At 66.8% G+C, this 114,123-nt stretch carries 103 protein-coding genes and 1 pseudogene (1 of these 104 running past the window's edge); 62 read left to right on the top strand and 42 right to left on the bottom strand.

Annotated elements, in window-relative coordinates:
- The 26 genes and pseudogenes from tssA to ASC93_RS24305 all read left to right on the top strand — a co-directional run.
- Positions 1-520, top strand: partial view of a type VI secretion system protein TssA gene (tssA, locus tag ASC93_RS24420; protein ID WP_056448791.1) — the 3' portion only. It extends 545 nt beyond the left edge of the window; 520 of the gene's 1,065 nt are visible here — the last part of the coding sequence; the start codon falls outside the window, past its left edge; its stop codon occupies positions 518-520.
- Positions 521-559: 39 nt separating this feature from the next.
- Positions 560-1,060, top strand: coding sequence for a type VI secretion system contractile sheath small subunit (gene tssB / locus ASC93_RS24415; protein WP_056448788.1), 501 nt, complete (start codon positions 560-562; stop codon positions 1,058-1,060).
- Between the two features lie 24 nt (positions 1,061-1,084).
- A complete protein-coding gene (gene tssC / locus ASC93_RS24410) occupies positions 1,085-2,572 on the top strand; it encodes a type VI secretion system contractile sheath large subunit (RefSeq protein ID WP_056448785.1) in 1,488 nt (495 codons plus the stop codon).
- Between the two features lie 95 nt (positions 2,573-2,667).
- Positions 2,668-3,159, top strand: a complete 492-nt coding sequence (locus ASC93_RS24405; protein ID WP_056448782.1) for a type VI secretion system tube protein Hcp — start codon at positions 2,668-2,670, stop codon at positions 3,157-3,159.
- 126 nt (positions 3,160-3,285) lie between these two features.
- Positions 3,286-4,083, top strand: coding sequence for a type VI secretion system accessory protein TagJ (locus ASC93_RS24400; RefSeq protein WP_056448779.1), 798 nt, complete (start codon positions 3,286-3,288; stop codon positions 4,081-4,083).
- Complete coding sequence (gene tssE, locus ASC93_RS24395) at positions 4,076-4,582, top strand: type VI secretion system baseplate subunit TssE (protein ID WP_056448776.1); 507 nt, start codon at positions 4,076-4,078, stop codon at positions 4,580-4,582. The genes ASC93_RS24400 and tssE overlap by 8 nt, the downstream gene beginning before the upstream one ends.
- Positions 4,579-6,462, top strand: coding sequence for a type VI secretion system baseplate subunit TssF (tssF, locus tag ASC93_RS24390; RefSeq protein WP_056448773.1), 1,884 nt, complete (start codon positions 4,579-4,581; stop codon positions 6,460-6,462). Before tssE ends, tssF begins: the two co-directional genes overlap by 4 nt.
- Complete coding sequence (gene tssG, locus ASC93_RS24385; protein ID WP_056448770.1) at positions 6,447-7,454, top strand: type VI secretion system baseplate subunit TssG; 1,008 nt, start codon at positions 6,447-6,449, stop codon at positions 7,452-7,454. The genes tssF and tssG overlap by 16 nt, the downstream gene beginning before the upstream one ends.
- 22 nt (positions 7,455-7,476) lie before the next feature.
- Positions 7,477-10,179 (top strand): type VI secretion system ATPase TssH, encoded by a 2,703-nt coding sequence (gene tssH / locus ASC93_RS24380; protein ID WP_056448768.1) that lies wholly within the window; start codon positions 7,477-7,479, stop codon positions 10,177-10,179.
- Between the two features lie 90 nt (positions 10,180-10,269).
- A complete protein-coding gene (locus ASC93_RS24375) occupies positions 10,270-10,716 on the top strand; it encodes a hypothetical protein (RefSeq protein WP_056448766.1) in 447 nt (148 codons plus the stop codon).
- A 29-nt stretch (positions 10,717-10,745) separates the two neighbouring features.
- The gene (locus ASC93_RS24370; RefSeq protein ID WP_056448763.1) at positions 10,746-11,135 is read left to right on the top strand and encodes a DUF4280 domain-containing protein; all 390 of its coding nucleotides are present in this window, start codon (positions 10,746-10,748) and stop codon (positions 11,133-11,135) included.
- A gap of 16 nt (positions 11,136-11,151) precedes the next feature.
- On the top strand, positions 11,152-13,125 hold the full coding sequence (locus tag ASC93_RS24365; RefSeq protein WP_056448760.1) for a type VI secretion system Vgr family protein: 1,974 nt from the start codon (positions 11,152-11,154) through the stop codon (positions 13,123-13,125).
- A gap of 7 nt (positions 13,126-13,132) precedes the next feature.
- Positions 13,133-14,029 carry a hypothetical protein gene (locus ASC93_RS24360; RefSeq protein WP_157202108.1) on the top strand — a complete coding sequence of 299 codons (897 nt, stop codon included), beginning with the start codon at positions 13,133-13,135 and terminating at the stop codon, positions 14,027-14,029.
- Between the two features lie 37 nt (positions 14,030-14,066).
- Positions 14,067-14,945: a DUF3365 domain-containing protein gene (locus ASC93_RS24355; RefSeq protein ID WP_056448754.1), complete on the top strand. Its 879-nt coding sequence runs from the start codon at positions 14,067-14,069 to the stop codon at positions 14,943-14,945.
- Between the two features lie 13 nt (positions 14,946-14,958).
- On the top strand, positions 14,959-16,452 hold the full coding sequence (locus tag ASC93_RS24350; RefSeq protein WP_056448752.1) for a serine/threonine-protein kinase: 1,494 nt from the start codon (positions 14,959-14,961) through the stop codon (positions 16,450-16,452).
- Positions 16,453-16,509: 57 nt separating this feature from the next.
- Positions 16,510-18,147 carry a type VI secretion system-associated FHA domain protein TagH gene (gene tagH / locus ASC93_RS24345; protein ID WP_056448749.1) on the top strand — a complete coding sequence of 546 codons (1,638 nt, stop codon included), beginning with the start codon at positions 16,510-16,512 and terminating at the stop codon, positions 18,145-18,147.
- 35 nt (positions 18,148-18,182) lie between these two features.
- Positions 18,183-19,514 carry a type VI secretion system baseplate subunit TssK gene (tssK, locus tag ASC93_RS24340; protein ID WP_056448746.1) on the top strand — a complete coding sequence of 444 codons (1,332 nt, stop codon included), beginning with the start codon at positions 18,183-18,185 and terminating at the stop codon, positions 19,512-19,514.
- Positions 19,515-19,559: 45 nt separating this feature from the next.
- Positions 19,560-20,888 carry a DotU family type VI secretion system protein gene (locus ASC93_RS24335; protein WP_082548320.1) on the top strand — a complete coding sequence of 443 codons (1,329 nt, stop codon included), beginning with the start codon at positions 19,560-19,562 and terminating at the stop codon, positions 20,886-20,888.
- A 24-nt stretch (positions 20,889-20,912) separates the two neighbouring features.
- Positions 20,913-24,440: a type VI secretion system membrane subunit TssM gene (gene tssM / locus ASC93_RS24330; protein WP_056448740.1), complete on the top strand. Its 3,528-nt coding sequence runs from the start codon at positions 20,913-20,915 to the stop codon at positions 24,438-24,440.
- Positions 24,437-25,048 (top strand): type VI secretion system-associated protein TagF, encoded by a 612-nt coding sequence (tagF, locus tag ASC93_RS24325; protein ID WP_056448738.1) that lies wholly within the window; start codon positions 24,437-24,439, stop codon positions 25,046-25,048. Before tssM ends, tagF begins: the two co-directional genes overlap by 4 nt.
- Before the next feature lie 256 nt (positions 25,049-25,304).
- Positions 25,305-27,491, top strand: a complete 2,187-nt coding sequence (locus ASC93_RS24320; protein ID WP_082548318.1) for a P-loop NTPase fold protein — start codon at positions 25,305-25,307, stop codon at positions 27,489-27,491.
- 145 nt (positions 27,492-27,636) lie between these two features.
- Positions 27,637-27,738 (top strand): annotated as a pseudogene (locus ASC93_RS32390) (IS5/IS1182 family transposase); the annotation flags it as partial.
- 271 nt (positions 27,739-28,009) lie between these two features.
- The gene (locus ASC93_RS24315; RefSeq protein ID WP_056448732.1) at positions 28,010-28,501 is read left to right on the top strand and encodes a type VI secretion system tube protein Hcp; all 492 of its coding nucleotides are present in this window, start codon (positions 28,010-28,012) and stop codon (positions 28,499-28,501) included.
- A gap of 11 nt (positions 28,502-28,512) precedes the next feature.
- Entirely contained in the window at positions 28,513-29,010 is a 498-nt protein-coding gene (locus ASC93_RS24310; RefSeq protein ID WP_056448729.1) for a BPSL0067 family protein, read from the top strand.
- Entirely contained in the window at positions 29,007-29,453 is a 447-nt protein-coding gene (locus ASC93_RS31145) for an STY0301 family protein (protein WP_157202106.1), read from the top strand. Before ASC93_RS24310 ends, ASC93_RS31145 begins: the two co-directional genes overlap by 4 nt.
- Positions 29,454-29,608: 155 nt before the next feature.
- The gene (locus ASC93_RS24305; protein WP_082548317.1) at positions 29,609-31,072 is read left to right on the top strand and encodes an FAD-binding oxidoreductase; all 1,464 of its coding nucleotides are present in this window, start codon (positions 29,609-29,611) and stop codon (positions 31,070-31,072) included.
- A 41-nt stretch (positions 31,073-31,113) separates the two neighbouring features.
- Here ASC93_RS24305 and ASC93_RS24300 read toward each other — a convergent pair whose 3' ends face one another.
- From ASC93_RS24300 to ASC93_RS24285, 4 genes are all read right to left on the bottom strand, one after another.
- Positions 31,114-31,416, bottom strand: a complete 303-nt coding sequence (locus ASC93_RS24300; protein WP_056448725.1) for a hypothetical protein — start codon at positions 31,414-31,416, stop codon at positions 31,114-31,116.
- A 90-nt stretch (positions 31,417-31,506) separates the two neighbouring features.
- Positions 31,507-33,219: an ATP-binding protein gene (locus tag ASC93_RS24295; protein ID WP_056448722.1), complete on the bottom strand. Its 1,713-nt coding sequence runs from the start codon at positions 33,217-33,219 to the stop codon at positions 31,507-31,509.
- Positions 33,220-33,316: 97 nt separating this feature from the next.
- Positions 33,317-34,204, bottom strand: a complete 888-nt coding sequence (locus tag ASC93_RS24290; protein ID WP_056448720.1) for a hypothetical protein — start codon at positions 34,202-34,204, stop codon at positions 33,317-33,319.
- A 100-nt stretch (positions 34,205-34,304) separates the two neighbouring features.
- Positions 34,305-35,063, bottom strand: coding sequence for a hypothetical protein (locus ASC93_RS24285; RefSeq protein ID WP_056448717.1), 759 nt, complete (start codon positions 35,061-35,063; stop codon positions 34,305-34,307).
- A gap of 469 nt (positions 35,064-35,532) precedes the next feature.
- Here ASC93_RS24285 and ASC93_RS24280 point away from each other — a divergent pair, with 469 nt between their 5' ends.
- A complete protein-coding gene (locus ASC93_RS24280) occupies positions 35,533-37,446 on the top strand; it encodes a glycoside hydrolase family 2 protein (protein WP_082548316.1) in 1,914 nt (637 codons plus the stop codon).
- Positions 37,447-37,465: 19 nt separating this feature from the next.
- Here ASC93_RS24280 and ASC93_RS24275 read toward each other — a convergent pair whose 3' ends face one another.
- The gene (locus ASC93_RS24275) at positions 37,466-38,137 is read right to left on the bottom strand and encodes a glutathione S-transferase family protein (protein ID WP_056448714.1); all 672 of its coding nucleotides are present in this window, start codon (positions 38,135-38,137) and stop codon (positions 37,466-37,468) included.
- A 111-nt stretch (positions 38,138-38,248) separates the two neighbouring features.
- On the opposite strand from ASC93_RS24275, the gene ASC93_RS24270 reads away from it, so the two are divergent.
- Positions 38,249-38,743 carry a helix-turn-helix domain-containing protein gene (locus ASC93_RS24270; RefSeq protein WP_056448711.1) on the top strand — a complete coding sequence of 165 codons (495 nt, stop codon included), beginning with the start codon at positions 38,249-38,251 and terminating at the stop codon, positions 38,741-38,743.
- Between the two features lie 18 nt (positions 38,744-38,761).
- Here the strand turns inward: ASC93_RS24270 and ASC93_RS24265 are convergent, their stop codons facing one another.
- Positions 38,762-39,658: a DMT family transporter gene (locus ASC93_RS24265; RefSeq protein ID WP_056448709.1), complete on the bottom strand. Its 897-nt coding sequence runs from the start codon at positions 39,656-39,658 to the stop codon at positions 38,762-38,764.
- Positions 39,659-39,758: 100 nt separating this feature from the next.
- Here ASC93_RS24265 and ASC93_RS24260 point away from each other — a divergent pair, with 100 nt between their 5' ends.
- Positions 39,759-40,646, top strand: a complete 888-nt coding sequence (locus ASC93_RS24260; RefSeq protein WP_056448706.1) for a helix-turn-helix domain-containing protein — start codon at positions 39,759-39,761, stop codon at positions 40,644-40,646.
- Between the two features lies 1 nt (position 40,647).
- On the opposite strand, the gene ASC93_RS24255 is transcribed toward ASC93_RS24260, so the two are convergent.
- The 4 genes from ASC93_RS24255 to ASC93_RS24240 form a co-directional block, all read right to left on the bottom strand.
- Positions 40,648-41,844, bottom strand: coding sequence for a PEP-CTERM sorting domain-containing protein (locus ASC93_RS24255; protein ID WP_056448703.1), 1,197 nt, complete (start codon positions 41,842-41,844; stop codon positions 40,648-40,650).
- Positions 41,845-42,030: 186 nt separating this feature from the next.
- On the bottom strand, positions 42,031-42,855 hold the full coding sequence (locus tag ASC93_RS24250; RefSeq protein ID WP_157202105.1) for a PP2C family serine/threonine-protein phosphatase: 825 nt from the start codon (positions 42,853-42,855) through the stop codon (positions 42,031-42,033).
- 73 nt (positions 42,856-42,928) lie between these two features.
- Entirely contained in the window at positions 42,929-44,095 is a 1,167-nt protein-coding gene (locus tag ASC93_RS24245) for a GAF domain-containing protein (RefSeq protein ID WP_056448700.1), read from the bottom strand.
- Between the two features lie 7 nt (positions 44,096-44,102).
- A complete protein-coding gene (locus tag ASC93_RS24240) occupies positions 44,103-45,146 on the bottom strand; it encodes a serine/threonine-protein kinase (protein ID WP_056448697.1) in 1,044 nt (347 codons plus the stop codon).
- Positions 45,147-45,239: 93 nt separating this feature from the next.
- Here ASC93_RS24240 and ASC93_RS24235 point away from each other — a divergent pair, with 93 nt between their 5' ends.
- From ASC93_RS24235 to ASC93_RS24220, 4 genes are all read left to right on the top strand, one after another.
- The gene (locus tag ASC93_RS24235) at positions 45,240-45,803 is read left to right on the top strand and encodes a DNA-3-methyladenine glycosylase I (RefSeq protein WP_056448694.1); all 564 of its coding nucleotides are present in this window, start codon (positions 45,240-45,242) and stop codon (positions 45,801-45,803) included.
- 4 nt (positions 45,804-45,807) lie between these two features.
- Positions 45,808-47,466 carry an FAD-dependent 5-carboxymethylaminomethyl-2-thiouridine(34) oxidoreductase MnmC gene (gene mnmC, locus ASC93_RS24230; protein ID WP_056448692.1) on the top strand — a complete coding sequence of 553 codons (1,659 nt, stop codon included), beginning with the start codon at positions 45,808-45,810 and terminating at the stop codon, positions 47,464-47,466.
- Between the two features lie 70 nt (positions 47,467-47,536).
- Positions 47,537-48,259, top strand: coding sequence for a sensor histidine kinase KdpD (locus ASC93_RS24225; RefSeq protein WP_056448689.1), 723 nt, complete (start codon positions 47,537-47,539; stop codon positions 48,257-48,259).
- On the top strand, positions 48,256-49,959 hold the full coding sequence (locus tag ASC93_RS24220) for a tetratricopeptide repeat-containing response regulator (RefSeq protein WP_056448686.1): 1,704 nt from the start codon (positions 48,256-48,258) through the stop codon (positions 49,957-49,959). The genes ASC93_RS24225 and ASC93_RS24220 overlap by 4 nt, the downstream gene beginning before the upstream one ends.
- 9 nt (positions 49,960-49,968) lie before the next feature.
- Here ASC93_RS24220 and ASC93_RS24215 read toward each other — a convergent pair whose 3' ends face one another.
- A complete protein-coding gene (locus ASC93_RS24215) occupies positions 49,969-50,724 on the bottom strand; it encodes a LytTR family DNA-binding domain-containing protein (RefSeq protein ID WP_056448683.1) in 756 nt (251 codons plus the stop codon).
- Positions 50,705-51,784 carry a sensor histidine kinase gene (locus tag ASC93_RS24210; RefSeq protein ID WP_162251947.1) on the bottom strand — a complete coding sequence of 360 codons (1,080 nt, stop codon included), beginning with the start codon at positions 51,782-51,784 and terminating at the stop codon, positions 50,705-50,707. Before ASC93_RS24210 ends, ASC93_RS24215 begins: the two co-directional genes overlap by 20 nt.
- A 221-nt stretch (positions 51,785-52,005) precedes the next feature.
- On the opposite strand from ASC93_RS24210, the gene ASC93_RS24205 reads away from it, so the two are divergent.
- Together ASC93_RS24205 and ASC93_RS24200 are read left to right on the top strand one after the other, a co-directional pair.
- Positions 52,006-53,133, top strand: coding sequence for an acyltransferase (locus ASC93_RS24205; protein ID WP_162251946.1), 1,128 nt, complete (start codon positions 52,006-52,008; stop codon positions 53,131-53,133).
- 28 nt (positions 53,134-53,161) lie between these two features.
- The gene (locus tag ASC93_RS24200; protein ID WP_056448672.1) at positions 53,162-55,606 is read left to right on the top strand and encodes a glycoside hydrolase family 2 TIM barrel-domain containing protein; all 2,445 of its coding nucleotides are present in this window, start codon (positions 53,162-53,164) and stop codon (positions 55,604-55,606) included.
- Positions 55,607-55,701: 95 nt separating this feature from the next.
- On the opposite strand, the gene ASC93_RS24195 is transcribed toward ASC93_RS24200, so the two are convergent.
- Entirely contained in the window at positions 55,702-56,469 is a 768-nt protein-coding gene (locus ASC93_RS24195) for a PhaM family polyhydroxyalkanoate granule multifunctional regulatory protein (RefSeq protein ID WP_082548312.1), read from the bottom strand.
- 110 nt (positions 56,470-56,579) lie between these two features.
- Here ASC93_RS24195 and ASC93_RS24190 point away from each other — a divergent pair, with 110 nt between their 5' ends.
- The gene (locus ASC93_RS24190; RefSeq protein WP_056448666.1) at positions 56,580-57,782 is read left to right on the top strand and encodes a DUF3108 domain-containing protein; all 1,203 of its coding nucleotides are present in this window, start codon (positions 56,580-56,582) and stop codon (positions 57,780-57,782) included.
- 1 nt (position 57,783) lies between these two features.
- Complete coding sequence (locus ASC93_RS24185) at positions 57,784-58,554, top strand: DUF3108 domain-containing protein (protein WP_056448662.1); 771 nt, start codon at positions 57,784-57,786, stop codon at positions 58,552-58,554.
- Here ASC93_RS24185 and ASC93_RS24180 read toward each other — a convergent pair.
- Positions 58,544-59,182 carry a pyridoxamine 5'-phosphate oxidase family protein gene (locus ASC93_RS24180; RefSeq protein ID WP_056448659.1) on the bottom strand — a complete coding sequence of 213 codons (639 nt, stop codon included), beginning with the start codon at positions 59,180-59,182 and terminating at the stop codon, positions 58,544-58,546. The two genes, ASC93_RS24185 and ASC93_RS24180, sit on opposite strands and share 11 nt — an antisense overlap.
- Before the next feature lie 89 nt (positions 59,183-59,271).
- Between ASC93_RS24180 and ASC93_RS24175 the strand changes: the two genes are divergently transcribed.
- Positions 59,272-60,729, top strand: a complete 1,458-nt coding sequence (locus ASC93_RS24175) for a PLP-dependent aminotransferase family protein (RefSeq protein WP_056448657.1) — start codon at positions 59,272-59,274, stop codon at positions 60,727-60,729.
- A gap of 4 nt (positions 60,730-60,733) precedes the next feature.
- On the opposite strand, the gene ASC93_RS24170 is transcribed toward ASC93_RS24175, so the two are convergent.
- The 3 genes from ASC93_RS24170 to ASC93_RS24160 all read right to left on the bottom strand — a co-directional run bounded on the left by ASC93_RS24170 (position 60,734) and on the right by ASC93_RS24160 (position 62,781).
- A complete protein-coding gene (locus ASC93_RS24170) occupies positions 60,734-61,168 on the bottom strand; it encodes a carboxypeptidase regulatory-like domain-containing protein (RefSeq protein ID WP_157202104.1) in 435 nt (144 codons plus the stop codon).
- Between the two features lie 106 nt (positions 61,169-61,274).
- Complete coding sequence (locus ASC93_RS24165) at positions 61,275-61,778, bottom strand: RES family NAD+ phosphorylase (protein WP_056448651.1); 504 nt, start codon at positions 61,776-61,778, stop codon at positions 61,275-61,277.
- An 82-nt stretch (positions 61,779-61,860) separates the two neighbouring features.
- Positions 61,861-62,781, bottom strand: a complete 921-nt coding sequence (locus tag ASC93_RS24160) for a LysR family transcriptional regulator (protein WP_056448648.1) — start codon at positions 62,779-62,781, stop codon at positions 61,861-61,863.
- A gap of 202 nt (positions 62,782-62,983) precedes the next feature.
- Between ASC93_RS24160 and ASC93_RS24155 the strand changes: the two genes are divergently transcribed.
- On the top strand, positions 62,984-63,556 hold the full coding sequence (locus ASC93_RS24155) for an SRPBCC domain-containing protein (protein ID WP_229412863.1): 573 nt from the start codon (positions 62,984-62,986) through the stop codon (positions 63,554-63,556).
- The gene (locus tag ASC93_RS24150) at positions 63,546-64,340 is read left to right on the top strand and encodes an SDR family NAD(P)-dependent oxidoreductase (protein WP_056448645.1); all 795 of its coding nucleotides are present in this window, start codon (positions 63,546-63,548) and stop codon (positions 64,338-64,340) included. The genes ASC93_RS24155 and ASC93_RS24150 overlap by 11 nt, the downstream gene beginning before the upstream one ends.
- Positions 64,341-64,403: 63 nt before the next feature.
- Here the strand turns inward: ASC93_RS24150 and ASC93_RS24145 are convergent, their stop codons facing one another.
- On the bottom strand, positions 64,404-65,369 hold the full coding sequence (locus ASC93_RS24145; protein WP_056448642.1) for an alpha/beta hydrolase fold domain-containing protein: 966 nt from the start codon (positions 65,367-65,369) through the stop codon (positions 64,404-64,406).
- A 237-nt stretch (positions 65,370-65,606) separates the two neighbouring features.
- On the opposite strand from ASC93_RS24145, the gene ASC93_RS24140 reads away from it, so the two are divergent.
- Positions 65,607-66,269 (top strand): TetR/AcrR family transcriptional regulator, encoded by a 663-nt coding sequence (locus tag ASC93_RS24140; RefSeq protein WP_082548310.1) that lies wholly within the window; start codon positions 65,607-65,609, stop codon positions 66,267-66,269.
- A gap of 102 nt (positions 66,270-66,371) precedes the next feature.
- On the opposite strand, the gene ASC93_RS24135 is transcribed toward ASC93_RS24140, so the two are convergent.
- Positions 66,372-66,980: an FMN-dependent NADH-azoreductase gene (locus tag ASC93_RS24135; protein WP_056448639.1), complete on the bottom strand. Its 609-nt coding sequence runs from the start codon at positions 66,978-66,980 to the stop codon at positions 66,372-66,374.
- Between the two features lie 408 nt (positions 66,981-67,388).
- Here ASC93_RS24135 and ASC93_RS24130 point away from each other — a divergent pair, with 408 nt between their 5' ends.
- The 3 genes from ASC93_RS24130 to ASC93_RS24120 are packed head-to-tail and all read left to right on the top strand — an operon-like array spanning position 67,389 to position 72,330.
- On the top strand, positions 67,389-68,774 hold the full coding sequence (locus tag ASC93_RS24130; RefSeq protein ID WP_056448635.1) for a hypothetical protein: 1,386 nt from the start codon (positions 67,389-67,391) through the stop codon (positions 68,772-68,774).
- Positions 68,767-69,489, top strand: coding sequence for a hypothetical protein (locus tag ASC93_RS24125; protein ID WP_056448632.1), 723 nt, complete (start codon positions 68,767-68,769; stop codon positions 69,487-69,489). The genes ASC93_RS24130 and ASC93_RS24125 overlap by 8 nt, the downstream gene beginning before the upstream one ends.
- A 9-nt stretch (positions 69,490-69,498) precedes the next feature.
- On the top strand, positions 69,499-72,330 hold the full coding sequence (locus tag ASC93_RS24120) for an ATP-binding protein (RefSeq protein WP_056448630.1): 2,832 nt from the start codon (positions 69,499-69,501) through the stop codon (positions 72,328-72,330).
- Between the two features lie 90 nt (positions 72,331-72,420).
- On the opposite strand, the gene ASC93_RS24115 is transcribed toward ASC93_RS24120, so the two are convergent.
- The 4 genes from ASC93_RS24115 to ASC93_RS24100 all read right to left on the bottom strand — a co-directional run bounded on the left by ASC93_RS24115 (position 72,421) and on the right by ASC93_RS24100 (position 78,161).
- A complete protein-coding gene (locus tag ASC93_RS24115) occupies positions 72,421-75,789 on the bottom strand; it encodes an Ig-like domain-containing protein (RefSeq protein WP_056448627.1) in 3,369 nt (1,122 codons plus the stop codon).
- Positions 75,790-75,913: 124 nt separating this feature from the next.
- Positions 75,914-76,915: a DUF535 family protein gene (locus tag ASC93_RS24110; RefSeq protein ID WP_082548308.1), complete on the bottom strand. Its 1,002-nt coding sequence runs from the start codon at positions 76,913-76,915 to the stop codon at positions 75,914-75,916.
- Between the two features lie 213 nt (positions 76,916-77,128).
- On the bottom strand, positions 77,129-77,641 hold the full coding sequence (locus ASC93_RS24105) for a hypothetical protein (protein WP_056448624.1): 513 nt from the start codon (positions 77,639-77,641) through the stop codon (positions 77,129-77,131).
- Positions 77,642-77,651: 10 nt separating this feature from the next.
- Positions 77,652-78,161: a hypothetical protein gene (locus tag ASC93_RS24100; RefSeq protein ID WP_056448621.1), complete on the bottom strand. Its 510-nt coding sequence runs from the start codon at positions 78,159-78,161 to the stop codon at positions 77,652-77,654.
- Positions 78,162-78,267: 106 nt separating this feature from the next.
- Between ASC93_RS24100 and ASC93_RS24095 the strand changes: the two genes are divergently transcribed.
- Positions 78,268-78,453 carry a hypothetical protein gene (locus tag ASC93_RS24095; protein WP_056448618.1) on the top strand — a complete coding sequence of 62 codons (186 nt, stop codon included), beginning with the start codon at positions 78,268-78,270 and terminating at the stop codon, positions 78,451-78,453.
- Positions 78,454-78,455: 2 nt separating this feature from the next.
- On the opposite strand, the gene ASC93_RS24090 is transcribed toward ASC93_RS24095, so the two are convergent.
- Positions 78,456-79,364, bottom strand: a complete 909-nt coding sequence (locus ASC93_RS24090) for a LysR family transcriptional regulator (RefSeq protein ID WP_056448615.1) — start codon at positions 79,362-79,364, stop codon at positions 78,456-78,458.
- 70 nt (positions 79,365-79,434) lie between these two features.
- Here ASC93_RS24090 and ASC93_RS24085 point away from each other — a divergent pair, with 70 nt between their 5' ends.
- Genes ASC93_RS24085 through ASC93_RS24070 form a run of 4 tightly spaced genes read left to right on the top strand, consistent with a single transcriptional unit; the run spans position 79,435 to position 81,659 of the window.
- Entirely contained in the window at positions 79,435-80,433 is a 999-nt protein-coding gene (locus tag ASC93_RS24085) for a quinone oxidoreductase (RefSeq protein WP_056448612.1), read from the top strand.
- A 57-nt stretch (positions 80,434-80,490) separates the two neighbouring features.
- A complete protein-coding gene (locus tag ASC93_RS24080) occupies positions 80,491-80,814 on the top strand; it encodes a helix-turn-helix transcriptional regulator (protein ID WP_056448609.1) in 324 nt (107 codons plus the stop codon).
- Entirely contained in the window at positions 80,811-81,224 is a 414-nt protein-coding gene (locus ASC93_RS24075; RefSeq protein WP_056448606.1) for an SRPBCC domain-containing protein, read from the top strand. Before ASC93_RS24080 ends, ASC93_RS24075 begins: the two co-directional genes overlap by 4 nt.
- Before the next feature lie 15 nt (positions 81,225-81,239).
- Positions 81,240-81,659 (top strand): DUF1801 domain-containing protein, encoded by a 420-nt coding sequence (locus ASC93_RS24070; protein ID WP_056448603.1) that lies wholly within the window; start codon positions 81,240-81,242, stop codon positions 81,657-81,659.
- A 109-nt stretch (positions 81,660-81,768) separates the two neighbouring features.
- Here ASC93_RS24070 and ASC93_RS24065 read toward each other — a convergent pair whose 3' ends face one another.
- Both ASC93_RS24065 and ASC93_RS24060 read right to left on the bottom strand, forming a co-directional pair.
- Entirely contained in the window at positions 81,769-86,247 is a 4,479-nt protein-coding gene (locus tag ASC93_RS24065; RefSeq protein WP_056448599.1) for a translocation/assembly module TamB domain-containing protein, read from the bottom strand.
- Positions 86,247-88,067, bottom strand: a complete 1,821-nt coding sequence (locus tag ASC93_RS24060) for an autotransporter assembly complex family protein (protein WP_307189031.1) — start codon at positions 88,065-88,067, stop codon at positions 86,247-86,249. The genes ASC93_RS24065 and ASC93_RS24060 overlap by 1 nt, the downstream gene beginning before the upstream one ends.
- 163 nt (positions 88,068-88,230) lie before the next feature.
- Between ASC93_RS24060 and queC the strand changes: the two genes are divergently transcribed.
- Together queC and ASC93_RS24050 are read left to right on the top strand one after the other, a co-directional pair.
- Entirely contained in the window at positions 88,231-88,932 is a 702-nt protein-coding gene (gene queC, locus ASC93_RS24055) for a 7-cyano-7-deazaguanine synthase QueC (protein ID WP_056449212.1), read from the top strand.
- A 68-nt stretch (positions 88,933-89,000) separates the two neighbouring features.
- Positions 89,001-89,744 (top strand): metallophosphoesterase, encoded by a 744-nt coding sequence (locus ASC93_RS24050; RefSeq protein ID WP_056448593.1) that lies wholly within the window; start codon positions 89,001-89,003, stop codon positions 89,742-89,744.
- A gap of 193 nt (positions 89,745-89,937) precedes the next feature.
- On the opposite strand, the gene ASC93_RS24045 is transcribed toward ASC93_RS24050, so the two are convergent.
- Positions 89,938-90,309 (bottom strand): hypothetical protein, encoded by a 372-nt coding sequence (locus tag ASC93_RS24045; protein ID WP_056448590.1) that lies wholly within the window; start codon positions 90,307-90,309, stop codon positions 89,938-89,940.
- 191 nt (positions 90,310-90,500) lie between these two features.
- Entirely contained in the window at positions 90,501-91,217 is a 717-nt protein-coding gene (locus ASC93_RS24040) for a FadR/GntR family transcriptional regulator (RefSeq protein ID WP_056448588.1), read from the bottom strand.
- An 81-nt stretch (positions 91,218-91,298) separates the two neighbouring features.
- On the opposite strand from ASC93_RS24040, the gene ASC93_RS24035 reads away from it, so the two are divergent.
- The 6 genes from ASC93_RS24035 (at position 91,299) to ASC93_RS24010 (ending at position 97,250) form a co-directional block, all read left to right on the top strand.
- Positions 91,299-92,048, top strand: coding sequence for a (Fe-S)-binding protein (locus ASC93_RS24035; RefSeq protein WP_229412862.1), 750 nt, complete (start codon positions 91,299-91,301; stop codon positions 92,046-92,048).
- Positions 92,045-92,728, top strand: a complete 684-nt coding sequence (locus ASC93_RS24030; protein ID WP_056449209.1) for a lactate utilization protein — start codon at positions 92,045-92,047, stop codon at positions 92,726-92,728. Before ASC93_RS24035 ends, ASC93_RS24030 begins: the two co-directional genes overlap by 4 nt.
- Positions 92,725-94,167, top strand: coding sequence for a LutB/LldF family L-lactate oxidation iron-sulfur protein (locus ASC93_RS24025; protein WP_056448582.1), 1,443 nt, complete (start codon positions 92,725-92,727; stop codon positions 94,165-94,167). Before ASC93_RS24030 ends, ASC93_RS24025 begins: the two co-directional genes overlap by 4 nt.
- 94 nt (positions 94,168-94,261) lie before the next feature.
- A complete protein-coding gene (locus ASC93_RS24020; RefSeq protein WP_157202103.1) occupies positions 94,262-94,462 on the top strand; it encodes a hypothetical protein in 201 nt (66 codons plus the stop codon).
- A gap of 87 nt (positions 94,463-94,549) precedes the next feature.
- Positions 94,550-95,053, top strand: a complete 504-nt coding sequence (locus ASC93_RS24015; protein WP_056448577.1) for a hypothetical protein — start codon at positions 94,550-94,552, stop codon at positions 95,051-95,053.
- 241 nt (positions 95,054-95,294) lie between these two features.
- On the top strand, positions 95,295-97,250 hold the full coding sequence (locus ASC93_RS24010; RefSeq protein ID WP_056448574.1) for a GAF domain-containing sensor histidine kinase: 1,956 nt from the start codon (positions 95,295-95,297) through the stop codon (positions 97,248-97,250).
- Positions 97,251-97,293: 43 nt separating this feature from the next.
- Here ASC93_RS24010 and ASC93_RS24005 read toward each other — a convergent pair whose 3' ends face one another.
- The 3 genes from ASC93_RS24005 to ASC93_RS23995 form a co-directional block, all read right to left on the bottom strand.
- Entirely contained in the window at positions 97,294-99,123 is a 1,830-nt protein-coding gene (locus ASC93_RS24005; RefSeq protein ID WP_082548306.1) for an ABC transporter ATP-binding protein/permease, read from the bottom strand.
- A 115-nt stretch (positions 99,124-99,238) separates the two neighbouring features.
- Positions 99,239-99,880, bottom strand: a complete 642-nt coding sequence (locus tag ASC93_RS24000) for a hypothetical protein (RefSeq protein WP_056448571.1) — start codon at positions 99,878-99,880, stop codon at positions 99,239-99,241.
- A gap of 148 nt (positions 99,881-100,028) precedes the next feature.
- Entirely contained in the window at positions 100,029-100,421 is a 393-nt protein-coding gene (locus tag ASC93_RS23995; RefSeq protein ID WP_056449203.1) for a PPC domain-containing DNA-binding protein, read from the bottom strand.
- A 222-nt stretch (positions 100,422-100,643) separates the two neighbouring features.
- Here ASC93_RS23995 and ASC93_RS23990 point away from each other — a divergent pair, with 222 nt between their 5' ends.
- Entirely contained in the window at positions 100,644-100,976 is a 333-nt protein-coding gene (locus ASC93_RS23990; protein WP_056448568.1) for a hypothetical protein, read from the top strand.
- A 16-nt stretch (positions 100,977-100,992) separates the two neighbouring features.
- On the opposite strand, the gene ASC93_RS23985 is transcribed toward ASC93_RS23990, so the two are convergent.
- A complete protein-coding gene (locus tag ASC93_RS23985) occupies positions 100,993-103,197 on the bottom strand; it encodes an ATP-binding protein (protein WP_056448565.1) in 2,205 nt (734 codons plus the stop codon).
- A gap of 241 nt (positions 103,198-103,438) precedes the next feature.
- Between ASC93_RS23985 and ASC93_RS23980 the strand changes: the two genes are divergently transcribed.
- From ASC93_RS23980 to ASC93_RS31135, 3 genes are read left to right on the top strand one after another with little or no spacing between them, the layout of a single operon-like run.
- Entirely contained in the window at positions 103,439-103,930 is a 492-nt protein-coding gene (locus ASC93_RS23980) for a type VI secretion system tube protein Hcp (protein ID WP_056448562.1), read from the top strand.
- A gap of 11 nt (positions 103,931-103,941) precedes the next feature.
- Positions 103,942-104,409 carry a penicillin-insensitive murein endopeptidase gene (locus ASC93_RS31140; RefSeq protein WP_157202101.1) on the top strand — a complete coding sequence of 156 codons (468 nt, stop codon included), beginning with the start codon at positions 103,942-103,944 and terminating at the stop codon, positions 104,407-104,409.
- Positions 104,409-104,783: a hypothetical protein gene (locus ASC93_RS31135; RefSeq protein WP_157202100.1), complete on the top strand. Its 375-nt coding sequence runs from the start codon at positions 104,409-104,411 to the stop codon at positions 104,781-104,783. Before ASC93_RS31140 ends, ASC93_RS31135 begins: the two co-directional genes overlap by 1 nt.
- 33 nt (positions 104,784-104,816) lie before the next feature.
- Here the strand turns inward: ASC93_RS31135 and ASC93_RS23975 are convergent, their stop codons facing one another.
- Together ASC93_RS23975 and ASC93_RS23970 are read right to left on the bottom strand one after the other, a co-directional pair.
- Positions 104,817-106,322 carry an HD domain-containing phosphohydrolase gene (locus ASC93_RS23975; RefSeq protein ID WP_056448557.1) on the bottom strand — a complete coding sequence of 502 codons (1,506 nt, stop codon included), beginning with the start codon at positions 106,320-106,322 and terminating at the stop codon, positions 104,817-104,819.
- Positions 106,323-106,499: 177 nt separating this feature from the next.
- A complete protein-coding gene (locus tag ASC93_RS23970; protein WP_056448555.1) occupies positions 106,500-107,237 on the bottom strand; it encodes a DNA-formamidopyrimidine glycosylase family protein in 738 nt (245 codons plus the stop codon).
- Between the two features lie 190 nt (positions 107,238-107,427).
- Between ASC93_RS23970 and ASC93_RS23965 the strand changes: the two genes are divergently transcribed.
- A complete protein-coding gene (locus ASC93_RS23965; protein ID WP_056448552.1) occupies positions 107,428-107,919 on the top strand; it encodes a DUF3016 domain-containing protein in 492 nt (163 codons plus the stop codon).
- Between the two features lie 3 nt (positions 107,920-107,922).
- On the opposite strand, the gene ASC93_RS23960 is transcribed toward ASC93_RS23965, so the two are convergent.
- From ASC93_RS23960 to ASC93_RS23925, 8 genes are all read right to left on the bottom strand, one after another.
- Entirely contained in the window at positions 107,923-108,948 is a 1,026-nt protein-coding gene (locus ASC93_RS23960; RefSeq protein WP_056448546.1) for a hypothetical protein, read from the bottom strand.
- Positions 108,949-108,969: 21 nt separating this feature from the next.
- Positions 108,970-109,458, bottom strand: a complete 489-nt coding sequence (locus ASC93_RS23955; RefSeq protein WP_082548305.1) for a hypothetical protein — start codon at positions 109,456-109,458, stop codon at positions 108,970-108,972.
- Positions 109,459-109,472: 14 nt separating this feature from the next.
- Positions 109,473-110,069: an RNA polymerase sigma factor gene (locus ASC93_RS23950; protein ID WP_056448540.1), complete on the bottom strand. Its 597-nt coding sequence runs from the start codon at positions 110,067-110,069 to the stop codon at positions 109,473-109,475.
- Positions 110,070-110,154: 85 nt separating this feature from the next.
- Complete coding sequence (locus tag ASC93_RS23945) at positions 110,155-110,598, bottom strand: thioesterase family protein (RefSeq protein ID WP_056448537.1); 444 nt, start codon at positions 110,596-110,598, stop codon at positions 110,155-110,157.
- 84 nt (positions 110,599-110,682) lie between these two features.
- Entirely contained in the window at positions 110,683-112,008 is a 1,326-nt protein-coding gene (locus tag ASC93_RS23940) for a M20/M25/M40 family metallo-hydrolase (RefSeq protein ID WP_229412861.1), read from the bottom strand.
- Between the two features lie 12 nt (positions 112,009-112,020).
- The gene (locus ASC93_RS23935) at positions 112,021-112,398 is read right to left on the bottom strand and encodes a nuclear transport factor 2 family protein (protein WP_056448532.1); all 378 of its coding nucleotides are present in this window, start codon (positions 112,396-112,398) and stop codon (positions 112,021-112,023) included.
- Between the two features lie 74 nt (positions 112,399-112,472).
- Positions 112,473-113,216 (bottom strand): sulfite exporter TauE/SafE family protein, encoded by a 744-nt coding sequence (locus tag ASC93_RS23930; protein ID WP_056448529.1) that lies wholly within the window; start codon positions 113,214-113,216, stop codon positions 112,473-112,475.
- Positions 113,217-113,291: 75 nt separating this feature from the next.
- The coding region (locus tag ASC93_RS23925) for an electron transfer flavoprotein subunit alpha/FixB family protein (protein ID WP_229412860.1) at positions 113,292-114,123 on the bottom strand (832 nt) is incomplete at its 5' end.

The raw sequence follows: 114,123 nt of genomic DNA, 5'->3' as shown, positions 1-114,123 counted from the left end.
CGAAGCGGCGCTGGCCGACGTGTCCGAGGAAGCCATGCAGGCCGCCACCGCCGCCGTCAACGGGGCGCTGAACAGCGTGACCAACCTGGAGGCCGCCCTCGTGCGCCACGTGGGCAGCGCGCAGGCGCTGACCCTCGGCCCGCTGACGCGCCAGTTGCGGCGCATGGCCGACCTGCTGGCCAGCCGCGCCGGCGCCGCGCAGGACGTGCCGGCCGACGCATCGTCCGACGCCGACGGCGAGCAGCAGCAGGGCGGCGGCACGGCCGCGCCGCGTGCCGCGGCCATCACGGGCGACGTGGCCAGCCGCGCCGACGTGATCCGCATGATCGACAAGATTCTCGCCTACTACCAGCGCTACGAGCCGTCGAGCCCCGTGCCGATGCTGCTGGAGCGGGCCAAGCGCCTGGCGCCGATGAGCTTCATGGAAGTCATGGAGAACCTCGCGCCGGACAGCATGCAGCAGCTGAACGTGATCCGCGGACCGCAGCCGGGCGAGTCGAACGGATCGGACGATTATTGAATCCAGCAGGCCGGCAGTTCAATCAAGGAGGAGTAAACCGTGGGCAAAGAAAGTAGCCAGAAATTCATCGCACGCAATCGCGCGCCGCGCGTGCAGATCGAGTACGACGTCGAAGTGTACGGCGCCGAGAAGAAGGTGCAGCTGCCGTTCGTGATGGGCGTCCTGGCCGACCTGTCGGGCCAGAGCGCCGAGCCGCTGGCGCCGGTCGCGGAGCGCAAGTTCCTCGAGATCGACGTCGACAACTTCGACGAGCGCCTGAAAGCCATGAAGCCGCGCGTCGCCGTCCAGGTGCCGAACACGCTGACGGGCGAGGGCAACCTGGCCGTCGACATGACCTTCGAGAGCATGGACGACTTCACCCCGGCCGCGATCGCGCGCAAGGTGGATTCGCTGAACAAGCTGCTCGAGGCGCGCGGCCAGCTGGCCAACCTGATGACCTACATGGACGGCAAGACCGGCGCGGAAGAGCTGATTTCCAAGCTGCTGGCCGAACCGGCGCTGATGCAGGCGCTGACGTCCGCACCGAAGCCCACCGAATAACGAACGAGAGAACAGGAGAACGGCATGTCCGAATCCCTCGCACAAACCCAGCAGGAGTCCGGTACGCTCGAGATGAGCGACTTCAGCTCGCTGCTGCAGAAAGAATTCAAGCCGCAATCCGACAAGGCCAAGGAATCGGTCGAAGTCGCCGTGCGCACCCTGGCCGAGCAGGCGCTGGCCGGCACCAGCCTGATCTCCGGCGACGTGCTGGGCACGATCCAGAGCCTGATCGCCGCGCTCGACAAGAAGCTGACGGAGCAGATCAACCTGATCATGCACACCGAGGAGTTCCAGAAAGTCGAAAGCGCCTGGCGCGGCCTGCACTACCTGGTGAACAACACCGAAACCGACGAGATGCTCAAGATCCGCGTGATGAACATCTCGAAGAACGACCTGGCCAAGACCCTCAAGAAATTCAAGGGCACCGCCTGGGACCAGAGCCCGATCTTCAAGAAGATGTACGAGGAAGAATTCGGCCAGTTCGGCGGCGAGCCGTTCGGTTCCATCGTGGCCGACTACTACTTCGACAACAGCGCGCCTGACGTCGAGCTGCTGTCGTCGATGGCCAAGGTCGCCGCCGCCGCGCACGCGCCGTTCATCTCGGCCGCCGCGCCGTCCGTCATGCTGATGGAATCGTGGAACGAGCTGGCCAATCCGCGCGACCTGACGAAGATCTTCCAGACCCCGGAACACGCCGCATGGCGTTCGTTCCGCGAGTCCGAGGATTCGCGTTACGTCGGCCTGACCATGCCGCGCTTCCTGGCACGCCAGCCGTACGGCGCCAAGAGCAACCCGGTCGAGGAATTCGACTTCGAGGAAGACACCAGCGCGCCGAGCAGCAAGAACTACACGTGGGCCAACTCGTCCTACGCGATGGCCGTCAACATCAACCGCTCGTTCAAGGAATACGGGTGGTGCTCGCGCATCCGCGGCATCGAGTCCGGCGGCGCGGTCGAAGGCCTGCCGGTGCATGCCTTCCCGACCGACGACGGCGGCGTCGACATGCAGTGCCCGACCGAGATCGCGATCTCGGACCGCCGCGAGGCGGAGCTGGCCGCCAACGGCTTCATGCCGCTGGTGCACAAGAAGAACACGGACTTCGCCGCCTTCATCGGCGCGCAGTCGCTGCACAAGCCGGCCGAGTACGACGATCCGGACGCCAGCGCCAACGCCGCGCTGGCCGCGCGCCTGCCGTACCTGTTCGCGACCTGCCGCTTCGCCCACTACCTCAAGTGCATCGTGCGCGACAAGCTCGGCTCGTTCAAGGAACGCGACGAGATGGAACGCTGGCTGACCAAGTGGATCATGCAGTACGTGGACGGCGATCCGGGCAGCTCGAGCGAAACGACCAAGGCCCAGAAACCGCTGGCCGCGGCCGAAGTGGTGCTGGAAGAAGTCGAAGGCAATCCGGGCTACTACACGTCCAAGTTCTTCCTGCGTCCGCACTACCAGCTCGAAGGCCTGACCGTGTCGCTGCGCCTCGTGTCGAAGCTGCCGTCGGCAAAGGGCTGACCGTTTTTTGAAGTCCCGCGCGGACCCGGTCCGCGCGCATTCGGAAGTTCAACCACCGCCCGCGCGCACAGCAACGGCACACAAGGAGAAAAGACATGGCATTGGATATGTTCATCAACATGGGCGACAAGATCAAGGGCGAGTCGCGCGACAAGGTCCAGGGTCCGAAGGGCGACATCGACATCCTGGCCTGGAGCTGGGGCATGAGCCAGTCCGGCACGACCCACATGGGCGGTGGCGGCGGCGCCGGCAAGGCCAACTTCCAGGACATCTCGTTCACCAAGTACATCGACAGCTCGTCGAATGCGCTGATGACCGCCCTGGCCAAGGGCACGCACATCGAGAAGTGCGTGCTGATGGTGCGTAAAGCCGGCGAAGGCCAGCAGAAGTACCTCTTGATCACGATGGAAGAAGTGCTGGTGACCTCGCTCTCGACCGGCGGCAGCGGCGGCGAAGATCGCCTGACCGAAAACGTCACCCTGAACTTCGGCAAGGTGACCTTCGCCTACACGCCGCAGGACAGCAAGGGCACCGTGGCCGGCGACAAGACCTTCGCCTGGAACATCGCCGAAAACGCTGCTGTGTAAGGGGCGTCGCCAAACCTGCTGCGCGTTGCAGATTCAGCCTGCGCTTCCCGGCTGGATCTGCCGCGCGCTGCGGTTTGGCGAGCCACCGTAAGGCAGGTAAAAATTTTTTTGGATGGGAGCGTTCGAATGCTTGCGCAACAGCTGATTCGTGATGGAGACCTGGCCGGCGCGCTCGCCGCGTTGCAGGATGCGGTGCGCAAGAACAGCGCCGACCCCAAACAGCGCGTGTTCCTGTTCCAGCTCCTGTGCGTGCTGGGCCAGTGGAACCGCGCCCTGACGCAGCTGAACGTGGCGGGCGAACTGGATGCCGGCGCGCTGCCGATGGTGCAGACCTACCGCGAGGCGATCCAGTGCGAGGCCCTGCGCGCCGAGATCTTTGCCGGCCGCCGCAATCCCGTGATCTTCGGCGAGCCGCAGCCCTGGATGGCCCAGCTGGCCGAAGCGCTGAAGCTGGACGCCACCGACCCCGCCGCGGCCGGCAAGCTGCGCGCCGACGCGTTCGACGCCGCGCCCGCGTCGCCCGGCCGCATCGACGACCAGCCGTTCGACTGGCTGGCCGACGCCGACGGGCGCCTCGGCCCCGTGCTGGAAGCGATCGTCAACGGCCGCTACGTGTGGGTGCCGTTCATGCGCATCGCGCGCATCGAGATCGAGCCGCCGGCCGACCTGCGCGACGCCGTGTGGACGGCCGCGACGTTCACGTGGTCCAACGGCGCCCAGACCGTCGGCCTGATCCCGACCCGCTACCCGGGCAGCACCGACGCGGCCGACGCGCTCAAGCTGGCGCGCGCGACCGAGTGGACCGGCGAGCACCCGGTCGGCCAGCGCATGTTCACGAGCGGCGAGGCCGATTATCCGCTGATGGACGCGCGCCTGATCGAATTCGACCTGCACGACGACGACGCTGCCCTCGACCATGGCTGAACTGGCACCGCGCGAGCGCCTGCAACCTTCGCTGCTCGACCGCCTCACCGACGATGAACCCGACCAGGAGGTCGAGTCGCGCGAACGGCGCGTGCTGTCGGTGCGCGGCCTGCGCGAAGGCGTGCTGCGCGACCTCGCGTGGTTGCTGAACACGACCAACCTGCTGTCCGTCAGCGACGTGCCGCGCCTGCCGCACCTGGCGAACACCGTCCTGAATTACGGCATGCCCGACATGTCCGGTGCGTCGCTGGCGAACATGAACGCGGCCGACCTGGAACGCGCGATCCGCCAGGCCATCTGGGATTTCGAGCCGCGCCTGATCCGCTCGTCCGTGTCGGTGAAAGTCATGCCGCAGCAGGAGTCGATCAGCAAGATCATGTTCGAGATCCAGGCCGACATGTGGGCCCAGCCCTATCCCGAGCGCCTGTTCCTCAAGACCGAGCTGGATCTCGATCTGGCCCAGGTCAGCCTCACCGAATTTTCCGGCGCACGGTCATGACCAATCCACGCCTGCTTCGCTACTACAGCCAGGAGTTGCAGCACCTGCGCGAGATGGGCGGCGAATTCGCGGTCCAGTATCCCAAGATCGCCGGCCGCCTCGGGCTGGAAGGCTTCGAGTGCGCCGACCCGTACGTCGAGCGCCTGCTGGAGGGTTTCGCCTTCATGGCGGCGCGGGTGCAGATGAAGATCGACGCCGAGTTCCCGCGCTTCACCCAGCACCTGTCCGAGCTGGTCTACCCGCACTTCCTGGCGCCGACGCCGTCGATGGCGATCGTGCAGCTGCAGCCCGACCTCGGCAACCCGGCGCTGAACGTGGGCTATCGCATCGCGCGCGGCGCGGCCATGCGCAGTGTCCTCGGCAAGGACGACGCCACCGCCTGCGAATACCGCACGGCGCACGACCTGACCCTGTGGCCGGTCGAGCTGGTCGAAGCGAAGTTCTTCACGCATGGCGGCACCATCGCCGGCGTCGAGGCGAGATTGCCGGCGAACGTGAAGGCGGGCCTGCGCCTGCGCCTGCGCACGACCAACGGCGCGCCGTTTTCCAAGCTGGCGCTGGACCGCCTCACGCTGCACCTGCGCGGCAGCGACGAAATGCCCGGCCAGATCTACGAAAAGCTGCTGGGCGCCGCCCTCGGGGTGCTCGTGCTGCCGGGCAGCCGTCCGGCCGGCAAGCACACGCTGCTGCCCAAGGCGGCACTGCGTTCGCGCGGTTTCGCCGAGGACGACGCGCTGCTGCCCAGCGGCCAGCGCAGCTTCCAGGGCTACCGCCTGCTGCAGGAATACTTCGCGTTCGCGCAGCGCTTCCTGTTCGTCGAGCTGACCGGGCTGAAGGCCGCGGTGGCCGCCTGCGCGGAGCAGGAACTCGAGATCGTCGTGCTGCTGGCGCGCGGCGACGCACGCCTGGAACAGGCGCTCGACCACAGTAATTTCGCGCTGAACTGCACGCCCGTCGTGAACCTGTTCCAGCGCCGCGCCGACCGCATCAACCTGTCCGGCGACCAGTTCGAATACCACGTGCTGCCCGACCGCACCCGTCCCATGGACTTCGAGGTGCACCAGGTCGAAAGTGTGACGGGTTACGGCACCGGCACGGACGCCGAACAGGAATTCCATCCGCTGTACAGCGCGCGCGACCTGGGCGCGGCAAGCCTGTCGGGCCAGGCGTTCTACCAGATCCGGCGCGAGCCGCGCCTGCTGTCGCAGCGCCAGCGCCAGCGCGGACCGCGCTCCTCGTACATCGGCAGCGAAACCTTCATCACGCTGGTCGACGCGCAGGAGGCGCCGTACCGCCACAACCTGCGCCAGCTCGGCCTCGTCGTGTGGTGCACGAACCGCGACCTGCCGCTGTCGATGTCGCTCGGCGTCGGCAAGACGGATTTCATCCTCGAGCAGGGCGGGCCGGTGCAGTCGGTGCGCGTGCTGGGCGGACCGAGCCAGCCGTTCCCCTCGTTCGCCGAGGGCGGCGTGGCGTGGCGCCTCATCAACCAGTTGTCGCTGAACTATCTGTCGCTGGCGGACACCGACCCGGACCAGGGCGCGCGCGCGCTGCGCGAGCTGCTCGCGCTGTACTGCCATCCGCTCGACGCCACCAGCCAGCGCCAGGTCGAAGGCGTGCGCTCGGTCGCGGCGCAAGCGATCACGCGGCGCATGCCGGCGCCGGGGCCCATCACGTTCGGACGCGGCCTGGAGATCACGGTGACGATGGACGACGGTGCGTTCGAAGGCGCCGGCGCCTTCGTGCTGGGCGGTGTGCTGAGCCACTTCTTCGCGCAATACGTGTCGATCAATTCGTTCACCGAGACCGTCGTCCGTACCGTCGGCCGCGGCGAGATCATGCGCTGGACGGCAACGGAGGGCGCATGCGCAATCCTGTAGACGTCGAACGCCAGCTGGGCGAAGCCGGGGCGGCCATGGACTTCTTCCAGGCCCTGCGCCTGCTGGAGAACGCCCATCCGGACAAGCCGCGCATCGGCACGTCGCTGCGTCCGCGCGACGACGCCGTGCGCTTCGGCCGCGACCCGTCGCTGGGCTTCGAACCCGGCGCCGTGGCGGGATTCCAGCCGGCGACCGGCGACGCCAGGGCGCGCCTCGCCGTGAATTTCTTCGGCATGTTCGGCGCCAACGGCCCGCTGCCGCTGCACCTGACGGAATATGCGCGCGACCGTGCCCGCAACCACGGCGACCACACGATGGTCGCGTTCCTCGACATGTTCCACCACCGGATGGTGTCGCTGTTCTATCGCGCCCGCGCCGCGGCCGATCCGGCCGTCAGCCTGGACCGCCCGGACAGCGACCGCTTCGCCGACTACGTGGGCAGCCTGTTCGGCATCGGCACCCCGGGCCTGCGCGGGCGCGACGAGATCGGCGACTTCGCCAAGCTGCACTTCGCCGGCCTGATGGCGAACCAGCGCCGCCCGGCCGCCGGTCTCGTGACGATCCTGCGCGCGTACTTCAAGCTGCCCGTCGAGATCGAGCAGTTCGTCGGCCACTGGATGAAGATCCCGCTCGACGGCCAGACCCGCATCGGCATGGACGACCGCGGCAACCGGATCGGCACCTCGGCCGTGCTGGGCAAGAAGGTCTGGGATTGCCAGCACAAGTTCCGCCTCGTGATCGGCCCGGTCGACTACGACGATTACGAGCGCATGCTGCCCGGCGGCGCCAGCATGACGCGCCTCGTCGACTGGGTGAAGAGCTATGCCGGCACGGTGCTCGACTGGGACGTGCGCCTGGTGCTCAAGCGTCCCGAGGTTCCACCCCTGCAGCTGGGCGCGCGGCGCCTCGGCTGGACCACTTATCTCGCGAGCGGCCCGGCTGCGCGCGATGCCCGTCAACTCTTGATCAACCCGACAGCCCGCCCGGGCTGACCCCACGCGAAAGAACCGGATCATGGCCGAAATCAGTCGTGTCGCACTGTTTGGAAAACTCAACTCGCTGTGCTACCGCGCGATCGAAAGCAGCACGGTGTTCTGCAAGCTGCGCGGCAACCCGTACGTGGAGATGGTCCACTGGGTGCACCAGATCCTGCAGTTGCAGGACTCCGACCTGCACCGCATCATCCGCCACTACGAACTGGACGCCGCCGTGCTGGCGCGCGACGTCACGGCCGCGCTGGACCGCCTGCCGCGCGGCGCCACCTCGGTGACCGATTTGTCGTCGCAGCTGGAAGAGACGGTGGAACGCGCATGGGTGTTCGGCACGCTGATGTTCGGCGAGTCGTCCGTGCGCAGCGGCCACCTGTTGTTCGGCATGCTCAAGACCTCGAACCTGCGCAACGCGCTGTACGCGATCAGCCGCCAGTTCGAGCGCGTCAAGGCCGATGACCTGTCCGACCGCTTCGGTACGCTGCTGAAGGATTCGGTGGAAGCGAAGCTCGGGGCCAGCGACGGCTTCCAGGCCGCCGCGCCGGGCGAGGCGTCGGGCGCCCTGGCACCGGCCCAGATGGGCAAGCAGGAAGCGCTCAAGAAATTCACGGTCGACCTGACGGAACAGGCGCGAAGCGGCAAGATGGACCCGATCGTCGGCCGCGACGACGAGATCCGCCAGATGGTCGACATCCTCATGCGCCGCCGCCAGAACAACCCGATCATGATCGGCGAGGCGGGCGTCGGCAAGACGGCCGTCGTGGAAGGTTTTGCACAACGCATCGCGCGCGGCGACGTGCCCCCGAGCCTGAAGGAAGTGCAGCTGCTGGCGCTGGACGTCGGCCTGCTGCAGGCCGGCGCCAGCATGAAGGGCGAGTTCGAGCAGCGCCTGCGTTCCGTCATCGACGAAGTGCAGGCCAGCGAGAAGCCGATCATCCTGTTCATCGACGAGACCCACACGCTGGTCGGCGCCGGCGGCGCGGCCGGTACGGGCGACGCCGCCAACCTGCTGAAACCCGCGCTGGCACGCGGCACGCTGCGCACGATCGGCGCGACCACGTTCGCCGAGTACAAGAAGCACATCGAGAAGGACCCGGCGCTGACCCGCCGCTTCCAGAGCATCCAGGTCGACGAACCGAGCGAAGAGCGCGCGATCCGCATGATGCGCGGCGTGGCGTCGACGATGGAAAAACACCACAAGGTGCAGATCCTCGACGAGGCGCTGGAGGCGGCCGTGCGGCTGTCGCACCGCTACATCCCCGCGCGCCAGCTGCCCGACAAATCCGTGAGCCTGATCGACACCGCCTGCGCGCGCGTGGCCGTGAGCCTGCACGCGACGCCGGCCGAGGTGGACGACAGCCGCAAGCGCATCGACGCGCTGAACGTGGAGATGGAGATCATCCGCCGCGAAGGCGCGATCGGCATCGAGGTGGCGGGCCGCGCCCACGAGACCGAGGTTGCGCTGGCGGCCGAGAAGGAGCGCCTGGCGGGCCTGGAGCAGCGCTGGAACGAGGAACGCACGCTGGTCGACGAGCTGCTGGCCCTGCGCGCGCAGTTGCGCGACGGCGCACAGCCGGTCGAAGGCACCGGGTCGAAGCTCGAAACGGCAGCGGCGGAACCCGCGCAGAACGAGGCGGAACGCGCCGCGCTGAAGGAACAGCTGCAGGCCGTGCAGGCGACACTGAGCGCGCTGCAGGGCGAGAATCCGCTGATCCTGCCGACCGTCGACTACCAGGCCGTGGCGGCCGTCGTCGGCGACTGGACCGGCATTCCCGTCGGCCGCATGGCGAAGAACGAGATGGAGACGATCCTCAACATCGCCTCCACCCTGAGCCAGCGCGTGATCGGCCAGGACCACGCGATGGAAATGATCGCCAAGCGCGTCCAGACGTCGCGCGCGGGCCTGGACAATCCGAACAAGCCGATCGGCGTGTTCATGCTGGCCGGTACGTCCGGCGTCGGCAAGACGGAGACGGCGCTGGCGCTGGCCGAGGCACTGTACGGCGGCGAGCAGAACCTCATCACCATCAACATGAGCGAGTATCAGGAAGCGCACACGGTGTCGACCTTGAAGGGCGCGCCGCCGGGCTACGTCGGCTACGGCGAAGGCGGCGTGCTGACGGAGGCGGTGCGCCGCCGGCCGTACTCGGTGGTGCTGCTCGACGAAGTGGAAAAGGCGCACCCGGACGTGCACGAGATGTTCTTCCAGGTCTTCGACAAAGGCTTCATGGAAGACGGCGAGGGCCGCTTCATCGATTTCAAGAACACCCTGATCATCCTGACGACGAACGCGGGCACGGACCTGATCGCGGGCCTGTGCAAGGACCCGGACCTGATGCCGGACCCGGAAGGCATGGCGACCGCCCTGCGCGCGCCGCTGCTGAAGGTGTTCCCGCCGGCGCTGCTGGGCCGCCTCGTGACGATCCCGTACTATCCGCTGTCGGACGACATGCTGGGCAAGATCGTCAAGCTGCAGCTGGACCGCATCAAGAAGCGCGTGGAGGCGCGCTACAAGATTCCGTTCGAGTACGGCGAGGACGTGGTCAAGCTGGTGGTGTCGCGCTGCACCGAGAGCGAGTCGGGCGGCCGCATGATCGATGCGATCCTGACCAACACGATGCTGCCGGACGTGAGCCGCGCATTCCTCAACCGGATGATGGACGGCCAGCCTGTCGGCGGCGTAAAGGTCGGGGCGGAAGCCGGCAATTTCTCTTACCAGTTCCACTGACCGACGTCAGTGGACTACGTTCGCCGGGATCGCCCATGCCTTGCCGGCACTCTTTAAGTGAACCTTTGATTCAGCCAGGAGAACAACAATATGCTCAAATTTAACAACGACTGGGTATCGCTGCCGGTGATCACGAAGAATGGTCAGTTTCCCGACAGTGAGGTCCAGTACTATGCCACCAAGGCGGTTGCGACGACCATCATCACCTCGGCGGCAGCCCTGGTGCAAAGCAAATTTACGCAGTTGAAGGCCGCCATCGATTCCAAGACCGAGACGCTGACGGTCGAAATCGGGCTGCATCAGTCCGAAGGCGGCGTCTTCGATGTTCCCTACCATTTTACGGTGCGGTGCTCGAACGTGGTCGGCGCGTTCCACCTCTACGTCAGGCTGGTGGATCCGGCGCTGGGCAAGGACTGCTACGGGCTGCAGTTCACCAAGGCGACCCACTCGACGGGTGAGATGGCAGTCAACAATGCCCCCACGTTCGACGCCGCCACCAAGCACAAGAAAAGAGGCTGGAACATGTCGGTGTATTGAGCCGGCTGGTATCATCCGGGAACGAAACGATGCCTAACCAAGTTTCCATGGGCGCGATGATGACCTGCACGTTCGGTGCCGCACCGTCGTCGCTCGTCGTCCTGCCGAAGAACAAGGTGCTGGCCGAGGGGCCGCCCGCCGCCAACATCATGGACCACATCCCGCTCGTGAACATCATGCCGTTCGGGATGTGCCAGTCGCCGGCCAATCCGACGGTGGCCGCCGCCACGGCCGCGGCGCTGGGCGTGCTCACGCCCATGCCTTGCGTGCCGGCGACGTCCGCGCCATGGGTGCCCGGCGCGCCCACGGTCCTCATCGCCAACATGCCGGCGCTCGACAACGTCTCCAAGTGCATGTGCAACTGGGGTGGCGTGATCGGCTTCACGAACGCCGGCACCGTCAAGACCATGATTCCTTAACCTAGTCCGCCAGCGCATGCCCATCCTGCCTACCCAAGCCAACCGCGAAGTCGCCGTCAAGACCGTCTACGGTGACGACACGCTGCTGTTCAAACGCATGCAGTGCAGCGAGGCGCTGGGCCGTCTGTCGGAGTTCCGCATCGAGCTCGCGTCCGAGCTCGACGACATCAAGATCGCCAAGGTCCTCGGCACCGGCATGACCGTGAGCGTCGACCTGCCGCAAGGCGGGAAGCGTCATTTCCACGGCATCGTCACGCGCTTTTCCTACCAGGGCTGGCGCGACGGCAAACCGTCGTATCTCGCGACCGTGCATCCGAGCCTGTGGTTGCTGACGCGCGCCACCAACTGCCGCATCTTCCAGGAAAAGAGCGCGATCGACATCGTCAAGGCCGTCACCGGCGCGTACGGCGTGGCGATCGAGGTGGACGAATGCATGCTGGCGGCCACGCCGGCGGTGCGCGAGTACTGCGTCCAGTACCGCGAGAGCGACTTCAATTTCGTCTGCCGTTTGCTGGAAGAAGAGGGCATCTATTTCTACTTCAGGCACGAGGACGGCAAGCACACGATGGTGCTGGCCGATGGCTACGGCGCGCACGTCCCGGTGAGCGGCTACGACACCATCTCGTTCCGCGAAGAGGAAGCGGGGCGCGATCCGCTGCAGGAGGCGGTGACGCTCCTCAACCCGGGCGGCGAGATCCAGCCCAGCGTGATGGCGCTGAGCGACTTCGATTTCGAGAAGGCGTCGGCGAGCATCAACGGCGGCATGCTGGTCAAGTCGACGGTGCCCGCGCCCTTCGAGCAGGCGAGTTACGAACACTATGATTACCCCGGTCGTTACCAGGTGATGGACACCGGCAACGGCTTCGCGCGTGCGCGCATGGAGGCGCTGCACGGGCAGGGCGAGCGGATCGACGCGAGCGGCAATGCGCGCGGGCTGACGACGGGCGCGCTGTTCACCTTGGCCGAGCATCCGCGCGACGACCAGAACCGCGCCTTCCTGATCACGTCGGCCGAGACGGAAATCACGGGCATCGATTACCGCTCGGACGGCGCCGCCACCGGCCTCGATTTCCGCTGCAGCTTCCAGGCGATCGGCAAGGAGCACAGCTACCGTCCGCCGGCGACGGCGCGCAAGCCGTTCGTGCAGGGACCGCAGACGGCGATGGTGGTCGGCAAGGCGGGCGAGGAGATCTGGACCGACAAATACGGCCGCATCAAGGTGCAGTTCCACTGGGACCGTCTGGGCAAGGCGGACGAAGCCAGTTCGTGCTGGGTGCGCGTGCAGCAGGGCTGGGCCGGCAAGGGCTGGGGCATGATGTTCGTGCCGCGCATCGGCATGGAAGTCGTCGTCAGCTTCCTCGAGGGCGACCCGGACCGCCCGCTCGTGACGGGCTGCGTCTACAACAGCGACGCCTTGCCGCCGTACACGCTGCCGGACGACCAGACCAAGTCGACCATCAAGTCGAACACGTCGAAGGGTGGCAACGGCTTCAACGAGATCCGCTTCGAGGACAAGAAGGACAGCGAGGAAATCTTCGTCCAGGCGGAGAAGGATTTCAATCGCGTCGTGAAGAACAACGACACGCTGAAGGTCGGCTTCGAGAAGAAGGACAAGGGCGACCAGACCATCGCGATCGCCAACGACCAGAGCCTCGACGTCGGCAACGACCGCAAGGTGCACGTGAAGAACGACCAGACGGTCGCGATCGACAACAACCTGACGACGACCGTCAAGAACGACGAGACGCGCAAGGTGGACAACAACCAGAGCGTCAAGGTCGGCAACACGATCGTCGTCGAGGCGAATACCTCGATCGAGCTGAAGGTCGGGAGCAGCAGCATCAAGATCGAGCCGGCCAAGATCACCATCAAGTCCGTGGAAATCGCGGTGCAGTCCGACGCCAACATGGAGATCAAGGCGGGCGCGATGATGCAGGTGAAGTCCGGTGCGGTGATGACCATCGAAGGCGCGCTCGTGAAGATCAATTGAGAACGTCATGCGTAACCGTATTCTATTCGCCTGCCTGATGCTGGCGGCCGTCGTGGTCCGGGCCGGGGAGCCCGCGGGCGAAGGCGCGCCGGCAGGGCGGGTACGAGCCGCGCCGCAAACCGCGCCGCGCGCCGTGCTGACGCTGGCCGACCAGCCGCTGCGCCTGATCCGCGGCGCGACCGTGTACAAGGCCGGCAGCGGCGTCGCGGTGCAGAAGGACGACATCCTCGAAACCGGCGACGCCGGGGCACAGGTCGAAGCGGGCGCGGATGCCATCGTGGCGCTCGGCCCGCACAGCCGCGTGCTCGTGGCGGACCTCGCGCCCGCGGCCACGTCGGCCGTCGAGATGGAGCTGCTGCAGGGCTGGATCAAGGTGTACGCCAAGGGCCGCCGCGCGGTCGTCGTCACGCCCGCGCTGCAGGTGGCGCTCGCATCCGGTTCGACGATCGTGCACGCGGGCGGCGGCCAGGATGCCGTGTTCGCGGAAGAGGGCGAGCAGCAGGTCGCGCGCGTGGACGAAAAGGGCAAGGCGGGCGCCGCGCTCAAGCTGCCCGCCGAACAATACGCCGGCGTCGACGCCGGCAAGCCGCAACCGGTCGCGGGCCGCCCGCCGCGCGCCTTCGTGGGCGCGATGCCGGCGCCGTTCCGCGACCATCTGGCGCAGGTGCCGGCCGTGAAGAACGCCGGCAAGGTGCCGCCTTCGAAGGAGGGCGAGGCCGATTTCGCCGACGTCGACGACTGGCTGGCGTCGACGCTGCCGGCGCGCCGGCGCTTCGTGGCGCGCTTCAGGCCGCGCCTGTCCGACCCCGACTTCCGCAAGCAGCTCGACCGCGCGCTCGGCCAGAGCCCCGACTGGAAGCCGGTGCTGCACCCGGTCCGGCCGTCCAGCGGTTCGCTGTTCTGACGCCGGACCACACAGAATTCAATCAGGAGAACACATCATGAAACTTTCGATCGCCGCCAAATTCAACCTGGTGTTCGTGTCGATCTTTGCCGTCGGCTTCCTCGCCGCCGGCGTCGTCGCGGACCGTCTGCTCAAGCAGAGCGCGCGCGAGGAAACGCTGCAGAACGCACGCCTGCTGCTGGAAGCGGCCAAGAGCGTGCGCGGCTACACGGCCAGCCAGATCCAGCCGCTGCTGAAGAACCAGATGAAGTTCGAGTTCCACCCGCAGTCGGTGCCGTCGTATTCCGCCGTCGAAAACCTGAACGTGATCTTGAAGTCCTACCCCGACTTCGCGTACAAGGAAGCGACGCTGAACCCGACCAACCTGCGCGACAAGGCGTCGGACTGGGAGGTCGACGTCATACAGACGCTGCGCAACAAGCCGGACATGAAGGAATTCGTCGGCGAGCGCGACACCGCGACGGGCCACAGCCTGTACATCGCGCGTCCGCTGCAGATCAAGGACCCCGTGTGCCTGAGCTGCCACACGACGGCCGCCGACGCGCCGAAGACGATGGTCGACATCTATGGCCCGAACAACGGCTTCGGCTGGAAGCTGAACGAAGTGGTGGGCGCGCAGGTGATCTCGGTGCCGATGGCCGTGCCGCTCGCGCGCGCCAGTTCGATCTTCAAGACCTTCATGCTGTCGCTGTTCGGCGTGTTCGTCGCCGTCTTCATCGCGCTGAACGTGATGGTGCACCTGTTCGTCACGCGCCGCATCAAGCGCCTGGCCTTCGTCGCCGACGACGTCAGCATGGGCAAGTTCGAGGCCGACGAATTCGACGTCAAGGGCAACGACGAGATCAGCGGCCTGGGTCGCTCGTTCAACCGCATGCGCACCAGTCTCGCCAGCGCATTGAAGATGCTGGAAGAGTAACGCAGGACAGCAAATGGCAACAATCGACAAGATCGGCAAGTACCGCATCGACGGCGTGCTGGGCAGCGGCGCCATGGGTGTGGTGTACAAGGCGTTCGACGCCGACATCGCGCGCACGGTCGCGCTCAAGACGATCCGGCACGAGCTGCTGGACGGTTTGCAGGACGGGCTGCAGGACAGCGACATCGTCGCGCGCTTCCGCAACGAGGCGCAGGCCTCGGGGCGTCTCGTGCACCCGAACATCGTGGCGGTGTACGACTTCGGCGCCTACGGCGACACGACGTACATCGCGATGGAATACGTGGACGGCACGTCGCTGAACGCCTTCCTCGTCAAGGACGTGCCGATGGACCTCGCCGCCAGCATCACCTGCATCACGCAGCTGCTGCGCGCGCTCGACTACGCGCATGCGCGCGGCGTCGTCCACCGCGACATCAAGCCGGCCAACATCCTCATCACCGGCGACGCCCAGGTCAAGATCACCGACTTCGGCATCGCCAAGATCGAGTCCTCGACCTTGACGCAGGTGGGCGCCGTGATCGGCACGCCCAGCTACATGTCGCCCGAACAGTTCAAGGGCGAGACCGTTGACGGCCGCTCCGACCTGTTCGCCGTCGGCATCGTGCTGTACCAGATGCTGACGGGCGCGCGGCCGTTCAGCGGGCCGGCGTCGACCGTCATGCATCAGATCATCCACGAGATGCCGCCGCGGCCCAGCGAGCGCCAGCCGTCGCTGCATCCGGCCTTCGACACGGTGCTCGCCAAGGCCATGGCCAAGCGCACCGAAGACCGCTTCCCGAATGCGCTGGCCTTCCTGGACGCCTTGAGCGCCGCGTACATGCAGCAGACCGGCGGCGTGCCGCTCACCGACGAGGACAACGAACGCACGGTGCTCGCGTTCCAGCGGCCGGCCGTGCCCGAGCCGGCGCGGCCCGCGCATCCGGCCAGCGCGTCGCAGCACGGCAGCATGCCCGCGGCGACGGGCAGCGCGTCCGGCCTCACCGGCGCGGCGCCGCCATGGCTGCAGGGCCTCGCGCCCGAGTTGCAGACGGCGTTGTCGACGCAGATCGGCCCCGTGGCGAAACTGGTGCTCAAGAACGCCGCGCGCGACGCCGTCGACCTGGACGACCTGTGCAACAAGCTGCTGCCGCACATCGGCTCGGACGCTGGCCGCGCGCAGTTCCAGGACAGCATCCGCGAGATCAAGAAGAAGCACGGGCTCTCCACGCTGTCGACGATGAGCGGCCGCAGCCAGGCGGGCGCCGTCCGGACCGGCACCCAGCTGACGCAGATGACGGGGATGCCCACCTTGCTGCAACTGAGCCCCGAGCTGATGGACGCGGCGCAGATGAAGCTGGCCGTGTACGTGGGCCCGATCGCCAAGGTGCTGGCCAAGCGCGCGTCCAAGATGACGGGGAACGTCGACGAGTTCTATCGCCTGCTGGCCGAGAACCTGCCGGACCCGCAGGAACGGGCGCGCTTCCTCAAGGACGTGAGCAAGGGCTGAGTGCTTGGGTTTCAACAAAATGCAACTGTATAATCGTTCGATCATCCCAGGACTCCAATGCCCATCATTCTGAGCGTCTACACGTACCGCAACGCGGCGCCGGCACAGGCGCTGACGCGGCGCTTCGACCGCCTGGGCGGCGCCATCGGCCGCGCGCCCGGCAATGACCTCGTGCTCGACGATCCCGGCAAATACATCTCGCGCCTGCATGCGCGCGTCGAGTACCGCGACGATGCGTTCTGGCTCGTCGACGTCGGCAGCAACCCGAGCCTCGTGAACGACCGCCCGGTCGGCGCCGGCCGCCCGGTGCAACTGGAAGACGGCGACCGCGTCACCATCGGCGACTATCAACTGCTCGCGAGCGTGGAAAGCGAGGCGACGGCGTTCATGCCCGCCGCGCCGGCCGCGGTGGCGTCTCCCTTGCCGACGTCGCCGCTGCAGGTTGCGCCCGCGCCGGCCGCCGTCACGCCCGAGCTGCCCGTGAATCCGGACGATTCGCTGGCCAGCGCCGGCATCCTCGACGTGGGCGGCGATCCTTTGAGCCCCAGCTTCGATCCGCTCGGCCTGAACCTGTTCGGCAGTCCGGCGCCGGCCGCCGCGCCGAGCGTGCCGGCGTGGCGTGGCGCCGAGAGCGACCACGTGCCGCCGGAGCAGTTGCCGTTCGCGCCCCCGCCGCATATGCCGCAATCCGTTTCGCAGCCCGCGCCGGCATCGCATTTCGCGCCGCCGCCGGTCGTGGCGCAGCCGCAGCCGCAAGCGATACCGTCGATGGCGATCCCGGACGATTACGACCCGCTGGCCGACTTTTTGCCGCCGCGCGTGCAGGCGGTGCCGGCGCTGCCGCCCGCGCCGCCAGTCGCGCAGGTGCCGCCCGCCATGCCGGCCGACGAGGCCGAGGCGACGGCGTTCGCGCCCGCCGCGCCGGCCGTGATGCCCGTGCCGGCCGCGCCGCCGCCGCTTGCCGAACTTGCGCCCGAATCCGAACCCGAACCCGAACCTGCGCCGGCGTTCGCGCCGCCACCCGCCGCCGCCGTACCGCCGGCACCGGCACCGGCACCGGCAGCGGCGCCAGCACCGCGCGCGGCGGGCGGCAAGGCCGTGGACGATCCCGTGATCCAGGCCCTCATGCGCGGCCTGGGCCTGACGGAACTGAGCACGAAGCGCAGCGCCGAGGAGATCGCGGAAATGGCGGGCGCCATGCTGCGCGAAGCGACGTCCGGCACGATGGGCGTGCTGATGGGCCGCGCCATGACCAAGCGCGAAAGCCGCCTGGACATGACGATGATCGGCGCCGCCGCCAACAACCCGCTGAAATTCTTCCCCGACGCCGACAGCGCGCTGACCCAGATGATGGGCGGGACGATGCCCGGCTATATGGCGCCGCCGCGCGCGTTCGCCAACGCGTTCGACGACCTGAAGGCGCACGAGCTGGCGATCATGGCCGGCATGCGCGCCGCGCTGGCCGGTGTGCTCGAACGATTCGACCCGGCCGCCATCGAGGCGCGGCTGCAGGTGCCGACCGTGATGGACAAGATGCTCGCATCGAGCCGCAAGGCCAAGATGTGGGACCGGATGGTCGAGCTGTACACGCAGATGGCCAGTGAGGCGGACAGCGATTTCCACCGCCTGTTCGGCGAAGCCTTCGGCAAGGCCTACGAGGAACAGGTCGCGCTGCTGCGCCAGGCGCGCCGCTGAACTCCAATCAACCGATACTCAACCACTGCCTACGAATGTCCTGGAATAGTAAAGTCATCTGGTCGGAGGGCATGCTGCTGCAGCCCCAGCACCTGCAACAGCACGACCGCTACCTGCACAACGTGATCGAACAACGCGTCGCTGGCGTGCGCGCCTACGCGTGGGGCTTCACGAAGCTGGTCATCGACGAACAGCTGCTGGCCCAGGGCAAGCTCGCGCTGCTGGCGGCAAGCGCCGTGCTCCCGGACGGCACGACGCTGAACCTGCCGCAGGACGGCGCGCTGCCCGAGCCACTCGACGTCCCCGAGGATGCGCGCGACGCGCTGATCGTGCTGGCGCTGCCGCTGCGCCGCATGGGCATCGCGGAGACGAGCGATGGCACAGGTCTCGACGACTTCGCGCGCCACCGTCCCGTCGATTACGAGGCGATGGACAGCAATGGGCTCGACAACAGCGCGCTGATGCAGGTGGGCAGCCTGCGCCTGCGCGTCGCGCTCGAGAAGGACGTCGCCAACGCCTATACGACACTCGGCATCGCGCGCGTGATCGAGCGCCGGCCGGACAACCGCGTCGTGCTCGATCCGTCCTACTGCCCGCCGTGCCTGGACTTCCGCGTCGCGCCGCGCCTGTCGTCCTTCGCCGACGAATTGGTGGGCCTGTTGAACCAGCGCGCGCAGGCGCTGGCGGGGAGACTCAGCCAGCCCGGCGTCGCTGGCGCCGCCGAGATCGCGGACTTCCTGATGCTGCAACTCCTGAACCGCGGCCTGCCCCTGTTCGGCCACTTGGCCGGCATGACGGGCCTGCATCCGGAACGCCTGTATGCGGAACTGGCCCAGCTGGCGGGCGAACTGTCGACGTTCAGCCGCCCCGATAAACGCGCCGTGCCTTATCCCGTGTACCGCCACGACCGGTTGAGCGAGAGCTTCGCGCCGCTGATCGAGGACGTACGCGCGGCGCTGTCGCTCGTCGTCGATCCGCGCGCCGTCGCGCTCACGCTGGAAGAACGCCAGTTCGGCATCCGCGTCGCCGTCGTGCCGGACAAGGAGCTGCTGCGCGCCGCGACGTTCGTGCTCGCGGTGAACGCGCACATGCCGCCGGAAGCCGTGCGCAGCGGCTTCCCGGCCATGGTCAAGATCGGATCGATCGAAAAGATCCGCGACCTGGTCAACCTGCAGCTGCCCGGCATCGCCCTGCGCGCGCTGCCCGTGGCGCCGCGCCAGCTGCCGTTCCACGCCGGCTACACCTATTTTGAACTCGACAAGACCGGCGAGCACTGGGCCCAGCTGCAGAATTCCGTCGGTTTCGCGATGCACATCCCGAACGAGTACCCGGGGCTGCAAATGGAGTTCTGGGCAATCCGCAAGTAATCAGGAGGACCGCTCCAGCGGTCCCACGAACCAGGAGGACCGCACGTGAGCGATCCCACTAACCCGATGCAGGACCCCGACCGCACCGTGCTCGTGCCCGCACCCGGCGGGCGCCGCACGGCGCCGTCCCAGCCGCCGGCCACGCCGGCTGCGCCAGGTACTACACCGCCGCCGCGTCCCGCGCCAGGCGACGCGCCGGCCCAGCTGCACGGCGCGGGCCTGAACCCGCTCGTGCGCGCCGCGAATCCGCTGCTCGACCTCGTGCCGCCGCTGCGCCGCATGGCGTCGCATCCGGACGTCGAGGCGCTGCGCATGCAGCTCATCGGCGCGATCAAGACGTTCGAAGCGTCCGCGAAAGCCGCGCACGTGGAGCACGACCAGATCGCGGCCGCGCGCTACGCGCTGTGCACCCTGCTGGACGAGACCATCTCGTCGACGCCGTGGGGCGGCGGCGGCGTGTGGGCCAGCCGCAGCCTGCTCGTGGCCTTCCACAACGAAGCGTTCGGCGGCGAGAAATTCTTCCTGATCCTGCAAAAGCTGTCGCAGGCGCCCAAGGCCAACGTCCATGCGCTGGAGCTGATGTATCTGTGCCTCGCGCTCGGCCTGGAAGGGCGTTATCGCGTCATCGACAACGGCCGCAGCCAGCTGGACGCGCTGCGCGAACGCCTGCAGCAGCTGATCGCCCAGCAGAAGGCGCCCGTGGAAGCCGAGCTGTCGCCGCACTGGAAGGGCGCCACCGGCAAGGGCGAGCCCTTATGGCGCATGGTCCCCGTGTGGATCATGGCGGCCAGCGCCGCCGTCATCCTCATCCTGCTGCAGCTCTTCCTCGGCCACCGGCTGGGCAGCGCATCCGATCCGGTGTTCGCCAACCTGCTGTCGCTGAAGACGGCGCCGCCGCCCGTGGCCACGCCGCCCGCACCCGCGCCGACCGTACCGCGTCTCGCGGGCTTCCTCGCGCCCGAGATCGCACAAGGCCTCGTCACCGTCGTCGACAGCGCCGACCGTTCCGTCGTCACCCTGCGAGGCGACGGTGTGTTCGCGTCGGGCAGCGGCGACGTGTCCGGCGCCTATCTCGGCCTCCTAGGCCGCATCGGCGACGCACTGAAGACCGTGCCCGGCAAGGTGATCGTCGTCGGCCACACGGACAACACCAAGCCCGGCCTGTCGGCGCGCTTCCCGTCCAACTACGAACTCTCCAAGGCCCGCGCGACCGCCGTGCGCGACCTGCTGGCCGAACGCGCCGGGCCGGAATCCCGCTACAGCGTGGAAGGCCGCGGCGACTCGGAGCCGCTCGCGACCAACGACACGCCGGCCGGCCGCTCGCGCAACCGCCGCGTGGAGATCGTCCTGCTGACGCCCGCCGCGGCGAACTGAGACCAACACGAAAACTGACACGCAATGAAAAAGTTCTTCACCTGGCTGATCAAGCCCGCCGTGCTGGCCTTCCTGGGCGTGCTGCTGCTCGCGCTGGTCATCTGGTTCGAGGCGCCGCTGGTGTCCTACGACGGCCATTATCCGTTCGCATCGGAGACGGTACGCTGGACCTTCATCCTCATCTTCTTCGCCATCTGGGCCGGCTGGCTGGGCTGGCGCTGGTTCAAGGCCTGGCGCGCCAACCGCGCATTGATGAAGAGCGTGGCCGGCGCGGACGAGCAGCCCGCCGCCGCGCCGCCGCCGGAAGGCGCGGCCGAAGTGGCGCAACTGAACAAGCGCATGCAGGACGCCATCGCCATCCTGAAGAAAACCAAGACGGGCGGCAAGGGCGGCCTGTACCAGCTGCCGTGGTATATGTTCATCGGCGCACCGGGCAGCGGCAAGACGACGGCGCTGACGCAGTCCGGCCTGAAATTCCCGCTCGCCGACGCGCTGGGCAAAGGTGCGATTGGCGGCGTGGGCGGCACGCGCAACTGCGACTGGTGGTTTACCGACGACGCCGTGTTGCTCGATACGGCTGGCCGCTACACGACGCAGGACAGCAATGCCGGCGCCGACAAGGCCGCGTGGACGGGCTTCCTGCAACTGCTCAAGAAATACCGCCGCCGTCGACCGATCAACGGCGTCATCGTGACGGTGCCCCTGAGCGACCTGTTGCAGGACACCGACGCGGGCCGCCAGGCGCAGGCCCAGGCGCTGCGCGACCGCATCAAGGAACTGCACGACCAGCTGGGCGTGCGCTTCCCCGTGTACGTGCTCGTGACGAAGTGCGACCTGCTGGGCGGCTTCGTCGAATACTTCGAGGGCCTGGGGCGCGAGGAACGCGCGCAGGTCTGGGGCATGACCTTCCCGCTGCAGGACGGCGCCGACGGCGACGCCGCGCTGGCCGCGTTCCCCGCCGAATTCGAGCAGCTCGAACAGCGCTTGCAGGAACGCGTTCTGGCGCGCATGCAGCAGGAGCGCGACCCGCACAAGCGCGCGCTGATCTACAGCTTCCCGCAGCAGTTCGCCGGCATCCAGGACGTGTTGAAACGCTTCCTGGACGACGTGTTCGCGTCGAACCGCTACGAACGCGAGGCGCTGCTGCGCGGTGTCTACTTCAGCAGCGGCACGCAGGAGGGCAGCCCGCTCGACCGCGTGATGAGCGCGATGGCCGCCTCGTTCGGCCTGGAGCGCCAGGCGCTGGCGCCGAACGCCGCCAGCGGCCGCAGCTACTTCATCACGAACCTGCTGCAGCAGGTGATGTTCCCCGAGGCCGAACTGGCGGGCGTGAACCATGCGCTGGAAAAGCGCCGGCGCATGCTGCAATGGGGCTCGGTGGCCGCCATCGCCATCGTCTTCGTGCTGCTGGGCGCCGGCATGATCACGAGCTATGTGCGCAACCGGGCGTACGTCGCCGACATGGAAGCGAAATCGGCCGCCATCGCCAAGCAGGTGGCCGCCTTGCCCGCGCAGGGATCGACGGTGCAACTGCTGCCCGTGCTGGACGCGCTGCGCACGCTGCCGGGCGGCTACGACGATCGCGACAAGGGCGCGCCGTTGTCGATGCGTTTCGGCCTGTACCAGGGCGACAAACTGGGCGAGGCCGCGCGCATCGCCTACCGCAAGGTATTGCAGGACACGCTGCTGCCGCGCCTGCAGCAGCGCATGGAAGACCAGTTGCGCCGCAACGGCGCCAACAGCCCCGAGTACCTGTACGAAGTCCTGCGCGTCTATTTGATGCTGGGCGACGCGAGCCGCTTCGACGCGGAGTCCGTCGCGGCCTGGGCGGCGCTGGACGACGCGCGCAACCTGAAGGACGCGAGCGACGACCAGAAGCAATCCCTGGCCGCGCACGAGCTGGCGCTGATGGAAAACTTCCGCGACGGCCAGGCGATGCCGCGGCTCGATCCGCAGCTGATCAGCGATACGCGCCTGACCCTCGCGCGCATGCCGCTCGAACAGCGCGTCTACAACCGCCTGAAACGCCAGCTGATGCGCGAAAAGCTGCCCGAGTTCAGTCCCGCGAGCGCGGGCGGGCGCGAGGCCGCGAACGTCTTCGTGCGCAAGAGCGGAGAGCCCATCACGCGCGGCGTGAACGGCATGTTCTCGCCGGCCGGCTACGCCAAATTCCTCGCGATGAGCAACGAGGCCGTCGACGACGTCGAGAAAGAACGCTGGGTGCTGGCGCAGCAGGAGGCGACGCAGGCCGGCAACCGCGACCAGGTCGGCCAGGCCGTGCTGCGCCTGTATTACGACGACTACATCGCGCAATGGGACGCGCTGCTGGCCGACGTGAGCCTGCGTCCGTTCGGCACGCTGGAACAGGGCGCGCGCATCACCAATCTGCTGTCCGGCGCGGATTCGCCGATGCGCAAATTCCTCGTCGCGGCCAGCAAGGAAACGACGCTGGGCGGCACGAAGACGCCGCTGGCGGCGTCCGTGACGGCGGCCGTCAAGGGCAAGCTGGACGCGTACAAGAAGAAGCTGGAAAGCGCGATGGCGAGCAGCGACGACAGCGCGCCGGCGGCCCCCGCGAAGTCCGCGAACCCGGTCGACGCGCACTTCGACGACCTGCACAAGATGACGGCGGGTACCCCGTCGCCGCTGGACCAGACGCTGGGCATGCTGAAGGACGTCGCCGTCTACCTGGACAGCGCGGCCGCCGCCAAGCGCACGGGCGCCCCGCCGCCGCCGGGCGACGCGCTCGCCAAGGTGAAGCTGGAAGCGGACGGCAAACCGGCGCCGCTGGGCACGATGCTGAAGTCGATCGACAGCGGCGGCGCGGGCCTCGCGTCCGGCAGCGAACGCGAACGCCTGAACGCCTTGTGGACTGCGGGCCCCGCGCAGTTCTGCCGCCAGGCCGTCGCGGGCCGCTACCCGATCGTCAAGTCCGCCGCGCAGGACGTCACCGCCGACGACTTCGGCAAGCTGTTCGCGCCGGGCGGCCTGATCGACGACTTCTTCGCGAAGAACCTGGCCCAATACGTCGACATGGGCGGCGCCCAGTGGCGCTGGCGCGCGACCGCGAACGACGGCACGCTCGGCATCCCGCAAGCAACGCTCGACGCATTCCAGCGCGCCGCAAAAATCCGCGACGCGTTCTTCGCGAACGGCGGCCGCCAGGCGTCGATGCGCTTCGACCTGAAGCCGGTGGCGCTTGATCCTGCGATCACCAAGTTCGTGCTCGACATCGACGGCCAGGTCTTGAGCGCCACGCCGGGCGCGTTGACGCCCGCATCGTTCCAGCTGCCGAGCGGGAAGGGCGGCGGGCAGGTGCGTCTCGACGTCACGCCCGCGAGCGCGCACGGCACGCTGCACACGGAAGGGCCGTGGGCGTGGTTCCGCATGCTCGACAAGGCGACCGTGGTGCCCACGGCGCAGGGTGAACGCTACAACGTGACGTTCGACGCCGACGGTCGCAAGGCCGCGCTGGAACTGACCGCGAGCAGCGTCGTCAACCCGTTCCGCCGCGCCGTGCTGGAACAGTTCCGCTGCGTGGACAAGCTGTGACCGGGTACTTCGGCAAAGTCTCCACGCTCGGCGACTTCGTGTCGCGCGGGCTGCCCGACGGGCTGGTGGCGGCGTGGGATGGGTGGCTGCAGCAGTGCATTCACGCGAGCCAGCTGCAGCTTGGGGATCAGTGGCTCGATCACTATCTGACCAGTCCCGTATGGCGGTTTGCGATCTCGCCCGGCGTGCTCGGGCCGGAGGGACTCGGGGGCGTGATGATGCCCAGTGTGGATCGGGTCGGGCGTTATTTTCCGCTGATGATAGGCGCCGTCGGCGCGCCGCCATTGCTGGACTGGTTTCACAAGCACGGTGCGTGGTATGACGCGATCGAGGATCTGGCGCGGGCGTCGCTGGATGCGGGGTTCAGGCTGGCGCAGTTTGATGAGCTGCCGGAACCCGGCGTGGCGGTGGATGTTCGGGTGGTGCTGATAGACGGCATGTGGCGGTTTGCGCTCGACGAGGGTGTTGGCGAGCGGGTCGTTGCGGCTGCGTTGCAGGGGCACAGTTTGTGGTGGACTGAGGGTTCGCCAAGGGTTGGGCCGTCGATGCTCGTGTGTGCGGGATTGCCGAGGGGGCAGAGGTTTGCAGAGATGCTTAATGGGAGTTAGGAAAAATCACGTTGCGCTTGAAATCTTAAGGCGTGGCTTGGTTTAACAGTAACTGCGTACTCACGATCTCCGAAAAGTTTCCGTGAGCAACCGGATGCGGTCACTCGACCGCTAAAAAAGCGCTGGCGATATGGAGAACTAGGCCCAGTCGATTCTATTTGGGATTGCTCAGACACGACGCGCTGGCTAAGGTTTTCGTCGAGGCTGGCCAACAAGCAGCTAGAGGCCTGTCTTCATTTTAGTATTTGCAATTCGGATGAATATGATTGCTCCAGCATACATGTCGGATCGCCCGGCCGAATCTGACGCCCTTGGGCGCGATAAGTTCGCAAAATCGCTTGCGAAAGCACTTTTGTCCGTGAGCGCGGGTGACGGTATGGTTGTTGGTATCGAGGGAGGTTGGGGGAGCGGAAAGAGTACTGTGATCGGCTTCGTGAAAAAGGAGCTGCCGAACGTTGGTGACTACATTTCCAAACCCATCGTTGTAGACTTTAATCCTTGGATGGTGAGTAACACTGGAGCGCTAGTCGACATATTGGTAACGCAGATCGCTACAGCGATTAACTTCGATCCTCGGTCTTCCGAGAAGGCAATCAAAGCCGGAGAGAAGCTTTTTGGATATGTTGGACTTATTAAGCACCTTAAGCACCTTAAATACCTCAAGTATGTTCCGGGAGTTGCGTTCGCCGGTAACCTTGCAGAGGACGTGGCAGAGATCGCCAGCGACGCTGCCGGCGGCGCTAAGGACGCGCACGATGCACTCGAAGACCTTAGGAAACTACTCCCCACTATCGATCTTGCGAAGCGAAAGGCCGAGGTTGTCGAGGCCCTACGCGACCTTGACCGCCCCATTGTAGTGATTGTGGACGATGTAGACCGCTTACCTGCGGAAGAGATTCGCACGGTCGTCCAAGCGATTAAGGCAGTTGCTGACTTTCCTAGGACGACTTATTTGCTAGCATATGATCGAGATGTTGTCGCGACGGCGCTCGGAAACGGCAAGGCTGAGGCTGGGCTTTCGTACTTGGAAAAGATAGTCCAGGTAGCATATCCGATCCCTCCGCTGTTTGAATATCAGCTTAGAAATTTCGTTGATAGACAGCTCAAGGCTTTGTTCTCGTCAATCGCCGTGGAACTACGGGACTACGAGACTGCGGTCTATCAGAAGGCGATAAGACACCTCACTCGTTTGGCACGTCACCCGAGGGATGTTGTCCGTCTGATGAACAGGCTCATGTTGAGTCTTCCGGCAATTCAGAACGAGGTCAACATAACGGATGTTATCGTTTTTGAGGCCCTATCACAGCGTTTCCCAGATCTACGCGAGAGCGTACACCGCCATCCAGCTGACTTCACGGGGCAGGCGTTTCGTGGCGATTTCGGATTTGATGACGAGGATTTCGATTGGAAGGAATGGGCTTCGCAAGAGGTGGAGCGGAAGAGCGATCAACCGCTGTGGACAAAGCATCTGCCTCATTCGGAACCAGACAGAACTGCAGCGACGAAAGCGTGTATCTTTCTCTTTCCCGAGGGCTCGCGAAAGCACGGCCACGTGCCGGAAGATGAACTGCACCTTGTCGATCCGGATCGACTGGCGAGATACTTCCGCATGACCTCGCTAGAAAGTGTGCCAGAAGTCAATGATATCCACGAGAAGCTCGCAAATCCAGAAGCGCTCGCAGAAGCACTTGCAGACACTGAGGATGCTGAACTGGCTTTTCTCCTCGAATGGATTTATAACTATTTGCCATCTTGCCAGTTAGTCGACGCCAAGGGTTGCACTGCAACATTAATAGATTGCGCGCTCCGTTCGGAGTCTATCGCAGAGCTGACAGTCGAGTTGGCCGAACTGTTCGCAAAGGTGCAAGCGCGGCTAATTAGAAAAGCTTCCAGCGATATACGCGTATGGTGCTTTCAGCAGGCCATTTCACGAATGCCTTTATCTATTTCCGAGAAAGTTCTGCTTGAGGCGGCTGCGGAGCAAGGAAAATGGGCGGTTCGCCCCGAAATGATTAAGGTGCCTGAGGCCCAGTTGATACAACAGGGTGAGGCCGTTGATGCAGCGATTTCTACTTGGACAGAGAAAGTTCGGCATAACGTTGCCGAAGGTACGATGTTTAGAGAGTCAAGGATGAATTCAATTCTCTACCGATTTGCTCAACTAAACTTCGCGTACAGGGAAACCTATGAAGCGGTAGCTAAAATTTGCGCTACCGACGAGGGACTTCGCCAATTTCTTGCTCCACATGTGAAGGATAGTCCGTTTAACAAAGTCGATTCATTCACTTTGGTGGAGGACGTGACCTTACTTGTCGACCGTATTCGAGCGTCTACACTCATGGAAGAATATTCTTGGCTCATAAATCTGATTGCAACACCCGACTGGACGCGGGCCATTAAACAACAGTCGGAACAGCTCAAAGGGTTGACGCGCGGTGGTTGAATGAGGGTTCCAAGGCGTGCGCTTTGCCGCCCCGATCGTCGTTACGACATGTTTAAAGAAGTGCTGATTTAATCGTCGACTCGCCCGCCCCGCCCCGCCATGCCGAGCAGGCACAATAGCGGCTTCGATTTCTGCTGATGCCGCCATGAAGAAAACCACGTTTTCCGACGCCGAGTTCACGCACAAGAAAAAGCAGACGAGAGACGACCGGTTCCTGGCCGAGATTGAGGCCGTAACGCCCGAGGCCAGCCCTGGTTGCGGTGTTGCTGCCGTACTACCCCCCACGGACGAAGAACACTGTGCAGTTGCATACATTGTTCGCGTTCGCGAATCTGATGCTGGCCGGCCGAACTTTTGGAAGCGCCCGCGCCCGAACTCTGTCCTGAACCAGCGAATCTTAAAGTATTTTGTTCGGACTCAATTATTAGTTGTTTTTCCTTGGGCTGCTGACCGTTCCCAAATCTGCGCGCCAGTATTCGGGCAAAAATCATCTCTCAAATTTGATTGGGAGGATAAAAATGCTCGACGCTTACTTGCAGATTGGCGATATCAGAGGGGAGTCAACGGACGACAAGCACAAGGGCTGGATTGAAGTCCAGAACGTCGGCTGGGGCGTAACTCAACCGAGGGCCACAGCCGTGTCAACAGCCGGCGGCCACACCAGCGGCAAGGCCGACGTTCACGAGGTCAGCTTCGACAAGCTGGCCGATCTGGCCTCACCTCTTCTGTTCCAAACCTGTGCCGCAGGGAAGACGATCCCCAAGGCCAAGTTCGAGTTCTTCCGCGCTGATGGTGACGGCTCTCGCGTCAAATACTTTGAAATCGAGCTTGAAAACGTAATGATTTCAAATGTCGCGCCGACCAGTGGCAATGGCGGCATCATTACCGAGTCCGTACATCTGGCGTCCTCGAAATTCAAATGCTCGTACACTCAGCAGAAGATCGCGGGAGGCGCCGGCGGCAGCACCGCGGGCGGCTGGGACTCTGCTGCAAACAAGATCTGCGCCTGACGGAGGCCGCCATGCCGCATCCGGTTGTCTACCCCGGTGACTTCAAAGCCTTGCTGGATAAGTGGGCCAAGCAAAGGCTCGTAGACTGGAATGAAGATCACAACAAATTGACGTTCATCGCCGATGGGCAGTGCGCCAGACTTCCGCAAGAGCTGACGAACGTCGGTCATACGAGTCGATGGCAACCGGGCGAACGCGTCGTGGACGTTGCCAGGACATTGAAGCCGGGCACCGTGATAGCGAACTTTGTGCTCAAGGATGGGAAAATGGTTTATCCAAATTCGCATGGCCATCACGCGGCGTTATTCGTAAGGGGAGAAGGCTATAGCGTCGTGACAGGGAAACCCAGCCAGATCGTCATGTTTGACCAGTGGAAAAGCGCGACGGCTGATGGTTCGCACGCGCCCGGTACTCGGCCGGTTCGCGTCTACACTCCTGAGCAGGCAAGACAAAGCCGCAGATCGCCTTGCGATAACGCGAACGAATTTTACGTCGTGGTGGTTCCATGAGAACGCTCGTGTTCGTTGCCTTGGCAATGTCTTGCACAGCTGTCAGCGCACAGGTCTACAAATGTCCGCAGGGCTATCCCGGCAAGGACGCTCCCGCCGCTCCTTTGACGGGTGCTTCCATGATGTGGGGTGAACTCCACGGTGACGGTTATCTGCACGGCGATGACGAGGCCGTCGACGGCGGCCGCGACATACACTATGGCTTCGCCGACGATGAACAGGGATGGCTTGTCTGCGCATACGGCGCCAATAGACGAATCAAGGGTAGATTCGTTGGTACGCGTGAGTGGGGCCAAACCATGTCCTATGGCGGCGCCAAATGGTGGGTGAAACTGGCCCCCAAGGCCGGCAATTGTACGGTGCAGGTCAGGGAGATAAAAGCAAGCGGTCCGAACAAAAGCACATGGACCGCCAACGCTGTTTGTGAGCGTTCATCTCCCTGATTTCTGTCCGTGACGGAATACGTCACGCCTTCCTGCGGTCAGGTGATGTCGTCGAGGCGGAAGTTGCTTGTGCGGTACTGTGGCGGCGGCAGTGTCGCCCGTACACAGAATAAGAGACAATCTTCCGGCACGCACCAATTACAAGGAATTTTGGAATGAATGACCGCATGACCCCCGACCCGAACCAGGGCCTACCGGCCCCGTTGCTGGCCGACCTGCAAACCCGCTTCGGCCCCCGTTGCTCGACCGCCGCCGCGGTGCGCGAACAGCACGGGCGCGACGAATCGTCGTTCGTGGACGTGAATCCGCCGGACGCGGTGGTGTTCGCCGAGGATGTCGGCGATGTCCAGGCGCTGCTCGAACTGGCCGGCCGGTACGCGGTGCCGGTGATCCCGTTCGGCGCCGGGTCGTCGCTGGAAGGCCATCTGCTGGCCGTGCGGGGCGGCGTCAGCCTGGACGTGAGCCGCATGAACCGCGTGCTCGCCATCGATACCGCGGACATGACGGCGACGGTGCAACCGGGTGTGACGCGCATGCAACTGAACCAGGCGCTGAAGGGCACGGGGCTGTTCTTCCCCGTGGATCCGGGCGCGGATGCATCGATCGGCGGCATGTGCGCCACGCGCGCCAGCGGCACCAATGCCGTGCGCTACGGCACGATGCGCGAGAACGTGCTCGCCCTGCAGGTGGTCACGGCCGCCGGTGAGATCGTGCATACGGGGACGCGTGCGCGCAAGAGCAGCGCGGGCTACGACCTGACCCGGCTGATGGTGGGCAGCGAAGGCACGCTCGGCGTGTTCACCGAGATCGTGGTGCGCCTGCATCCGCTGCCGGAAGCGCAGTCGGCGGCCGTGTGTTCGTTTCCAGGCATCGTCGACGCCGTCGGCGCCGCGATCGACGTCGTGCAATCCGGTATCCCGATCGCGCGTATGGAGCTCCTCGACGTCAATGCGGTGCGGATGGTGAACCGGTACAGCAAGCTGGATCTGCGCGAAGAACCGATGCTCCTGATGGAATTCCACGGCACGCCGGCGTCCGTGCGCGAACAGGCGGAATCGGTCGAGGCCCTGACCGCGGAACACGGCGGCGCCGCCTTCGCCTGGGCGACCGACGCGGAGGCGCGCACGCGGCTCTGGACGGCGCGCCATCACGCGTATTTCGCGGCCATCGCCTCGATGCCTGGCTGCCGCGCGATCAGCACCGACGCCTGCGTGCCGATCAGCCGCCTCGCGGAATGCCTGCTCGAATCGGTGCGCGAAGCCGACGCGATGGGCATGCCGTACTTCCTGGTCGGGCATGTCGGCGACGGCAACTTCCATTTCGGCTACCTGATCGATCCGCACGAGCCGGCGCAGCGCGAACGCGCGGAGCTGCTCAACGCCCGGCTGGTGGAGCGCGCGATCCGCCTCGACGGCACGTGCTCGGGCGAGCACGGCATCGGCATGCACAAGATGGATTTCCTGGTCCAGGAAGCCGGGCTGCCCGCGGTCGAACTGATGCGCGCCATCAAGCGCGTGTTCGACCCGCAGAACATCCTCAACCCCGGCAAGGTGTTGTGGGGCGCGGCAGGGGAAGGTGCGCCGCGGCGCAGCTGGGCGCCCGCGGATTCGGGCGACTGAGACGCCGCACCGGCGCCGCGTGGCGGGACACGGCGGGCGCGTCAGGTACGCGGCAGTTCCCGGATCTCCACCGTGCCGCCCGCTTCGTAGTTCGGATTCCCGATCAGGAATCGCTGCGCCGCCTCCGCGTTCTCGGCGCGCACGCGGAGGTAGCCGGACACCCTCGTCGTTGCGGGCTTGGCGTCGTCGTCCTTCTTGAAAACCATCCCCTTGCCGATCGCGCTGCCGCCGTCGAACTGGCCGGACGCGCGCAGCCCCGACATGTATTGTCCCCACCGTTGTTCGTCGGTGGCGATGGCGGCATCGACGACGTCGTCGTGCATGAATAAGATGTAGTCGTTCATGGGGTTCCCGGGTTCTGGATTGGCCGCTTCCGGCAGGGGCGTCCACTCAAGTGTACCGCAGCGCCGGCCGGGGAATCGGGCCGCGACGCGCTACGTCGACCGCGGCAACGTCACCCTGAACATCGTCCCCTTGCCAACGGTGCTCTCCACGTCGATCGTGCCATGATGCCCTTGCACGATCCCGTACACGATCGACAGGCCCAACCCCGTCCCCTTGCCGACCGGCTTGGTGGTAAAGAACGGCTCGAAAATATGGTCGAGATGTTCGGGCGCGATGCCGCTGCCGTCGTCTTCGATCTCGACCCAGACGACGCTGGCGTCGTACCCGGTGCGCACGACGATCCTGCCCTTGCCTTCGATCGCGTGGGCTGCGTTGATGAGCAGGTTCAGGAAGACCTGATTGATCTGCGAAGGCAGGCAATACAATGCCGGGACGCCGCCGTATTCCTTGACGACCTCCGCCTTGTACTTGATTTCGTTCCAGGCGACGTTCAGGGTGCTGTTCAATCCCTGCTCGAGATCGGCCATTTCTTTCTTGATTTCGCCGGGGCGCGAAAAATCCTTCAGGTTCTGCACGATGTGTTTCACACGTTGCAGGCCTTCCCGCGATTCGAGGAACAGGGCGTCGAGGTCCTGGCGGATGTCGTCCAGGCCGATGTCCTGCTTCATGAAGGTGACCGGTGCGCGGGCTTCGCCCGGCAGCAGCGCCTCGACGCCTTCGAACGCGTTGATCAGACGCAGGATGTCCCTGGCGTCGCGTTCGAGCGCGCCGAAGTTCGAGCTGATGAACGCCAGCGGATTGTTGATCTCGTGGGCGACGCCCGCGGCCAGCAGGCCGATCGAGGCCATTTTCTCGGATTGCAGCAACTGGCCCTGCATGTCGCTCAATTTGCGGATCAGGATTTGCTGCTGTTCTTTTTCGGCTTCCAGCCTGGCATTGGCGACTTCCAGCGCCTGGGTGCGCTCCCGCAGGCGCGCCTCCATTTGCTTGCGCTGGGTAACGTCGTAACCGATGCCGACGATGCCGTTCACCGCGCCGTCTTCGTCGCGCAATAACACCTTGGTCGTCACGGTCCATCCCAGCTCGCCCGTGTCCTGGTCCTCCACCAGTTCCTCGTAATCGAACAGCGACTGGCCCGAGTCCATGACCTGCTTTTCGTCGGCAAAATATTTGGCCGCCAGCTCCGTCGGGAAAAAATCGTAGTCGGTCTTGCCGATCAGCTGCGGGGGCGTGTCGACGCCGGCCAGGCGGGCCATTCGATTATTGCCGAACAAGAATCTGCTGGCGCGGTCCTTGGCGTAGATGCGAAATGGAATATTGTCGACCAGGGTGCGCAGCAGGGTCTGTTCAAAGGCCAGCTCCGCGGCCGACTGCGCGCGCATCGCGCGGTCGTGTTCGACGTCGTCCCGCAGGGCTGCATTCACCAGCGCGGCCGCTGCCGACGTGGCGAGGATGCCGAGTAATGTGGTGCCGCACTCGGCCACCCGCGCATGCTCCAGGACGACCACGCCGAATACGCTGGCCGGGTCGCCGACGGCGAAGCAGGCCGTGCCGCACGTGCAGACGATCTCGCGCGTGCGCCGTGCATGCTCGACGACCTCCGCGACCGATGCATCGGCGCGATGGATGTCCCCGGCGGCGAGCCAATAGCCGCGTTCGGCACCGCACAGCGTCGCCGCAACGGCTACCGTTTCCTGCCGCACCGTCGCCGCGTCGGCGGTTGCGATACGACGCAATCCGTGTGCAAGCGTTTCGAGCGCCGGCTCTTTGGATTTGTCTTCCGGGAACTTTAATTTCGTCATGGTAATTAATTCTTGCAGCTTCTGGCGGCGTGAACAACTGAATTCGACGCCATGCACGAAATAGCCACACTGGCCCGCCAGGTTGGTTGTCGAGGCATCAATAGGGACCGATCATGCACGGGTTCACGCCATTCTTGTCGACATGGCATTCGACCGCGTATTTCGTCGCCAGCTTGTCTGCCTCCGCAGTCCTTGATGAAGTGCCTTTCAGGCGGTCGGCCAGTTGCTCGGCCATTTGCCTGATCCGGGCCGCTTCCTCCGGTGGATAGGTCGCATAGAGGTCATTGAATTCGGCCGGGTCGTGCCCCTTGCCGAGTGCGGCGGCGATGGTCAGGACGGCGGCTTCCCGGCCGGCGCCTTCCAGCACGCCGGCATTGCGCAGGTAGAGCGCTGAAAGCCGGGTCAATTGGAGCGGGTCTTTTGAGGCAAGCGCCATGTCGCGCAGTTCGGCCACGGATGCCTTCAATTGGGCCACGGATTCGGCACGTTGATTCTCGTCCAGCGGGGCGGTGCCCTCGAGGCGTGCGCTTGCCTCGTCTGCGTTGCGGCGCAGGAGATACGTCTTGGCGGCGACGTTGCCGCCTTTACTGGCCTGGCGCAGCATGCTCTCCAGTTCCCGGTCGCTTTTGGCCGCAACGCCGGCGCACGCCGCCTTTTCGTCCTGCGGAATCTCCGGGTTCTGGCACATCGCTGCCAGTGAAGCGTCCTCATACAGCCTGTCGGCCGTGTCCAGCCGGGCTGCCGGCGTGACTGCCGTCGACATCCCGAGCGTGACGCCACCGGCCACGGCGGCCGGCTTGGCGCCGGCGGTTTTGAACGGCGTGCGATTCGCCGGCTCTTCCGGTCCGTTGTCGTTCGACTGCGCCGGCGCGATCAGGACCAGCACGGCAGCGACGAGCAAGCCGGCACCGCCCAGCACGGCGGCGCGGCGCCTGTTCAGCGCCAGCCACCCTGGCGCAGTCGAAAATCGTTCCTGCTTCTTCATTCCATTCCTCACAAAGTGCTTCTCATCGATGGGCAGGCTTCGACCAGCGCGCCTGCCCATGCCCGTCGCGGCAACGGGACGAATCACGCGATCACGTCAATCAGGGAATCTGGACCGGACGGCCCGCCGTCGGACGAGGCAGCGGTTCGTTTTCCAGTTGGCTCATCTTGTACAGCGTCTGGCCGAGGTCCCAGGACATCTGTTGGGCGTAGATCTTCGAGTTGCGCGCGTCGCGTTGCGCGCGCGTCAGGTTCTGGCGGGCCGCGACGCAAGGCAGGCTGTTGACCTGATTGCAGTGGTTGTTGTCGTAGGTGCGCTGGGCCGACGTCAGGGCGCCGTTGGCATCTTCCGCGTCCTGGATCGCCTGGGTCAGCAGCCCTTTCTGGTTCTCGAACGTCCTGACCAGCTGGTTGAGCTGGTTCTTCCGGGTGTTGCTCAGGCCATTCGCGTGGGCGTCGGCATCGTTGTGCGCATTGACTGCGGCGAACGCGATGGCCGTGGTCGTCCAACGGCAGACGGACATGGTGCCGATGACGCTGCCGGCCTTGAGCGCTCCCAGCGCGACGTTGGCCTTGCTGATCGGGTCCGTCGCCGGGTTCCAGGCCTTGCCGAGACCGGCCGCGGTCGCGCCGCATACGACGCCCACGGCATTGCTCCAGTTTGCCGCGGCGGATGGGATCTTATGGCCGATAAAGTATTGCAGCAGTGCGTTGAACGTGCCGACCGAACCCCATGCCACGGCGGCGGCGCCGCCGTAGACCAGGTTCTGGTACTGCTGTTGCGTCAGCGCCGCCTGTGACGACAACGGCAGCAGCAAGCCCATCGCAGCGACGACGGACCATTTCTTTACAAATTTCATTGGAATTTCCTGTTTAGAATAATTAACACTAAGACAATCGCCAACATGCACAGGTCTGAAAATATTTAACAATTCAGACGCGGAGGGCGTCCATATGCATATTGACGTTTGCAAAGATAATAATTGTCCATGAACAACGCACCTGTGGAAAACACCGATGACAGGAAATCGGTTTCATGCCTGCTTCAAGGGCACGGACGCTACATGCCATAGGTAAAGCCTTGTGCATGTGCTAAGTCGACGATGCGTTTGAAGCCACAAAAAGAGAAGAAAAAATCGGATGTTGCGTTAACGTAACTGAGTTCGGATAACGACGTTCCTGTCTTAAAAATTTGCAATTATGATAATAATATGATAGCGCGTGCTCAACCCGGCGCTTCAATCGTAAATATTGCTCCTGCCAAGCGACAACGATAACATCCGTGCAATAACACCGGTAGCGCTAACTGCACCAATCACAGGAGACGCCATGACACACCCGTTTGCCCGGCTGACGGCCGTGCTGCATTTTTCCGCATTGACGTTGATGGCCTGTGCTGCCCATGCGGCCGACCCGGTCGACGTTCAGCTTGCCGGCCAGCCGGCCAGGGCCGCGCACGCCGGCAGCCTGATGGCGCCCGTGCAAAACATCTACGGCCGCAGCCACGTCAGCCTGGACGGGCGCTGGAGCTACATCATCGACCCGTACGAGAACGGTTATTACGACTACCGCCACATGCCGTTCGACCAGTCGGAAAGCGGCAAGGGCGGGTTTTATGACGACCGCAAGCCCAGGGACAAGACCGACTGGGTCGAATACGACTTCGACCGCGCGCCGACGATGGCGGTGCCGGGCGACTGGAACTCGCAGGCGGAGAAGTTGCAGCTGTATGAAGGCACCGTGTGGCTGCGCCAGGTGTTCCAGGCCGATCCCAAGCCGGGCAAGCACTATGCGCTGTACTTCGGCGCCGTCAACTACGAGGCGCACGTCTACCTGAACGGCAAAAAACTCGGCATGCACAAGGGTGGTTTCACGCCGTTCCAGTTCGACGTCACGGACAAACTGGCGAAGGGCCGCAACGTCGTCGTCGTCAAGGCGGACAACACGCGGCACCAGGACGATATCCCGACCGTGAACACGGACTGGTGGAACTACGGCGGCATCACGCGCGACGTCATGCTGGCCGAGCTGCCCGCCACGTACATCGCCGACTACAAGGTGCAGCTGGCGAAAGGCGACGCCCGCCGCATCGAAGGTTTTATCCAGATGGCGGGACAAGCGAAGTCGCAGCAGGTGACGGTGACGATTCCCGAAGCGGGCATCAAGGCCACCGTGCGCACGGACGCGAACGGGCGCGCCGCCTTGGATATCCCGGTGAACAACCTGACGTACTGGTCGCCGGAACGACCAAAACTGTACACGGTGGAGCTGGCCGGCGGCGGCGACGACGTGGTCGACCACATCGGCTTTCGCACCATCGAGACGCGCGGCCAGGACATCCTCCTGAACGGCAAGTCCGTGTTCCTGCGCGGGATCTCGCTGCACGACGAGAATCCGCTGATCCCTGGCCGCCTGCGCGGACAGGGCGACATGCGGATGCTGCTGCAATGGGCCAAGGAGATGAACTGCAATTACGTGCGGCTCGCGCACTACCCGCACAGCGAAGAGATGATCCGCCTGGCCGACGAGATGGGCTTGATGGTGTGGGCGGAAGTGCCCGTGTACTGGACGATCTCGTGGACCAATCCGGACACGTACGCCAACGCGAACGCCCAGCTGACGGACCTCGTCACGCGCGACAAGAACCGCGCGAGCGTGATCGTCTGGTCGGTGGGGAACGAGACGCCGGTCAGCGGCGCGCGCAATACGTTCATGGGCAACCTGGCGAAGACGGCGCGCGCGCTCGACGACACCCGTCTCGTGGCGGCCGCGCTGGAGATCCACCGCAAGGGCAGCGACATCACCGTGGAGGACCCGCTCGCCGATTCGCTGGACCTCGCGAGCTTCAACGAGTACGCGGGCTGGTACTGGGCCAGCAATGCGGAGATGCTGAATTACCGCTTCGACGTCCGCTACAACAAGCCGGTCGTGATCACGGAGTTCGGTGCGTCCGCGCTGGGCGGTTATCACGCCGACGCCGACACGCGCTGGAGCGAGGAATACCAGGACGCGCTGTACCGCAATCAATTCAAGATGCTGTCCGCGATCCCGGGCCTGCGCGGGATGACGCCGTGGGTGCTCGTCGACTTCCGTTCGCCGCGCCGCCAGCATCCGTATTTCCAGGACTTCTGGAACCGCAAGGGCCTGATCTCGGACAACGGCAAGAAGAAGCTCGCGTTCTGGACCCTGAAACGCTATTACGACGACGTGCAGCGCCGCTACGAAGCGCCGGCCGCACGCTGACGGGCTGCGTCGGTCGCGGTCAATCGCGGTCGGGCGCGCCCAGCGGGAACAGGGGCCGGTACGGCCGCGCCTCGTCCACCGCGCGCGCGAATGACGGCCGCGCCAGCAGGCGCGCGCGATAGGCGCGCAGCACGGGGTAGCGCGCCGCGATCGGATGCGTCCAGTCCGCGTAGAACAGCGCGGGCGCGGCGGCGCAGTCGGCCAGCGAGAAGTGCTCGCCGGCGGCCCCGCCGGCAGCCCAGGTGCGGCCGGCCAGGCGCTCCTCCAGCCAGGCGTAGGCGAGTTCCAGTTTTTCCGTCGCCACTGCCAGGGCGTCCGCGCGCTTGGCCGTGTCGCCCGTCAGCGCGCCGTTCACCGCGTGCTGCACCATGCTCATCACGTGCAGGTCGAAGAAGCGGTCCATGAACCTCACGTCCAGCGCATCCAGCGGGTCGTCCGGCAGCAGGCGCACGGGGCCGGGATGCGTCAGCTGCAGGTATTCGATGACGATGCTGGTCTCGACGACGTTGCGCGCGCCGTCGACGAGCAGCGGGAATTTGCGCAGCGGCCAGCGTTGCAGCCATTCCTGCGCGTGCTGCGGCGTGTCCGGCCCGAGGCAGCGGAACTCGAAAGGCGTGTCGTTCTCGTACAGCGCGACGAGCACTTTTTGCGTGTACGACGAAAAGGGATGACCGTAGAGCGCGAGGGACATGGCGGGATCGCTTTCGGATGGAGGTTGAAATAAACTGCTTGTAAAATGCAAGTGGTTTAAAGATATCGCTATACTAAGCAAAATGCAAGCACAACGACCAAGGATTACGTGATGTCACAGGCCGGACGCTCGGGCTGCCCGATCAACCTGACCCTCGAACAGCTCGGCGACCGCTGGAGCCTGATCGTCATCCGCGACGTCATGTTCGGCAACCGCCGCAGCTACGGCGACCTGCTGGCGCAGAGCGAAGAGGGCATTGCGTCGAACATCCTGGCGGACCGGCTGAAGCGCCTCACGGCGGCCGGCCTGCTGACGCGGCGCCCCGACCCGGCGCACAGGCAAAAGTGGATCTACAGCCTGACGGAAGCGTCCATCCAGCTCGTGCCCCTGCTCGCGCAAATGGGGGCGTGGGGGCGCAGGCATACGTCGCCGAGCCGGGAACTGTCGGTGCGGGCGGAATTGCTGGAGCAGGGCGGGCCGCCGCTGTGGGAGGCATTCATGGACGAGTTGCGGCACCTGCACCTGGGGGCGCCGGCGCCCGCGCGGTCGGTGTTCGGCGAGCTGCAGGCGGCGTACGAGGAGGCGATGCAGGCGGCGCGGGGGTGAGTGCGCAGGGTCCGGCCATCAACCGGCCGCCCGCGCCATGCCGATCGCGGCGGGCTTCATGAAAGCGAGCAGGTTGCCGCCGAGGACCAGCGCAACGCCGCCAACGGCCGGCAACGTCCAGTGGTAGCCTTCGAGCACGGTCGACACGCTCAACGCCACGACGGGAAACAGCACCGTCGAGTATGCCGCGCGGTCCGGTCCGATGCGCCCGACCAGCACCAGGTAAGCCGTGAACGCGATGACGGAACCGGGGACGGCAAGGTAGGCCAGCGCGCCCAGGTAGCGCGGGCTGGGGTCGATCGTGAACGGCATGCCCAGCAACAGGGCGCCGCCGCCGACGATGGTCGAGCCGATCAGCATGGCCCAGGTGTTGGTCAGCAGCGGATGCATGCCGAGCGCCTGCATCCGGCTCGACAGAAGATTCCCTGTAGAAAAGCACACGGTGCCCAGCAGGGACAGCGCCAGCCCCAGCAGCATGCCGTGGTCGCTCCAGTGGCCCTGCATCTGCGGCAGGAACAGCAGTGCGATGCCGGACAGGCCCAGCAGGGAGCCGACCAGCACCTGGCGCCGTATCGGCCGCTGCATGAACAGGCGCAGGCTGACCGCGTTCCAGATCGGCGCGGTCGAAAATACCACGGCCACCAGGCCGCTGGGGACCCACGCGCTGGCGTAATAGAAGCACAAGAAATTGCAGCAGAACAGGGCCACGCCCTGGGCCAGCAGATAGCGCCATGCCTGGCGCGGCGGCCACACCGGCCGGCGCGTGCCAAGCAGGAACAGCAGCAGCACGGCGGCGGCGATCCAGAAACGGTAGGCAATCGACACCGGGGCCGGCACGACGCCGAGCTGGAATTTGATCGCGATCCAGGTGGTGCCCCAGATGACGACGGTGAGCAGGTAGAGGAAGGTATTCATGCCGGCATGATCGGCGCGTCCGGCGGCGCCGACTTGTCTGGGCTTGCGCACTTTCGGCGCCCGGTCGGTACGGGCCGCGGACGCATGCTAGACTTTTCTCATGCACTCCCGTCCCGCTCCCATCTCGCACGCCGTGTTCGACACCATGTGCGGCACCGACGCCACGCTCGAACGCTTCGCCTGGCTGGGCGACGGCATTGCGGCCGCGATCTGGCAGCGCGATACCGACGAAGCGCTGACGGTGTATGCGCGGCCCGGCCACCATACCCTGTCCTGCTACCTGGACGGCGGCTACCGCACCGAACGCAGCGGCGCGCCCAGGCAGTACGGCGCGCCGCTGCGCCTGTGCACGCTGCCGGACGATCACGAATCGGAATGGGTGGTGCGCGACCATCTGCGCCTGCTGCACGTCTACTTCATGCCGGAGCATTTCACGCGCCGGGCGGTGCTGGAGCTCGACCGCGAACCGCGCGAGATCACCCTGGCCGACCGCACCTACTTCGAAAGCCCCGGCCTGCTGCGGCTGTGCCAGTCGCTGGTCGCCGCGCCGTGGGACGGCGCCGACGATCTGCTGCGCGCCAACGAGATCACCCACGACACACTGAGCGAACTGCTGCGCTCACAAGGCGTCGTGCGGCGCGCGCCGCGGCCCAAAGGCGGCCTCGCGCCGTCGGTCCGCCGCCGTCTGGCCGATTACATCGAAGCGAATCTGGCGCGGCCTGTCACGCTGGGCATGCTGGCGCAGCTGGCCTGCCTGTCGGAATTCCATCTGGCGCGCATGTTCCGGGTATCGTTCGGCATGCCGCCGTCGGCCTGGATCGCCCGGCGCCGCGTCGAGTCGGCCTGCACGCTGTTGAGGACCAGTACCCTGCCTTTGCAGCAGATTGCCGACCTGTGCGGCTATGCCGACCTGTCGCATCTGGGACATCGCTTCCGTGCCGCGATGGGCACCTCGCCGCGGCGCTATCGACAGGCCATGGCGCGCTGAATTACTTCCGCGCCCGTGTCCTTGCGCGCCGCGCGGCCAGCAGCGCGACGACGCCGGCGCCGCCCAGCCACAGCGTGCCCGGTTCCGGCACGTCGGCGTGCTTGACCGGGGTCTTGCCCGGATCGTTCGTCTGGCCGGGCAGGTCCGTCGTCGGCGGCAGCAGCGTGCCGGGGGGCGACGACGGGTTCGTGCCGGTATCGGTGGGCGTTTGCGTGCCGCCCGATGTCGTCCCGCCCGGCGTCGTGCCGGACGTGCCGCCGGTCGACGTGCCACCCGTGCCCGGGTCGCCGCTGCCGGTACCCGAACCGCCGGTGCCGGTGCCGCCGACGCCGCCGGTGCCCGACGTGCCGGTGCCCGAGCCGCCGGTGTCCGTGCCGGTCCCGGTCGTGTCGCTCGACGACTTGCTGTCCTGGGTCACCGGCAGGGTGCCGCCGTCCAGGATGGCGTCGCGGTTGATGCGGTAGCCCGGGACGGCGGTCTCGCTGCTCGTTGCGGACGTGCCGCCGGTCGACGCGGTGTCGCCCGTCGCAAACGTCTTGAGCTGGTAGCTGCCGCCCGCGGGATTGCCGTCCAGCGCGAATCCCACCTGTTCCACGTTGCCGCCTTCCTGGGCCTGCTCGACGGACGAATCGAGTTCTTCCTCGCTCGGGCCCTTCGCTTCGACGGGCAATTGCGGTACGTCGGAAATGCGGTTGCCGCAGCGCGTGCGGATTTCGTTCCGGCCGTCGGTCAGCAGGGTCTCGCCCTCGGCCAGCTGGAGTTTCTTCGATGTCCAGAACACCTTGTCGCCCTTGCGGTACGACACGTACACGGCGCGCGGCTTGCCGACCGTCTCGACGGTGGCCCTGGCCGTGTCAAAGGCGGCGTAGTGCGCCGCCACGACCTTGTCCGCGACGACGGCGTGCGCGAGCTCGCGGCGGTCGATCACGCCGCCGGGAACGATGGAATACGGGTAGACGCGGCGCGTCTTTTTCGTCTCTGCCTGTGCCGCGGTGCGCAGCACGACCGGGGCCGGCGTCGCGGCATCGGCCGGCGCCTGCGCCTGCACCGGCGCGGCCGGCGGCGCGGCGGTTTCCCGCATCTCCAGCGCGAACACGACGGCACACGCCGCCGCGCCGAGCAGGCCGATGGCCGCCACGCGTTTTTTCAGGCGCGAACCTTTTCTGCTCCGGCGGATGTAGGCGGTGCGGTAGTCCATGAGAGACCAAAAGGGAAAGTAGGAGATCTCCTACAGAGTATCATCTTTCCCAATGCCAAATCTACATTTTTCCACGAGAAATTCTATTTACATTGTGGAAATATAGACACGCTGCCCCCCGCGATGCGGCGGCAGAATCGGGTTCCCTGCGTGCCGGCCATGCGTCGCAAGGCCCGTGGGCCGGGATCAGCGCTCGACGAGCGCCAGCACCGCCGTGATGTTGTCGCGGCTGCCGTGCGTCTTGGCCAGGGCGATCAGATCGGCACAGCAGTCCTCCAGCGACTGCGCATGCGCGCCGGCCAGCACCTGTTCGATGGCCGCATGGGGCGTGTTGCCGTACAAGCCGTCGCTGCACAGCAGATACAGGTCGCCGGGACGCGGCGCGCAGGCCTTGACGTCGGGCGTGATCGCGGCCGTCGGGCCGATCGCCTGCAGCAGCAGGTTGCGCGGCGGGAAGTCGCCGGAGACGCCCGCTTCCAGCGCCTGCTGGTACATGGTCTGGTCGCGCGTGAGCACGGCGAGTTCGCCGTCGCGGTAGCGGTACAGCCGGCTGTCGCCGACGTGGAAGATGACCAGCGGGCCGTCCGGCAGGCTTTGCCAGAAGCCGGTCAGCGTCGTGCCCATGCCGCCGCCTTCGCCGAGGCCGTCCTGCACGTTGGCGCCGTACACGCGCGCGTTGGCGGCGTCGACGGCTTCGTGCATGGCCACGATGGCGGGCATGTGCTCGTCCTGCCAGGTCGCGTCCGGGTCGGCGGCGTCGCCGGGGCTGGATTTTTTCGGGTCGACGGCCGCCAGCGCGTCGCGCAGCGTCTCGAGGGCCATGACGGCCGCGATCTCGCCGCCGTCATGGCCGCCCATGCCGTCGGCCACGGCCACCAGGCGGAGCAGCGGATCGATGAGGAAGTTGTCTTCGTTCGACTGGCGCACGAGGCCGACGTCGGTCAGGCCGTATGCGCTGCCGAACGCGAGACGGTGATAGATGCTCGGGGTTAGCTGCTTCCAGGGGCTCATCGGCGGCGCGTACGGTTGTGAAATAAATACGAGGGCTGCATGCTAGCACGTGGGCAGAAGGCGTTGGCGATTTTCAGGGCAGCCGCAGGATGCCGCTGACGGTGAAGCGGATCTCGCCCGGCCGGTCGCCCGGCGCCGTCTCGATGCGCAGGTCCGACAGGCCCTCGCGGTGGCTGCCCGCCACCATTGCCGCCACGGTGTCGACCAGCTTGTCCGCGCGCGCGGGCGCGAGCGCGGCGGGCGTCGCGGCCGCGCCGAAGTACTGGTCGAGCATGGCCGCGAAATCGCGCCGCGTCGTCACGCAGAACACGGGGCGCGCCTGCGGGAACAGGGTCGTGACGGCGTCGTCCGCCTTGACCTTTTCCGGGTCGATGCAGACGACGTACAGCGCGTGCTCGTTGCGTTCCACCGGCAGCCACTGGCGCACTTCGGCGGCCGCGCGGTCCATGCCGGCGAGGAGCTCCGCCGGCACGCGCCGTCCGGGATGGAAGGCGAGGTAGGGGACGGCGAAATGGTCCGCCAGCGCGCGCCCGACGACGGGCAGTTTCAGCTTGAAGTCGTCGAGCAGCACGTCCTCGACGTCGCGGCCCTGTGCGCGCGCCTGTTCCACCGCCTGCTCGACCTGCTCGCGGGGCAGCAGCCGGGAACCCAGCGCGCCGACGAAGCCGGTGCGTTCGCGCCTTGCTTCCTGGCGGCGCTGGGCGAATGCGATGGCGAGCGTGTCGCACAGGTAGCGCGCGCCTTCGACCACGGTGCTGTCGAACGGGCCGCCGCGCAGGTTGTTGATGAGCTGGAAGACACCGATCACGTCGTCGTCGTGCATGATCGGGACGACCAGCATCTGCGTCGTGCGATAGCCCGTGCGCCGGTCCACGCCCTGCTGGAAGCGCAGGTCGGCCGCGTAGCGCTGCAGTTCGGCCGCATCGTAGACGTCGGTCAGGTTGAGCAGGCGGCGCGCCAGCGCGGCGTAGCCGGCGACGCTCTGCGCCGAGATCGGCAGGCGCAGCTGGCGGAACGACGTCATGCCCGTCTTGACCTTGGAGACGAGGCTGGCCTTGTCCTCGCCGACCGTGTAGATCGTCAGGCGGTCCGCCGCGAACAGGGCGCAGATGCCTTCGGACAGGTCGAGCATGATCTCGTCGACGTTGCGCGTGGCGTGGATGCGCGTCGTCAGCTGCTGCAGCTGGCGGAAGAAGTCGCCGCGCGCGTTCGGGCCGGCCATGACGGTCGCGTCGTTCATGGCCGTCTCATCGCCGTGTCGATGGGGCCAGGCGCGTGGCGTCGGCGTCGTCGTGCGCGGCGCGCTGCACGCGCGTCGCGTCCGCATCGTCCTGCGCGTGGCGGACGACGTCGCCGGGCGAGCGCGGCGTGACGGTGTCCAGCGGCCGCCATGGCGACGGCGGCGGCGGCGGGGACGTGGCGTCGGGCCGCGCGGCCGCGTCGCCGTCGAGGGCGCGCAGCAGGTCGTCGCGGAACGCATCGGCGCCGGGATAGCGCTGTTCCGGACGCTTGGCGAGCGCGCGCATGATGACGCGGTCGAAGGCCGGGCCGAGCAGGGGATTCAGCAGGGTCGGCGGCACGGGCTGCTCGTGCAGGATCTTCTGCTGCACGGCGAACATGCCGGCGCCGCGGAACGGCCGCTCGTTGGTGAGGAACTGGTACAGGATGATCCCGACGGCGAAGATGTCCGACTGCGGGCCGACGGTCTGGCCGGTGATCTGCTCGGGCGACATGAAGCTGGGCGTGCCGACCATCTCGGCGCCGTCCGCGTCCTGCACGGCGGCGTTCAAGGCGGCCATGTGGGCAACGCCGAAGTCGGTCAGTTTCACGCGCAGGTCGTGGCTCAGCATGACGTTGGCCGGCTTGATGTCGCGGTGGATCACCCCGTTGCGATGCGCGTAGCCGAGGGCGTCGAGCAGCTCGCACGTCATGCGCACGGCATCCTCGAGCGTGAACTCGAGGTGGAAGTCCTGGGTCATGTCGAAGTAGGCGGCCAGCTCCTCGCCGCGCACCAGTTCCATCACCATGTAGGCGGCGCCGTTTTCCTCGCCGAAGTCGTACAGGCCGACGATGTGCGGATGGTTCAGGCGGGCGACGGCCTGCGCCTCGCGGATGAAGCGGGCGGAATACGACGCGTGCAGCTCCGGATCGGCATCGCAGGCGGTGGAGATGACCTTGATCGCGACGCTGCGGTCCAGGCGCGGATCGAGGCCCTCGTAGACCTCGCCCATGGCGCCGCGTCCCAGCACCCGCACGATCTGGTATCTGCCTAACTGCGTCGGTTGGTTCATGGCCGCAAGTGTAAATCAAATTGGTTTGGCGACAATAAAAATCGGCCGCGGCGTGGACGTGGCGCGACGTCCCGACAGGTTTATACTTGATGTATGAACGACATCCGCTGCACCTGGGCCAACCCGGCCAATCCGCGCTACATCGCCTACCACGACCACGAGTGGGGCGTACCGTGCCACGACGAGACGACGCTGTTCGAGATGCTCAACCTCGAAGGCGCGCAGGCGGGACTGTCGTGGGAAACGATCCTGAACAAGCGCGACAACTACCGCATCGCCTTCGACGGCTGGGATGCGGAAAAAATCGCGCGCTACGACGACGCCAGGGTGGCCGACCTGTTGGCCGATCCGGGCATCGTGCGCAACCGCCTGAAGGTCGCGGCCGCCATCAACAACGCCAGGGCCTACCTGCGCCTGCGCGCGGACGGCCTCACGCTCGACGGCTACCTGTGGGCCTTCGTCGACGGCCGCCCCATCGTCAACGACTGGCCGCCGGGCAGCAGGCCGGCCCGCACCGACCTGTCCGACCGCATTTCGAAAGACCTGGCCAGGCGCGGCTTCAAGTTCGTCGGATCGACCATCGTGTATGCCTACATGCAGGGCATCGGCATGGTGGACGACCACGACCGCGCCTGCCTGTGCCGGCGCCGGAGGTGACGCCATGGACTATCGCGAAGGGTGGCACAACCGGGCCCGCTTCACCGTCTTCGATGCGCACTACGGCGACGGCGCCGCGATCCGCGTCCTGACCGACGTCTGGCGCACCGATCCGCAGCGCTCGCCCAACCTGCACGTGATCGCCCTGTGCGACCACCTGCTGCCGGGCTTCCACCGCATGCCGCAGGCCGAGCCGGGCGTGACGCTCGACCTGCTCAGCGCACCGCTCGAGGACGCGCTGGCCCAGCTGACGGCGCGCGTCGACCTGTTCCGCCTGCACGACATCGAACACGCCGGCACCGGATTCGCGCGCCACGTGGCGCGCGTGGCCGCGCAGAACGCCTGCCTGCTCGCGCAAGGCCTCACGCCGGACCAGGTCGCGGCGCTGACGGCGCAAGGCTTCGTGTTCGATGCCGATGGCCGCCGCGCGCGCTTCGCCAGCCGCAAGCCGCGGCCGCCGGCGCCGCCCGCGCCCGAGCGGCGCGTCATCGTGCTCGGCGCCGGCATCGCCGGTGCCGCCGCGGCCGAGCGCCTGTGCGCGCGCGGGTGGCAGGTCACGCTCGTCGACCGCCAGCCGCAGCCGGCGATGGAAGCGTCGGGCAACCTGGCCGGCATCTTCATGCCGCTGCTGTCGAAAGACGACAACGTGCCCACGCGCCTGACGCGCGCGGCCTATCTGTACGCGCTGCGCCACTGGGAACGCCTGGGCGGCATCGGCCGCGCCATCGAGGGCGACACCTGCGGCGTGCTGCAGCTGGCGCGTGACGCCGGCCATGCCGACGTGCAGCGCGCCATCGCGGCGGACACCTCCCTGCCGCCCGATTTCGCCCAGTGGCTGGAACGGCCCGAGGCGGAAGCGCTGCTCGGCCTGCCGGCGCCGGACGGCGGCTGGCTGTTCCGCGGCGCCGGCTGGGCGCGGCCCGGCAGCGTGTGCGAGGCGATGCTGGCCGCGTGCGGCGGCCGCCTGGAGCGCCGCTTCGGCGTGGGCGACGTGCGCATCGAACGCGACGGCGAGCGCTGGCGCCTGACGGACGCGCAGGGCGCCACCGTGGCCTGCGCGCCGAACCTGATCCTGGCCAACGGCGCCGGCGCCGCCGACGTGCCGCAGGCCGCGCCGCTGCCGCTGACGACGTTGCGCGGGCAGGTGTCGCACGTGCCGGCCGACATGGTGCCGAAGCTGCCGGTCGTGCTGTGCCGCGAAGCCTATCTGACGCCGGCGTCTGGCGGCGTGTGCAGCGCGGGCGCGACCTACGACGCCGACCCGAACCCGGACCTGTCGCCGCAAAGCCACGCGGAAAACCTGGAGCGCCTGCGCGGGCTGCTGTCCGATCCGGAGGCCGCCAGGGATGCGCCGCTGGAGGGGCGGGTCGGCTTTCGCAGCGTCGCGCCGGACCGCCTGCCGCTGGTGGGCCGCCTGCCCGACTTCGCCGCCGCCGGCACCACCGAACGCCTGCGCGACGTGCCGCGCCATCCGGGCCTGTACGGGCTGCTCGGCTATGCGTCGCGCGGCCTGATCTGGGCGGGCTTTGCCGCCGAACTGCTGGCAGCAGGGATCGAGGGCGAACCGCTGCCGCTCGAATCCAGCCTCGTCGATGCCCTCGACCCGGCCCGCTTCGTGTTGCGCGCACGCCGCGCGCCGCGGGGGCCGGACGCCGAAAATTGATTTCTTTCGGGAAACCGAAAGTTTCAAAGGTATAATGTGTGCAAAGCAACATTTTACACATGAACCGGACATGGACGACACACCCGACGCGCCCGAGCTGTCCCTGTTTCTCGCCTCGACCGCGCACGACATGAAGAATTCGATCAGCGTCCTGTCCGGGACGCTGGAGCGGCTGCTGGTCGCGCATTCTTCGCAGGCATCGGCGCAGACGGACCCCGAGTACACGCAGATGGCGCACATGCTGTACCAGACCAAGCGCCTGAACGACAACCTGATGCAGCTGCTCGCGCTGTACAAGCAGGTGGGCACGCCCGCGTATCCGTTCGACGTGCAGCCGCTCGAACTGGGCCAGCTGGTCGACCAGGTGGTGGCGCTGGAGCGCGTGCTGCTGACGTCGCGCGGCATCAAGCTGGAGCTGGACTACGATCCGGCACTCGTCTGGCATTTCGACGAAGACCTGATCGTGGGCGTGCTGTCGCATGCGATCAACAACGCCATCCACTACACGTGCGACACGGTGCGCCTGGTGATCCGCGCGACCGACGACGGCTGGCTCGAACTGCGCGTGGAGGACAACGGGCCCGGTTATCCGCCGGCGCTGCTGAAAGCCGGCGCGATCGCGACGCGCGACACGGCGGGCGGCATGAACTTCCTGACCAACAGCGCGGGACTGGGCCTGTATTTTTCGAGCGAGGTCGCGAAGATGCACCGCCACCGCGAGCGGCGCGGCCTGCTGCGCCTCGAGAACGGCGGCCGCTACGGCGGCGGCTGCTTCATCCTGAACCTGCCATGAACGCGCCTGCCAATGTGCCCGCGAACGCTCCGGCCAAGACCGTGGGCGAGATCGGCTGGGCCGACAAGAACTACCTGATCGTCGACGACTTCGTCGGCGTGCGCCAGCTGCTGCGCGAAAGCCTGCGCAGCCTGGGCGCGAAGAACATCGACCAGGCGTCGTCCGGCGGCGAGGCGATGGGCCTGCTGACGCGCATCCGCTACGACGTCGTCCTGTGCGACTACAACCTCGGCGACGGCAAGAACGGCCAGCAGGTGCTGGAGGAAGCGCGCGTGCGCAACCTCGTGAACCCGAGCACCGTGTGGCTGATGGTATCGGCCGAAAAGAGCGTGGAATCCGTGATGGGCGCGGCCGAGCACCAGCCGGACGCCTACCTGATCAAGCCGATCACGGAAGGCGTGCTGCTCACGCGCCTGAACCGCGTGTGGCACAAGAAGCAGATCTTCCGCCTCATCGACCAGGCCTATGCCGAGAAGGACTACCTGCGCGCGGCGCGCATGTGCGACGCGGCGATGGAGGCGCACAAGGCGCACGAACTCGACCTGCTGCGCATGAAGGCGAAGCTGATGGAAAAGAGCGGCGAGCCGGCCAAGGCGCGCGAGGTGTACGAGCGCGTGCTGGAGCAGCGCGAGTACCAGTGGGCGCGCGCCGGCATCGCCAAGATCCGCATGGCCAACGGCGAATTCGAACAGGCGCGCCAATCCTTCCAGAGCGTGATCGCCGAAAACCGCTACTACATCGACGCCTACGACCAGCTCGCGCTGGCCTACCAGAACCTCGGCAAGCTGGAGGAGTCCTGCGCGATCCTCGAACGGGCCGCCAGGCTGTCGCCGAACTCCGTGCCGCGCCAGCGCAACCTCGGCAACGTGGCGCTCAAGGTGGGCAATGTGCAGATGGCCGAAAAGGCCTTCCGCAAATGCATCGCGATCGGCGAGTATTCGATCCTCAAGACGCCCGACGCCTACCTCGGCCTGGCGCGCGTGTGCGGCCAGAAGAACGATGCGAAGGAAGCGCTGCAACTGCTGCTGCAGGTCCAGCGCGAATTCGCCGCCGACTATCCGGACATCGCCCTGCGTTCCAAGATCACCGAGGGCCTCGTCTATCACGAGAGCGGCGACTACCGGCGCGCGCGCAAGGCCGGCGACGAGCTGGAGGCCCTGCTGAACGCGACCGAGGACAGGCCCGACATCCCGACCTGCCTGGAACTGGCGACGCTGCTGTTCGCGGTGGGCGTGAAGGATGCGCCGGTCGAGCTGCTGTGCTACGTAATCCGCAACAACCACGACAACCCGCTGCTGCTCGACGAAGTGCAGCAAATCTTCGACAAGGCGCGCCTCGGCGACGAGGGCCAGGACCTCATTCGCGCCTCGAAGAAGGAAGCGACCGACCTGATGAACCAGGGCGTGCTGCTGTGGAAGACGGGCAAGCTCAAGGATGCGGTCGAGTGGATGCGGCAGGCGCGCAAGAAGGTGCCGAACAACCAGCGTATTTTGTTCAACGCGGCCCAGATCCTCGTCTCGTACCTGCAGCAGCACGGCTACGACGGCGCCATGTCGGCCGAGGCCTACGACGTGCTGCACCACGTCGACCGGCTGCTGCCGGGGCAGCAGCGCTTCGCCCAGTTGATCGAGCAGCTGGCGCAGTTGCAGCCGGCGGCCGAAGGCGGCGCGACGAGCGGGACGATCGCCGAGGTGGCGTAGGGAGCGTCCCTACAGCGCCTGGCCCAGCCGCTTTTCCAGCTGGCTGCGGAATGTCCGGCTGACCTTGGTGCGCCCGCCGTGCTTCAGCACCACGTCGAACTCGCCGTGCGAGATCGGTTCCAGGCGCAGGATGCTCTCGAGATTGACGATGGCCGAGCGGTGGATGCGGACGAAATGGGCCGGATCGAGCTTGTCGGCCAGCAGATGGATCGGTGCGCGGTACAGCATCGCCTTGCCGCCGATGTACAGGTTGACGTACACGCCGACGGCTTCGATCCAGTCGATGTCGGTGGTCTTCACGAAATGGGTGGCGCCCGCGCATTTCACCACCAGCCGGTCCCACCGTGCCGGCTCCTCGACGGGTGCGGGCGGCGGGCGGCGTTCTTCCAGCCGCCTGCGGACCCGCTGCATGGCGGCCTCGAAGCGCTCGTCGCTGAACGGCTTGAGCAGATAGTCGAGCGCATCGGCCTCGAAGGCACGGATCGCGTACTGGTCATGGGCGGTGACGAACACGGTGACGGGCATGCGCCCGGCGCCGACGGCAGCGACGACGTCCAGGCCGGACGGCCCGGGCATCTGCATGTCCAGGAAGACCAGGTCGGGATGCCGGCTGTCCAGCATGTGCACCGCGGCCTGACCATCGGCGGCTTCGAGCACCTCGGCGACGTCGGCCATCTTGCCCAGCAGGTCGACGAGGCGCCGCCGCGCCAGCGCCTCGTCGTCGACCACGAGTACCTTCAGCGGCTTAGCCAATGGGGCGTGCATGCATGTCCTCTCTCATCAGGGCCAGGGGCAGGACGATGTTCGCCTCGGTGCCGCCGTCCGCGTGCGGCATCACGTGGAACGTGCTGGCGCCGGACGGGTACATCGCCAGCAGGCGGTCGCGCGTCACGCTGATGCCCACGCCTTGCGCGCGCGCCATCGTCCAGCCGGGCGGCAGGCCGACGCCGTCGTCGATCACGCGGATCTCGACCCGGTCGTCGACGCGGCGCGCCGACACGGTGACGCGCCCGCCGGAAACGCGCTGCGCGATGCCGTGCTCGATCGCGTTTTCCACCAGGGGTTGCAGCAGCAGGGACGGGATGCGCGCGTGCTTCACCTCCGGCATGACGGACACCGCGATCGAGAGCCGTTCGCCGAATCGCACCCGGTGCAGCGCGAAGTAATGTTCCAGGAACGCAAGTTCGTCGGCCAGGGCCACTTCCTGCCGGTTCCTCGTATCCAGCGAAAAACGCAGCAGGTCGCCCAGGTGCTCGATCATCTTGCGTGCCAGCCTGGGCTCGTGCTCGACGCAGGCGGAAATGCCGTTCAGCGTGTTGAACAGGAAATGGGGATCGAGCTGGGTACGCAGCGCGTTCAGCTGGGCTTCGAGAAAGCCGCGCTTCAGGCGCTCGATCTGCAATTCGTCGACGAGTGCGCGCCGGTAGTAGCGCAAGCCGGTCAGCGCGCCCAGGATGATGCAGTACACCAGCAGCGCCCAATAGAGCCAGTCGAGCAGGCCAATCGGCTCGGTCCAGGGATTCCACGGGAGGAGGCCGAGGCAGTCTTCCAGCGCCGCGGCCGCCGCGACGTACAGCACCGTGACCGGCAGGCCGCATGCCGCGTGCGCCGCCAGCAGTTGCACGGGGCGCTTGAACGTCGCGGACAGGCGGTCGTCCAGGCTTTTGATCAGCGGTGTCAGCGCGCCCCATAACCACCAGTTGATGATGATGGAAAAGAGGGCGTTGTAGCCGCCGCCGCGCAAGATGTCCGGCAGTGCGAAAACGCCGCCGATGGCGGTCCACGCCATGGCGGCGGCGACGATGCGTGTGTGTCGAGGTTTCACTGGCCGATGATCCATTCTGGGGCGTGCATCGCGCTGGCGGCGGCTGCCCGGCTGACGGTGCCGGTCAACCGCCCTGCAACAGCATGATCCGGACTGTCACAAGGCCGTTGCAAGGCGCACTTGCAATTAGGCATTCTACCGCAGCCGTCCGATCGTCAATACTTCACCGCCGCCAGAGCGGACCGTCGGCCGTGCGATTTCAACTACGGAGACCCGATTCGATGCCCCCTTCCAAATCTCACTACGAGGTTCTCGACGGCCTGCGCGGTACCGCCGCGTTTTGCGTCCTGATGTTCCATTTCTGGGAAATGCTGGTGCCCGATGCGGCGCACAATCCCATGCGGCACACGTTCCTGGCGGTCGACTTCTTTTTCGCCCTGTCCGGATTCGTCCTCGGCCACGCCTATGACGCGCGGCTTGCGGCCGGCGCCCAGGATGCGCTCACCTTGCCGGGTTTCTTCCGGCGGCGCCTGATCCGCCTGCACCCGATGGCGCTGGCCGGACTGGCCATCGGCGTGACGGCCTACCTGCTCGATCCGTTCGTCGGCGACACCCAGCGCATCGGCGAAAAGATATCCCTCGCGACGCTGGCCGGGACGATCGCACTGAGCCTGTTCCTGCTGCCGACGCCGAACGTGCCGAACAGCTTCGGCGAGACGCATTCACTGAACGGTCCGTCCTGGACGCTGTTCCAGGAATACATCGCCAACGTGCTGTACGGCTTCTTCGGACACAAACTGACCCGCCGCCTGCACGTCGGGCTGTGCGTGGCGAGCGCCGCCGTCCTTGCCTGGACGGCCTGCCATTTCAACGATCTCGGCCATGGCTGGGGATGGGCCGACTTCTGGGTCGCCCCGGTGCGCCTCGCCTGTCCGTTCCTGACGGGGCTGCTCGTGTACCGCTTGCGGTTGCGCCTGTCGGTGCCGCAGCCGTTCGTGCTGCTGTCGCTGGTGCTGGTGGCGGTCTTCGTCGCGCCGCTCATGGGGCGCTACAACGGCTTGTTCGAAGCCGGCTGCGTCATCGTCGTGTTCCCGCTGGTGCTGGCCGCCGGCGCGGGTGTGACCAGGACGCAAGGTGCGACCGGCGCACTGTGCCGGTTCATGGGCGAGCTGTCCTATCCCGTCTACATCATCCACTACGGCTTCGTCTACGTGTTCGCGCACTGGAACTGGAGCACCCATCCCGCGCCCATGCGGCTCGGCCTCGTGGCGGCGGGCGTCCAGGTGGGCATCGTGATCCTGGCCTATGCCTTGCTGCGCTGGTTCGACAAGCCGGTGCGCGCCTGGCTGACCCGGAAATACGCCGATCCCGTCCGTGTTCCCGCCGGCGCGGCGCAAGCGAACGTGTGACGTCATTCATTTTAGGAGCAGGAACCGCATGTCGATACTGAAGAGAGCCGTCCGCCGCCTGCCCGTGGCGCTGATGCTGGCGCTGGCCGCGGCCGCGGGCGGGGCCGATGCAGCGGAGCGCAGCCTGACGCTGGACTGGCGTTTCATGGGCGGCGAGGTCCAGGGCGCCGAGCGCCCCGATTTCGACGATGGCGCATGGCGCAAGGTCGTGGTGCCGCACGACTGGTCCATCATGGACAAGGCCGACGGCACGCCGCCGTTCGACCGCGCCGCGACGGCGGGCCAGGATTCCGGCTACCTGGCCGGCGGCACCGGCTGGTATCGGCGCCACGTCGACCTGAGCGCGGCCGATGCCGCGCGCGTCGTGCTGCTCGACTTCGAGGCCGTGTACATGGACGCCGACATCTGGCTGAACGGCGCCCACGTCGGACAACATCGCTATGGCTACACGGCATTCAGCGTCGACCTGACGGGCAAGGTGCGGGCCGGCGACAACGTCATCGTGGTGCGGGCCCGCCACCCCGATCCTTCCTCGCGCTGGTATGCGGGTTCCGGCCTGATCCGTCCGGTGACGCTCGAGCTGCTCGATCCGGTGCATCTCGACCCCGGCGGGTCCGCGGTATCGACCCGGACCGCCAGCGCGCAGCGGGCGGAGCTCGATGTCCAGGCCACCGTCCGCAACGGCCGGGCCAGGCCGCAACGGGTGGAGCTGGTGACGGCGGTGACCAGCGTCGACGGCAGCACGGTCGTCGCCCAGGCCAGCCGGCGCTACCTGGTGCCGGCCCACGGCGAGGCGCACGCCCGGCAAGCCCTCGCGGTGGACCATCCCAGGCTGTGGGGGCCGTCCTCGCCGCAGCTCTACACGCTGCGCCAGGAGGTGCGGATCGACGGCGTCGTGACCGACGTACGGCGTACCCGCTTCGGCATCCGCACCATCACGGTGGACGCGGCGCACGGCCTGCGCATCAATGGCGAGAAGGTCGTGCTGCGCGGCGGGAATATCCATCACGACAATTACATGATCGGCGCCGCCGGATTTCCCGACGCGGACGCGCGCAAGGTCGCCTTGCTGAAGGCCGCGGGCTACAACGCCATCCGCAGCGCACACAATCCCGCCAGCCAGGCGACGCTGGATGCGGCCGATGAACTGGGCATGCTCGTGATCGACGAAGCGTTCGACATGTGGCGCAAGAGCAAGCGCGCCGCCGACTACGCGCGTTTCTTCGACAGCAATTGGCAGCAGGATGTGGACAGCATGGTGATCGGCGGCCGCAACCACCCCAGCGTGCTGTTCTGGAGCATCGGCAACGAGATCCCGGAGCAGGGCACGCCGGAGGGCGCGCAGATCGCGCGCCGGCTGGCCGAGCGGGTCCGCCGCCTCGATCCGACCCGGCCCGTGACGCAGGCCGTGAGCAGCGAGGCGCCCGGGATCGCCGGCCAGTACGCCGAGCTCGACGTGGGCGGCTACAACTACATGCCCCATTTGTTCGCGCACGACCACAAGCAGTTCCCGGCGCGCGTGATGTACACGTCCGAATCGCTGTCCAAGGACGCCTTTACCTACTGGCGTCCGGTTGAGACCATGCCGTGGGTGATCGGCGATTTCGTCTGGACCGCGTTCGATTACCTGGGCGAGTCCGGCATCGGCTGGATGGGCTATACGCAGGACTGGCAGACCCTGGGGCCGTATCCCTGGCACCTGGCCTATTGCGGGGAAATCGATGCGACCGGGCGCAAGCGGCCGGCGGCCTATTATCGCGAGGTGCTGTGGAAGACGGGCATCGATCCGATCTCGGCCTTCGTGGCGCAACCGGCGGGCACCGAGGACTTGCCGGACCGCCACCTGTACCCCATCGTACAGCCGCATAACGACTGGTCGCTGGACGATGTGCATCCCAGCTGGTCGTGGACGGGGCAGGAGGGCAAGCCGCTCCAGGTAGTCGTGTATTCGGAATTCCCCGACGTCGAGCTTTTCCTCAACGGCACAAGCCTGGGGCGCAAGCCGGTCGGTGTCGACAGCGAATACAAGGCCACGTTCACCGTGCCCTATGCGCCGGGCCGCCTGGTGGCCGTCGGCTACCAGGACGGCAAGGCCGCCGGCCGGTGGGAATTGCGCACGGCGGGCGAGCCGGCCATGGTCAAGGTCGCCGTCGACCGCACGCAGCTGACGGCCAATGGCGCGGACCTGGCCTATGTGACGGCGGAACTCGTCGACCGCGATGGCGTGCCCGTCTACGCACGGAACGGCGACCGCAAGGTGAAGGTCAGCGTGACCGGGGCCGGCGTGCTGGCCGGGCTCGGGAACGGCAATCCGATGGACGCATCGAGCCTGCAATCGGGAGAGCGTTCGACTTTCCACGGCAGGGCGGTGGCGGCGATCCGGGCCGGTGCCACGGCAGGTCCCGTGTTCGTGGACATCGCCGCCGAGGGCATGCCCGTCCAGCGGCTGCGGCTCGACGTGCTGGCGCGCTGACCGTATCGCGCCTGCCCGACGTGCCGCACGCGGCCGTGTTCAGCGTGCCGCCAGGCGACCCGCCGGGCGGCATGGGCGAACCGGGGTTGCCGGCGTCAGGTTTTGTCGGCCTTGGGACGGCTCGCGCGCGTCTTGCCGTTCGCGCCGTTGGCGCTGTTCGGTGCCGCCGGTCCCGCCTGCGGCACTTCCTTGGGCGCATCCGTTTTCGGTCTCTCGGCGGCGGGCGCGGCCGCCGAAGCCGCAGCCGGCGTCATCGCACTGGCGACCGCTTGCGTAAATTGCTCTTGCAGCATGTTCCACCAGGCGACGGCGGCAGGCATCGCCATCGCCGCCGGGTTGTTCTGCGCATCCGGCGCGGCGGCCCCTTGCGGTGCTGCCGTGCCCGGCTGTGCCGTGCCGCCGCCCGTGCCGCTCGCGTTGCCCGCGCCCGGCGCGGCCGGTGCCGGCGCAACCGGTTTCGCGGCGCCCGCGGCGGGTGCCGCCTTCGCGCCGCCACCGCCCTGGCCGGGGGCGCCGAAGAAGGACGCGAACGGTGTGGCCGCCATCTTGTCCGCGCTGACGCCGGACTGGCGCATCGCCTCGGCCATCGAGGCGCCCATCGACTTCAGGGTCGCCAGCGTGCCGCGCTGCACCTCCAGGGCCTGGATGGTCCCGCGCAGCATCGTGAGGTTCAGGTTCAGCCAGGACTCGACCGCCTTGAGGTCGGCGATGCGCTTGTCCAGGTCGTCGGTCGACATCGGGGGCGTGGCCATGCCCGGCATGCCGGGCAGGCCGGCGCCGGGGATATGCATCGATCCCCACAGGTTCTTGACGAAGTCCAGGGTGTCCGTCATGCCGGGCATGGGGGCGGAGGGTTTCAGCATGGTGGTCTCCTAATTGGTCGCCGCTAGCGTAACAGATAAATAAGAGCGGATATAGATGCGGATGCAGGGGCGGGCACGCGTGCGCCGGGCGGACCGGCTACACTACGCGGATGAGTACCGCATACGCCAAGAACCACGGCCGCCGCCGGCAACTGGCGTTGGGCGTGCTCACGATCCTGCTGCACGTGCTCGTATTCGTCTGGTTCGCCGGCCAGTTGGGCCGCGTGCCCGACCGTTCCGCGCGCATGGCGCGCGCGCCGCTGACGGCCGAGCTGGTCGAGGCGCCGCGGCCCCGTCCGCTGCCGCCCGTGCCGCCGCCGCAGCCCGCGCTCGATCCACCGCCCGTGCCCGAGGTGGTGCCGGAGCCCGTGATCCCCATGCCGCCGCCGCCCGGCCCGGAAGCCGCCGCGCCGGCGCAAGGGATACCCGACGGCACCGCGGCCAGCGCGCCGCCCGCATTGACGCCGCAACCCGACGGAATCGCGGCCACGGACGCCGCGGGACGGCAAACGGGCCAGGACGGCGCCGCCGCCGGTGCGGGCACCGTACAATCGCGGCAGGCGGCACCCCAGGGCACGGGGGCGCAGGCCCGGGCGGACGCGGTACCGAAGCCGCCGGCCGCGCCGGAAGCGCGCCGCTACAAGGTCGACATGCCGCCGTCGGCCGACATCACGCTCGACGTCGCGCGCACCGACGCGAACGGCACGAAGTGGAGCGGCGACGCATTGCTGTCGTGGCGGGTGACGTCGTCCGGTTATCGCGTCCAGGTCGAGGCGGGCATCCGCATCATGTTCGCGCACGTGAACCTGCTCACCCTCACCAGCGAGGGCACGGTGGGCGACGAAGGATTCGTCCCCACCCTGATGACGGAGAAGCGGCGCGGGCGCGCCATGACGGCGACGCATTTCAATCGCCCGGACGGCACGCTGACGTTTTCGGCATCGGCCGCGAAGTACCCGCTGGTGCCGGGCGCGCAAGACAAGGCCAGCGTGCCGCTGCAACTGGCGGCCATCGCGCGCGGCGATCCGAAACAATTGTCGGGAAATATCGACATCCTTGTCGGCGAAGACCGCGACGCCAGCGTTTTTACGTTTACGGTGGCCGGCCAGGAACAGATCGACACGCCGCTGGGCCGCATCGCCACGTGGCATCTCGTGCGGCCACCCAAGCCCGGCTCGTACAATTCGCGCCTGGAATTGTGGCTGGCGCCGGGCTATGGCTGGTATCCGGTACAGATCCGCAACACCGAGGCGAGCGGGGCTGTGACGACCCAGACCGTGCACAATATCGTGATCAAACAAGCAGGAAGCTGATATGAAGAATGTATTGAAACTGGCAGGCGCGGGCATCGTCGCGGTAACGGTCTCGCTGGCGACGGCGGGCGGCGTGGCCGGCGCGGCGGAGGAGCACCCGGCCGTCAAGCGCCCGTTCGACCTGCCCCCGTCGGCCGACCTGAGCTATTCCATCGGCGCGCGCCAGCGCGGCTTCAACCTGAACGGCGAGGCGACGCTCACCTGGCGCGCGAACGACGGCAAGTATTCGGTCAACGCCGAGTCGCGCGTGGCGCTGCTGGGCAAGCTGACGGAAAACCGCAGCACGGGCGTCGTCGACAACTGGGGCCTCGCGCCGACCGAGTACTACGACAAGCGCTTCCGCAAGGACCCGACGACGGCCACCTTCGACCGCGGCGACAAGACCATCACCTTCAGCGACGGCGACAAGACCTACCCGATCAAGGGCGGCGAGCAGGATCGCGTGTCGGTCTCGTGGCAACTGGTGGCGATCGCGCGCGCCGCGAAGGACAAGTTCAGGCCGGGTTCGGAATGGCAGTTCTTCGTCATCGGTCCGCACGACGCCGACCCGTGGACCTTCCGCGTCGTCGGCCGTGAAAAGGTCCAGGCCGGCGCGTCGCTCGGTGAAGTGGATGCCGTCCACGTGATGCGCGCGCCGCCGCCCGGCTCCAAGGACCAGACCCTCGACATCTGGCTGGCGCCGGGCCACGAGTGGTATCCCGTCAAGCTGCGCTTCACCGACAACGACCGCGATTACGTCGAGCAGACGCTGGAAAAGATCGTCAAGAAGTAACCCAGTCGCGCACGTGGTCCGGTGCCGGCAGCGCGCACTGCGGGTCCGGCACGGGCGTCCCGCGTACCTGCGCGAGAGGCAGCACGCCGGCCCAGGTGGCGATGCCCATGTCTTCCTCGTCGTCGGACGGCGGGCCGCTGCGGACCTTGCACACCGCCTCGGCGAGGGAAATGCGCAGCGCGGTCGTGGCGGCGTACTCCTTGTCGTTCCCGGAGCGCACCAGGGCCTGGCGGCCCGGCACCAGGTGCTCCATGAAATCTTCCAGTGCCTGCCGCTTGGCGGCCTCGCCGACGACCTCGAAGCGGCCATAGACCATCGCGCTGCGGTAGTTCATCGTGTGGCTGAAGGCGGAACGTGCCAGCACGAGGCCGTCCAGGTGCGTGATCGTCACGCAGCAATCCTGCTCCGTCAGGCGCTGCAGCATGCGGCTGCCGTTCGACCCGTGGATGTACAGATGGTCGCCGCTGCGCCAGCAGGCGGTGGGGATGCAGTGCACGCCGTGCGCGTCGGCGAAGGCGATCTGGCAGATGTAGGCGGCATCGACGATGGCGTGCAGCAGGGCGGGATCGTAGGACGCCTTGGGCGCGCCGCGCTTGACCTGGGTGCGGAGGGAAGGAGCAGTGTTCATGGCCTCGAAAGTAGGGGTGGAAGCCGCACTATAATGGCCGGGATGGCTCCAGGAACAGGTCCAGGGCCGCACGATTTCATGGAGCCACGATGGATTACGCGCTGCTGCTGGACGCCTTCGCCCGCGACCACGCCCGCCATGGCTTGCCTGGCCACCCCTGGCCGCGCCAGCGCCTGCTGCACGAATGCCTGCGCACGGCCATCCGCGACGGCACGCTGGCGGCCGGCACGCGCCTGCTGGCCACGCGCGCGCTGGCGCAGGAACTGGGCATCGCCCGCAACACGGTGCTGTATGCGTACGAGCAGCTGGCCTGCGAAGGGTTCGTGATCCCGGACCGGCGCGGGACGGTGGTCGCAGGCATCGCGCCCGCGCCGCGGCGCCGTGCCGCCGACGTGCCGCAGGCGGGCCTCGCGCGCCGTGCCCGGAACCTGCGGGCCGTGCACGGCAGTCCCGGCGACGGGCTGCCGTTCACGCCCGGCGTGCCGGACCTGCGCGCCTTTCCACTCGCGCAGTGGCGCCGCCTGCTGGACCGCGCCTGGCGCGGCCTGTCGGCGGCGCAGCTGAACTACGGCGACCCGGCCGGCGAGCCCGCGCTGCGCACCGCGATCGCGGACTACCTGCGCGCCTCGCGCGGCGTCGTGTGCGAGGCGGGCCAGGTGTTCATCACGGACGGCACGCAATCGAGCCTCGACCTGTGCGCGCACGCCTGCGCCGACGCGGGCGACACGGCCTGGATCGAGCACCCTGGCTACGGCGGCGCGCTGGCCGCGTTCCGCGGCGCGGGTCTCGTCGTCGAGGGCATCGCCGTCGACGCCGAAGGCATGGCGCCCACCGCGCCGGATTGGACCCGGCGCCGCCCCCGGCTGATCTACACGACGCCGTCGCACCAGTATCCGGCCGGCGTGGTGATGTCGCCGGCGCGGCGCATGGCCCTGATCGCCGGGGCGCGTGCCGCCGGCGCGCTGATCGTCGAGGACGACTACGACAGCGAATTCCGCCACGAGGGCCCGCCGCTGGCGGCCATGCAGGGCCTGGTGCCGGATGCGCCCGTGCTGTACTGCGGCACGTTCAGCAAGACGATGTTCCCGGCGCTGAGGATCGGTTTCCTCGTCGTGCCGGCCAGCCTGGCGTTGCCGCTGGCGGCCATGCGCGCGCAGTCGTCGGCCGCGGGGCGCACGGCGGAGCAGCTGGCGCTGGCCGGATTCCTGCGCAGCGGCGAGTTCGCGCTGCACCTGCGCCGCATGCGCCGCCTGTACCGCCAGCGGCGCGACGCGCTGGTCGAGGCGCTGGACCGGCACCTGGGCGATCGCGCCGTCGTGGAGGGCGCGTCGGCCGGCATGCACCTGGCCTTGCGCCTGCCCGCCGGGGGGCCGGCGGACGTGGAGATCGTGCGCCGCGCGCGGGAACAGGGCATCGTGGTGAATGCGTTGTCGACCCATGCGCTGCCGGGCGGGCCGCCGTGCAACGGGCTGCTGCTCGGCTATGCCCAGGTGCCGGCCGAGCGGATGGATGAACTCGTGCTGCGGCTGGCGGGCGCGATCCGGTAGGTTCTCAGTCCTGCGGTCCCGGATCGTCCGGATTGTCGTTCTCCCAGTGCAGGATCATTTCCCTGGGCGCGTTGCCGACCTTGACGGTGCGCTTGAACGTCTTGCCCTCGGCCGCCGCGCTGATGTGGTAGGTGCCCGGCGGGAGCTTGGCGAAGAACATCGGACCGGTACTCGCCACGCTCAGCAGGTTCGTGCCCTTGGTGTCCAGGATGTCGAGCTGGACGTCGGACCGGTAGGCGCCGCTCTGCTGCGTCGCGAAGGTCAGCAGCAGGTTGTAGTCGGCGCGCTGGGCTTTCATCGCGTCCTGTTCTTCCTCGCCGATGCCGCCGTTGATGTAGGTGATGCCGTTCTGCTGGTGCGGGGTGGGTGCCGCCAGGGCGGCGGTCGATGTCAACGCAACGGCCACGACCATGGCCGCGCTCATCAGTGCTCGTTGCATGGCTGTTCTCCTCGGTTGCCGGCCGGACCGGCTGCCCGGTCCGTCGATGAACTGGACCATAGCACAGGCCCGTCAATTTCTGCGCGACATACAAGGCGTGGCGACATCAGCCAATCACATGGACCGTGGGAGAGTCGTCCCGGTTCCAGGAAAACAGAACCAGGTGCCACAGGCCCGGTGCCTTTCTGGAGGGATCGACCAGCCCTTGTGCGCCAAGTGCCTCCAGACGGTCGCGCACCGACCATGACCTCGGGGTGCCCCCCGCCGCAACGACCTCTTGCCAGGGTGCGACGGCATCCTCGAGTCTGATTCCCATGGCCGCCAGCGCCGACGCATTGCGCAGATCGCAAATCCGGTCGGCCGCGACGTGCATGCTGACGATCTCCAGGTGGCCGCTACGGTTGTCCCTGTGCGCCTCCATTGCAGCCGCCACCCCGTCGCGCGATGCGCTCAGGTAGAGCGTGGGCTGCACCGCGCTGGAGTAGCGGCCGGGATACCTGGAACCGGACAGCGCGCCGTCCCGGTAGGCCGGATCGACGGCGCGATAAAAGACACCATCGATTTTCGTGAACGGCGCGTTGGCATCATTGCTGGCGCGGGGACTTGTCATCGGTTTCTCCTTCATCGCACGTGTTCATCGGCGTGTCGGCTACGCGCCCGATGCGGTCACCCAGCACGACGGGACTGCCCGCCTACGGCATCCGAACGACATCGTCCTGCTCCCACAAGGACTTCAGATGGTCGACGAACCATTTGCCTGCGGGCCCGGGCGGGTGCGAAGGCTGGTGAAATGCGGACATCGTCAGCATGAACCCTGTGCGCGGCATGTCATCCACATCCAGCACGACCAGCGTGCCTTCGGCGATGTCTTTCTCGACCATGTGCAAGGGCATGCCTCCCCAACCGACGCAGTCCTTGAGGAACGCATATTTGGTCGACAGGTCCGCCAGACGCCAGGTCGACGGCGACGCGACGCCGAAGTCCCTGCCGACAGTGAGAGGGGACCTGTCGGTGAGCACAAGTTGTACATGTTTCGCCAACTCGCGCCGCGGTATCCGCTGGCTGAAGCTCGCGAGCGGGTGGCATGCTGAAGCGACCGCAACCAACGGCACGTCGCCGAGTCGCTCGCTCACCAGTGAAGGAAACGTCTGGGGCAGCGGCGTCAGGATGCCCAGGCTGCACCGGCCGTCCAGGACGGGCAGATAGGCAGCGCCCAGGCCCTCCACGAAGAGGCGCAGCGGCGTCAATGGAAACTGGCGCGCGAACGCTTTCGCGACGGCGCTGACAATGGAGGTCGGAAAGAACACATCGACGACGACCGAGAGTTCAGCCTCGACGCCTGAATTCATGAGCTTGGCGCGGGCCTTCAGCGTGTCCACCCCTGCCACGATGTTGCGGGCGTCCGCGAGCAACAGCACACCCTCCGGCGTGAGCTTCGGGAACCGGCCCGAGCGGTCAAACAGCTTGACGCCGACCTGGTCTTCCAGTCCGCCGACCCAGCCGCTCACCGCCGATTGAACGCGGTTGAGCTTCCGGGCCGCGGCCGAGAAGCTGCCCTCATCCACGGCGGCGATGAAGGTCCTGAGCTGGTCCAGAGAGACGCCATCAAGCATTCACGTGTCCTTCCATCTCCAAAATAGATGGGTTGCATCTAAATATACTCTATTTTCAAAATACATATCGACCGCCATCATTCGCATGGCGGAGGCCCCGCAATTCATCAACGTCATTCAAGGAAGCATCATGACTTACTCCATCAGCGGCACCGGCAACGTCGGGATGTTTCAAGACCTGTTCAGGAAAGAGGCGTGAGCGATGTACGACCATGTCATCTGGCCCGAGCGTTTTGATCCGAAAACATCCGCCATCTACGCGCTCAACGACATCGACGTGAAAGCGCCGCCCGACGTCGTGTGGAAGCTGCTCGTCGACGCGGAGAATTGGTCGAGCTACTTTCCTGCCGAAGATCGGGGCAGGATCCTGACCGGTGAGAAGGAACTGGCGCTCGGCACAAAATACAGCCGCGTGACGGTCGGCTTTCCGATGAGCCTCGTCGTGACCGAGTACGTGCCCAACCACAGGCTCGCGTGGGCTACGACGGTCGACGGCGACGAGACCGGTTCCAGCGCCTACCACGGCTGGGTCATCACTTCTACGGACGAAGGGTGTCACGTGCTGACGGAGGAGACGCAACAAGGTCCCTGGTTCCTCGACCTGCTCGGACACCGGCATCCCGGCGGGCTGTACCGCTATCACCAGGACTGGGTCGAACGCCTTGCCCGCGCAGCGGAAGCGGCGGCAACGAAAGCCGGCTGGCGCATTCAGTCCGGATCGGCAGATGGCTCGCCTGACTCACACACTATTGGAGAAAAACAGCATGAAGATTGAACTTAACGGTCGCAAGGCCATCGTTACCGGATCGACGGCAGGCATCGGCCGCGCGATCGCCGAAGGGCTTGCGCGCGCAGGCGCAGCGGTCGTCATCAATGGACGCACGGAAGAGCGGGTCGCGGCAACGTTGCATGCGCTGCGTGCGGCGTTCCCCGGGGCGGACTTTACGGGCGTGGTCGCCGATCTCTCGACGGCGGAGGGATCCGCAGAACTCGTGGCTCGGGTGAAGGATGCCGACATTCTGGTCAACAACGTCGGCACGGCCCACCTCAATGGCTTCTTCGAACAGAAGGACAGCGAGTGGCTGGACCTGTTCCAGCTGAATGTCATGAGCGGCGTGCGCGCCGCACGGCACTATGTGCCCGGGATGGTCAAGCGCGGCTGGGGGCGGGTCGTCTTCATCAGCAGCGAGTCCGGGGTAGCGATTCCCAAGGAGATGATCGACTACGGCATGACGAAGACAGCACAGCTCGCCGTATCGAGGGGGCTGGCAGAGCTGGTCGGCGGGACGGGCGTCACCGTCAACGCGGTGTTGCCCGGACCGACCCGATCCGAGATCCTGGGTAACTGGATGAAGGCGACCGCCGGGGAGCAGGGCATCACCCAGGAGGAAGCGGAGCAGGACTTCCTGAAGACGATGCGCCCGACGACGCTGATCAACCGGTTCACGACGACCGAGGAAGTCGCGAACATGGTGATTTACGTCTGCTCGGAGCAGGCTGCCGGTACGAGCGGCGCCGCACTGCGCGTCGACGGCGGGGTCATTCGCTCGATCCCCTGAGCGTCGCGATCCGCGCACTCACGAAACTGCCAGCCGGCGAACGCCGGCGGGCGCACCGTCGAATTAACGACCGGGCTCGGCCGACAGGCGTAAGGCAAGGAAGTGACCGATTGCCTCGAGCGCGCTGGTCGCTGCGTCGGTTCGGCCGGCAGTGGACAGGAATCCGTGTGGCATGCCTTCCCACACATCCAGTTTTGCGTCGACACCAGCCGCAACGGCACGCGCAACGTAGCGACAAGCATCGTCCAACAGCACTTCGTCGTTGCCCACATGTACGCGAACCGGCGGCAAACCTTGCAGGTCTCCGTACAGCGGTGACGCGAGCGGATCGGTGCCGGCCTGCTCATTCAGGTATGACTCGACCAGGGCTTCGACCTGGGCACGGGCAAAGTAGGGGTCCGCATCCGCTCGTGAATTCCAGCTCTCGCCAGACAGGGCAAGGTCGGTCACCGGAGACAACACGACCGCGGCCACCGGAAGCGAACGACCCATGCGCGCGGTCGAACTTGCCCATGCCAGGAGACCGAGCGCCAGACCGCCGCCCGCTGAATCGCCGACGATCGCCACGCGACTTGCGCCACGCTGGAACAGCCCCTCGTAGCAGGCTTGCACGTCGTCGGCTGCCGCCGGAAACGGACTCTCCGGTGCCAGCCGGTAGTCGGGAATGAAGGCCGCGGCACCGGCACTCGCAGCGATGTGCGCGACCAGCCCGCGAAAGGCTTGCGCCGATCCCCAGTTGTACCAACCTCCGTGCAAATGAAGGATCACCTCATCGACGCGGGTATTCGCAGGACGGCACCACCAGCCAGCCACACCGCCGACGTCGTCGGCCTCGACCGTGACATCGGCCGGCGCCTGGACGCGGCTCATGATGGCATCGAAGGGAGCACGCGCGGCGACACCACGCATCTTGCCCTTCATTGGAAGAACCATCTCACGCAAGCCGGTCATGACGACGGCATCCGCCGATGTCAGGGGATGAATCGTTGCCCAAGAGGCAACAAGAGAAGAATTTTTGGAAAAGACCATGGCATATCTCCGAGAGTGTCGAGTTGGGAAGGCAAGAAATGGCGTCGTTAATTTATTTAACTGAACGTAATGTAATCATAAATGACGCGAGGGTCAACGCCTTGCTCGCCCACGACGGTCTGCCGGCTCTGCCCGGTGCTACGTTTTTCGAGCGGGTTCATGGACCGGACCGGGCGTCCTGTGGGCTGGTGCCACTAACTTCTTTGCGGATCGTTCTGACAAAACTAAAATGGGGGCATGTCTACCATTGAGCCCACCCGAGCGTTGCGAGGCCGTCCGCGCAGTGCCTCCGCGCACTCGCATGCTGTGATCCTGAATGCCGTCTTCGAACTGTTGCAGGAGACTTCGGTGCGCGACCTGACCATGGAAGCGATTGCCAAACGTGCCAAGGTCGGCAAGCCCACCCTCTATAAATGGTGGCCCTCCAAGGCCGCACTCGTGTTTGCCGTATTCCATGAGCGGGTCGCAGTGGTGACCGACATGCCGACGTCCACGACCGCCGAACAAGCCATCCGCACGAAAGTCCGTCGTCTCATCCATGAATTCAATGGCTTGTTCGGCAAGGTCATGGCAGATTTGATTGCCGAGGGTCAAAGCGAACCGGAAATCCTGGGCGAACTGGTGGACCAACACATCAATGCTCGCAGAACTGCGACGGCGGCGGATATCGAGGAGGGGAAGCGGAATGGAGAGTTCGACGCGTCGATCGATGCGCAGTTATTGATCGATGCGATCTTCGGCCCCCTGTATTTCAGACATTTACTGCGCCACGCGCCGCTGACGCAAGCCTACGGGGATGCACTCGTTACCCAGGTACTCGACGGTGCGCGCCCCGCAGGCAGTTCTTCGCGCGCGTCGGCGCGTACCAGGAAGGCCAACGACGTGTCCACGCAGGGCTAGCGCATTTCCGCATCGGCCTGGCGTTCTTCAAGCGTGGCGCGCCGGTGCCGACGTTGCCTGAGCCAATCGTGAGCAGGGTTGCGATGATCGGCTGCCGGTCCGTCAGGCCGCGATCGCCGCAATGCTTGCCAGCGCTTGCGTGACCGCCGCCGCCCTGGCTTCCGGACCGAAGGCGATCCCTTCGGCGCGCACGATCTCGATGTCTTCCATGCCGAGGAATCGCAGAAGCGCGGTGAGGTAGGATTCCTGGTGGTCGTTTGCGGCGAACATGCTGTCGGGCGGATATACACTGCCCCGCGCGGAAGCGATGAATGCGCGCTTGCCTTGCAGGAGTCCTTCCGGGCCGGCCTCGGTATAGCGGAACGTCTTGCCCGCCACCGCAACGCGGTCGATCCACGCCTTGAGCGAGGTCGGAATCGAAAAGTTATACATGGGCACACCCAGGACGAGGATGTCGCAGGCAAGCAGTTCTTCCAGATACGAGTCACCCTTGACCAGATCGGCATTCAAGGCGGGGTCCTCGCTCACTGCCCCGTAGCGTACGGCCATATGTGCACCGGACAGATGCGCTACGGGGTTGGCGGCAAGATCGTGAGACACCACGCGGATACCCGGATACAAGGTTCGAAGACGAGCGACGATTTCCGCCGACAGTTGACGGCTGACCGAGTCAGCGCCCAATACGCTGGAGTCGAGGTGAAGCAGTTGCATGGCATTTCCTTTTCAAACGTGGGACGGGGCAGCGAATGCGGATGCAGCGCATGGTGGATCATCCCGGCTTTTCTGAAAAGACGGCATATTGAGATGCCAAGTATCTGTTTTTGAGATGAGTGACGGCATGCTGGACGGCCGGATGGCCGGACGCACGGGGCCGGTCGATCCGGAACGGCGTGTCCGGCGACCTCCAGCGCGATCCGGCGGGTCAAGTTCGCGGCGCGGCGCCAGCTTCCTTGTTGCATTTATGGAACGAAATCCGATGCCATTTTGTTGTCGTTTTCATAAGTTGCGAAAACGTGACGGGCGTTTCCGTGTTAGTTGCCAAGCCTTAACTGTTATACTGACGCCCCCGCGCCCGTGGCCCAGAAGGCCGCGCGCGACAGCAGACTGGTAAGCCTTACGATGATCGACAACCTGGCCGCAACCGCCGCCGACTCACTATCCCCAGCGCAAGAAGAGCTCGACCCGCTGCAGACCCACTTTCAGGAGGGCGTGGCGCCGGACGAGATCGAGCAGGTGTACCACCTCAAGCGTGCACAGCCCATGCTGCAGGCGTTCACGGCGCTGTTCCACGGCTCGCAGGACGGCGTCATCGTGCGCCTGCTGGTGCTGCGCGAACTGGCGTCGGACACGATGGACTCGGCGTTTTCGCGCGCCGACATCAACACCAAGTTCGCCTACCTGATCCCGGAAAGCCTGGAAACGGTGCTGGGCCGCCTGCGCAGCCACGGCCTGCTCGCGTGGGACAATCCGGCCGCCGTCTACCGCATCACGCCGCTGGCGCGCAACGTGCTGGCCGCGCTCGACACCCTGCTGGCACTGGGCAAGCCGGAAGAGGACGAGGCCGAGATGGGCTTCCTGCTGTCTCAGGTGGCGGGCGCGCAGGCCGTGGGCGGCGTCACCGTCGACCAGCTGAAGCACCTGCTGGGCCGCCTCGTCGAGCTGCACGAGGAATTCCGCGACGCCATCGCGTCCGGTTCCGAATTCCGCCTGCGCGCGTCGCAGGCGAAGTGGCACATGGCGTGCGACTGGGTCGAGAAGGGCTCCGTGATCCTGCGCGCCATCACGTCCGACGAGCGCGCCGATTCGGCCACGCACCGCGCCGCGCAGGCGATCGGCCGCGCCCAGTCGCAGCTCCTGAACATGCAGGGGATGTTCTCGCGCGCGCTGAACCAGATCGAGCGCCAGCGCGTGCACCTCGGCCAGTCCGGCCTGTCGACGACGGACATCAAGCGCTGGCTGCTGGCGCACGACGACCTCGCGGGCCTGGCCGAGGATGCGATCGACCGTCCGGTGGTGCCGCTGTTCGCGACGCCGGCCGAGATGATCGACGTGGCCGAGACGGAACTGATGATGGAGCGCGTCGTGAACGTGGCACCGGGCGCGCTGCCGAACGGCGAGGACGCGGCGATGACCATCAACGACAACCCGGCGATGCAGGCGGAGCTGGACGACTGGATCCGCCGCCTCGCCGATTTCGCCAGCGTGGACAACTTCCCCATCATGGCCGAGGGCGCGCCGCGGAGCGTGCCGATCCAGGAATCGCTGCTGCCGGCCAGCTTTGCCGTGGCGTCGTACCGCGCCTCGCTGCTGCCGCTGCTGGGCGACCCGGCCGAAGCGAACCTGCAGGGCCCGACCGCCGAACTGGCGCGCCTGCCCGTGCGCTTCGACTCGGCCGACGAAATGGTGCCGCTGGACGACCCGCACATCGCGGCCATCTCGCGCGCGACCCTCTCACTGAACCTCGACCTACCGAGTACTCCGGAAAGCAAGACGCAAGATGAATGACGACGCCCAAATCCTGATCGCGCGACTGCTCACGCACCAGACCCTGCGCCGCGACGACAAGATGGTCAAGCGCGCGCTGTCCGACGACCAGTTCCGCGCCGAGATCGACAAGCGCCTGCTCGAATGCGGCCTGAAGCTGCTCGACAACGTCTACGCCGACCACGTCACGCTGGCCCTGCACCGCAACGTCGAACCGAAGATCTTCGGCGCCAAGGACATCTGGCAGAACAATAATTTCGGTCTCACGCGCGACGGCGTGGCGCTGCTCGTCGTGCTGTGGGCGCAGATCATCCTGCCCAAGCGCCAGCGCCAGGAGACGCACCAGTCCATCGACGTCGACCAGTCCGACATGTTCGACAAGGACAATCCGATCCCGCGCGCCGAGGACACGTCGATCGGCATCTCGTACACGACGCTGCTCGCCGACTTCGGCGACAAGCTGGGCAAGAAGACGCGCATGGACATGAACCTGGGCCTGCTGTCGAAGCTCGGTTTCATCGAGCGCCGCGGCGACGTGATCCTCGAAGGTCCGCTGCTGGACCTCCTGATGGACACCGACGTGCTCAAGGAACGCATCATCAACGGCGCGCTGGCCGACGTGTTCAAGCGCGCGCCGCTGGCCGCGGCACCGCGCCGCCACGTCAGCGAAGCCGCCAACGACGAGCCGCCGGCAGCGATCGACGCCGCCGCGGACACCGACACGCCCCAAGCTTAAGAGACCCGCATGTTCCACATCAAATCACTCGAGCTGGTCCACTGGGACTACTGGCAGCGCATCAAGAACATCCCGCTCGACGCCAAGATCATCACCATCGCCGGCCAGAACGGCTCCGGCAAGACGACCTTGCTCGACGCGCTGCGCACGCTGTTCGGCCTCGATTGCTCGATGGGCCGCACGTACAAGCACTACGCGCGCCACTCGGGCCAGCAGAGCGCCTGGCTGCGCGCCGTCGTCGACAACAAGCCGTCCGGCCGCCAGCTGTCGAACCGGCCGTTCCGCCACTCCGGCTTCTTCAGCGACGACGAGGTCACGCTGTTCTGCCAGGTGCAGAAGAACGGCGGCGACTGGAAGCGCCAGTACCTGATGCGACCGGGGAATATCCAGATCGAGGAAGTGACCGAAGCCACCGACTGGCTCGGCGTCGAGAACTACCGCAAGCGCCTCGCGTCGGCCGGCCTGTCGCCGGCGATGTCGAAGGTCCTCGCGCTGGAGCAGGGCGAGACCGATAAACTGTGCGAATACGCGCCGCGCCAGTTGCTGGACCTCGTGTTCCAGGTGTTCGGCGACAAGGAAGTGCTGGACGCGTACGACGAAGCGAAGCGCCACCAGCGCGACACCGAGTCGGAACTGAAGCGCTTCGAGGCCGAACTGGAAACCTCGCGCATCAACCTGGAAGGCCTGCGCCTGCGCGTGGCGAACTACCACCAGTGGGAAGACCTCAACAAGGAACGCCGCGCCCTCGTCGAGGAAGTGCTGCCGAGCCTCGAATACCACGAAGCGCGCGAAAAGGCCGCGAACGTCAGCCGCGCGCTGCGTGAGGCGAAGAAGCCGCTGATGCAGGCCGACGGCCTGCTCTCCGAAAAGCGCAACGCGCTGGCGGCGCAGCAGCGCGCGCTGACGGAAGCGCAGCAGCAGGAAGTGAAGCTCGAACAGGAAGCAAATGAGCTGGCGAGCCGCCTGACGCAGGTGAACGCCAAACTCAAGCCGCTGGAAAGCCTGCTCGAACAAAAGGAACGCCTGAACAAACTGGCGGCCGACGCCGGCGCGGATATCGCGGAAGTGGCCGCCCAGCTGGAGGCGAAAGAGGCGGAACTCGCGAAGAAGAAGGCCGAGCGCGAGGCGCTGGCCACGAGAATCGCGGGCGAGCTGGCGACGATCTCCGCGCTGCAGGGCAAGACCACGATGCCCGAGCCGGAAGCCCAGCGCCAGATGCGCCGCGCGCTGCGCGATGCCGGCATCCCGCATGCCATGCTGTCGGACATCGTCGAAGTGACGGACCCGAAGTGGCAGGGCGCCGTCGAGGGTGTGCTGGGCGGCTATGCGTCCGTCGTGCTGCTGGAACGCGCGAAGGATGCGGCGGCGGCCTACAAGCTGGCGGAGAAGGAGCGTTACCGCCACTTCATCGTGCCGGACTGCGTCGACGCGCCGGTGGTCAAGGACGACACGCTGCTGTCGGTCGTGCGCTTTTCCTCCAAGGCGCCGTCGTGGCTGATCGACCAGCTGGAACGCATCGAGCGCGTGAATTCCGTCGACGACGGTTTCAAGAGCGATGGCGACGAATGGATCACGCCGGACGCGTATCACCGCGAACGCCGCGGCGGCCGCTCGCTGTTCGTGGAGCCGTCGCGCTACCGCTTCGGCGCGGCCGGCAAGACGCAGCGCCTGGAAGCCATCCAGAAGGCGCTGCCGTCGCTGGAAGCGCAGGAAGACACGCTGACGCTCGCGATCAGCAAGCTGGCGGCGGAAGTGTCGGCGCTGCGCGTGCGCATCGCCGGCGTGGACGCGGCGAAGGAACTGTCCGCGCGCCAGGCCGAATTCGAGGAAGCCACGCGCGCGCTGGAGCCGCTCAAGGCCGAGCGCCTGCAGGTCGGCGCGCGCCTGGGCGAGCTGCAGGTCTTGATCAAGAATGCGACCGTCACGCGCACGCGTGCCGACACCGTCTGGCAGAACGCGCGCATGGCGCTGTCGGAAGCGGAAGCGGGCATGCGCCTGAACAACCGCCGCGTGATCGAGCAGCGCGGCGAACATGCGCGCGAACTCCTGAACCTGCGCCGCGGCTGGCGCCACGTGCCGCAGGCCTGGCGCAGCACGCAGCAGCGCGCGGCCCTCGTCGCGACGCACCAGAACGCGCACCAGGTCAAGCTGCGCATGAATTCCCTCGACGCGTCGCTGGCGCGTCCCGACTGGGAACAGGACCCGACCGTCATCGACCAGTACGGGCGCCTGAACGACCAGCTGTCCGGCCGCCAGGTCGAGACGGAAGAACGCCGCTACCAGAACAACCGCGCGATCGAGGCGACGGACAACGCGCGCGGCGCGTACATCGAGCGCCTGCGCTACACGATCAAGACCTATTCGAAGAACATCCGCGAACTGGGCGAGCTGGCGAACATCGACGTGTCGGTCGACCCGGTCCGGCTGGAGAACGACGACGTGCAGCTGGCCCAGGCCGGCCTGCACGTGCGTTTCAAGTTCGACGGCAAGGGCCAGATCGGCATGAACGACGGCGAGGCGTCGGGCGGCCAGCAGGTCATGAAATCGCTGGTGCTGCTCATCGGCCTGCTGAAGTCGGAAGAGGGGTCCGGCGGCTTCGTGTTCATCGACGAACCGTTCGCCCACCTGGACATCCGCAACATCCAGCTGGTCGGCGAATTCCTCAAGAACACCGATGCGCAATACCTCATGACGACGCCGCTGACGCACAACACGGACGTCTACGATCCGTCCGACCTCACGCTCATCACGAGCAAGAAGAAGAAGGACGTGCAGTGGGCCCAGCCGATCTTCGTGCTGCAGAGAAGGCAGCAGGGCGATCCGGAGGCGAAGGCGGCTTGACCGCCATGCCGCGGCAAACGAAACGGCCGGCGTCCGCGAGGGCGCCGGCCGTTTTCAATGGTGCGCCGGCGTGCGGGCCGGCGCGGGACGTCACGCCGTGGTGAGCAGCATGTGGCCCGTGTCGGCCGTGACGTAGGCGCGGGTCAGGTCGAGCGTGCCGACGATTTCGACGGCGTAGTCGGCGGCGCCGATCGTACCGTTGCCATCGACGTCGACGACCAGGAAGTGCACGCCCGGCGTACCGGCGGCGCCGCTGAAATCGACGTAGGCCGCTTCCGGCTTGCCGGCCGCCTGGAAGTGGACGGCCGCGTTGATCAGGCCAAGCAGCTCGGTTCCCGTTTCGGTGCCGGACAGGGTCTGGGCGGACTCCGTATAGAACCCGTCGATCTTGACGCCGAAGTCGAGCACCTGCATGTGCGTGGCCTGCGCCGCGCTGCCGGTGCCGACGTTGATGACGTCGAAGCCGTGCGCCGCCTGGCCATCCGCGACGATGGTCGATTCCTGCACGGCGCGGTACACGAAGGTGCTCGAGCCCGCGGTCGCGCTGATCGTATCGGCGCCGTTGCCGCCGTAGATGGCGCTGGTGACGTGATTGTCGCTGTTGTCCGCGGTGCCGAGGGCGGTGATGTGGTCGTCGCCGTCGTAGCCCCAGACATTCTGCCCACTGAGCGTGTCCGCGCCGGCCGTGCCAAGGGCGTACGTGATGCCGTTGTCGGTATGAACGGTCGCGCTCGGGCCGACGCCCAGGATGCCTTGCACGGCCGTCGTCTGCACGCCGAACGTGGTGGTCCCGGCGGCGGCCTCGCCGATCTGCACCGACGCGTTGCCGCCGTCGGTCAGATAGGCGTGGCCGGCCTGGGTGCTGGTCAGCGAGATGCCGGTGTCCAGCGCCTGCGCCGAGTAGCTGACGAACGGACCGTCGATCGTCACCGGCGTCGTGTAGGTGGACAGGCCGCCCAGCGACGTGACGCTCAGCGTGACCATCGGGTCGGACGCGCTCAGGTCGACATCGTGCAGCGTGACCGTCTTCGCGGTCGCGTCGATCGTGGCGCCCGTCGCCGTGACGAAGGAGCCGGCGCCGATCTGGACGTTGACGCTGGCGCCGGCGTCGATCGTGCCGGTGTAGGCGAACACCAGGTCGGCCTTGGTCAGCGCCGTCTGCGTGCCGCCCTGGGCGCCGCCGGCGATGTGGTCGAACGCGAGTCCCGCGGCGGGCGCCTCGCCTTCGAGCGTGTACGGCATCGACGTGGTCGTGGCGTTGCCGGCCGCGTCGACGACGCGCACCTGCAGCGTGTGCTGGCCATTGGTCAGCCACGCCGTCGCATGGCCATTGGTATCCGGCGCGGTGCCCGGAATCCAGTGGATGCCGTCATCCGTGTACTGCCAGGTCGCGCCGGCCTCGATGCCGTCGACCTGGATCTGGCCGGCGTACGTGACGTGGTCGGTGGCGCTCGCGCCGGTATCGTTCACGAACGAGACCGTGGGCGCGGCCGGCGCGGTCTTGTCCATGTCGACTTCGAGCGCGTTCGTCGTGCCCGTGTTGCCGGCGAGGTCGGTGACGACGTAGCGGATGAAGTGGGTGCCGTCGGCCAGCGGGTCGCTGTCCTTCGCGCCGACCCAGGTGCCGTCCGCGCCCGTATCCGACAGCTGGAATTCCACCGTGGCGGCATTTTTCGCGCCGTACAGGTTGACCCAGTAGTTGTCAGTGTTGGTCAGGAGGCTGGTCGCGGCGAGGTCCTTGCCGTCCGTGCCCTGGAACGCGAGCCGGGCGTTGACCGCGGCCTGGACCGTGTAGTCGAGCGAACCGAGGCCGAACGTCTCGGTGCCGTCGGCCTGGCCGAACTCGCGGACCAGCAGGCTGTGCGCGCCGGCGCCGAGGTCCAGCAGGGCCACGCCGCCGGTATCCGCGGCCGGGCCCGCGGTCCAGGTCGTGCCGGCGTCGGTGCTGTACGACCAGGCGGCCGCCGCATCGAGACCGCTGACCTTGACCTGGCCGTTGCTGGTGAAGTGGTCGGTCGCGCTCACGCCCGTGTCCTGGACGAGCTGCACGGCCGGCGCGCCGGGCAGCGCATGGTCCATGACGATCTTCAGCGCGTTCGACGGGGCCGTGTTGCCGGCCGCGTCGGTGACGACGTAGCGGATGAAATGGGTGCCGTCGGCCAGCGGATCGCTGTCCTTCGCGTCGGTCCAGGTGCCGTCCGCGCCCGTGGCCGACACCTGGAAGCCGACGGCCGCGGCGCCTTTTGCGCCGTGCAGGCTGACCCAGTAGTTGTCCGTGTTGGTGACGAGGCTGGTCACCGTCAGGTCGTTGCCGTCGGCGCCCTGGAGGGCGAGCGTCGGCACGAACGCCGTTTTCAGCGTGTACTGCAGCGTGGTGGTGGCGCTGACGTTGCCGGCCGCGTCGGTGCTGCGCACATGCAGGGTCTGGTCGCCGGTCGCGCTGGTGTCCAGCAGGGCGGTGCCGGTGTTGCCGGCGGCCGGTCCCGTGTGCCAGGTCTTGCCGTCGACGCTGTATTGCCAGGTCGCGCCGGCTTCCAGGCCGCTGATCTTGACCTGGCCGTCGTTGGTGAGGTGGTCGGTGGCGCTGCTGCCGGTATCCGCGACCAGCTCCACCTTCGGCGCCGCGGGCGGCGTGGTGTCCACAGGCGCGGGGGGCGTGACGATGTTGTCCACGGCGGTGAGGCCGCCCTGGTCCGCCGCCTGGGTCACGTCGTGGAGGCTCGTGCCGGCCGGGAGCGAATCGACGATGCCGGCCATGCCGCCGCCTTGTTTCAGCGTGGTGAGGGCCGTGGTATCCGTGGCGGCCGCCTTGCCGACGCTGGCCAGCGCCTCGACCATGGCGACCGGATCGGCCTTGCCGCTGGACGAGGCGAGCAGCGTCGTCAGGCTGCCGCTGCCGGCGAGGGCGGCGATGACTTCCGGATTGTCGTGCGCGGTCTGGACGAGCGATTTGGTGGCCGTGACCAGCGCCGTGATGTCGGCCGCGCTCGTCGTGGGCGTGACCGCGGCGATCAGCACGCGCGCCGCGTCGATCGCGGCGCTGCCGTCATAGGGCACGCCCGAGGCCGCGACTGCGGCGGTGAACTGGGCGGCGGCTTCCTGGCGCAGGGTCGACAGTTGCGCGTCGGTGTCCTGGGCGCCGTTCATGATCTGGATGGCGGCGTCGGCGATGCTGACGGTGCCCGAGTCGATGGCCTTCGTCCAGTAGTCGAGGCCGGCCTGGTCGGGCGCGCGGTTGAACAGTTGCTGGTAGACGTCGGCGATGCGGTCGGCCGGCGTGGCGCTGCCGAAGCGGTCCGTCGCTTCGGTCGACGTCGAGAACGCGTCGACGATGGCGCTGAAGTCGCCATTGTTTTGCGCAAGGGCTTGCGACCAGTAGGCCAGGCCCGCGGGATCGGCAGGACGGCCGTAATACGCGAGGTAGAAGGAATTGACGGCGGCGTCGTAGTTGGTTGCCATGTAGTTAATAGTCCTTGTTATGGGCGGCGGTACTGGTTTTTCATTTCCGCATAGAACTAAAACTATAGCATTGAAGAATTTGAAATTGACTAATGGCAATTGAATATTGATGAACTGTGGTTTTTCACACGCACGCGTCGCTGCCGGGCCGCGCCAGGACGGGAGACCGGTCCTGGTCCGCATGGGCGCGCGCGCCCGCGTGGACGAGGTGCGCGCGCAGCACTTGGCAGGCCGATTCCCCGATGACGCGCCAGTGCTCGCGCCGCAATGCCGCGCGCTTGCGGTGCTTGGACGCCATGTCGGCCAGCGGCCGGGCGTGGAACGGCAGGGCGATATGCCATGCGCGGCCCGGCATCTCGGTGCCGCCGAGGATGCGCCAGAATCCGTCGTAGGCGTTGGCGAAGTGTGTTGCGGCGCCGGGCGCGTAGGCGCAGTGCCAGGCCGACTTGACGGCCACCACCTGGTCCACGCCCAGCGCCTGTGCGATGCCCTGCAAGGCGGCGAAGCAGAAGAAGCCGGGCGTCGTGACCAGCGGCGAGTTGTGCGGGAAGGCGCGTCGGAAGGCGTCGACGGCGTCGACCGCACCGGTGCGCGGGCCCTGGTTGCGGGCGATGAAGGGCAGCATCCCGGGGCCGCCCAGCCCGGCGGTGCCGGCGAAGCGTTCGTCGACCCAGCTGAACGACAGCCGGTGCACGCACTTGCCGTCGGCCAGCAGGGAAAGCGTCAGGTCGCCTTCCGCGTTCAGGCGTTGCGCCATCCCGAGCCGGACCGCGACGTGGCCGCCGTCCGTGTCGTTCTGCCACAGCACGAGGCCGCCGTCGCGGTAGACCGCGTGTTTATAGGCGGCGTCGAAGGTGGCGTCCTCGAAGCGGTAATGGGTGAGGACGCAGCGCACGCGCTGGCGCAGCGACAGCCCCTTGGCAAGATAGTTGCGGTGGCTCAGGTGGTGAAACACGTCGTCGTGGACCTGGGTGACGTAGTTGCGGTAGATGTCCATCGTCAGCAATTCCAGGTGCGCGCGGCGGAACAGCAGGACGCGCAGGCTGCGGGCGATGCATGCGGCCCAGGAGGCGAAGGGGTAATGGCGCCGCGCCATCCAATGGCGGGTCAGGTGCGTGAAAACCATGTGTGCTCCAGATGGGTGACTGGAGCCATGGAATAAATGTCAATACGTTGCGTGGCCCCGGCGGCCATTCTCCGCAGCGTTATGCATCACGTATTGGAGTGCGACAAACGCCGGCGGCGCGACGCCCACCGGCGCGTGCCGGGTCCGGGCCGATCAGATGTGGATCAATATTTCCGGAGGCCGGCCGCACGCGGCGCGCATGCGGCGGTCGAACTACAGCTTGCCGATTTCCTTGCGCTTGCGCTGGCGCCAGCGCATCAGGCCGGCCGAGAAGGCGGCGAAATAGGCGGCCGTCACGCCCAGGCACAACATGGTGATGGGGCTGTCCGTGAAGCGTGGGTTGGGGTGGCTGCTGCCCTGGTTCATGTAGATCTCGATGCCGAGGTAGATCACGCGCGCCACCAGCAGCATGGCGACGAGGATGCCCATGCGCGACGGCGGCGTAAAGAAATAGCCTTCGGGCGTGTCTTCGAAGCGGGTGCGCGAGAGGCCGTAGGTGCCGAGGGCGATGCCGGCGATGGCGCCGGCGGCCAGTGCGGCCAGCTGGAACGGGCGGTCGCCGAGTTCCGTGCCGGGGACGAGGACCATCGCGGCGAACACGAACAGGCCCGTGTAGTGGCGCGACACGATCGAGCGCTGGCGCGTCATCTGGTTCTTGATGCGCGAATAGATGCGCCAGACGAGCAGGGGGACGAGGGCGATGAGGGCGAGGGTAGTAAGACTCATGCGATGCAGGTTACGGGTTCGTTACGGCCGGCGCGGTGCGCTTGCGCCAGGAGAGCAGGCCGAACGCATAGCTCGTGTAATAGCCGGCCAGCACGCCGAAGATCACGAGGGTCAGCGGGCTCGACACGAATTCATGGTGCGCGAACGAGCCCAGCATGTAGTACTCGTATGCGCGCCAGGCCATGCGGCCCATGAACAGCAGGGCCACCACGAGGCCGATCGGTGCGTTCGGGGTGAAGAAAAAGTCGGTGCCGACCTGCTCGAAGCGCGTCTTGCCGATCGCGATCCGGCCCAGCACGGCGCCGACCGGCAGCCCGGCCGCCAGGCCCGCGAGGGCGAACGGATTCGTCTTGATGCTGACGACGGCCAGGATCACGAGCAGCAGCGGGAAGAACACCAGGGTCGTGCGGTGACGCCACGTCTTCGAACGCTGGCGGGTCGTCAGGCGCCTGATGCGGCTGTACATCCGCCACAGCACGAGCGGCGCGAGGACGGCGGCAACGACGGGAGTCGGCAACATGAGGTTCCTTGGGTTACGTTTTGTCGAATCCGCCATTGTAATCCAGGCGCGCGTCGACAAACGGCTGCCCATGGTAATGTTTTGGCATCTTCAGCAGGAGCTTTCCATGATTCCAGACCCGATCGCGACGCGGCGGTCGATCCGGCACGAAGCCCATCGTGCTCCCGATCCCGCACCCATCGAAGAACCGCCGCCCGACCCGTTCGAGAATACCGATCCCCACCAGCCGCCGATCCGCACGCCGCAGAACGACGAGCCGCCGGTCAACCCGAATCCGAGCATCGTGCACTGACGCTAGGCCAGCAGGGCCGCGTGTTCCTGCAGCAGGGCGGCAAGCAGTTCCGCCATCAGCGTGACGCGCGGCGCGCGGCGCACGTCCGGGTGGACGGCCAGCCACAGCGGGCGGCTCAGCACCTGGCCATATTCCGGATGCAAGGCCAGCATCGGGTCGCCGCGGCCGAGGAAGTGCGGCAGCACGGCGACGCCGAGCCCGGCGCGGCACGCGGCCAGCATGGCGGCCGCGTCGTTGGTCCAGAACGCATACGGGCGTCCGGCCACGAATTTCGCCAGCCATTTCTGCTGCGGCGTCTCCTTCATCGCCTCGCCATGGCCGATGAATTCCCATTCCTCCGCGGGCCGCTCGAACCAGCCGGGCGCCGCATACAGTCCGTAGCCGGTCTGGGCCAGCGGCCGGGCCGCGAGGCCGTCCTGGCTGGGGCGCGCCATGCGCAGCGCCAGGTCGGCCTCGCGCCGGTACAGGTCGGCCTCGCGGACTTCCCCGATGATTTCCAGTGCGATCGCCGGCCAGCGCGCACGCAGCGCGCCCAGGCGCGGCACGAGGAATACGCTGGAAAACACTGGCGGTGCCGACAGCCGGACGACGCCCCGCAGCGTGGACGCGCCCGCGCCGGCGCGCGCAAAGGCCAGCGCCTCGTCTTCGACCCGGCGTGCCTGGGCCAGCAATTCCTCGCCTTCCGCGGTCAGCGCCCAGTGTTTCGGCAGGCGGTCGAACAGGCGCACGCCCAGGCGCGTCTCGAGCATGCCGATGCGGCGCGCGACGGTCGAGTGCTCGACCTGCAGCACGCGCGCCGTCGCGCTCAGCTTGCCCTGGCGCGCCAGTTCGACGAAATAACGGATGTCGTCCCAGTCGAGGGTGCCGCCCCCGGATGGCTCGGGTCGACCTATGGATTTTTGCACGGTCATTGACGATTTTTTGGGATTTCCGACGATTTTTAATCAATCTACCATGAAGCCTCACACATCAGGAGGTCATATGGATGAATTGATCGAACACGTGCGCATCCACCGCCAGGGCGGCGCGGAAGAACTGGAAGTCGAGCGGCTCGCGCTCGCGCCGCCGGCGGCGGGCGAGGTGCGCGTGCGCCAGGTGGCGGCCGGCGTGAATTTCCTCGACGTTTATTACCGCAACGGGCTGTATCCGCTCGCGCAATTGCCGGCCACACTCGGTGTGGAAGGGGCTGGCATCGTCGAGGCGCTCGGGCCCGGCGTCACCGGATTCGTGCCGGGCCAGCGCGTCGCGTACACGGGGCTGATGGGCGCCTACGCGGCGGCGCGCAACGTGCCGGCCGAGCGTCTCGTGGCCGTGCCGGACGACGTCGCGCTGGACGCCGTCGCCGGCGGCCTGCTGCGCGGCGTCACGGCGCATATGCTGTTCGCCCACGTGCGCCAGCTCCGCCCCGGCGACACGGTCCTCGTGCATGCGGCCGCCGGCGGCCTCGGGCTCGTGCTGACCCAGTGGGCGAGCGCGCTCGGCGCGCGCGTCATCGGCACCGTCGGCAGCCGCGACAAGGCGGCGCTCGCGCTGGCGCATGGCGCCGAACGCGTCGTGCTGTACCGCGAAGACGATTTCGTGGCGGCGGCGCGCGATTTCGGCGGCGGCCGCGGCGTCGATTACGCCATCGACGGCGTCGGCGGCACGAACCTGCTGCGCACCTTCGACGCGGTGCGCCCCTACGGCATGGCGGTCAACGTCGGCCAGGCCGGCGGCAAGGTCGAACCCGTCGATCTGATGCAGATCGCGGCCCCGCGCGCGCTCGCCTTCGCGCGCCCGAGCGTGATGCGTTTCATGACGGAACCCGCGCTGTACCGCGAGGGCGTGCAGGCCACGCTGGCGCGGCTCGCGGCGGGGCTGCGCGTGCCGGTCGGGCTCGACCTGCCGCTCGCACGCGCGGCCGAGGCCCATGCCGCACTGGAAGCGGGACGGACCAGCGGCGCCGTGCTGCTGCGCCCGGACCATCAAAAAAGCGCTTGACCAACCCATAACCGGATGGTTATGATTAAACCCATAGCCACTCGGTTATAAATAGCCATGACAGACGCTCACGATATTATTTTCCGGACACTCGGCGACCCGACGCGGCGCGCCCTTTTCGAATCGCTGTGCCGCGACGGCGAGCAGACGGTCGGGGCCCTCACGGCCCGGGCCGGCATCTCGCAGCCGGCCGTGTCCAAGCATCTGGGCTTGTTGAAGCTGGCCGGGCTCGTGCGCGACCGGCATGAAGGACGCCAGACGCATTACACCGCACAGCTCGGTGCGCTCGCACCGTTGACCGACTGGACGAACCAAATGGCCCGGTTCTGGGAGAGCCGGTTCGATGACCTGGAAGACCTGTTGAAAAGGATGGACCAATGAACGATACCTCGCTCCAAACGCGCACCGTCACCGTCGAACGTGAATTTGCTCACCCGCCGGAAAAGATCTGGCGCGCACTGACCCAGCCGCACCTCATCGAGGCCTGGCTGATGAAGAACGATTTCGTGCCCGCCCTGAACCACCGTTTCAGCCTGCGCGGCGACTGGGGTTCCGTCGATTGCCAGGTCCTGGAGATCGAGCCGAACCGTTCGCTGTCCTACACCTGGGCCGCGATGGGCCTCGACAGCGTCGTCACCTGGACCCTGACCCCGGCGGGCGCGGGCACGCACCTCAAGGTGGAGCAGACGGGCTTCCAGCCCGGCCAGGACGCGGCTTACAATGGTGCAAAATACGGCTGGAACAAATTCACCACCGCCCTCGACGAGGTTCTGGCGAAGCTCGGCGACTAGGCCAAAGGAGGAGACATGAAACAGGAGATTTCGTCCTCGGACGTGCCGGCGTCCGTGCGGATCGACCGCCGGATCGCCGACCTGGGCGACTGGCGCGGCGAGACGCTGGCCCGGGTACGCGCACTCATCAAGGAAGCGGTGCCGGGCGTCGAGGAAGAGTGGAAGTGGATGGGCACGCCTGTCTGGTCCAGCCAGGGCATCATCTGCACGGGCGAGTCGTACAAGGCGCACGTGAAGCTGACCTTCCTCAAGGGCGCGTCGCTGGACGATCCCTCCGGCCTGTTCAACTCCAGCCTGGACGGCAACGCGCGGCGCGCCATCGACATCCATGAAGGCGAGGAGCTCGATGCCGCCGCATTCCGGGCGCTCATCCGCGCCGCAGCGGCACTCAACGCGGCCGCCAAGGCGAAGCCGAAGCGCGCGAAAGCCGCTTAGTCGACAATTCGGGGTCGACAATTCGGGTCGACAATTCGGGGTCAGAGCCCGGTTTTAGGAAATGTCGTGTTAGACATTGCCAAGATTCGGGCTCTGACCCCGGTGTGGGTTAGTCGAACGACCACGAATACAGCACGTCCAGCGCCGTGTTCGTGCCCGTCTGCAGCTGCAGCGTGATGCGCGGGTTGATCTTGTAGCGCACGCGCACGACGCTCGACGCGGTGGCGGCGCCCTGTTCGAAGCTCAGGTACAGGCGCGACGAGATGCGCTTGCCCACCGTGACCACCGTGTTTTCCAGGCCCGACGCCTGGCCCGCGCCCTGGCGCACGCCCAGTTCGTCCACGCCGAGCGAATTCGCCAGCTTGCTCGTGATGCCGCCCGTGCCGCCTTTGCCGCCCAGCAGGGCGCCGGCGGCCGCGCTCAGCACGTCGGCCTCGCTGCCCGTCGTCGCTTCCATGCCGTGGCCCAGCACGAGCCAGGACAGCTTGTCGCTGTCGGACACGTTCGGCGTCGACACGAGCCGCGCCGACGGCGACAGCGCCGTGCCGCGCACCTGCACGCCCGCTTCGACGTTCGTCTCGCTCAGCTGCTCGCCGTCGGGCCGCTTGCGCACGGCGAGGATGTCCAGCGACGGGTTGTCGTACGGGCCGCTGAACGTGATCACGCCGCGCTCGATCGCCAGGTGCTGGCCGTACGCGGCATACGTGCCGCTGGCGGTGCTGACGGTGCCGTTGATGCGCGGCGGGCGGTCGCCCACCTTCTGCACGCGGACGCTGCCGGCGAGGTAGGCGTCCGCACCCATGCCGCGCAGGTGGAAGTCGTCGCCCAGGTCGGCCGTCAGGTCGATCGTCAGGGGGACGCTCGATGTCTTCTGCGCCGGTGCGGCGGCCGCGTTGCCGCGGCCCAGCACGATCACGTCGTCCGAGATCGTCGGCCGGTCCTGCGGCGCCAGTTCGACGAGCGCGCGGTCGGCCTTGAAGTTGCCTTCGACCCGGAACTGGTGCGCGTCGCGCACGACGGTGGCCTGGCCGCTCAGGACGACGGTGCGGTCGGGGCGCGACAGGGCTTCCAGCTTGTCCGCGACGAGTTTCAGGTTCATCGTCGCCTCGCCGCCGGCAAAGCGCACGACGCCGTCCGCGGTCGCGCGCCCGCTGTTGCCTTCCAGGGTCAGGCGCTGCAATTGCAGCTGGTCGCCGGCGAGCAGGGCGCGCAGCTGGCCGTTGCGCAGGCGGACGCCCTGGTCCGGCCAGCGCACGGCGAGGCCGTCGCCCTCGATGCTGCCGTTCAGGGTGGGCGCGCCGACGGTGCCCGTGCCGTTCACGGCCAGGCGCAGGGCGCCGTCCACTTCCAGGCCCGGCTGGCCGAGCAGCGGCGACACCCACGCGAGCGAACCGAGGTTCGCGCTGGCCGTCAGCTTGAGCGGACTGTCGTTGTCGACGCGGCCTTGCAGCAGTTGCGCGGTGGCGTCCACGCGGGCGTTGCCGATGCGCGCGCCGTCCAGCGCGAACTGCGTGCGCAGCGCGCCGCCGGCGACGTCGGCGCGCAGGTCGAGCTGGCGCAGGCCCAGCGCGATCGGCGAGACGTCGCCCGCGATCAGATCGCCCTTTTCGCGGAACACGTGCACGCTGCCGGCCAGCTGCGGCACGGCACCGGGCGCGGTGGGCGCGTGCAGGTCGATGGCCCATTGCGCGCCGAGCGTCAGGTCGCCGCGCACGTTCTGGCGCATGGCGTCCGAGGATTGCGCGAGATAGCTGACCGGCACGCCGCTGGCGCTGCCGCGCGTGTTCCAGCGCGGGCCGATCTTGGCCAGCGACTCCACCGTCACCGAGCCGGCCGGCAGCTTGATCGTCGCGCCGTTGAATGCAATCTGCTCCGGCTTGGCCAGGCCCGCGAGGCCGGTGCCGGGCGCGCCCGCGATGTGCAGCGGCGTCGGCGCGGCCAGGGTCATGGCGTAGCGGCCGCTGTTTTTCAGCGAATCGACCGTGCCGTTCCACGCATTGCCGGTGAGGCCGCCGTGCACGGCCAGCGCGGCGTCGAACGTGTCGCCGCGCGCGGCCGCCTGGATGGTGTGCGCGCCGCGCGTGCCCGTCGACGTCAGCCGCGCGGAGGCAATGCGCGTCTCGTTGACGTTGCCCTGTTTGTCGGTCGTCGTGCTCGCGTAGTCCGTGACGGCGACGTCGAGCGCAAGCGGATCGGCGCCGCCGCGGCCGGCGCCGAGATTCGCGGTGGCCTTCAGCGCGCGCACCGATTGCGTGCCCAGCGCGCGGATGTTCTGTCCCTCCAGCGCTGCCGTCAGCGACGGCGTGTCCATCGTGCCGGACACCGTCCCGGACCCGCGCAGCGCGCCGCCGAAGTCCGGGCCAAGCGCGGCCAGTTGCGGCGCGTCGATGCGCCAGTTCAGCGTGTCGCGCCCGCTGCCGAACGCGCCGCTGGCCGCGACGACGTTGCCGCCCAGGTGCAGGTCGACGTCGGCGTTCGACACATGGTGCTTGTCGGCGGCGAGTCTTGCGTGACCCCACAGCGGCGATTTCGACAGCGTGGAATCCTGCAGCGCCAGGTCGACGGCGCCGCCCATGTTCGCGCCCGTGCGGCCGCTGGCGGTAAAGCTGCCGTTGATGCTGCCGGCCAGCGGCGAGCCGAAGGCGGCCGGGTTCAGGCGCTGCATGTCGCCCTTGGCCGTGACGTCGACGATGCGCGCGCCGGCCGGTCCGGACAGCCACGCCTCGCCGCTCGCGTGCACGGAACCGCTGTCGTTCCTGCGTTCGCGCTGCACCCAGCCGAGGCCGCGCGCGTCGACGTCGAACGTGGTGCGCGGCGCCTGCATCGTGCCGGTGACGACGCCGCTCGCGAGCACGGCGCCATACAGGTCGCCGCGCAGGGCGGACAGCTGCCTGCCGTCGACCTTCCACGCGAGCCGCTCGCCCGGCTTGCCGAACGCGCCGTGCAGGTCGACCGTGTTCTGGCCCAGCGCCAGCGTGGCGTCGACGTCGTGCACGTGCGTCGCGTCCGCATCGAGCTTGCCGCGGCCGGACAGCGGCTGGTCGAACAGCCGGCTTGGACGCACCGCGAAGTCGGCGCCGACTTTCCACTGCGGAGAAAGCGCGCCGGCCGCGTTGATCTCGGCATTGATGTCGGCCTTCGGGAACGCGCCGAAATCGGCCGGGTTGAAGCGGCTGACGACGGCATTCGCCTTGAACGGCTTGCGGTCCTTGAGGTTCGCGCTGCCCGTCGCGCGCACGCTGCTCTTGCCCGCGGACAGGCGCGCGTCGCGCACCGTCAGCACGTCGTTCGCCAGCGCCGCCTGCGCGGCGAGGCGCATGCCGGCGTCCGCCAGGTTCACGTCCAGCGTCTGCGTGTCCTTCGTGTTCGCGACCTTGATGTCGCCCGCGATCTGCGTCGGCTTCATGCTGCCGTAGACCTGGTGCAGGTCGAAGCGGTCGGTGTGCAGCGCGAATTCGGCCGTGCCGAGTCCTTTTTCGTCGGGCCCGTGCTGCACGCTGCCGCTGCCCGTGAAGCGGCCGGCGGCGCCCACGTCGATCAGCACGTCGGTGATGCGCATGGCCGCCAGGCTCCCGCCCAGCCGGCCGCGCATCGCGCGCAGCGGCAGGCGTTGCTGGTCCAGCGTGCCGACGGCGCCGTCGTTCGTCAGGTCGACGGTGCCGGCGATGTTGCGGTTCGGGTCCAGGCGCACGGCCACGGCCAGGTTCAGGTCCGCACTCGGCAACGTCGGGCTGAAGAAGCCCGGGTCGATATCGTGCGCATCGAGCGTGAAGGCTTGCAGCGGGATGTCGGCGAACGGCGCCATCACGATCCGCGCCTTGCCGTTCGCGCGCGCGGCCTGGCCGGTGGCGTCGATGACGGTCTTTTGCAGGTCGCCGCCCGCGTGCAGTGTCAGGTGCGCGCCCAGGCTCGCCGGTGTGGCGGTCTGCGCCGGCGCGGCCGGCTGCGATTGCGTCAGGCTCGCATCGGCATCGAGCTTGTACGGCAGCGTGTTGGCGATGCTGCCCTTGGCCGCGACCTGGCCCCATGGCGTGTTCGCGGATGCATGGTCGACCTTCCACTGCACCTTGTCGCCGTGCAGGCGCGCGCGGATGTCGTCGATTTCCGTCGTCGCGCCCTTGTTCAAGAAGATGGCCTTCGCCAGGCGCGCGTCTTCCACCGCCACCTTGAACGGCGGCGCCAGCTTCGTGGGCATCGTCGCAGGTTCGGTCGACGGCTTCAGCGTCTCCACGCGCAGCACGCGGGCGTACAGCTTGTCGATCTCGACGCCGCGCGACAGGTATTGCCACGGCTTCCAGTCGATGTCGATGTCGTCGGCCGTCGTCACCGACGTCTCGGTGCGGAACACGACGTGGCCGATGTGCATGTGGCCGTACAGCGAGCCGGTGACGCCCGACAGCGTCAGCTTGCCGCCGCTCGCGCCGGCGACGCGCTGGGCGATCATCTGCAGCGTGGTCTCGCGGCCCAGGTACCAGATGGCGCCGCCCAGCACGACGCCGACGACGACCACGCCGATGCCGACGCGGCGCGGCCAGCGGCGCTGGCGCGCGGGATTGGATGTTTCCGGCGTTTGCTGATCGGCTTCCATCAGAACGTGAATCCCAGTGAGAAGTGCAGGCGGACTTTATGTACCGCCTTGCCGTAGGCGACGTCGACGTTGATCGGTCCGACGGGGCTGCGCCAGCGCGCGCCGACGCCGTAGCCGACCTTCGGTTTCAGGTCGTGGAAATTGTCGCCCGCGTTGCCGACGTCGTAGAACACGGCCGCGCCCCACGGCGGTTTGAACCAGTAATCGTATTCGGCGCTGCCGGTGAGCAGGTAGCGGCCGCCCGTGATGGCGGAACCGACCGGCACGCCCAGCTGCTGGTAGCCGTAGCCGCGCACCGACTGGTCGCCGCCGGCGCGGAACAGGAACGTCGACGGCACGCCGTTCTTGTCCTTCGACCCGACGGCGCCGAATTCGCCGCGCACGATCAGGGTGCCGGCGTCGCCGACCGGTTTGTAGCCGAGGGCGCGCGTGTACAGGCGCACGAATTTTTCGTCCGTCAGCACGGGCAGGAAGGCGCCGCCAATCTGCGCATTGACGATATAGCCGCGCGACGGCTGCACGAGGCTGTCCAGGTGGCGCTTCGTGATCGAGAACGTGAGCGGCACGCTTTTCACGCGCGTCGTCGGCAGGTCGTCGATGGTCACCTGTTCGGTCAGCGCTTCCAGCGTGAGCGTCTTTTCCAGCAGCGGCGAGCCCCATGCGCGCTTGGCGTGGACGCTCGTCGTGCGCGTGATCTGGCCGTTGGCGTCGAGGCGGTCGTAGCCGGTGCCGAAGCTGTTGTTGTAGCCGCCCGTCGTCGTCGGCAGGTAGAACTCGGCCTTCGCCGCCTGGTGCTTCTGTTCGTACAGCACGTTGCTCTTCATGCGCTTGCCGAACACGTTCAGGTCGTCGTACTCGGCCTGTGTGCGCGCGCCCGTGTTGGTCGAGAAACCGACACCGAGGGCCACGTTCTTGCGCTTGTTCTCCGTGACGCGCACAAGGATGGGCAGCACGGCCGGACCGCTCGGCGGTTGCTGCGTCGCGCCCTCGTTTTCCTTGAGGTCCCGGACCTGCGACGCGATCACCGACGACATGTCGGCGCTCACCTCCACGCCGCTGAAATAACCCGTGTCCTGCAGGCGGCCCTGCAGCGCCTGCATCGCGGCCTCGTTGTATTCGTCGCCGGGGCGGATCGTGTTCAGGTTCGTGATCACGCTGGCCGGATAGCGTTTCAGGCCCTCGATCTCGAGGCCGCCGAAGTGCGCGTCCGGGCCGCTGTCGATGACGACCTTGAGCAGGGCGCGGTGCGTGTCCGGGTCGACGGTGGCGGAAGAGTCGAGCAGTTGCGCGCGCGGGAAGCGCGTTTGCGCGACCTGGCGCACGAGGCCGCGCTTGGCCGCTTCCCAGTCGGCCGTGCGGAAGCGCGCGCCGACGGGCAGGGTCCAGCGGTTGCGCAGCGCGGCCGCGTCGATGGGGGCGCTGCCCTTGTCGAACGGGACGAAGCCGCGCAGCTCGATGTCGACGTCGCCCACGACGACCGGATCGCCCGGCGCGACGTCGATGAGCACGACAGGCTTGCTGCCCGACGTGTCGAGGTCGGCCGATACCTTCGGGCTGTAATAGCCCTCGGTGGCGATCAGGGTCTTGATCTGCTCGGGCGCCGCGCGCACGAGGCGCAGCAGCTGTTCGCGGTCGAGGCGCGGATTGCCGCGCCAGCGCATCAGGTCGAGGTTCTTCTCCAGCAGCTCGCGCAACTGGCGCGGCGCATCGATGCGCACGTCGTAGTCGATGGCCCGGGAGGGCGCTTCCGGCGCCGGTGGCACCGGCTGATCCTGCGCGGCCGCGACCGGAGCGAGGCATAGCGCGTTCACGGCCAGCACGATTTGTGCCAAAATTCGTGATCGCGCCGGCGCCATCGCCGTGCATGGGTCGGGTCGTGCGGAAATCATGTCGCTCCATTCGTCAATATGCCGGCCACATCTTAACTGATTGTCAAATGTGATGGCGGACGCCTCGCTCGACAATTACTTCAGGAAATTCACTATGCACCAACCCGATACCGCGCTCGTCCTGTTCAGCGGCGGACAAGATTCCACCACCTGCCTGGCCTGGGCGCTGCAACGCTACGAGCGGGTCGAGACCATCGGCTTCGACTACGGCCAGCGCCACGCGATCGAACTGGACGTGCGCGCGCCCGTGCTGGCGAAGATGCGCGCGCTGTCGGCCACGTGGGACCAGCGCCTCGGCGAAGACCACCTGGTCGACCTGTCGCTGATTTCTCGCATCTCCGACACGGCGCTGACGAGCAACGTCGAGATCGCGATGCAGGCCAACGGCTTGCCGAACACCTTCGTCCCGGGACGCAACCTGCTGTTCATGACGGTGGCGGCCACGGTCGCGTATCGCCGCGGCCTGACCGTGCTCGTGGGCGGCATGTGCGAGACGGATTTCTCCGGCTATCCGGACTGCCGCGACGACACGATGAAGGCGCTGCAGGTCGCGCTCAACCTGGGCATGGCCACGCGCCTGAAGGTCGAGACGCCGCTGATGTGGATCGACAAGCGGCAGACCTGGCAACTGGCGGAACAGTGCGGCGGCGCGGCGCTGGTCGACCTGATCCGCTTCGAGACCCACACCTGCTACCTGGGCGAACGGGGCGCGCCGCACGCCTGGGGCCACGGCTGCGGCAAGTGCCCCGCGTGCGAGCTGCGCGCCCGCGGCTACGAGCAGTACGCCGGGTCGTAGGATGGACGGCTGCACACGCTGCCGATGACTAACCGCGCCGCGTGCGCCGTCGAAAGCTTGAGCCCATCATGCGCCTCGCCCTGCTGACCGACCTGCACGCGAATCGCGAAGCCGTCGAGGCCTGCCTCGCGCATGCGGAGGCCCAGCACGTCGACCAGTACGCGTTCACGGGCGATTTCGTCGGCTACGGCGCCGATCCGGCCTGGGTCGTGCGCACGGTGATGGCGTACGTGGAACGCGGCGCCGTGGCGGTGCAGGGCAATCATGACTATGCCGTCACGCGGCCGGTACGTTCGCAGATGCATGCGGAGGCGCGCGAAGTCATCGCCTGGACCGGCGGCCAGCTGGACCACGAACAGCTGGCCTTCCTGGGCGCGCTGCCGCTGACGCACAAGCACGGCAACGCGTTCTTCGTGCACGCCAGCGCGCATGCGCCGCAGCAGTGGGAATACGTGACCGGCGTCGACGAGGCCGAGCGCAGCATCCGCGCCAGCGGCAGCCGCATCATCTTCTCCGGCCACGTGCACGCGCCGGCGCTGTATCGCCGCGCGGACGACGGCCGCATGGGGCGCCACGTGCCGGCGGCGGGAGAATCCATCGCGCTGCAGCCGCAGCACCAGTACCTCGTATTGCCCGGCGCCGTGGGCCAGCCGCGCGACCAGAACAATGCTGCGTGCTATGCGATCTTCGACGACGCGGCCCGCGAGATCCGCTATTTCCGGGTGCCGTACGATCACGGCGCGGCCGCGCGCAAGATCATCGCGGCCGGGTTGCCGATCGTGTTCGCGATGCGGCTGGTGGAGGGGATTTGATGCGGTGGGATGGTGGGCGGAGGCCGCCCGCCTACGGCTGCGGCGCGATAACGCCGGCACGTCGCGAACGTCACGCGTGGGCACGGGGTGCCCACCCTACGGCAGATCGGCGATCGTAGGGTGGGCACCCTGTGCCCGCCATGCACGAATCGCACAGATATCAGGGCGGGTACCGGTGCCCGCCATGCATGATTCAGACGGGCTGCTGCATGATGCGATGCTTGCGCGACCGGCCCACCAGAAACCACACGATCGCGACGGGCACCAGCAGCGGCAGCAGCAGCGGCGAGACCATCAGGGCCAGCACGCAGGCGCCGATGGCCAGGCCGCCGATGCACAGGATGCCCACGCCGGCGAACACCACCGCGAGCACGGCGCCCACGACCAGCAGGATCAGGCCGGCCAGCAGGATGCCGCCGCCCGCGAAGACCGTCGCCAGCACGGCGCCCAGCGGTCCGCCAATCTCGTCGCCGTCGAAGCTGACGACGCTGTCGCCGAACGTGTAGACGTTCCAGGCGAGCAGGGCGAACAGGAACAGGATGATGATGGCGGCGGTCTTTTTCATGATGGGTCCTCTTGGGGTCTCGTTGATTGGGTTCGCGTTGAGCGGGTCATGTCGTTGTCGGCATGGTCGTACTGTATCCATACGTCCCGTGCGGCTCCAGCGGACTGCGACAGGCTGCGATTTTCGAGGGCCGGAGGGTGGCTTGCGGCGACGAACGGCGCCGACCCGGGCGCTGGTCCAACCAGGAACGGCTAGTCGTCGTCGGCGTCGAACCGGCTGCGCACGTAGTCGATGTGCGTCTGCATCGCCGTGCGCGCTTCTTCCGGGCGCCGGGCGCAGATCGCGTCGCAGATCGTGCGGTGTTGCAGCGCCAGGTTTTCCGATACCGACTGATTCAGCTCGCGCAAGCCGTCGACGTTGCGGATGATGTGCTCGCGCATCATCTTCGTGATGCTGCTGTGCAGGTGCAGGAACATGCTGTTGCGCGAAGCCCGGGCGATCGCCTCGTGCAGTTCGACGTCGACGCGCGATTCGCCGGCGTGATTGCCTTCCTGGCGCGCCCGCTCCAGTCGCGCCGTCGCGCCGCGGATGCGTTCCAGGTCCTCGTCGGTGCCGCGCAGCGCGGCGAAATAGGCGGTGGCGCCTTCGAGCACCCGCCGGAATTCCAGGATGTCGTCGCGCCGCGCGGGACTGTCGGCGATGAGCTGGCCCCACGGCGACGGCGCTCCCGTGCGCAACTGGTCGGACACGAACACCCCGCTGCGCGGCCGGATGTGCACGAGGCCGCGCGCGCCCAACTGCTGGATCGCTTCGCGCACGGTGTTGCGCGACACCCCATAACGTTCCGCCAGCGCGCGCTCCGACGGCAGTTTCGCATTGGCCGGAAAACTTCCGTCGAGTAATGCGTCTTCCAGCTTGCGGGTGATGGCGTTGACCCGTCCGCCGGTCGGCCGGTTTCCTGTGACCACGCGTCCTCCTTCTCTGGCCCAACCAGTTTGTGATGCGTAAAGAATACTGGAAATATGTGCCGATCAAAAGAGGAGCACTGCATGACTCGCAACGTGTATCTGTTCGGCACCTGTGTGATCGACCTGTTCATGCCGCAGGCGGGGCTCGACGCCGTGCGCGTGCTGGAAGCGGCCGGCATCACGGTCCACTATCCGCACGGCCAGAGCTGCTGCGGCCAGCCCGCCTGGAGCAGCGGTAATCCGGACGAGGCGCGGGCCGTCGCGCGCGCCCAGCTGGACCTGTTTCCCGAGCTCTGGCCCGTGATCGTGCCTTCGGGGTCGTGCGCCGGGATGATGCGCAAGCATTGGCCGGCGCTGTTCCGCAACGATGCCGTCCTTGGCCCGCAGGCACAGGCACTGGCCGAACGCGTGTACGAATTCGCCGAATACCTGACGTGCGTGCCGGGGTGGCAGATGCCGGCCGGGGCGCCTGTCGCTGGCACCGAGGAGGTCGTGCTGCACACCTCCTGCTCCGCACGGCGCGAGATGGGCACGCGCACGCACGGCGTGGCCCTGCTCGACGCGCTGCCCGGCGTGACGCGCGTGGAACACGAGCGCGAATCCGAATGCTGCGGCTTCGGCGGCTCGTTCTCGATCAAGCATGCGGACATTTCCGGCGCCATGGTCAAGGACAAGATCGCGTCCGTGCGCGCGACGGGGTGCCGCCGCGTGGTGTCGGCCGATTGCGCCTGCCTGCTCAACATCGGCCACGCCGCGCAACACCAGGGCGCGCCGCTCGATGTCGAACATCTCGCCAGCTTCCTGTGGCGCCGGATGGGGGCGCCGTCATGAGCGCGCGCGACCGCATCCTGGGCCGCCTGCGCGGCGCCGCCGCGCGCGATGCCGGCATCACTGATCTCGAACGCCGCATCGATGATCACTTCGCCGCGCGCCGCGAGGACCCGCCGCCCGCGCCGGCCGTGCTGGCGCAACGCATGCAGGCCGCGCTGCAGGCCGTGCGCGCGCAGGCCTGGTGCGCGCGTGCCGGCGAATGGCCCGCGCAGCTGGCGGAGCGCATCGCCGCGGCGGGCGTCTCGCGCATCGTCGTCGACACCGCGAGCCCGGAAGGCCGGGCCTTGCGCGCCGCGCTGCCGGCCGGCGTCGAGGCGCTCGCGTTCGAGCGCCCGCTGGAAGACTGGAAAGCAGAGTTGTTCGGCACCGTCGATGCCGGCTTCACCGTCGCGCGCTCGGGCATCGCGGCCACCGGCACGCTGGTGCTCGCGCCGGATGCGGCGGCGCCGCGCACCGTGTCGCTCGTGCCGCCGCTGCACATCGCGCTCGTCCATGCGCACACGCTGCACGCCGACCTGCACCAGGCCTTGCACGCGGAGCGCTGGCAGGACGGCATGCCGGCCAATCTCGTGCTGGCGACCGGGCCGTCGAAGACATCCGACATCCAGCAGACCCTGGCCTTCGGCGCGCACGGTCCGCGCTGGACGTGGGTCGTGATCGTCACCGAGGAGTCGACATGACCACGTCCCCCTTGCAGTTCGTGCCGCCGCACGATTTCCACGCGCGCAGCCGCGCGGCGCTGGACGACCCGCAGCTGCGCCAGAGTTTTCGCGGCGCGATGACCTTCCTGCAGGACAAGCGCCGCAGCCAGTTCGGCGACGAGGACGAGCTCCAGCGCCTGCGCGACCTCGGCGAAGCGGTGCGCAGGAACGCGCTGGCGAAACTGCCCGCGCTGCTCGAACGGCTGGAAGCGACGCTGACGGCGGCAGGTGCCAACGTCCACTGGGCCGATACGCCGGACGAAGCCAATGCGATCATCCACGGCATCGCGACCGGCCATGGCGCCCGCCGCATCGTCAAGGGCAAGTCGATGGCGAGCGAGGAAATCGAGCTCAATCACTACCTCGAGCAGCGCGGCATCGCATGCCTGGAATCGGACATGGGGGAATACATCGTCCAGCTGGCGGGCGAAAAGCCGTCCCACATCGTGATGCCGGCGATTCACAAGACGCGCGCCGACATTGGTTCGCTGTTCGCCGAGCACATTCCGGGAACGGCGTACACGGAAGACGTCGACCAGCTCATCCAGACCGGACGCCACGCCCTGCGCAATGCGTTCGTCGACGCCGACATCGGCCTGTCGGGCGTGAACTTCGCCGCCGCCGACACGGGCACCCTGTGGCTCGTCGAGAACGAGGGCAACGGCCGCCTGGCGACCACCGTGCCGGACGTGCACATCGCCATCATGGGCATCGAAAAAGTCGTGGAAAAGCTGGAACACATCGTGCCGCTCGCGAGCCTGCTGACGCGGTCCGCCACGGGCCAGGCCATCACGACCTACTTCAACCTGATCTCGGGCCCGCGCCGCTCTGGAGAACTGGACGGGCCGCGCGAGCTGCACCTCGTCCTGCTCGACAACGGCCGCACGCAGGCGTATGCGGACGAAGAGTTGCGCACCACGCTGCAATGCATCCGCTGCGGCGCCTGCATGAACCATTGCCCCGTCTACGGACGCATCGGCGGCCATGCGTACGGCACGACGTACCCCGGGCCGATCGGCGCGATCCTGTCGCCGCATTTGCTGGGCCTCGAGTCGACGGCGGATCTCGCCACCGCATCGAGCCTGTGCGGCGCGTGCGGCGACGTCTGCCCCGTGCGCATCCCGATTCCGCAACTGCTGGTGCGCCTGCGCACCGAGGCCAACCGCGCTCCCGACGCCGCGGTCGAACACCCGCTGCGCGGGCAGGGCGCCAGGTACAGCCGCGGCGAGCGCCTCGTCTGGCGCTTCTGGCGCGGCGCGTTCGCCCGGCCCGCCGTCTACCGGATGTTCCGCTGGGCGGCCACGCGGCTGCGCGCCCTGGCACCGAGGGACCAGCTGGGCTGGACGAAGTACCGCACGCCGCTCATTCCGGCCCCGCGCAGCCTGGCGGACCTGCTGCGCGAGCGGCGGCAGCCATGACCGCATGAAGTGGGAAAAGTGGCCGGAAATCAAGCCTTGCAATGCCGGACTCGAAGTCTATACTGACAGCCTGCTCTGTTGCAGGAGGCATTCTATGCAATGTGTTTTGAACCACCGCAATCTGGACGCGGCCGGCTACAAGAATCCGCCCTCGGCACCGCCGGCGATTCCACCCATCATCATCAATCCGTTCAATCGCCATATCCCGTCGCCGTCGCCGGCCATCGACCCGCGCAACACGCCGCCCGGCCCGCCCATCGTGCCGCCGCGCGGCCCGGACCTGCGCATCATCTAGCAGTACGGAATCGGCGCTTGTCCAGTGCGCCGCGAAGGCCTATGATCTCGCTTCTGGGCGTATGCCCGCACGACCGAGACCGCAAGAATGAACGACCAAACCCCCGACCACGCTCCGGAGCAGGACAGCGACGCCCCCGTGCAGGAGCCCCGCCTGTGGCAGGGCAACGGCTGGACCGCGCGCGTCATCAAGAACGAGGACGATGACGGCTGGGCCGTGGCCATGTACAAGGATGGCGAATCCGAGCCGGCCCTCGTCGGCCCCTGGACCATGGGCCGCGACAAGAAGAATCCGAAGCCGCTCGATACCCCCGCCTTCCACACGCTCGTCAAGACGGCGTCGGAGGTGATCCGCCGCCACGAGCAGCAGCTGCACGCGCGGCTGCACAAGAGCACCGTCGTGTCGACCGCCGAGGGAGAACTGAAGGTGACGCTGGACATCGTCCCGGACGAGGACAATCCGTATGCGCTGCTGAGCGCCTTCGACGAGATGGGCGAGCGCGTGGCGCAGGTGCGGGTCGCCCCCGATTTCAAGCTGTCCCCCGGGTCGGCCACGACCTGGATCGAAAACGATTTCCGCGCGCCCCGGTAGGGTGGGCGGCCTCCGCCCACGCGTATGTGCGCGATGTGGTGACGTCACGCGTGGGCACGGGGTGCCCACCCTACGGCTAGCAAGAACACGGCCTCCGCCCACGCGTAAGGCACGCGATGCGGCGGCGTAACCAGGCGGCCGGACGTCGGGTGTGTGGTTTTTGGCGGCACAACCCCCGCAGTCACGCCCCAAGCTGATAATATTTCCCGAACGCATCTTTATGGTCCGATAAGGGGAATCGATGGAAGACCGTCTCGCCCGCCTGGAAGCGGTCCAGGCCATGTTGCTCGACATCGGGCACCTGTCCGCCAGCTGCACCGACGTCACCGAGTTCATCGGCGCGGTGCATCGCGCGCTGGGCCGCATCATGTATGCGGAGAACTTCTACGTCACGCTGGCCGAACGCGAAGACAACACGGTCCGCTTCGTCTACTTCGTCGATTCGATCGACCAGGGGCCGAGTCCCGACGAGCGCGTGACGCTCGCGTCGCCCGACCAGTCGCCGACGGCCTGGATCATGCTCAACAAACAACCGCTCGCGATGACGGCCGACGAGATGCGCCAGCGCGAGACGGGGATGGCGTGGGGCACGGGCAGCATCGCCGAGCACTGGATGGGGTGCCCGCTGCTGGACCAGCAGCACGAGGTCCTGGGCGCCGTCGTCATCCAGAGCTATGTCCCGGAACACACGTACAACGAGGAAGACCAGGCGCTGTTCGAGCTGATCGCCAGCCACGTGTCGAACGCGCTGCAGGGCCTGCAGAGCATGGACCGCCTCGAGCGCGCCGTGCAGGAGCGCACCCGCGCGCTGGCGCGCGAGGTCGCGGAGCGCCGCCGCGCCGAGCAGGTGCAGCATGCGCTGTACCAGATCGCGGACCTGTCCGCGACCGCGCTCGAGACCGACGTGCTGGCCGCGAGCCTGCACACCATCATCGGCGAGCTGATGATGGCGAAGAACTTCCTCATCGCGCTCACGCACCCGGACACGGGCGAAATCAGCATCCCATACTTCGCCGACGAAAAGGACAGCGAGGCGCCCCATCAACGCTTCCCGTTCGGGATGGGCATGGTGTCGTACGTGCTGCAGACCAAGCAGGCGCAGCTCCACGACGCCGGCAGCTTCGCGCGCCTGCACGCGGCCGGCAAGGTGAAGCACCCGCTGGGGAACACGGACATCGCCAGCTGGATCGGCGCGCCGATGCTCGTGCACGACAAGGCGTACGGCGTGCTGGTCGTGCAGAGCTACGACCCGACCATCGTCTACACCAAGGCCGACCTCGACCTGCTGGCCTTCATTTCCAGCCACGTCGCGGTGGCCATCGCGCGCATGCAGGCCGACCGCGCCATCCGCAAGGCCAAGGAGCGCCTGGAACAACAGAACGCCGCCCTCGAACAGGCGCTGCACCAGTTGCAGGAAGCGCAGTCGGAACTCGTCCGCAAGGAAAAGCTCGCGTCGCTGGGCCAGATGGTCGCCGGCGTCGCCCACGAGATCAACACGCCGCTGGGCATCTGCGTGACGGCCACCAGCCACCTCGTGCAGGAACTCAAGCTGACGCGCGAGGAACTGGCCGCGGGCGAGATGACGGAAGACAGCCTGGGCGCGTTCTTCGACGTCGTCGACCAGTCGCTGCGCATCATGACGACGAACACGCAGCGTGCCGCGGCCCTCGTGCGCAGTTTTAAACAGGTGGCGGTGGACCAGTCGTCGGACGACATCCGCAGCTTCAATCTCGGCACGTACCTGAACGAGGTGCTGCTGTCGCTGCAGCCGAAACTGAAGGGCCGGCCGCTCGAAGTCGCGATCGACTGCCCGAAAGACCTGCTGCTGGAGAGCTTTCCCGGCGCCGTGTCGCAGATCGTCACGAACATGGTCGTCAATTCGCTGATGCACGGTTTCGAGCGCGACCAGCGCGGCCACATCACGATCCAGGCGGCGCTCGACGGCGACGACGTCGTCTTCGATTATGGCGACGACGGCGCGGGCATGGATGCGGAGACGCTGGCCAAGCTGTTCGACCCGTTCTTCACGACGAAGCGGGGCAGCGGCGGCAGCGGCCTCGGTGGGCACATCCTGTACAACCTCGCGACCGGCGTATTGGGTGGCACGCTGCGTGTGGAGAGCAGTCCGGGACAAGGCCTGCGCTACCACCTGCGCTTCCCGCGCAAGTCCGTCCGGCCCGCGCTGAAGGCCGCCTGAGTCTCAGCGGCACGCGCCGGCGCCGGCCGCGCACATTGTCGTCCTACCCGACGAACGACGCGGCAACCGGCTGCCGCGCCGGCGCCGGGGTCGCCGGCTTGTCGAACTCGTAGCCGCTGGCTTCGATCACTTCCCAGCCGCCGTCGCCGTGCAGATGCAGCACATGCGTGTGGTGGCGCAGCACGCCGGCGCGGTGGGCGATGCTGACGAGGGTGGCGCCGCTGTCGCGCAGGCGCGCATACAGGGACGCTTCGTTGCCGCTGTCGAGGGCGCTCGTCGCCTCGTCCAGGATGACGATATCCGGCTTGTGCACGAGCACGCGGCCGAACGCCAGGCGCTGTTGTTCGCCGACCGACAACAGCTTTTCCCAGTCCTGCACGGCGTCCAGGCCGCCCACGCGTTCGGCCAGGCGCGGCAGGTGAACCTGCTCCAGGATCTCCAGCAACTGCCCGTCGTTCAGGTCGCACCGCACGCTGGGGTAGATGAGCTGGCTGCGCAGGGTGCTCGCCTGCAGGTAGGGCTGCTGGGGCAGGAAGAACACGTCTTCGATGGGTGGATGATGGATCACGCCGCTGCCTTCGTGCCACAGGCCCGCGATCGCGCGCAGCAGCGAGCTCTTGCCGCAGCCGCTGTCGCCGGTGATGAGCAGGGCATCGCCCGGCTTCAACACCAGGCTCAGCTCCTTGATCAACACCCGGTCGGATTGCGGCGGGCACAGCGTCAAGGATTCCAGCGCCAGGTGCGTGCACGGCGTCATCCGGATGCACGGGCGCTCGGCGCCGGCCGCGGTCGCGGGCGCGGGTGCCACACCGGGCAGGACGAGGTTCGATAACGCCTGCAGGCGGCCGATGCCCGCCACGAAGCGGCTGAGGCTCTCGAAGTTGTCGACGATGACGCCCACGGCGCCGAGCACGGCGCTGAACGCGCCGGCGGCCTGCGTCGCGCGGCCCACCTCCAGCTCGCCCGACAGGACGCCGCCGGCCAGGATCACATAGGGCAGCACCACGGTGAGCTGACTGAACGTGCGCTGGAAAAAGTTCAGCGCACGCTGTTTCTTGATCAGCGTGGCAAAGTTGCGGATGACCTTGTCGAACGTGCGGTCGATGTGCGTCCGTTCCTGCGCCTCGCCCCGGTAGAACGCGATCGATTCGGCATTTTCGCGCAGGCGCATCAGGCTGAAACGGAAATCCGCCTCGCGCCGCAACTGCCAGAAATTCAGCTGGATCAGCGGGCTGCCGAAGAAGTAGAGGGCGACCACGTTGCCCATCACGGCATACGCCACCAGCACGCCGACCAGCACGTGCGAGATCGACCACAGCACGGTGCTGAACGCGACCAGTTGCATGATCGACCCCAGGAAGATCAGCAGGAAGTTGATGGACCGTCCCGTGAACGTGTTGATGTCTTCGCTGATGCGCTGGTCCGGATTGTCGATCTCGCTGCCGGACCCCAGCTCGTAGTATTTGCGGCCTTTCAGGTAGCCATCGAGGAAGCGGCCGGTGAGCCAGCGCCGCCACTGGTTCGCGAAGACGTCGCGCATGTAGTAATAAAAGGCGTACGTCGGCACCGCGAGCGCGAGGATCGACAGGCAGGCCCGCACCGGCGTCCAGAAGCGGCCGCTGTTCCGCGCGGCCAGCGCCGAGGTCAGCTCGCCGGTCTGGTTGTTCAGCATGACGGCCAGCTTGGTGTCGACCAGCATCAGGACGATCAGCAGCATCAGCAGCGTCCACGCCCTTTTCTTTTGATCGCCCAGCCAGTAAGGCCGGGCCACGTTGAGGAACTGCTTCCACGCGGCCAACGACAGGGGCGCGGGCCTGGGTAACGGAGCGTCATCCGTTGCGGCGCCGGTGGGTGCGGAAGTGGGCGTGGTCATGGTCGGTCTCTGCGGTCGGCGGCGGGGTAGTGTCTTTACCCTGAAGCCTACGGCCGGCGAGGAGACCGTTCAGTGCGGAAACGGACATAGCGTCGCACCCTGGGGCGACAGCGGATCAGAGTTGCAAATCGGCGGGGCTTGCGATGGACAGGAATCCATCCGCTTCACGTACGCTGTTCGTGGCGAACTGTGTGTTGTAGCGGACGTCGTATTCCTCGGCGTAGCGATAGATGTCGTTCGTATCCAGGCCGAGCGCAGCGCCCAGGACGAGCGCATTGCGCATCGCCACGGGCAATTGGACCGACATCCGCATAGCCCAGACGTCCCCGCGCATGGCGTCGAGCATCAGGTCGTAGAGGGCGCGGGCGGTCGTCACTTGCTCGAACAGTTTGCGGGCGTGTCGTTCGTGAATGTCGAGCAGGCAGGCGCGGGCTTCGTCGATCCGCTCCTGAGGATGGACCAGGTCGGGATCGATTGCCGCCTTTTGTTTCGGCGTCAGCTCCGCATACTTCATCACAAAGAGGTCGTATTGATGGGGCTTGGCGCCTGCATTCAGGAACGATGCCCCTGCCGACCATGAATACCTCGGCTTAAACGCCCGGGAGAGCAGCGTTTCCACTTTCGGAAGCAGGACGCTGAACCCTCCATTTACCGACACCAGTCCGCCGCGGCCGTCAAAGGAGACGCTGAACCGGTCGACGGCCTCGCCGTTCGTTTTCGAAAAAATATTGTCGGTCTTACGGTAGCGGTAGCCCATTGCCTCCATGTCTGGCACCAGGAGATTCAGCAGGCGTTGGGATGGGGATGTCGTGGATTTCAAGAGCTTCTTTCAGGTCATTGGCCGCAATCCTGATCGCAGTCTACGACGCAAGTTGCAATACGGCAAGCAAGCCCTGGCTGGCGCCCTAGGCCTTCACGAACAACTCGTCGAACCCCGTCGCCGGATCGAACTCGCGCCGGAACCGGTGGCGCGGCAGCAGCGCCACCAGCACTTCGGCCGTCGTGCGCACGATGCAGCCCGGGCCCAGATGGCCGCCGAGGACGCGGCCGCCGTCGTCCGCCACGGACACGTGCAGGTGCGGGCCGTCCGGCGACAGCGAGCCGCCCAGCGTGAGGATTTCCAGGTCGCCGCGCAGTTCCGTGAATTCCGGCCGGCCGGCGAAGCGCAGCCGGGCGACGGACAGGCTGCCGACGCCTTGCAGGACGAAAGCGGCTTCCACGTGGTGCTGCGCGACGAGGGCGTCGAGCACGGCGCGCAGGTCTTGGCCGGCGCCGATTCGCAGGGGCAGGGTCTGCATGTTGATGTCCTCCATGATCCCCTTCATTCTACGCCTGACCGCCCATGAGGAATGCAACCGATAGTTTCCATATGGGAATTGTAAATATCGAGATTTGACAGGAATTTACATTGCAAAAAATAAACATAAATTGTATTTTTTGAATATTGATTTTCAGAAAAATATCAGTATGATGGCGGGTTCCCGAAGAGAAGCGCGAAGATAAGCGAAGATTACACAAAGATGTCAACCAAATTCACGATCGCGGCCGTTCTGGCCGTCACAATGTCCGGCTGCGCCGCGTTCGCGCCGGTAACCGACAGTCATTACACGAGCCGCGACGGGAAGCTGGACATCCATGGCGAACTGATCGACAGCTCGGACGTCCGCATCTTCGTCAACGGCGCCAAGGTCATCGACGACCAGATCTCGCTGCTGCACGGCGACGGCAAGTTCGACGGCAGCTACCAGGGCAAGCCGGTCCGCGCCGACTGCGCCACGTCGGCGGGGCGCCAGGCCAACGCCACCCTGTGCACGGTCGCAGTCGACGGCGAGCGGGTCACGCTGCGGCTTTAATGGTTGAAACGGCGGTTCAGCGCGGGGTGGACAGGTTGGACAGCAGTTCGACCAGCTGGTCGATCTCGTAGGGCTTGGCCAGCACCTGCACGCCCGGGATGACGGCGCGCTGGTCGGTGTAGCCGGTGGCGAGCACGACCGGCAAGCCGGGGCGGCGTTCGCGCAGCAGGCCCGCGAGGTCGATGCCGCTCACCTTGCCGGGCATGACGATGTCGGAGAACACGACGTCGGCATCGAGGCCGGCGTCGAGCATGGCGAGCGCCTTGTCGCCGTCCGCGGCCACCATCACGTCGAAACCGCAATCCTCGAGGCCCCGCACGACCGCTTCGCGCACGAGCGGATCGTCCTCGACGAACAGGACGCGCCCGCTGCCGCGGCCCGGCGCCTGGGCGTCGGCGCGCGCCGCCACGGCCGACAGCGGCTGGTGCGAGCGCGGCAGGTAGATATCGATGGTGGTGCCGGCGCCGACGGTGCTCGACAAGGTCAGCCAGCCGCGCGACTGGGTGGCGAAGGCGTACGCCTGGGGCAGTCCGAGGCCGGAGCCCTGGCCCGGCGGTTTCGTCGTGAAGAACGGGTCGAGCGCGCGCGCCTGCACCTCGGGCGGCATGCCCGTGCCGGTGTCGGTCACGCTCACGCGCACATAGTCGCCGCCGGTGCGCTCCACCGTCGGCTCGAGGGTGCAGTTGCGCACCTCGATGGCGAGGCGGCCGCCGTCCGGCATCGCGTCGCGCGCATTGATCGCCAGGTTCAGCAGCGCCAGGTCGAACTGCACGGGGTCGACGGTCACGGGCCACGGGTCGTTCGCGCACTGCACCTCCATGCGCGTGCCCTGGCGCAGCACGCCGCGCAGCAGTTGCACGGAGCCTCGCACGAGTTCGCCCGGGTCGACCGTCAGCAGGCGCGCGTCCTGCACGCGGCCGAACGACCCCAGGCGCGTCGTGAGCGCGGTGGCGCGGCTGACCGTGCGCTTGCACGTGTCGACCAGGCTCAGCACCTTGGGCTGGTTCGCGGTCAGGGAGGCCAGTTGCAGGGCCGTCGTCAGCGTCTGCAGCAGGTTGTTGAATTCGTGCGCGATGCCGCCCGTGAGGCGGCCGAGGGCTTCCAGCTTCTGGCCGCGCACGAGGGCGCTCTGGGCGCGCTCGCTGGCGGCCACGGCTTCGGCTACGCGCCGTTCCAGCTCGGCCTGGGCCGTGAGGATCTGGCGGCTGGCTTCGGCCATGCGCTGCGCCACCGCGTCGATCTCGATGATGCCCTGGGGCTGGTAGTGCACTTCGCGGCCGGCACCGAGGTCTTCGGCGCTGCGGCCGAGGTATTCGATCGGGATGGCGGCCCGGCGTGCGAACCAGCGCGCGGCCACCGACGACAGCACGAGCAGCACGGCCATGATCGTGGCCAGGAACGTCGCCGCATGCAGCGGCACGCGGCGCAGGTCGGCCGTGGGAATGCTGACCAGGACTTTCCATTCCGATGAGGGCACGGTGCTGTAGAACGCCTGCACGGGAATGCCGGCCAGGTTCTTGTTGGAGAACACGCCTTCGCGGTGGGCGGCGAACAGGGACATGGCCATGTTGCTGACGCTGCGTCCGCGGTACTGCTCGACGTCGAGCGAGCGCGCGACGACCTTGCCGTTGCGGTCGAGGATGGTGGCCTGCCACTCGGCGGGGAAGCGCTGTTCGCGCAGCACGTTCTGGAGGATGGCGGCGTTCACGCCCATCGACAGGTAATAGCGGATGGCGCCGTCCACCCGCACCGGCACCTGGATGGCGAAGTCGTGGCGGTGCAGGATGGCCGACACGAACAGGTCGGACACGATCGTGCGGTCGGCGCCGTCGCGTTTCATGAGGCCGTCGATGTTGGACGCGCGCCGGAACGGCAGCGGCGCGCCCAGCGGGGCCCGCGTGTTGATCAGCTGGCGCCCGTCCAGGTCGATCAGGATGATCGCGGTCTCGTCGGTCGGCGCCAGCGACCTGACATGGCGATAAAAGGTGTCGAAGTCGCCCCGGGCCAGCGCGGGCGAATTCGCCAGCGCGTGCAGGATGCCTTCCTTCGTTTCGAGTTCGTTGTCGACCACGAGGGCGAAGGCGCGCACGGCTTCCCTGACGCTCGTTTCCTGGGCGAGCCGCTCTTCCTGATAGACATACCACACGGCCAGCACCGCCGCGACGAAGGCGGGGACCAGGATCACGAGGATCAGGATCAGCAGTCGGGTTCGGATACGCATGGGCCGGAATGGCAGTCGTGACAACGTTGCCTCGAAGCTCAGCATACTACCCGACAATGCCCGGCTTGTCCCGGCCTGCGGATTTAGCGTATGCCCAGGCTGCGCGATGGCTAACTGTGACATGCTGTCGATTCGGATGATACCGCCTTGATTTGCTTCGCATGAATTCCTGACACCCGTTAATGTTGCCCCGATCCTTTGGGCAAGAATAATGTCCTGCTCAACTTGTACGGAGAACGACATGGCTGTAGACGCGTACTTGCTCATTGATGGCATAAAAGGGGAATCGGCTGACTCCAATCATGGCGGCTGGATCGAAATCACCAGCGCATCATTGGGCGTCAAGCAGCCGAGAAGCGCCACGGCATCCACCGCTGGCGGGCATACTGCTGAGAGATGCGAGCACAAGAGCATTGCGCTCGGCAAGCTCGCTGATCTCTCGTCCCCGATCCTGATGCAGACTTGTTCGATGGGCAAGACGATTCCTAAAGTGAAGCTTGAGTTCATGCGTGCGGACAGCGACGGCAAGCCCATCAAGTATTACGAGGTTGAGCTCGACAATGTCATTATCGCAAGCATGGACCAGGTAATGCACGGCGGGACCGGGTTGCTCGATAATTTCACTCTCAAATTCAGTAAGGTTAAATGGAAATACACACAACAGAAGATCAGCGGAGGTGCAGGCGGTAACACGGCTGGCGGCTGGGACTTGAGCACTAACCGAATCGCCTAGCGGAGCCGGGCATGGCGCACCTATCTGAACTTCAACCGCAGGATTCCCGCCACTATTTCATGCTTCCGCAAGCGCCCGAAGACGCGGGCTATTACGTGTATGGGACGCCGGCTGGCGGACAGTTTCAATATGCCCATCCGTCGATGATGACAGTGCTTCTTTGGGTGGAGCGGGAATGGGCGGCTATCGACAGCCGCAAGTTTGGCATTGGTAACATAAGCAAGGCTGGCGGGATCAAAAACGAACATGCTTCACACATGAACGGCCTTCAGGTCGATGTGCGTGCGATTCGAAAAGATGGCCTGCAACTGCCCGTCACTTGGCATGATCACGAATACGACGAAAAAGCGACTGGACGACTTATCGGCGTTTTCTTCTCGCATCCCCTGGTGAAAAAAGTTTTATTCAATGACATCAGGGCAGACCCACGAGTGCATCCGTGGCCCCACCATGACAACCACTTTCATGTGGAGCTTTGATGAAGGAATTGCTACTTCTCGCCTGCGTCTGTGTTCTGTCTGCCGCCTACGCAAGCGACGATGCCACAGGGTGGCATGAGAAATACAAACCTTTGAAGGCCACCTATCTGATCTACTCAGGCGAACCGGATGAGCGATCGGCACCTACCGGGACCGACCGCAAGATTGCAATCATCGTTGAGGGCGATCCCGCAAAAGAGATATTCGATTCGCTCTATCCCGATGCCAAGGGCGTGACCTGTACAACCGAACGGGGAGAACGACTGCGCCGTAAGGGCGATGTATGGTGCTCGTATCGTCCAAGCGACGGCTACAGGTGCTTCATGGGCTTCGATCTTCGAAACGGTCGACCAAATTCCGGCGCAAGCTGTTGACCGCTCGACTTCAATTAACCACGACCGGGGAGCTCAGTCCGGCCAGCGTTCGTTGATCTCGGCAGCCTTGTCGAGGTTGCGGATAAGGATGTCGACATAATACGGATCGAGGTGCTGGCCCGCCACTTCGTGCAGGTAGTCGCGTACCTGGTCGATGGGCCACGCTTTCTTGTACACGCGCTCGTGGGTGAGGGCGTCGAACACGTCGGCCACGGCCACGATGCGGGCGTACGGGTGGATGTCGGCGCCCTTGAGCCCCTGCGGATAGCCGCTGCCGTCCCATTTTTCGTGGTGCTGGTGGGCGATCACGGCGGCCGCCTTCAGGATCGGACGCTGCGAGCCGTCCAGGATCTGCAGGCCGATGGTCGGGTGCTGCTTCATGATGTCCCATTCCTCGGGCGTGAGGCGGCCCGGCTTCAGCAGCACGGCGTCCGGCGTGGCGATCTTGCCCACGTCGTGCATCGGCGCCGCATGCATCAGCACGGCCGTCTCGTCGTCCGGCATGCCGGATTCCAGCGCCAGCAGGTGGCACACCTGGGCCATGCGGCGCACGTGGTTGCCGGCCTCGTTCGAGCGCGATTCGACGACGTCGCCCAGCCGCAGGATCAGTTCGGCCTGGGTGTCGGTGATTTCCTGGTTCAGCAGGATGTTGTCGAAGGCGATGGCGACGCCCGAGCAGAAGACGTCGAGCAATTGCACGTCGATTTCGTCGATCTCTTCCACGCCCTTGAGCACGAGCAGCGACGCCTTGCCGCTGTTGTTCGGGAAATAGCCGACATAGGTATCGCCGTGCAGTTTCGAGATGCGGTTGTGGCGCGCCTCGTCCAGCTGGGCGATCAGTTCCGGGCCGATGTCCTGTTCGCCGACGTCGCCGATGCGCGCCAGCACCTCGTACTGGCTTTCGCCCGCGATGACGCTGGCGCCGGCCACGCGCAGCAGCATGCTCTGCTCCAGGCGCAGCAGGGCGACGACCTGCTGCAGCAGGCCGCTGGCGAAATCCTTCAGGTTGCGCTGCTTGAACAGGTGCGACGACGCCGAAATCACGCGCTCCAGGCCCTCGCGGTAATTCTGCTGGACGCGGCGGGCGTCCTCGACCTTCATGATGTCGCGGTAGGCGCGCAGCGCGGCGAACGTCGTCGTGAACAGCTTGGTGCGGTCGAGCTCGGTCTTTTCCTTGTAGTCGTTGATGTCGTAGTCGACGATCACGCGTTCCTCGGGCGCCTGGCCGGGCTGGCCCGTGCGCAGCACGATGCGGGTGAACTGGTTGTCCAGCTCCTGGCGCATCCAGCGCGCCACTTCCAGGCCGCTGTCCTCGCGCTCCATGACCACGTCGAGGAACACCAGGGCGATATCCTTCTCGCGCGCCAGGATGGCTTTCGCCTCGGCGCCGCTGTACGCGTGCAGGAAGGACAGGCTGCGGCCGTCGAGGCGGAAACGGGACAGCGTGAGCTTGGTGATGTCATGGATGTCCGGTTCGTCGTCGACGAGCAGTACTTTCCAAGGGGCAAGCTTCGGCGCGGCTGAGGACAGGAAGGACATAAGACGATCCAATTTCGTGAACGTGTCAGGTCAAAAGAGCGACGGTATTGCGTTACGGCAGCACCGATCTGAAATGATTGTAGTATGAGCAGTGACCATTAACAACAAGAAATATTAATGACGCGGTGCAATAAGTCACAATGTCGCAACGTGTTGCTTCCCTATCATTTACGCCGCTCATGTGTACAGCTTCTGGCAGCGCTCGCACCAGAAGCTGCGCCGGTTCGTCCGTCCCAGGTGGGCTTTATGAAATGGAATATGGCAGCGGGGGCACATCTTCTTGTTATGCGCCAGCCAATGTTGTTTAAGGGTGAACGCCTTCTTCCATTCGAGGAAGTCGAAGCTGTACTGGCGCGCCTCCTGCACGAGCGCGCGCAGCTTGGCCGGCGGCAGCGCACCCACCGTCGACAGCGGATGCACCCGGATGCGGAACAGCACCTCGTTCTTGATGATGTTGCCGACGCCGGCAAAGATATCCTGGTCGAGCAGGGCGTCGCAGGCGAGCGTCCCGGGCGCCGCTCTGAGCTTCTTGCGCGCCTTGGCCGGGTCCCAGGCATCCGACATGACGTCCGCGGCCCAGTCGTACGACGCGTCGATGTCGCTGTCGATTTCCTTCACGGAGCAGGCATAGAAATTCAGCTCGCCGCCGTCGGCGAAACCGAGCGACAGGCGCGGGGGCTTGTCGCGCCGCTCGTTCACCCGGTACGTGCCGAACAGGAGGAAATGGATGCGCACGACCATCGCCGGCGTCTGGATCAGGAAGTGTTTGCCCCACGTGCGCAGCGCAACGATGGGCTGGCCGACGAGGCGTGCCGTGTCGATGGCCCCGGTATTGCCGTCGGCACGCACGATCTCCTGGCCCACGAACCGGGCCGTCTGCTCTTTCAGGATGACCAGCGACGGGCCTTCCGGCATGATGTGTCCTTGCTGATGTTGAGCCTGTCGGAATTGTGCTGTGCAAGAGCTCGAGGCACCTGTGCGGGGACTAACATTTCGATACAAACTTTGACGATCTTGTAACGGACACCGGGATGGAAACCGGCGTATAAGAATCAGGTATTAACGGTGGCAGCAGTTCGATGACAGAGAAAGAAAGGAAGACATCATGAAAACGTTCATGAAGACGATGGCCCTGGCGGGCCTGCTGGCGCTGGCCGCGGGCAGCGCGTCGGCCGCGGTCAGCGTGACGTGGGTCCACCCCGAGAATTTCCATGATTTGCCGTTCCCGACGTGGGAGCGCAAGGAGATGCTGGACCAGATCGCGGACCACTTCAAGAAGCTGGGCGAGAACCTGCCGCCGGGCCAGGACCTGCGCATCGAGATCACGGATTTCGACCCGGCCGGCCGCCTCATCCCGAGCATCCGTCTGGGCCGCGACCTGCGCGTGCTGAGCGGCCGCGCGGACTGGCCGCGCATGGAGCTGAATTACGCGGTCGAGCAGAACGGCCAGGTGCTCAAGAGCGGCCAGGCGCAGCTGCAGGACATGAATTACCAGCAGACCTACAACCACTACTTCGATTCGGAGCCGCTGCGCTACGAGAAGCAGATGATCGACGACTGGTTCGGCAAGACGATCGCGCCGGTCCGCAAGCGCTGACGTCTATGGTGTCTTGCTGCCCGTCTTGTCCCGCCAGCGGGCACCCGCCTCGCGCACCGTGTAGTCGGCCGGGACGGTGAACAGGGCGGCGGGCGGTTCCTCGCGCCTGATGTTTTCGAGGCGGAACACGGCGTCGCCGCTGCGCGGGTCGCTGTGCTTGGTGTAGACCGTCACCTGCAGGTCGGGCGCCGTCCACGTCTCGTCCGCGACGACGATCGGGTTGCGGTTGCCGATCGCGCCGGCCGGGATCTCGTAGCTGCGCAGCTTGCCCTCGGCCTTGATGCCGCCGAAGTCGCGCGTGCCCAGGTCTTTCGTCACGGCCTTCGACGCCCACTTGAGGTCGTCGAACGCGCTGGCCAGCGGCGCCACCCGCATCTGCATGTCGCGCACCGCCGCGCCGCTTTCCGCGAACGCCCTGGGGACCTGGATGCGGACGTCTTCCTGCGTACGCTGGCGGGCGTCCGGACCGGCGCGCACGACGCGCTTGACGATGACCTCCTGCTGGCCGTCCGGGGTCGTGCTCCGCTCGATCGACGGCAGCGTGCCGTCCTGGCGCATCCGAGCGGCGCGGGCGCGTGCGTCGGCGGCGTTGACGGGATGATGCCGGTCGAGCTTGATGGCGACGCGCTCCCTGGGCTTCAGAACCCAGTTCAGACCGGCGGCCGGATCGTCGATTTTCACTGCCTGCAGCTCGCCCTTGTCGTCGACGATGTCCTGGCGCGTGCGGCCCGCGCTGTCGCGGTAGGCCGCCATCGGGCCGCGGCGGACGTCGATCTGGTTGCCGTCGGGGAGGTTTTGCGAGCGTTCGCGGACGACCTGGGCGCTGTACGGCGCATTCCTGACGGGGCGCATCCAGCCGGTAACGGTGCCGTCGGGCGCGGTGGCGATCGCGTCGGCACGCATGATCGTGGTGCCGTCGCGGCGCACTTCGAGATGCCCTTTGCCTGCCGCACCGGCCGTGTCTTCGGCCAGCACCGGTGCAACGATGCTGGACAGCAGCAGCGCAAGTATCAATTTCTTGGTTGTCATGACATCCTCTTGTCGATCAGGTCATTCGATGGAACTGAGCCGCAGGGCCAGCGGCTGCCCGTCGGCCGCGACCAGCATCTCGGCACGCACCGAATCGCCCGCGTTTTCCGGCGTCAGCGGCACGCCCAGCGCGGCCAGGCTCGCGCGCGGCACGTCGGCGGCGACCATGCGCGGCGCCGGCTCCGCGGCGATGCGCTCGGCCGACTCGAGCGCGATGAACGGGCCGCTGTCGTCGCGCGCGGCGAGCGTGCCGGCCCCGCCGCCATCCGCGTCCGGCGTCCGCAGGGCGAACGCCAGCGCGAGCGCGCCGGCCGCGAGGCCCGCCAGGCCGCCCGCCAGCGTCCAGCGTCGTCCGGGTAGGCCGTGATACCAGCGGCGCCGCGGCGGATGCTGGCGGGCGAAGGCCTGCAGCAATGCCTTTTCGACGCCGCGCGGGGTGTCCAGACATCCGACCTCCGCGCGCAGGGCGTCGAACAGGGGATCGCGGTCCGTCGTTTTTCGGGTGTCCATGGTGGCTCTCCTTTTCATGCCGCGCGGTCGGCCGCGCGCCAGCCGGCCAGGCGCTTGGCCAGCGCGGCCCGCCCGCGCGACAGGCGCGAACGCACGGTGCCGATGTCGACCTGGCACACGTCGGCGATTTCGGCGTACGACAATTCATGCATCTCGTACAGGATGACGGCGTCGCGGTAATGCGGCGCCAGCAGCGCCAGCGCGCGCCGCACTTCCTCGGCGGCCTCGTTGTCCAGCAGGCGTCCCAGCGGGCAGGCCGCGTCGTCCGGCGCTTCGGACCCGGCGTCGCCGTCCTCGTCGTCCGGGCCGGACAGCACCACGTGGCGCTGGTGCGCCGTTTCGTGCTTCAGGATCAGGTTGCGCGCCACGCCGAACAGGAAGTGCTGCAGCTGGCCGCGCAACGGATCGAACCGGAACCGTTCCGTCAACAGACCCATGAACGTTTCCTGAACGACGTCGGCGGCCGTGTCGGACGAGCCGCAGCGCAGCAGCGCGAAGCGGTACAGCGGCCCCTGGTGGCGCCGGTACAGGGCCGCGAAGGCGTCGGCGGCGCCGCCGCGCATGCGGCGCAGCAGGTCGGTGTCGTCGCAGCGGGTCGAGGTCGTGGTCATGGGTCGTTGTGTTTACCCATATTCCGGCGGGAGGCGGGGAAAGTTCCAGGTTTTTGTTTTTATCCGGAAAAAAATACGCGGGCGCTCAGTCCACCCAGTTCACCCGCTCGAACTTGCTGCGGAATTCGTCCGGCATGGCGACGACCTGGCTCGTCTTGTAGTTGAAGAAGACGAAGCCCTGCTTGGCCATCGCGACGAGGGTCTTGTCCTTGGGACGGGTGACGCGGAACGTGATGTCGCCGCCGTACTTGTTGAAGTCCATGACGCCCACTTCGAACAGCAGCTGGTCGCGCGCATGCGCTTCGGCGCGGTACGTCGTCGCGAGGTCGGTGACGATGATGCCCGTGCCGTCGCGTTCCGTCTCGGGGACGCCGAATTCGAACAGGAAGCGTGCCCGCGCCTCGGAGATCATCGAGATCATCGAGTCGTTGCCGAGGTGGTTCGCGGCGTTGATGTCGGTGACGCGCACCGTCAGCAGGGACGTGTAGTAATACTGGTCTTCGGGGAAGGTGAGTGTCAGTCGTGCCATGTCTGCATTCTAGCCCGTACGGGCAGCGTGTCCGGTTGAGGGAATTCGACGGGCGTCAAGGCCGCAGCCGCAACGCCCATGGGTTCAGCGGGTCAAACGATAGATCAGCAATGCCGCGCGCACGGCACCCCGTTCGATCGAACCCACGTCCAGGTCTTCGTTCGGCGAATGGGCGCCGTTGCCGCTCGCACCGAGGCCGTCGAGGCTGTCGACGAGCGGCGCCACGAACTGGACGTCGCCGGCGCCGCGCGCCTCGGCCGGCACGGCGCCGATCGGACCCAGTCCGGCGTCCTGGCTGGCGCGCGAGTACAGGTCCAGCAGTTTCAGGTTGCCCGGTGTGACGGCCATGGGCGGGTAGGAGTCGTGGAACGTGATGGTGGCGCTCGTGCCGGGCAGGTTCTGCGCGACGATCGCCTGCATGCGCGCGTGGGCGCGGTCGCGCTGCGGGTAGTCCAGGTAGCGCAGGTCGCCTTTCACGGTGGCCGTGTTGGCGATCACGTTCGTCTTGCCGAACGCGGTGCCGCGCGAGGCGGCGGCGTCGAACGCGACCTCGGTGCCGCCCAGGATCACGCCCGGGTTGAACGTGAGGCCCGGCTCGATCACCTGCTGGCGGAACGCGTCCAGGATGCGGGCCGTCTCGTACACGGCGCCGTAGCCGTTGGCGCCGAACACGGCCATCGAATGGCCCTGGCGCCCCTTGACGTCCAGCTCCCACGTGGCCGTCGCGCGCCGACCCACGGTGGCGGTGGCCATGCCGTCCTTGTCGATGATGCTGCCCTCGAAGCTGAGCGCGACGTCGCTGCGTCTGGCGAGTTCCGCCATGTCGCCGCGCGAGACGCTTTTCGGATTGCCCGCTTCTTCCTCGTCGCCCGTGAACATGACGGCGATGCGCGCGCCGTCGAGGGCGCCCGCGCGTTGCAGCGCGCGCAGCGCTTCGATGACGATCACGTCGCCGCCCTTCATGTCGGAGACGCCCTGGCCGCGCACCCTGTCGCCGTCGCGTTTCCACATCGGCACGTCGGCGCCCGGCTCGAACACGGTGTCGAGGTGGCCGAGCAGCAGCAGGCGCTTGCCCCGGTTCCCGTCGCGCGTCGCGACGAGGTGGCCGGCGCGGTGCATCCCGGGCGGCAGGTCGATCCAGCGCGTGCTGAAGCCGAGCTCGTCGAACTGCTTGCGGAACAGCTGGCCGACGTCGCGCACGCCGCGCGTATTCATCGTGCCGCTGTTGATGAGGACGCTCTGCCGGAGCAGGTCGAGGGTCTGCGGCGCATGCGCCCTGACCTCGGCGACGATTCTCTGCTCGGTCGGATCGAGCCCGTCGGCATGTGCCGCCTGGACGCACGCCAGCGCCGCCAGCACCGCCCCCGCCATCTTGCGCATCGTGATCTTTCCAAAAAAAATGATGCTCAACTTTACACCGATTCAGCCCGCTTGCGCGTCGAGGCGCTGGTTGCTGACCTGCACCGTCTGCGAGCGGATCAGGCCGTCGACCACTTCGTAGATCGCAACGAGGTCGACCTCGCCCCGGCCTTCGGGAAAGTTGCGGGTGACCGTCTCGTGGTCGATGACGATGTTGCCCATCACGACACGCTGCAGCAGGCGCGCGTGCAGGTCCGGCTCCTGGAAGCGCGCCGCGAAGCGGGGGCGCATTGCCGCATGGCCCGTGGCCAGCAATGTCGCCGGCAATTCGTACTGGCGCGCGTCGGGCGCATAGGTCGCGAGCAGGGCGTCGAGGTCGCGGGCGTTGTAGGCGTCGAGCTGGCGCTGGACGACGGCGTCGGGGGAGGTCGGGGCGGACATGGTGCGTGGCAAGTCGAAAATTCGATTCTGCCATGGAACGGCAGTCCGGGTGGCGAGGCGGCCGGAACGACCGCCTACAGGCTGCGCAGGATGAACCCGCAACCGGCCACCATGCACAGTCCGCCAACGAGGCGCTTGACCAGGGTGCCGTCGAGGCGGTGGATGACGATGGCGCCCGCCAGCACGCCCACGATTTCAAAGGCGACGACGAAGGCGGCAAGCCGATAATCGATGCCGGCGTAATGCAGGTTGGCGAGCGAGCCGGACAACGCGCCGACCGTTTGCAGCACCTGTCCGACGCCGATCGCGGTCAGCACGGAATAGCCGCACAGGACCATCAGCGGCACGGACAGCACCGGGCCGCCGATGCCGGTGAGGCCGGAAAAGAATCCCGTGACGGCGCCGATCGCCGCCAGGATCAGCCGGCGCCGGCGCGCGCTGCGCGGCACGGCGAGCACCGCCCGGTCACCGCCGGCTAGCGACGTGTACGTGCCGACGACGAGGATCACCGCGGCCAGCACCGTCGACAGCGACGCGGTGTCGAGACGATGGCCGAGCCATGCGCCGGCATAGCCCGTCGCCGCCGCGCCGAGGCACACCGGCCGTACCAGCGTCCAGTCCAGGCTGCCTTTTCTGTGGAAATAAAGCGCACCCGCGATGCCGGTGAAGATGAAGGTGAACAGCGACAGCGCCATGCTCCGGTGGATGTCCATGTCCGTCAGCAGTGTCAAGGCTGGCGGCATGAAAAAGCCGCCGACGCCGGCCGCACCGACCAGGACGCCGATGGCAATGGAGATCAGTGCAAGTCCGGTATGCATCGGCAGGGCGCCCCATCAGGTCGGTCAGGAAAAACTCATTATAACTGGTTATGATGAGTTTCGCGAAAAAAATAACTAGGCAGCCAGCCGTTTCTGTTGTTCCTCCCGCAATGCCGTCAGCAGCGCGGGCACGACGTCGAACAGGTCGCCGACGATGCCGTAATCCGCCACGCCGAAGATCGGCGCTTCCGGATCCTTGTTGATGGCGACGATGATCTTTGCGTCGCCGATGCCGGCCAGGTGCTGGATGGCGCCGGAAATGCCGATCGCGATGTACAGCGCGGGCGCGACGATCTTGCCGGTCTGGCCGATCTGCAGGTCGTTGGCTGCAAAGCCGGCGTCGACGGCCGCGCGCGAGGCGCCGATGGCGGCGCCCAGTGCGTCGGCCAGCGGTTCCAGCAGCTTGAAGCTGGCGCCGGAACCGAGGCCGCGTCCGCCCGCCACGACGACGCGCGCCGAGCCCAGTTCCGCCCGGCCGGACGACGTGCGTTCGAGCGAGACGAAGCGCGACGTGCCGGCATCTTCCACCGCCGCCACGGCCTGCACGACCGCCGCGGCGTCACCGGGCGGCGCCGCGGCGAAGCTGGTGGCGCGCACGGTGAGCACCTTGACGGCGTCCAGCGCCTGCACGGTCGCGATCGCGTTGCCGGCGTAGATCGGACGCTCGAACACGTCGGGCGCGACCACCCGCGTGACTTCCGAGATCTGTCCCGCATCCAGGGCGGCCGCGATGCGCGGCATGACGCTTTTGCCGAAGGTGCTGGCCGCCGCCAGCACGTGGGTGTACGCCTCCTGCGCCAACAATTGCAGCGCCTGGGCGGCGACGTTTTCCGCGAGCCCGTGCGCCAGGTGCGGCGCGGAGGCGACCCACACCTTCGCCACGCCGGCGGCGCGGCCGGCGTCGTGC

Source organism: Massilia sp. Root335, from assembly GCF_001425685.1.
In the GTDB taxonomy this organism is placed as follows: Bacteria; Pseudomonadota; Gammaproteobacteria; order Burkholderiales; family Burkholderiaceae_D; genus Telluria; species Telluria luteola.
The sequence above is the reverse complement of the archived record's forward strand: the minus strand, read 5'-3'. Positions and strand labels throughout refer to the sequence as shown.

Coding starts and splice junctions, on each gene's coding strand:
- tssC (WP_056448785.1), top strand. CDS start 1,085: ATGTCCGAATCCCTCGCACAAACCCAGCAGGAGTCCGGTACGCTCGAG.
- ASC93_RS24405 (WP_056448782.1), top strand. CDS start 2,668: ATGGCATTGGATATGTTCATCAACATGGGCGACAAGATCAAGGGCGAG.
- ASC93_RS24400 (WP_056448779.1), top strand. CDS start 3,286: ATGCTTGCGCAACAGCTGATTCGTGATGGAGACCTGGCCGGCGCGCTC.
- tssE (WP_056448776.1), top strand. CDS start 4,076: ATGGCTGAACTGGCACCGCGCGAGCGCCTGCAACCTTCGCTGCTCGAC.
- tssF (WP_056448773.1), top strand. CDS start 4,579: ATGACCAATCCACGCCTGCTTCGCTACTACAGCCAGGAGTTGCAGCAC.
- tssG (WP_056448770.1), top strand. CDS start 6,447: ATGCGCAATCCTGTAGACGTCGAACGCCAGCTGGGCGAAGCCGGGGCG.
- tssH (WP_056448768.1), top strand. CDS start 7,477: ATGGCCGAAATCAGTCGTGTCGCACTGTTTGGAAAACTCAACTCGCTG.
- ASC93_RS24375 (WP_056448766.1), top strand. CDS start 10,270: ATGCTCAAATTTAACAACGACTGGGTATCGCTGCCGGTGATCACGAAG.
- ASC93_RS24370 (WP_056448763.1), top strand. CDS start 10,746: ATGCCTAACCAAGTTTCCATGGGCGCGATGATGACCTGCACGTTCGGT.
- ASC93_RS24365 (WP_056448760.1), top strand. CDS start 11,152: ATGCCCATCCTGCCTACCCAAGCCAACCGCGAAGTCGCCGTCAAGACC.
- ASC93_RS24360 (WP_157202108.1), top strand. CDS start 13,133: ATGCGTAACCGTATTCTATTCGCCTGCCTGATGCTGGCGGCCGTCGTG.
- ASC93_RS24355 (WP_056448754.1), top strand. CDS start 14,067: ATGAAACTTTCGATCGCCGCCAAATTCAACCTGGTGTTCGTGTCGATC.
- ASC93_RS24350 (WP_056448752.1), top strand. CDS start 14,959: ATGGCAACAATCGACAAGATCGGCAAGTACCGCATCGACGGCGTGCTG.
- tagH (WP_056448749.1), top strand. CDS start 16,510: ATGCCCATCATTCTGAGCGTCTACACGTACCGCAACGCGGCGCCGGCA.
- tssK (WP_056448746.1), top strand. CDS start 18,183: ATGTCCTGGAATAGTAAAGTCATCTGGTCGGAGGGCATGCTGCTGCAG.
- tssM (WP_056448740.1), top strand. CDS start 20,913: ATGAAAAAGTTCTTCACCTGGCTGATCAAGCCCGCCGTGCTGGCCTTC.
- ASC93_RS24320 (WP_082548318.1), top strand. CDS start 25,305: ATGAATATGATTGCTCCAGCATACATGTCGGATCGCCCGGCCGAATCT.
- ASC93_RS24315 (WP_056448732.1), top strand. CDS start 28,010: ATGCTCGACGCTTACTTGCAGATTGGCGATATCAGAGGGGAGTCAACG.
- ASC93_RS24310 (WP_056448729.1), top strand. CDS start 28,513: ATGCCGCATCCGGTTGTCTACCCCGGTGACTTCAAAGCCTTGCTGGAT.
- ASC93_RS31145 (WP_157202106.1), top strand. CDS start 29,007: ATGAGAACGCTCGTGTTCGTTGCCTTGGCAATGTCTTGCACAGCTGTC.
- ASC93_RS24305 (WP_082548317.1), top strand. CDS start 29,609: ATGAATGACCGCATGACCCCCGACCCGAACCAGGGCCTACCGGCCCCG.
- ASC93_RS24300 (WP_056448725.1), bottom strand. CDS start 31,416: ATGAACGACTACATCTTATTCATGCACGACGACGTCGTCGATGCCGCC.
- ASC93_RS24295 (WP_056448722.1), bottom strand. CDS start 33,219: ATGACGAAATTAAAGTTCCCGGAAGACAAATCCAAAGAGCCGGCGCTC.
- ASC93_RS24290 (WP_056448720.1), bottom strand. CDS start 34,204: ATGAAGAAGCAGGAACGATTTTCGACTGCGCCAGGGTGGCTGGCGCTG.
- ASC93_RS24285 (WP_056448717.1), bottom strand. CDS start 35,063: ATGAAATTTGTAAAGAAATGGTCCGTCGTCGCTGCGATGGGCTTGCTG.
- ASC93_RS24280 (WP_082548316.1), top strand. CDS start 35,533: ATGACACACCCGTTTGCCCGGCTGACGGCCGTGCTGCATTTTTCCGCA.
- ASC93_RS24275 (WP_056448714.1), bottom strand. CDS start 38,137: ATGTCCCTCGCGCTCTACGGTCATCCCTTTTCGTCGTACACGCAAAAA.
- ASC93_RS24270 (WP_056448711.1), top strand. CDS start 38,249: ATGTCACAGGCCGGACGCTCGGGCTGCCCGATCAACCTGACCCTCGAA.
- ASC93_RS24265 (WP_056448709.1), bottom strand. CDS start 39,658: ATGAATACCTTCCTCTACCTGCTCACCGTCGTCATCTGGGGCACCACC.
- ASC93_RS24260 (WP_056448706.1), top strand. CDS start 39,759: ATGCACTCCCGTCCCGCTCCCATCTCGCACGCCGTGTTCGACACCATG.
- ASC93_RS24255 (WP_056448703.1), bottom strand. CDS start 41,844: ATGGACTACCGCACCGCCTACATCCGCCGGAGCAGAAAAGGTTCGCGC.
- ASC93_RS24250 (WP_157202105.1), bottom strand. CDS start 42,855: ATGAGCCCCTGGAAGCAGCTAACCCCGAGCATCTATCACCGTCTCGCG.
- ASC93_RS24245 (WP_056448700.1), bottom strand. CDS start 44,095: ATGAACGACGCGACCGTCATGGCCGGCCCGAACGCGCGCGGCGACTTC.
- ASC93_RS24240 (WP_056448697.1), bottom strand. CDS start 45,146: ATGAACCAACCGACGCAGTTAGGCAGATACCAGATCGTGCGGGTGCTG.
- ASC93_RS24235 (WP_056448694.1), top strand. CDS start 45,240: ATGAACGACATCCGCTGCACCTGGGCCAACCCGGCCAATCCGCGCTAC.
- mnmC (WP_056448692.1), top strand. CDS start 45,808: ATGGACTATCGCGAAGGGTGGCACAACCGGGCCCGCTTCACCGTCTTC.
- ASC93_RS24225 (WP_056448689.1), top strand. CDS start 47,537: ATGGACGACACACCCGACGCGCCCGAGCTGTCCCTGTTTCTCGCCTCG.
- ASC93_RS24220 (WP_056448686.1), top strand. CDS start 48,256: ATGAACGCGCCTGCCAATGTGCCCGCGAACGCTCCGGCCAAGACCGTG.
- ASC93_RS24215 (WP_056448683.1), bottom strand. CDS start 50,724: ATGCACGCCCCATTGGCTAAGCCGCTGAAGGTACTCGTGGTCGACGAC.
- ASC93_RS24205 (WP_162251946.1), top strand. CDS start 52,006: ATGCCCCCTTCCAAATCTCACTACGAGGTTCTCGACGGCCTGCGCGGT.
- ASC93_RS24200 (WP_056448672.1), top strand. CDS start 53,162: ATGTCGATACTGAAGAGAGCCGTCCGCCGCCTGCCCGTGGCGCTGATG.
- ASC93_RS24195 (WP_082548312.1), bottom strand. CDS start 56,469: ATGCTGAAACCCTCCGCCCCCATGCCCGGCATGACGGACACCCTGGAC.
- ASC93_RS24190 (WP_056448666.1), top strand. CDS start 56,580: ATGAGTACCGCATACGCCAAGAACCACGGCCGCCGCCGGCAACTGGCG.
- ASC93_RS24185 (WP_056448662.1), top strand. CDS start 57,784: ATGAAGAATGTATTGAAACTGGCAGGCGCGGGCATCGTCGCGGTAACG.
- ASC93_RS24180 (WP_056448659.1), bottom strand. CDS start 59,182: ATGAACACTGCTCCTTCCCTCCGCACCCAGGTCAAGCGCGGCGCGCCC.
- ASC93_RS24175 (WP_056448657.1), top strand. CDS start 59,272: ATGGATTACGCGCTGCTGCTGGACGCCTTCGCCCGCGACCACGCCCGC.
- ASC93_RS24170 (WP_157202104.1), bottom strand. CDS start 61,168: ATGCAACGAGCACTGATGAGCGCGGCCATGGTCGTGGCCGTTGCGTTG.
- ASC93_RS24165 (WP_056448651.1), bottom strand. CDS start 61,778: ATGACAAGTCCCCGCGCCAGCAATGATGCCAACGCGCCGTTCACGAAA.
- ASC93_RS24160 (WP_056448648.1), bottom strand. CDS start 62,781: ATGCTTGATGGCGTCTCTCTGGACCAGCTCAGGACCTTCATCGCCGCC.
- ASC93_RS24155 (WP_229412863.1), top strand. CDS start 62,984: ATGTACGACCATGTCATCTGGCCCGAGCGTTTTGATCCGAAAACATCC.
- ASC93_RS24150 (WP_056448645.1), top strand. CDS start 63,546: ATGAAGATTGAACTTAACGGTCGCAAGGCCATCGTTACCGGATCGACG.
- ASC93_RS24145 (WP_056448642.1), bottom strand. CDS start 65,369: ATGGTCTTTTCCAAAAATTCTTCTCTTGTTGCCTCTTGGGCAACGATT.
- ASC93_RS24140 (WP_082548310.1), top strand. CDS start 65,607: ATGTCTACCATTGAGCCCACCCGAGCGTTGCGAGGCCGTCCGCGCAGT.
- ASC93_RS24135 (WP_056448639.1), bottom strand. CDS start 66,980: ATGCAACTGCTTCACCTCGACTCCAGCGTATTGGGCGCTGACTCGGTC.
- ASC93_RS24130 (WP_056448635.1), top strand. CDS start 67,389: ATGATCGACAACCTGGCCGCAACCGCCGCCGACTCACTATCCCCAGCG.
- ASC93_RS24125 (WP_056448632.1), top strand. CDS start 68,767: ATGAATGACGACGCCCAAATCCTGATCGCGCGACTGCTCACGCACCAG.
- ASC93_RS24120 (WP_056448630.1), top strand. CDS start 69,499: ATGTTCCACATCAAATCACTCGAGCTGGTCCACTGGGACTACTGGCAG.
- ASC93_RS24115 (WP_056448627.1), bottom strand. CDS start 75,789: ATGGCAACCAACTACGACGCCGCCGTCAATTCCTTCTACCTCGCGTAT.
- ASC93_RS24110 (WP_082548308.1), bottom strand. CDS start 76,915: ATGGTTTTCACGCACCTGACCCGCCATTGGATGGCGCGGCGCCATTAC.
- ASC93_RS24105 (WP_056448624.1), bottom strand. CDS start 77,641: ATGAGTCTTACTACCCTCGCCCTCATCGCCCTCGTCCCCCTGCTCGTC.
- ASC93_RS24100 (WP_056448621.1), bottom strand. CDS start 78,161: ATGTTGCCGACTCCCGTCGTTGCCGCCGTCCTCGCGCCGCTCGTGCTG.
- ASC93_RS24095 (WP_056448618.1), top strand. CDS start 78,268: ATGATTCCAGACCCGATCGCGACGCGGCGGTCGATCCGGCACGAAGCC.
- ASC93_RS24090 (WP_056448615.1), bottom strand. CDS start 79,364: ATGACCGTGCAAAAATCCATAGGTCGACCCGAGCCATCCGGGGGCGGC.
- ASC93_RS24085 (WP_056448612.1), top strand. CDS start 79,435: ATGGATGAATTGATCGAACACGTGCGCATCCACCGCCAGGGCGGCGCG.
- ASC93_RS24080 (WP_056448609.1), top strand. CDS start 80,491: ATGACAGACGCTCACGATATTATTTTCCGGACACTCGGCGACCCGACG.
- ASC93_RS24075 (WP_056448606.1), top strand. CDS start 80,811: ATGAACGATACCTCGCTCCAAACGCGCACCGTCACCGTCGAACGTGAA.
- ASC93_RS24070 (WP_056448603.1), top strand. CDS start 81,240: ATGAAACAGGAGATTTCGTCCTCGGACGTGCCGGCGTCCGTGCGGATC.
- ASC93_RS24065 (WP_056448599.1), bottom strand. CDS start 86,247: ATGGAAGCCGATCAGCAAACGCCGGAAACATCCAATCCCGCGCGCCAG.
- queC (WP_056449212.1), top strand. CDS start 88,231: ATGCACCAACCCGATACCGCGCTCGTCCTGTTCAGCGGCGGACAAGAT.
- ASC93_RS24050 (WP_056448593.1), top strand. CDS start 89,001: ATGCGCCTCGCCCTGCTGACCGACCTGCACGCGAATCGCGAAGCCGTC.
- ASC93_RS24045 (WP_056448590.1), bottom strand. CDS start 90,309: ATGAAAAAGACCGCCGCCATCATCATCCTGTTCCTGTTCGCCCTGCTC.
- ASC93_RS24035 (WP_229412862.1), top strand. CDS start 91,299: ATGACTCGCAACGTGTATCTGTTCGGCACCTGTGTGATCGACCTGTTC.
- ASC93_RS24030 (WP_056449209.1), top strand. CDS start 92,045: ATGAGCGCGCGCGACCGCATCCTGGGCCGCCTGCGCGGCGCCGCCGCG.
- ASC93_RS24025 (WP_056448582.1), top strand. CDS start 92,725: ATGACCACGTCCCCCTTGCAGTTCGTGCCGCCGCACGATTTCCACGCG.
- ASC93_RS24020 (WP_157202103.1), top strand. CDS start 94,262: ATGCAATGTGTTTTGAACCACCGCAATCTGGACGCGGCCGGCTACAAG.
- ASC93_RS24015 (WP_056448577.1), top strand. CDS start 94,550: ATGAACGACCAAACCCCCGACCACGCTCCGGAGCAGGACAGCGACGCC.
- ASC93_RS24010 (WP_056448574.1), top strand. CDS start 95,295: ATGGAAGACCGTCTCGCCCGCCTGGAAGCGGTCCAGGCCATGTTGCTC.
- ASC93_RS24005 (WP_082548306.1), bottom strand. CDS start 99,123: ATGACCACGCCCACTTCCGCACCCACCGGCGCCGCAACGGATGACGCT.
- ASC93_RS24000 (WP_056448571.1), bottom strand. CDS start 99,880: ATGGGCTACCGCTACCGTAAGACCGACAATATTTTTTCGAAAACGAAC.
- ASC93_RS23995 (WP_056449203.1), bottom strand. CDS start 100,421: ATGCAGACCCTGCCCCTGCGAATCGGCGCCGGCCAAGACCTGCGCGCC.
- ASC93_RS23990 (WP_056448568.1), top strand. CDS start 100,644: ATGTCAACCAAATTCACGATCGCGGCCGTTCTGGCCGTCACAATGTCC.
- ASC93_RS23985 (WP_056448565.1), bottom strand. CDS start 103,197: ATGCGTATCCGAACCCGACTGCTGATCCTGATCCTCGTGATCCTGGTC.
- ASC93_RS23980 (WP_056448562.1), top strand. CDS start 103,439: ATGGCTGTAGACGCGTACTTGCTCATTGATGGCATAAAAGGGGAATCG.
- ASC93_RS31140 (WP_157202101.1), top strand. CDS start 103,942: ATGGCGCACCTATCTGAACTTCAACCGCAGGATTCCCGCCACTATTTC.
- ASC93_RS31135 (WP_157202100.1), top strand. CDS start 104,409: ATGAAGGAATTGCTACTTCTCGCCTGCGTCTGTGTTCTGTCTGCCGCC.
- ASC93_RS23975 (WP_056448557.1), bottom strand. CDS start 106,322: ATGTCCTTCCTGTCCTCAGCCGCGCCGAAGCTTGCCCCTTGGAAAGTA.
- ASC93_RS23970 (WP_056448555.1), bottom strand. CDS start 107,237: ATGCCGGAAGGCCCGTCGCTGGTCATCCTGAAAGAGCAGACGGCCCGG.
- ASC93_RS23965 (WP_056448552.1), top strand. CDS start 107,428: ATGAAAACGTTCATGAAGACGATGGCCCTGGCGGGCCTGCTGGCGCTG.
- ASC93_RS23960 (WP_056448546.1), bottom strand. CDS start 108,948: ATGACAACCAAGAAATTGATACTTGCGCTGCTGCTGTCCAGCATCGTT.
- ASC93_RS23955 (WP_082548305.1), bottom strand. CDS start 109,458: ATGGACACCCGAAAAACGACGGACCGCGATCCCCTGTTCGACGCCCTG.
- ASC93_RS23950 (WP_056448540.1), bottom strand. CDS start 110,069: ATGACCACGACCTCGACCCGCTGCGACGACACCGACCTGCTGCGCCGC.
- ASC93_RS23945 (WP_056448537.1), bottom strand. CDS start 110,598: ATGGCACGACTGACACTCACCTTCCCCGAAGACCAGTATTACTACACG.
- ASC93_RS23935 (WP_056448532.1), bottom strand. CDS start 112,398: ATGTCCGCCCCGACCTCCCCCGACGCCGTCGTCCAGCGCCAGCTCGAC.
- ASC93_RS23930 (WP_056448529.1), bottom strand. CDS start 113,216: ATGCATACCGGACTTGCACTGATCTCCATTGCCATCGGCGTCCTGGTC.